The organism is Novosphingobium guangzhouense (assembly GCF_002896965.1).
Lineage (GTDB): Bacteria > Pseudomonadota > Alphaproteobacteria > Sphingomonadales > Sphingomonadaceae > Novosphingobium > Novosphingobium guangzhouense.
In genome coordinates, this window is the sequence record NZ_LYMM01000025.1 from 1 (window position 1) to 115,343 (window position 115,343).

The following is a 115,343-nucleotide window of genomic DNA, read 5'->3' on the forward strand; positions in this document are numbered from 1 at the left end:
CAAAGCCAGAAAGGAGAAGCCAGCATCTTGAACCCGCCGTTCAACGGCAGCACATAAACCACACCCACCCGGGTCACTTCTCAATGGAAACCCCGGGTCACTTCTCAGTGGCAATCAACAATCGACACCGCCATCAGCGAAATCCAGTCCTCCGATGCCTATCTCGATCATGTCCTCACGATGCGTAGTGGTGACCGGGAAGCGAGGATCGCGGCCCACAAGTCTCCGATCATTGAGACCTGCGCACAAGTCCAGAAAATGCTCGACCTCGCCCGCGCTGACCTCCGCCGTCTCGAAGAACAGGAATTCGCCGCGCTGACCGTGGACGAGGTCAAGGCGAAGATCGACGCTTTGCAGAAGGGGGCGTGATCATGGTCATCCCTGCTAGTTTCTGGAACCTCGCTTTCACGTTTCTGATTGGGTTCTTTTTCGGCCTCACGGGCCTGTGCGTCCTGTTCGGTATCGTGGTGCTGCTCGCCATTGCCGCCGAGAGCGCTGCCGCCAAAGCGCGGATTGATCGGGAGCGGCGCTGATCATGGACGCCTCTATCGCAACCCGGATTGCCGAAGCGCAGGCCGCTGCCGACGATGCCTATGCACGGGCGAAAATCGTCTGTGACGCCTGCGCGTGGGCGGTGGTGAAGCTCAACAAGTCGCCCGAGAGCGACCTCCGGAATAACAGACTGGCCGAGGCTCGCGCGGCGCTCGACCGGGCAGGACTGGAGCGAGATCGGGCCAAGGACGCCGCGCGCCATGTCGCGCAAACGGTGTTCCTCGACGATCTGGCCGCGCTCACGCGGCTTCATGGTCAGCGGATCACGGGATGGGGCGACGGCTTCTATTGCGCCCGCGTCGCTGCGCTCCAAGAGGGCGAGGAAATCGGCGAATATCTGGTAATGGACTGCGAACCCGATGGCGACCTCTCCAACATCCGTTGGTCCGGTTGCCCGGAGGACGACTGATCATGGACGACGAATTCCTCGCCATCCTCCGGGCCGACATGACGCGGGAGGAACGTTGCGCCGCACTGGATGACCTCAGGGCGCGGAGCACATGGACGCCTATCCCGGCTGGATCGACCCGAGAGGAAATCAGAGACCGCCTCGTTCCCAAAAATACGCGACAAGTAATACGGCCATCAGAATCATCATCTTTGTGACAAATCCCGAAAATCCTGAACCACTTCGGTGATTTCGGGGACCTTCATATTCTTGATAAGCTTGGCGATCTCTGCGTTTCGTCGCCTTTTCCATCGCTCGATGATGACGTCTTAACTCACGGTCGCGTGCCTCCTCACGGCGGACGGCAGCCTTTCGGTTTACCTCTGCCTGAAAGCGGCGTTGGTTCTCCTGTGACCGCCGAACAAGCTCATCTTCTCTCCAACCCATTTCTCGCCCCCAAGGAATAACTCACTCATTCTAACTCGACGCGCCTGAAATGCCAGTAACCGCCAAGAAAATGGCTTCAAATCAAAGATCGATGTTCCGCCAGTACCGCTTGCTCAAACTTGGTGAGGTTCTCGCCATCCTCTACGGCATTCCAAGCCTCGACAAGCTCGCGGTCGGTCATATCGTGCGGGTCCATGGTCGGGGTCTCCATCGTTCTGGAGGATCATGAACGCGAGGTGCCGGGTATCAAAGTGCTTTCGAGTAGAGGACGGGATCAACGGTATCGCATTCGGTGGCCGCTGCCGCCCGAGCTTCGGCCTCAGTCTTGTATGAATGATCCTTGGACCAGTGCTCGCGCCCGCCGATCACCGTCATGATCTCAAACCACGTCGCGTTTTCGCCGTCCGGGGTCCGCATACTGACGGAATAGATGAAGCCTTCGGTCATATCATGGGTTCTCATGGTCAAGGTCGCTATCGTGGTGGGTGATCCGCATCTCCACCAGAGATAGTATCAGGACGGGTAAATGATTTCACCCGTCGTCACGATTTGGAACCCGTCGTTGTAGTGCGCCCCAATCGGATCAAGTTGGGTGCCGTCATCAAATTCATATGTGAACGGACGAACAGCCATAAGAGTTGTTCCACGATCATTGACGTGATGAACCACCGACCATAAACTCGTTTACGACATGGTTGCCGGTTGAACCTGAGCATTGGAATGATCGATGCCGTTTTATCATTGAAACTCTCCTAGTTGGGAGTTCCAACATACGGATGGCACGAGGCGAAGACAAGGCGGTGTACTTTGATTATGGCAATGATGATGGCAAAAGTATTTATTTCCGAAAAACAGAAATCTGCGACCTGAAGGATCAACGATTTTTGCGCGTTCGTTTCCCCACAGAGGGCCGTGGGATGAGCCTGACCGTCGCCCACCATGAGGGCAACCCAAGCTCGATCAAGCGACCCTGTGCGGCCTCCGAGCGGAAAAAGGCATCATCGGGGCAGCCTGAGGCGAGCCATGCGGAGAGACGGTCGGCGCGGGTCATGCTGCGGCCTCCAGCGCGCGGCGGAGGGCATTCGAGTATGCGATCCTCTCCTCAAGACCATTCGTGCCGCCGTTGATCCGTTTGGAAATGTTGGTGATCTGCCATCCGTCCGCGAGCACGTTGAGCCTGTTCGTTCTCCAGAACCAGCACGCGCCGATGAAGCCGCCTTCATCGGTCAGGAGGTAGGCGAGAGTCTCGTCAACGGTCTTGCCGATTTCCATGGCGAGGGCAGTGACGTTGTTCCTGCCAGTAATTTGAAGCCAGCCTTTTCCGGCAAATTTTGCGCCATCGCCCGATTTCTCAGGCCCATTGCCCATCCGGTTTGCATATACGCGATTGGCGATGGCGACAGGTTTGCGAGCATACTGCTTGGCCAGACCAACGCTCGGGAAATGCCTTTCGCCGAAGGTCGATAGAAGCGCCTGCCAACTGTAATTCAGGTTCTCTTTGTTCGCGGTGAACATCGCGGACTCGTGGGCGCACTGCGCGAGGAACGCGGCGACCCGGCGCGGGGTGTTGATCTGGAATCGCTCCATCGCGGCAGGAGCGTGGGCGAGGACCATCTTGCGGGTCGCGGCGGTCATGGTGGGGAAGGCTTGGCGGAGGATGGTGTCAGTCAGCATCCTCTATTTAGAATGCTTGCATTTTCCGCTAGCGCGCCTACAATGCTAGCATGAACAGCAAGCACAAACGGACGCTAGAGGCGATATGGGCTGACCCGGTCAGCGCCACCATCGTCTTTGCGGACATTGAGAAGCTGCTTGTTGCGCTGGGCGTGACGGTGAAGGAAGGTAAGGGTTCCGGAGTGAAGTTCTACGGACCTCAGGGGGAATACCTGAGTTTCCACCGCCCTCACCCCGGCAAAGAGGCAAAACCATATCAGATAAGAGGATTTCGGGAATATCTGATTCAACTAGGACACAAGCAACCATGAACAACGTGATGACCTATCGGGGATATTCCACCCGTGTCGAGTATAGTCCGGAAGACACCGCACTCGTTGGACGTGTTCTGGGTATTACGGACATCATCATGTTCCACGCAGATGGTGTGGCCGAGTTTGAACAGATGTTCCACGATGCGGTCGATGACTATCTCCAATCTTGTGAGGAACTCGGGAAGGAACCTCACAAGCCATATTCGGGTAAGGTGATGTTCCGCATCAATCCCGAGCTTCATCGTGAAGCGGCGATCAAGGCGGAATTGGCCGGGAAGTCGCTCAATGAATGGGCCGAAGATGCCCTGCGCTATGCCGCGTCGCATCCGATAGCGGACGATGATGGCAATCCCCATGGGCTTCCGATCACGGCGCTCGATCCGGAAATGGTCCGACGCATGGCGGCGAACACTCAAGCGTTTCACGATATCGTGAAAGCGCAGGCCGCGCTGCATTCGACGGTTGGATTGTCGGTCGGCGTGACCCCATCCCAAGCTGCCTCAGCAATCGCGGCATGGCAGAAGGAAATTACCAACGGTTGATCGACAAGAATGAAAGGCCCGTATCAGTTGGGCCTTTCATTCAGTGTTGCTCGCGCAGCCAAGTTCAAATCCAGTGCCCTGCGACGCCTCCGACCATCGCTATATTCGTGCCAATCTTCCTTATCACGTGAGTTCTCGCAGAACGGTAGGTATTGTTCTGCACGTGCGAGGTTGCGAAACACGTAGACGTCATTGAAGTCATTGACCTCATCGTCGTTATTGCAACGCAGATTGAGTTTTATTGCGGGGATCGATACCTCTACCCAATCGCGTAGGTGTGAAATTAAAATACCGCGCAGAATTGGCCAAGGGCCATCGCTAAACTCGATCCCTTCTGGACGGACCTTCGCCCAATACCATGGCGGATCACGACGGGCAGGACTGAGAATGTAGAGCGCATCTCCTGCGCGAAGCTGATCGACGTGCGTGAGCGCGCCGACAGGTGGAAGGGACAGGCGACGCATCAGACCATAGCTCCGAGGAATGCGCTCAAGATCGTCCATCCGAGCCATAGGGCGAGGATGATCAGCAACCATCGCTTGACCCTACCCTTCCGGGATCGTGGCTGTGCGGGGCTTGTAGGCGACGGCTGGGCACCCTGCCGGGTCAGCATTTCGGAGTAGGATAGACCCGAGCCGGGAATGCCGACCGTTCCCCTGACACCGCGTTTGCTCACGTTGACCGTTGCACCATTGGTCCCGAGGCTGGTCGATACCCCGGTCTTGGAGAGGTTGAGGCGGACACCCGGTAGGATGCGGATGGTCTTGCGGAAACGGAAACCCATGAAATCGTGCCCCTTTTAGAATTGTGCTTTGCGGGGTGGCAGAACTAGCTTCTGCGGGATGCTCGCTGATCGGCGAACCGCGTCGAGGAAGTCGGTGATATCGTCGTCGGTGACCCGAAGCGCCTCGCTCCAACCGTTGCGAACCGTCTTCCAACTGTCTTTTCGGAAGAGGCGTCCAGACGGCACCTCATGGACATCGAACATCTCAGGATGCTTGCCATAGAGTTCATTCGCGTCGTGTTTGACGCAATTCGCCGTCATTCTGAGCCGCTCCAGCCGGGGCTTATCGATGGTCCACCCCTTCTGCCTCGACAGTATCTCATACGCGAGGTTGCATTTGTATTCGGCCCAGCCATTTCGCTCGCAAACGTGACGCTCCCATGCGTGATGAATCATGGTGGCGAATGCTTTGCAGTGCTGGTTGAGAGCATCGTGGGCCGCTTCGATGGCATAGTGGCGGTGTTCGCTGGTGTAGTAGTGGTCACCCGTGTCCGGATCATAATTGTAGTCCTCGACCTCCCCAGCGGCGACCGCCTCCCCGTGAGCGATCTCCTCGGCTTCCGCATCGGCAAGCTGCTTCACTAGCGCCGCATGACCCGCACCATAGGCCAATCGGATCGGTGTCAGGCTCATTTCGAGGTAGATGAACGAGAGATCAGCCATTGCGCGTCGCCCCATGCTGGTCTTCAGGAATCCGGGCGAGAAGGTTCCGCACCGAGGTTGCGTGCCATGATCCACCGCGAGGCGTCTGGATCGAGCGATCATTCAATTCCCGCGCGATGCCAGTGAGGCTAGTGACCCCATGCTTGCGGATTTCGGCAATGACGGGGACGAGATCGAGGGCATGAGCATCGGCACGATCCGCAATCACCTGTAATGCCGCCTGATTGCCCCTGTGAGCCCTTCGGAGGGCGCTGGCCCCATTGGGGTTGCCGAGCACCTGTCCGCGAGCCTTCGCGGCCTGTAGCGCCTCCTTTGTGCGCGTGGATATGGCTTCCCGTTCTTGCTGAGCTACCAGCGCCATGATGCCGACCGTAAGATCGGTGGCGTCGGGAAGGTCAGCCGCGATGAACCGCGTTCCTGCATCTCGGAGCGTCATGAGGAACGCGGCATTCCTTGACAGGCGGTCGAGTTTTGCGATGACGAGTGTGGACCCGGTGACTTTCGCGTGATGGAGCGCCTTCAAGAGTTCCGGGCGATCATTTCGCTTACCCGTCTCGATCTCGACATACTCCGCAAGCTGGTCGAAGCCACGGTTTGCGCAGAACGACGCGACCGCCTGCCGTTGAGCCGCGAGCCCGAGACCCGACCGTCCTTGCCTTGGAGTGGAGGCGCGCAGGTAGGAAATTGATTTCATTCGCCTGAGATACCACCATCCTATAGAACTGCGCAACGGTCGTTAGGCAATTCTACAGCCCGTAAGATTAGCAGAAATCGTCGCTATCGGTGTTGAGCACGTAGCGAACGCCGGTTGTGAGATCGATTTGTTGACGGTCGCCAAATTCTGCCCGGTTGCGCTGCTTGATATTGGTGTTGATGGTTTCCAACGCCAGACGGTCGCGGTTGAGGTCGCCTGTAGAAGTCACACCACCGAGCGCCATGTCGAGGCGTAGATCGGCTAGAACATGCTGACCATAAGCCATGGCAGAACGAATATCCTCATCCAACTGCGGGTCTTTTCTACGCCAGTTATGAAGCGTCTGGTGCCCCGGCATGTGTTCATCGTGCGTAATCGACGTGAGCGTCTCACCAGTTACCAGACGCGAAAGTATTTCTTCGATCATCTCAGGTGTGCGGATCGAAACCCACGCTGCTTTGAGACCCTCAAGCTGGCGAAGTCGTGCAACAAGGTCGCGGACAACCCTCTTGCCGTTGGCCGCACCATGAACACGACCGTTTTTGTCGGTCAACGGTGCCGCTTCAACCGGCTGGGGGAGGGTCTGGGGGGTTGCGAGGGTCTCCACGGGCTCATTTGGGGGTAAGTTCTCCATGTCGTCAATATTTAGACGGTGGAACGAATATCATGCACAACATATAGTATGCTCGCAATTATACTTGGTATAAGATCGCCCCAACCTTTATGCCGCCGTGATTACAATCGGGGGATTTCATGAAACGATTACTGGTGCTGGCCACGGCATTCGCGCTGACCGGGTGCGACAAGGTGACCCATTTCTTCGATCCCGCCGAAGTCAAAGCCTGCGAAGCCTACACGCTGGAAACGCTGGCATCGCCGTCCACATACAAGCGGATCGACGTCATCACCCATGATGAGAAGGTCACGAAAGCCCGTCTCAAGGAATTGTCGCCCAATCGTCCCGACTGGGTTCCGAACGACGACCCCGGCATCAAGACCGTGGGCATCCAGTATGATGCGCAAAACGGATACGGCGCGATCATGCGCGGTGGCATGGTCTGCGCCTTTGAGACCGAACGGGGTGAGGTCAAGGATAATTCGGTTTCCTTAGATGGGAGAGCAAGCGCAGCCGCTAGCCATGCAAAATTTCGTGACCTCGTTGAGAGGGGCATTGTCCCGAACATGACTGCCGCCGATCTCGGTCCCTTACGCGAATATCAATGCTGCCTTTGGTGAACCAACGCGAAAGGGCCGAGGATCGCTCCCCAGCCCTTTCATCACATCGCGCTTGAAACCAAGAATAACATCGTGGTCAACGATCCCAAAACAAGCGTTGTCATCCACATCATGTCGCCAATCATCTTGGCATTAGCGTATTCTGCATGAATATCGCGCGGCGGTGTCTTTTGCTTTTCGTCGTTCATGGGAGCCCATGAACCTTCACGATTTCCCGCATCCGGATCATGACTTGCCTGCGCTCATTGTCGTCCATCTGGCAGACATTCGCGAGCGCTTCAAGAAACATCATTTGGCTTCTCGCCAACGTTGACCGATATGAAATGTTCATCGCCAATGAAAGCGCGAGTACCGCGCAAAGAACTATAACTGTAAGTGATATACTACCTCATTTGAACTTCTATAGACTGGTTAGAATATTGGCTTGTCGAAAGTCGATTTGTTTCGGAAGGGCCGAGGATCGCTCCCCAGCCCTTCCCGTCCTATGTCGAAATTGAAATCTGCTCAGTGTTTTGTGCGAAGTGGGCGGACCACGCGATAGATTTGCGTGACCGTGAGATCATACTGTCTGGCCAATGCCGGAACGGTAGCGCCCGCAGTCCACTCATCTTGGATCACCGCGTTTCGAGCCGCGCACCGCTTCACCGCATGATGATCGGCACCAGAGGGATAGTTGCCCTGCGGATGACGGCGGTTGGCCACCTGTTCCGCGCGAGTAGCCCAACGGACATTGCCCGGCTCATAGCCCCGATCATTATCGATGCGGTCTAGCGTGAGATCAGCGGAAGGCTTGGCACCAATATGCGCAAGGAACTTCTCGAAGCCTTCCTTGCCTCGCCAGTCCTCGCAGACATGAATTCCGCGCTCACCGTAGTTGTGGAACGCTGCGTGTTCGTTGTTGTGGCAACGGTGGATCGCATTGACCAGCGCGCTATACTCGGATTTGTGTTTTGATTTTAACGTCATGATAATATTATTTATGCAAAGTGACTATTTCTTTGTCACAACTTGAAAAACTTGACATGACGCAAGGCCGTTGGCCCGGTTTACGGAACTACTGATTTGCGGAGTTATGGGGTTACTGCGTTGCGGGGATGCGGATTTGCGGAAATCCGCCGAGGTGAATTCAAATCCGATCCGGTTGCCCCGCTGCGCGCCTCCCCGGCACCGCGTCGCCCTCCCCCGCCCGCGTCGCTGCGCTCCGCTCCCCGCATAATCGGTATAAATTTTTCGGATATGAAGCCCACGAAAGTAAGATCACCTTCATGGATGTCGGAACGACGAAAGAGCTTATTCATGGAGAAGGGCGAAGCCCTAGCCCGGACGGATCGGCGGCGAAGCCGTTGGTCCGGGAGGGTGATTCTCTATTAATAAAATGGTTCCGTTTCACTTCATTGAGTAATAATTCTCTAATAGAGAATCATGAGGTGGAACCCGAAATCCAGCCACGGAAGCGGTTTTCATCACGCGCATAGCGGATTTGCATAACGCACTTCGATTCCCGACCTGTGGCGTTGTCGAAGCCCTTCGGAAGTGGTTTGCCTGCCGCATCGGTGGTGGACCATGCGGGCAACTTGATGGGGGTTTCGGCGTCGAGCCAGATGATTGCGGTGGCGCTCGGGTCGCCACTCTGGATGGCGTTGGTATCGGCCATCATCATTTGTCGGTCGAAGTAGAGCGTCCCTGCGCCCCATGGCCGCGCGTAGGCCATTCCCCCGGCGAGCCCACCGCTCTCCATCGCTTCGCAACCATCGTTGACCATCGCTGCGTAGTCGCTCGAAATCGGGTATTTCCGGCCTTTCGTCTGTTGCGCTTTCGTCGCCAGTTTCCGCAACTGGTCCGGGGTCATCATGGGGACGCGCGCCTTGAAATCCACATCGTCCAGTTTGCGGAAGTCGATTTCCTTCGTGAACCATGCCTTGATTTCAGCAACATAACGGTTTGGCTGACCCTTCACCGCTTTGTCGCCAAGCCAGTTATCCCACATCGTCACCTCGAAAACTTCAATGTCGGCAGGATCGCGAGGCAATGGGGCGCACTGGCGCTTCGCGGGCTTGAAACCGTCATCGCGCAGGAGTTCTTCGAAAAGTGATTTCAAATCAGCGTTGGAACCTGTCACGCGCTTGATCGTGTCATATGCCTCGATGAGTTCGGCGCGGGGGGTGCGCTGGAACACGGGTTCGGGCTGAAGGCTGTTATCGACGAACCGGAAGCCAAGTTCGTCATTGGTAGCGCGGAAGCTAACTTCGTTATTCATATACATTTCAAATCTCCATCAAACAAAAAGCCGCCGAATGACGTTACGGGTCACACGACGGCTTAGTTGTTTGATGGAGGTGAGAGTGTAATCCTCTCACCAGTATTTATCAATAAACCTGTGCCGACGATTGAACCGTAACCCTCAATCGACTGAACTTATTTATCTATAATAGAGAATCGCGTGTCATGTGGTCCATATTATTCGTGATCATGAAACGAAAAGAGCCCCGATGATCGCATCGAGGCTCGTTCCGGAAGATTCTGAATGAAGTGTTGGCATGACCCAACCCCAGAACAATACTCAATCCCGCATCATCGGTTCAATAAAAAAGAGGCCAGCCTCTTCCCGAGACTAGCCTCTAAAGTTTGATGTCAAATCCTATCCAGTGAGGTCAACCACTTGATAGGCGTATTTATACGCGATCACGGAAACGCGATTCAATATAATTCGGTGTGGGGTAGGCGATGGAGGAACGTGGTCGCATTCGGCTCCACCGCCAACCCCGCACTTACCGCGTTTCAAAATCTGTTCAATCATGTTTGCTCGGGCTTGCCCCAATTTTATTGTGCGATATCTCTACTCCGATGAGGGAGCCGAAACACAAAGCACGCGGAAAACGGCGCGTTGACTTGATCCGCGACAGCGCGGGCAGCATGTCCATTCCGGCGGATCACGGAAACATTGTTTCGGTCAAAGTTATCGGTGACCGCATGTATTTCATAGCGCAGCGCGGGCTTACGTCCGCCGTGATGGCTGATCACATCGATCCCGAACGCATAAACGCCGACATCCCCCCAGTAGTCCAGACGGTTGAACTCGCCTACGGTGCGGAAGACCCGATGATGCAGAGGACGGTTTGCGCCGCATTCGAACTCATCGATCCCACCTATCTGCCGCAAAGCGTGGATCGTGACGCAGTTCTCACCATCGTGATTGAAGCCGCGCAATCTCTCGCGCTCGTAAAAGATACGGTGCAGGAATTGCAGGATCATCAGGCTGACGTTCGGAAGCAAGCCGAGGCAGGCGAGCTTTCCCGTGGGCACGTCCCGAGGACGCCGAACCTGCGTGGCAAGGTTCGCCAGTGCATCGCGGCGCTGCGGGACGTGGAAGTCGGCATCAAGCAGGTAGCGGGTCACTTCTATCCGAAAGAGAACCCGAAAGACCCTTGGGACAAAGCGTTTAAGCCTGCGCTGGAGGCGGCTCTAGGCGCTGAGAACGCGGCTGATCAGATTATCAACACGTGGGCCGTGATGGATCGGGTAGCGGACCACCGACATGCCATGATCCACGCTGACGCCACGAAGTCCCTTACCGTCTTCGATTATGGGCTCGAACCGGACGGGCATTTCTGCGCTCCGACCATCGAGATCGCACATCCCAAAAATCCTGTCCCTCGCCATGATGTCGGAGACTTTCTTAGCCGACAGGTTGCCGAGATCGCCGAAGTCTTTGAGGCTCTGCTCGCTCACATGTGCGATCTCAATGTTCGCCACCTCAACGATATGTTCGTCAGTCACGTCACTGCGCTTGAAGAGCCGAGAAACGGCTCATTTGTTGTGTGGAGCACCCGAATGGCTGAAGGCGTGCCGCCGTTAGGGCAGGGACAGCCAGCGGAGCCCGCATGAGCTTCGCCAAGTCGCACGCTTGTCAAATGTTCCTGTTTCGTTCACAATGCGCGGCATGGAAGAGTCGCGACCACAATCCACCTCAGACCTCGTTGCAGACTTGATCCAGTCGGCTCCCGGCTGGTGTCGGGTTGGTATCACGGCATCGTCGCAACGGGTTCGCCGGGAGGCGCTGGCCTCCCTCGCGGATCATGTTGCCGCAGGCCTCGCCCATGTCCGGGACGCAGATCGCGACCAACTTCCCCTTCCACTTTGATCGGTCATGGGTGGCCCGATTCGGTCGCTGGACGACATCTGCGGCAAAGTGGTGCTGTAGAGGCCACGTGCCGCGATTGTGGGCGGGTCGCGATTTTCAGCCCGCATGAGCTTCGGACCTATCTGACGGTCAAGCGACTCGACACCAGTTGGCCTAATTTCGCCCGCTATCTTCGATGCAAGCGCCCGGTGGGATGCGGTTCTACCAACCCTGAAGTGCGGTGGACACCGATTGATCCTCCGCCTCCTGACCCCGTGCCACCACAGGCGCGGTTCTCAAGGCAGGGCAACGGACCCAAGGTGCCGCAACCCATATCAATGGCGGAATTCAGGGAAAAACGACGCCGCGCCGGATGAAAACATTTACGACCGATATGTCGAAATCATTTCCGACATCACCATCGCACTTACCATTGAAGCATTTGCTGTAGGATTGGATGAAGGTTGGATTGAAGGTCCGACCGAAGGTTCCATCAACAAGAAACTTACGCAACATGCGCAAGATTTGTTGAAGGATTAATCCGCAGCGCGTATATGGATCGAAGCAAGTGACATTGGGATCACCTCCCTATGTTAAGACCCCTCACCGGTGCAACGGTGAGGGGTCCACCCTCGGCAGCGAGGGCGCGGTCTTCCTTACTTGCGGGGATCGAAGAACGTTGCGAACGCGATCACCGCAGAGAGGATCGCCGCATAGTCAGCAAGTGACATACGAGGTTACTCCCTTTGTGCGTGCGAACCATTTCGCCCGCACGTCCTTGCTATAGCAGCACTTCGTCCTGTGGATAAGTGCTTTTACGGCGGATATCCCCACAACTTCGGGGATAACTGAGCCATTCGCCGTGCCGCGCGAGAACTGTCGCAACCCAGCCTAAATACCTCAAACTAAGTTTTGAGGCCTCATGATCATCTTTGAAATGCCCGCGCCCAACGGGGCGCTCGCTCGCTATCACCGCATCGCCAAGTGGGAAATGACCTCCGAATACACTCGGGCGATCGTCAACTCCTACCATTCAGCCGAGATGGTCAACATCTCGTGGCAGGACGAATACACGATCCCGCTGGAGTGGAAGATCAGCACCATCGACGACATTGAATTCATTCTGACCGCCCCCGGTGCGCCCATGGCTGGCGGCAGCATCGTCCCGGACACCGTTGAGACCCTCTCGTGCGCGCAGGCAAGGAAGTGGGCCGAGGTCAAGATTGAGCGCGACCGTCGCCGGTACGGAACGTTCACCGCCGCCTTCGGCACCATCCAGATTGATGAAGCGAGCCTCTCCGCGCTGCGCAACGCTCGTCTCCTCATCATGGCCGAGGGCTCGACGATCCCGTGGACGCTCGCGGACAACACTGCCGCGACAATAACCCTCGACGATGCGAACGCGGCCTTGCTCGCGTCGATCCAGTACCAGACCGACGTCCATATCCTCTCACAGGCGATTCGAGATGAGATCGACGCTGCGGAGACCGTGGAGGCGGTGCAGGCGCTGGGCGTTGATGGTTACCCATGGCCGGTCGCGAGCGTGGCGGTCGAGGAAGAGGACGAAACCCTCGGATAACCGCTGTTTTTCCCATTCGCTAATGCGTTCCGCTCCACCAAATGTTCGAATTTATTGATCGCATTAACGTCCAAATGTTCGAAATCATGCTCATAAATGGTAGTAGAAACTTCTGGACAGGGGTGCCGCGACCGTCTAGGAAATGATTTCTTCGAGAATTTCGCCGTTGACTGTCATGTCGGCGCGCGACATAAGTGTGTCCACGGCACGCCATCCCGGCTTGCCCGCAGGACCTCCGCATGGACGATCTCGCCGACTATCTCACAACTTCTCAAGCCGCCGCTCTCCTCGGAGTGTCTGCGCATACGTTCGCGCGCCGAGCGGCTCTCCCCGGCTTCCCTCAGCCGACCCGTCCCGATCTCAAGGTTGCGCTCTATCGTCGGTCGGAATTGACCGACTGGATGGACAAGCAGGCCGCCGCCTGACTCGGCGCGCCAAGCGCCAAACCCTCACCTCAAATTCAATAACGTGCCGTCAACCGCGCTTTGCGGAGCGACGACGTGCGCCTTCACGAAAGTGGAAAAAGATGATCAGCGAGCAATTGTCGCATATCCCTACCGCCAACCTGTTCCTTCATATCGAAGAACGGTTCCCCGCACTGGTTGAGGTGGCGGTAACTGATGAGGGGGCTGTACTCATCGAATACGTCAGACATGACAACCTTTGCCTCGAAATCGCAAACGAATTCCACGCAGATGCAACAGAGGTGCTTCTAAGGATGATGGACGAGAGCATCCTTTCGATGATCACAGATGCATATATGAACGTCCGCATCGGCAATTTCTTCCTGACCGTACGAAAGGTTAGGCGAAGCGAATACGGTCCCGCCGTTCAGTGGCGCGAATTGCCAATAGTGGTACGCTCGTCGATCTCCAGCGGCGGCGCAAAGTGATCAAGATCGCGGGCAAGCCAGTCGCCGCGTAACTCCTTAGGCTGATAGCCGACCAGCCCACCCGAAATTCAATACCACCCTCACGTGCGAAAGTTTCGCGCGGCGATGATGCGCGCCTTGAGCAAGCGGGCACGAAATCATGCTCAAAAAAGGAAATGTCATGACTACTCTGCAAAGCGCGCATCGGATCCAGATCGACCCCGAGCTTGTGATCCTCACCGATTTCCTCCGGGAGTGCCCGTACCAAATGGACGATGTCACTCCGGGGCAACTCATCGAGGCTTGCACCGATCTGATCGACCGTCTCGGTTTGACGACGGACTACCTCGGATTCCGTGAGGCGCTCGACTGACCGAGCATCAACCCGGTGGGCGCGGGGCTCACCGGGTTCAACAAATCACCCCTAGGGGGAGACACGCAATGCACACACTGAGAGCCACCGAAGGAAGCCACCGCCCGCGCCGACCATTGTGAGGATGCGTACAGGCAACGATTCGGCACCCTTGACCATGAGATGGTCAGAGATGACACCCTCGACCAGATTCGCGCCCACGCTTACCGCCTCCATCGCGCCTCGATGGATGTAGATGCCCTGCGGGCAGCGGTTCATGAGAGCCAAGCTGAGGCCGACCATTACGCGGCAGGGTACCGCCTCGCCCATGGTCTGGCCTCGGATGAGCCGGTCGAGGATGCGACCCTTAACGTGTTGTTGGCCGAGGCCGCGATGTTCCACCACGCGCTAGCAACGTACACCTAACTCGCGGCAGTCTGGACAGGGATCAGGTTGACGGCTGATCGGTATCCAAAATCGGTATCCGAGGGTAAATTTGGATACTATTTGGATACTTTTGGTGAAACACGAAGAGACAATGTGGAACATTAAGTGACAACGTATACCCTAAGCAACTGTGCTCACGGGCCATTTTTGGACAAAGCGGGACATAGTGGAACAACGGGTTTCCTGATGATCAATCAGGTCGAGAACTGGTCGTATTCCTCCAAGAACGTGCGTATCCAAGTCCCGGTCGTGGTCCCCTATGCCTCCGATATCGAGCTTGCCGAGAAGCTGATGCTGGAAGCGGCGGGTGCCGTGAAGCGTGTTCTCAAGGCCCCGCCGCCGACCGTCTGGCTTGACAGCTTCGCTGAAAACGGCGTGGCCTTCGTCATCCACGTGTGGATCACCGACCCCGAGGAGGGCACCGGAAACGTGCGGTCTGACGTGCTGAAAGGGCTTTGGAGGCTCATGCGGGATAACGGCATCAAGGTGCCTTTCCCGCAGCGCGATCTCAACCTTCGCGACACGGAAACCATGCGTGAACTGATCGATGCACTGCGCGATCGGAAAGGCGCGCCCGACCGCGTCTGATCGCATGGAGGCCAGAATCCGGCCCCTCCCACTGCGCAGGGATATGGACTGTGCCGACGATGGCGATATGCCATGAGGGATGGAATCCGACCGTAGCGCCACTAGCCGCCCCGCCGCCGTCCGCCCGCTCCCGCGTGAGACGGAAAGTGTGGTCGACGCCGCCCGAAGCGTGATCGCCGCCCGCAGCATCGCCGGCATGAGCCTGCGCACGGTGGCCGAGGAAGCAGGCACTTCGGTCGGGTCGATCAGCTATCGCATCGGAGACCGCGCGGCCTTGATCACCGCCGTTCTGGACCGTGAGATAGACCTGATGACGCGGGCCCGCCGCGAATGGCGCGAACGGGTGGCGGGCCTGAACGGTGCGAGCGGCGACATTCTGGCCGACCTCGTCTGCGCATGGCTCGATGAAGGCGCAGGCGCTCGGCGTACTTCGGCGATCGTGACCTGCGAACTGGCGCTGCTGGCCAGCCGCGATCCCGGCGCTCTCCCTGCGATTGCGGCGCTGTTCGAACAGGCAGAAGGGCTGTGGCAGGACATTCTTCCCGCCGATGAACCGGGACGCAAGCTGAGCGGGTTCATCGCGCGTTACTGTCTGGACGAGCAGGTCTTCTCTATCCTTCTTGAGGACGAGACGGACTATCGCCTGCTTCGCCGCTCGACGGTGCGCGGCGTTCTGCGGACAGGCACCGTGCCGCCGGACCCCGCCCTGACGGCATGGCACATGGCGCTGGTCGATCGGCTCGCCTTGCCCGCTGCCGCCGCTTACGACGAAACCTCGCCCGTGCCGCAGGGTACGAAAGGGACCATCGCCGAACATATCGCCGACATCATCGTCGAACAGGGCGTGGGGGCCTTGTCGCACCGCACGGTGGCGCAGGCTGTCGGGGTGGCGGCGTCCAGCGTAGCGCACCATTTCCCCGCCCATCGCGACATCCTGTTTGCCGGGGTGGAGGCCGTCTATCGCCGTCTGCGCAGCCAGATCCATGTCAGCGGCGCGCGGCTTGGCAACGGCGACATCATCCGCCTGACCCATGAATGTGCGCTTGCCGCGCTGACCGACCCGGCCTTCCGCCCCTTCGCCATCGATATGCGACGCCGCCGCGCCGAAAACGTCCATAGCCGCTATGCCGAATGGCTGGGCATTCCAGAAAACTCCGACCGAGCACGCGTGCAGGCAATGGTCATGGCTTCCATCGGCCACGGCCTGCGCACACTGGCTACGGATACCCAATGGGCGGACATGCGCGAACTCGTCAGCACCCTCACCTGAACCGTACACTTGTTTTTATGATTCGATATATGGCTTGAAAAATACCACACATATGTCCTGAAAGAGTCACACAGGCAGCCTAGAGGCGCGTCCCGAAGACACCCCGGTCATCAGGACGGAGCCCACCCATGTCTGCTTTCACTCGCACGCGTACCATCCACCTCCTCACCACAATTCTCGCCGGGGCCGTCGCCCCGTGCTGGGCTTTCGCCGCGCAGGCAGAGGAAGTGCCGGCGGGCGACGATGCCCTCCCCGAAATCACCGTGACCGCCGAACGCCGCGCCGAAAGCAGCCAGAAGGTGCCGCTGGCGATCCAGTCGATCGATGGCGAAACGCTGGCCAAGACCGGCTACACGTCCGTTACCGACCTGCAGTACACGATGCCCGGCGTTCAGTATGACCCGACGCAGGGCGCCGCATTCCAGATCCGCGGCGTGGGCAGTACGTCGTTCGACTTTTCCAACGCCAAGTCGGTTAGCGTCGTCGTCGATGATGTGGTAATGGACGGCCAGCGCGCCAACGGCCTGACCGGCCTTGTCGATATCGAGCGCGTCGATGTGCTGATGGGGCCGCAGGGCACGCTGTTCGGCAAGAACGCCACTTCAGGCGTGATCGCGGTCAGCACCGTGAAGCCCAAGCTGGACGAATGGTCGCTGCGCGCCAGCGCCAGCTTCGGCGAGCATGACGAACGCATCCTCAACGCCACCGCCAACGTCCCCCTCGGCCCGATCGCGGCCTTGCGCGTATCAGGCTTCGATCAGGCCTTCGACGGTTTCGGCCGGAACGTCACGCTCAACCGCAAGGTCGGCTCGCAGCATGAATATGGCGGCCGCGCCCGGCTTTATCTTGAGCCATCGGACAGCTTCAACCTGACGGTCTCGGGCGACTATGCCTATCACTGGGACAGTAGCGTGCGCACGCCGGTTTCGGGCCAGTCGGCCGAAGTGACCGCGATCCTGAACGAGCTGGGCGTCTACCCCGGCCCGCAGAGCGCCGACACGGCAGACTCCTCGTTCGGCCAGATCAAGACCGAGGAATGGGGCACCTCGCTGCGCGCCAACGCCAAGCTGGGCGATCATGACCTGACCTCGATCACCGCCTACCGCGTCACCGGCTACGACAACTGGACCCCCGCCAGCCTGACGCCCTATGACCGCTACGCCTATATCCCGTTCAACCTGGGCCAGCTGGACACCGACAAGTTCAGCCAGGAAATCCACCTTGCATCGCCCACCGGCGGCTTCATGGAATACCTTGTCGGCGCGTTCTACAATCGCCTCCATGCGCGCCAGACGCAGCTGCAGTGGTCGACCGGCGGCCAGCCGCTCTACGACGCGGACGGCACCCCCCTGCCCACGCTGATCGCGCTGACCGGCGCCATCGGCGAAGACGGCAATGCGTCGCTGTTCGATTCCGTGAACGAAACGATGGCGGCCTTCGGCCAGCTCAAGTTCAACTTCACCCCGCGCCTCGCCCTGACGCTGGGCGGCCGGTACACGCATGACAACAATTCGCAGAGCATCGACTACGTCTATATCAATCCCGAACCGATCGCAGGATACACGCCCGCCTTCACCGCATCCAGCGCCGCGCCTGCCTTCGACTTCGGCCGGGTGAAGGGAAACAATTTCTCGTTCCGCATTGCGCCCACGTACCAGCTGGCGGACAACGTCATGGTCTATGCGACCTATTCCACCGGCTACAAGCCGGCGGGCATCGCCTTCGTCGGCAACAAGTATGCGCCCTATGAAGACGAAACCGTCAAGGCATGGGAAGCAGGCATCAAGTCCGAATGGTTCGGCCGTCGCCTGCGCCTGAACCTTGACGTGTTCCGCTCTGATTTCAAGGACTTCCAGGCGACGATCCTGACGCAGATCCCCGATGGATCGGGTGGCATGATCAACGCCACCGTCATCGGCAATGCGGGCGGCCTGCGCACGCAGGGCGTAGAGGGCAACCTGGTGGTTCAGCCGGTGCGCGGCCTGCAGCTTTCCGGCGCGGTGACTTACACCGATGCCAAGTTCACCGACTATGTCTACAACGCCACCACCAACTACACCGGATCGCGCCTGACCAACTCCCCCGAATGGTCGGGCACGGCTGCGATCGACTTCGACCATGAATTTGACTCCGGCCTCGGCTTCAAGGCCCACGCCGACTATGCCTATCGCAGCGAATACTGGACTGTGGTGGGCCAGCCCGACTACTCGCACGTTCCCGGTTATGGCCTCGTCAACGGGCGCCTCAGCGTGACCCTGCCGAACCGTCCGATCGAGATCGGCGTCTATGCGCGCAACCTGTTTGACAAGTACTTCTCCACTGGATGGCAGCAGTACGGGGTGTTGGGCCTGCTGCACTACACTTCGCCCAACGCGCGCCGCACCGTGGGCGGTTTCGTCAACGTCAACTTCTGAAGCCCTTCGGACCGGGTTCGAAGCATGGGCCCGGTCCGTCCTTCGCGGGAGAATCTCATGACTACACGGCGCGCGCTTCTTGCCGGTGCCCCGGCCGGCCTGCTGGCTGCCCAATCCGCCTTCGCCCCTTCCGCCCTTGCAGACGTGCTGAAGGGCGACGGCGGCGATGTCGAGGCGCTTGAACGCCTGATGGTAGAAACGCTCGACGAGGAACTGGGCGATCGGGCGGTTGCGCGGCGGCTGGCCGCGCTGATCACCGAAGCAGGGTTCCGCTGGGAATACCCCGCTTTTCCGGTGCGCGAAGCGGACAGCGTCGTCGCCTACAGCTTCGGCTACCGTTCGAAGACGGGCAAGGTCGATGCCAACACCGGCCTGTCTGACGGAGCGGAAACGCCTGAGCCCGGCCCGGTCAATGCGCTGCTGGCCGATGCGGTGCAGGCCATCGCGCGGGTGCGCAAGGTGCGCGTCTATGCCCAGTGGGAAATTGCGCAGGTGCTGGCGGCAAAGCACGGGATGCAAGACGTCGTGCCGATCCACCCGACCATCGGGCCCGACGGCAAGGTTGTCTATCTCAGCACCGATGGCGTAGCCAAGGCCATAGTCGCCCACGCCGGCTCCGCGCAGGCGCTCGGCAAAGTTGCCGTCGTCGGCCACCGGGACCATGTGAAACGCTGTGTGCTCACTTCTCAGGCCAATGGCATGACAGCTGCCGTCGCCCGCGAAGTGCCGTTGCCGGTCGTCTACGATCCGCAGTCCGCCCAGCCCTGGACGCGCCGCCGCGATGCCTATCTGCTGACCGACCTGACCGCGCAGCTTTCGATGATCCGCAACCGCGTCATCGCGGAACTGTAAGATAGAAACGACGCAAGGATGGGCCCTCGCTCCGGCCCGTCCTTGTGCTGCACCGCGCGCTCGACTATGCTGGCCGCGCAAATTTTCGGGAGCACACCGCCATGATCCTTTCCCTGACCGCATCGCCGACCCGTCGTGCCGCCAAGGAAAGCCGTATTCATGCCTGCCTCGATCTCCGTTTCCAATCTCACCTGGTCCACCCCTGACGGCGGACGCGTCCTTGACGGCGTAACCCTTGATTTCGGCCGCGAACGCGCGGGGCTGATCGGGCGCAACGGCATCGGCAAGTCAACATTGCTGAACCTTGTCGCCGGGCGGCTCGTGCCAGCGAAGGGCGTCGTGCGCGTGCAGGGCACGATCGCCATGCTGCGCCAGACACTGCAAGTCGGCCCCGACGAAACCGTCGCCGATCTCCTCGGCATCACCCAGGCCCTTGACGTTCTGCAGCGGGCAGAGACAGGGACGGCAACGTTGGACGAGCTTGCCGATGCCGACTGGACGGTGGAAGCCCGCGCCGCCGATGCTTTGGCCGAAATGGGGCTGAACGTTGCGCTCGATCGCTTGCTGACCACCCTGTCAGGCGGGCAGAGGACACGCGCCGCGCTGGCCGGGCTGACCCTTGCCGCCCCCGATTTCCTGCTGCTGGACGAGCCGACCAACAACCTCGACGCCGATGGCAGGGCTGCTGTGTACGACATGCTTAGCGGCTGGCGGGCGGGCGCGCTCGTCGTCAGCCATGACCGCGAACTGCTTGAAACGATGGACGCCATCGTGGAACTGACTTCGCTGGGTGCGACGCGCTACGGCGGCAACTGGAGCGCCTATTCCGAGCGCAAGGTTATCGAACTTGCCGCTGCCGAACATGACCTTGCAGTCGCCGAACGGCACCGCACGCAGATCGCGCAAAAGGCGCAAACTGCTACGGAGCGGCAGCAGCGGCGCGATGCGGCAGGCAGCCGCAATGCCGCGCGGGGCGGCATGCCGCGCATCCTTCTGGGCGCCCGGCGCGAGCGGGCCGAAAACAGCGGCGCAGAAAACAGGCGGCTTGCCGAACGGCAGCGCGCCGAAGCTGACCACGCGCTGGAACGCGCCCGCGCGCGCGTGGAAGTGTTGCAACCCCTGTCGATGCAGATCGCTCCGACCGGCCTTGCCCCCTCGCGCGAGGTACTGACGCTTGAGCGCGTCTGTGCCGGCCATGCCGCGGGAGCACCTGTTCTGAGGGATGTAACGCTGCGCATCGTGGGACCTGAACGGCTTGCCGTCACCGGCGCGAACGGCGTCGGGAAATCGACCTTGCTTCAAGTCATCGTCGGCGCACTTGCCATCTCATCCGGCCGGCTAGAGCGGCACGCTGCCTGCGTTCTGCTGGATCAGGGCGTATCGATCCTGCAACGAGGCGCGTCCATCGTCGACAACTTCTCACGCCTCAATCCGGGCGTTGACGACAACACATGCCGCGCCACGCTCGCCCGGTTCGGCTTTCGTGGGGCAAGCGCGGACCGGATGATCCAAGACCTTAGCGGAGGGCAGATGCTGCGCGTGGGTCTGGCCTGCGTGCTGGGCAATCCCCGTCCCCCGTCGCTGCTCATCCTCGACGAGCCTACCAACCACCTGGATATCGAGGCGATCGAAGCCGTCGAAGCCGCCTTGCTGGCCTATGACGGTGCACTGGTGGTAGTCAGCCACGACCGGCGCTTTCTCGATCGGATCGGCATCACCAGAACGGTGCAACTGCAGCGCCCCGGTCCAACCTCAGAGTAGCCCCGCCTCCGCCGCCGCAGACCGAAAGCCCCGGCTGACGGGGATGCGCATCCCGTTGCGCAGCACGAGTGCATGGCTGGAGCCCGACTTTTCACTATGCTTCACTGCGGCAGACGCGACCCAATAGGAACGGTGCACGCGTGCCCCTTCCATGCGCCCTTCAAGTTCGGCCACGGCATCGGAAATGCGATAGAGGATAAGATCCTCGCCATGTTCTCCGATGACGCGCAGATAGTGTTCCTCGGCGATCATCGCCCAGATCGGCCCGATCGGCTTTCTTATCCGCGCCATGAAGGCGGGCTGCGCCGGGGCCACGGGCTCCGCAAGCGCCGTATCGGCGGCGCGTGCTTGGCGGAGTGGGCTATCGCCCCCCGATGCGCTCATACGCACATAGCCGAAGCGCCGCATGCCGTGGAAATGGACGAGTACGCCGTTGATCAACACCCACAGACCGATGTTGAGCACCTGCCGCTGGATCACCACCGCAGGAGACGTCGAGGGCAAGGGCTGCCGCAAGTCCGCCCCCACCAGCGTCGCCTGGAACGCCTCTACATAAAGGTGCTTGCACAATTCGAGCACCGGAGTGCCCATGACCGCACCTCCGACGAGCACGGCGATCAGCGAGGGATGCCAAGGCTTCATCACCACTCGCGCAGCCCGCGTGGCGAGTTCATATGTCGCCAGGTTCACGATCCCGGCCCCGACCCAGAACATGATGGCCAGCCCGGTAGGCCATGCGGTTGTGCGCCCTGCATTGAGCCAGCCAAGAGGCAGCGCAAAGGCCTCGATGATGAGCAGCACCGCAATGAAGGCCGTGAATTCCGATTCCGGCGATCCGCGATTCCAATGACGGGCAAAGTGCATACCTGACCCCTTGCAATGGCGCCGCCACCACCCCTGGGCGCGCGCATCCCATGATGCGTGAACGGTAACCCGCGTCATTCACGCAGCGCGAATAACCGATGGCGACTATCCGCGTATCGACCAGCGCAGATCGCGAAGAGCCCGCTTCAAACCCTGTGCTGCGCTCTGCACCCTGCTGTCTTCCGGCCGCAGAGGGAACCAGCATGACATCGCCGATCATCGTTGCCGGAGGCGGCATCGCCGGTCTGACCGTGGCGCTCTCCCTGCTCCGACAGGGGCGGCAGGTCATCGTGCTTGAGCAGACGCGGGCGATCGGCGACGTCGGCGCCGGCATCAGTCTGGGCGCACGGACCAGCCGTGCCCTATACGCACTGGGGATCGAGGCCGCTCTCAAGGCCGTGTCCGATACGCCCCAGGGCTCTGCCGCTTTCGACTATCGCACCGGAGAGGTACTGGGCGGCGCTTATGCACGGCGCAACTGGTCGGCAGCCGATATGGCAGACGTCAACATGCTGCATCGCGCCGACTTGTTCGACGTGCTGAAGGCCGCCATCGACGCGATAGATCCGCAGGCGGTCCGGCTTGGCCACAGGCTGGAGCGATACGAACAGGATGAAGCCGGCGTCACGGTGCATCTGAGCGATGGCGATATCCTTTCCGGGTCCGTCCTGATCGGGGCCGATGGGCTTCGCTCCACCGTGCGCTCGCAGATGACCGGAGAAGTTACGCCGCGCGCCACGGGCCGGGTGGCTTATCGCTTTCTGGTGCCCATGGCTCAAGCCGCGCCGTTCATGGGTGCAGGTCCAGCCGGGATCTATGTCGGATCACGCGTAGCGCTTGGGCGCTACGTCATCCGAAAGGGCACGCTGGTGAACTGCGTGGCCTTCGCCCACCGGCCGGACGTAAGCAGCGAAAGCTGGTCGCAACGCGCCACGCGCGATGAGCTGATGGCGCTGTTCGATGGCTGGCACCCCGACGTGCGCGGCCTTGCATCTGCTGCGCCGCTTGAACGGACCGCGCGCTGGGCCCTGTACGATCGCGATCCGCTGGACACATGGATCGACGGACGTGTGACCCTGATCGGCGATGCGGCGCATCCACTGATTCCGTTCCTCGGCCTTGGCGCGGCCATGGGGGTGGAGGACGCCATCATCATGGCGCGCGCCTTCGCGCAGTGGCCGGAGCCCGCGCAGGCCCTCGACGTCTACCAGCGCGCCCGGACCGGCCGCGCCAATGCCATCCTGCTGGAATCTCGCCGTCAGGCCGAAGTCTTCGACGCCGGCCCCGGCGCCACCAACGACATGCCCGATGCCGAACGTGAAAGCCGGGTGGACTACGACCCGCTGACCGTCGCCCTGCCCCAGCCCTGGCAAACCTGTCCCGACAAGCAGCCCTGACAAGGAGCCCGATCATGATCCATCCCACTTCTCTGAAATGCCTTGCAGCCGCCGCTCTCGCTTCGCTTGTCTTGCCCGCAGGCAGCGCTCATGCCGAAGCGGATTCGCTGCTCAGCTGGACCGACATGTCCAAGATCCGCATCTATCACGCCTATGCCGCCAGCGACGGCAAAAGCTATGTCGAGGAGATGGACATCCCTGCCAACGTGCGGATGACGGGCAGCGGTCCCACCCCCACCTACTTCGATTTCAAGGATGCCCACGCGGTCCGCATCGGGCGCGGCAAATCAGGAGCGATCTTCGACTGGCACGGCGCCACCGAGTTCCGCCACCTTCTGGTGCCGTTGCAGGGCAATCTTTTCTTCGATCTTGGAGATGGCCGCACGCTCTCGCTCAAGCCCGGCGAAGCGCTCTACGCCGAGGACTGGACCGGACGCGGGCATCGTTCCGGGTGCGAGGAATCGAAGCAGCTGCCTACCTGCGTTGCGCTGGACATCCTGATCGACGAGAATCCACACGCAATGCCGCTGCGCTCGCCGCCTTCGGGCAAATGAGCATGACCGCACCGCCGGCAACCGGGCACGATGACCGGGCAGACGCGTATCCGGGCCTGCGCAAGTCCTGGTGGATGCTCATCCTGCTGTTCCTTGCCGCCAACCTCTACAGCATCGACAAGGCCATCGTCGGCGTCCTGGCAGAGCCCATCCGATCATCGCTGCATATCGGCGACGTCGAGATGGGGCTCCTGCTGGGCTTCGCCTATACCGCACTCAGCGTGGTCCTTGGCCTTGTGCTGGGCAACTTCGCCGATCACCATTCACGCCGCCGCATCCTGGCCTTCAGCATCATCCTGTGGAGCCTGGCGACGATGGTGGGCGGGCTGGCGCCGGGTTTCAAGTCTTTCTTTGTATTCCGCGCGCTGGTGGGTCTTGGCGAGGCGGGCCTTGCGCCTGCTTCGCTTTCGGTCATCGCCGATATCTTCCCGCCCCACCAGCGCGGCCGAGCGCTGAGCGGCTACTTCATCGGCGCCACCATGGGCACCGCGCTGTCCGCCGTCATTCCCGGCTGGATCGTCGGCGGCGAACTGCACATCACCCTGCCGTTGTTCGGCACCGTGGAACCGTGGCGCAGCGCCTTCCTCATCTGCGGGGCGGCCGGTCCGCTGGTCGGCCTGCTGCTGCTTACCACCAAAGAACCGGCCCGACGGCAATCCCGCTGGACGCCGGGCGTGCAACCGCCACTGCGCGAAAAGATCGGCCAGTTGTGGTTGCAACGTGCCGTGATCGTGCCGCTCTACAGCGCCTTCACGCTCTATTACGTGGCGTTCGTAGGTGTCACATCCTGGACCACCGTGTTCCTGATGCGCACCTTCCGCGCCGACCTGCCCAGCTTCTCTGGGCGCATGGGCCTGACCGCCCTGATTGCGGGCGTCGCGGGTTACTTGCTGGGCGGCTTGGTATCGGATTCCCGTATCGGCCGAAAGCCCGGCGGCAAGATCCTTTTCCTTGTCTTCCTGCCGTTCCTGGCCATGCCAAGCGTGCTGGTCCGGCTGGCACCGGGCATCGATGTCGCGCTCATCGCGCTAGCCACCATGAGCATGGCAACGCCGATGTTCAACGTCGCCATGAACGCCACGCTGCAGGATTTCCTGCCCAACGACATGCGCGGCTTCGGCTTCTCGCTGCTCGCGGTGGTCGTCGCGCTGCCTGCGGGCGCCGGAGGGCCGCTACTGTTCGCGCTGGTCACCGAACAGCTGCTCAAGGACCCCACCCGGATCGGCGATGCCTTCGCGATGGTCGGGTTGCCGGTGCTGGTGCTGGCGGCCGCATGCGCGGAACTGGCTCGCAGGGCCGCGATCCGCACCCACCCGGCAACAAAGGACTTCAACCCGTGACGCCCCATATCGATCAGGCGCGCACCCGGCGCATCCTTCACGCCATCGACGGAGAACTGACCGGCGCGGCATTTGAAGAGGTCATCGACCCGTCCACCGCCGAGGCATTCGAGCTCTACCCCGTTGCCACCGCCGACGAACTGGACCGCGCGGTGGGCGCCGCACGCAAGGCCCAGCCCGGATGGGCCGCCCTTGGCTGGGACGCCCGGGCTCAGTGCCTTGAACAGCTGGCCGATGCGATCGACGCGCAAACCGACTGGCTCGCCACGCTCCACACAATGGAACAGGGGATGCCGTTCAGCCAGTCGCTGCTCTACGTCAGCGTGGCCGCGCGTCGCATCCGGGCCATGGCCCGATACCGGATCGCCGATCGTATCCTGATCGACGCGCAGGACCGCCGCGTGACGGAGCGCTGGCACCCACTTGGCGTTATCGCCGCCATCGCGCCGTGGAACGGGCCGCTACTGCTAGGCATGATGAAGGTCGTTACCGCGCTGATCTGCGGTAACACGATCGTCCTCAAGCCATCGGAGCTTACCCCGCTCAGCACTCTGGAAATCGGCCGGCTTGGTCTGGACCTGTTTCCTGCAGGCGTCTTCAACGTCGTCGGCGGCGGGCGAGAGACAGGCGCCGCAATGGCCGCGCATCCGGGCTTCGACAAGATATCCTTCACCGGGTCCACCGCCACGGGGCTGGCCATCGCCCGCGCCTCCGCGCAGTTCCTGCGCCCGATGACGTTGGAGCTTGGCGGCAACGATGCGGCCATCCTGCTGCCCGATGGATCGGCCGATGCGCTGGTCGCAGCCGCCGCCGGGACCGGATTTCATAATAACGGGCAGTTCTGCGCGGCCGTGAAGCGCATCTATGCACCAGCTTCCATGGTCGACGAAGTTGCTGGAAAACTTGCAGCGCTGGCGAACGGCTTCGTACTCGGCAACGGCTTCGAGCCGGGTGTGACGATGGGGCCGATCCAGAACCGGGCGCAGTTCGACAAGGTCCGTGCCTTCGTGGCCGACGCAAAGGCTGTCGGCGGGTGCGCCGTTGCTGGAGGCGCGACACTGGACCGTCCGGGCTACTTCATGCAGCCCACGGTCTTCACACAACTGACGGACGGCCATCGGTTGGTGGACGAAGAGCAGTTCGGCCCCGTGATCCCCATCGTCAGTTACGATGACGTGGACACCGTTATTTCCCGGATCAACGCTGGCCCTTACGGGCTTACCGGGTCGATCTGGACTGCGGATCTCGACCATGGCGAAGCCATCGCCGCAAGGATCGCGGTGGGCTCGGCCGCAATCAACCGCCATGCGGCCTTCGATGCTGTGGTCCCCTTCCCGCTCATCAAGCAATCCGGGATGGGCATCGATTACGCGGAAGAGGGGCTCAAAGGCACGATGCGTATGCAGGTTATGACCACCACGCTGCCGCCGCCGGATATCGAGGGTGCGGCCTGAGCCATCAGGCGACGTTCCTGAAGTTCGTCTGCTTCGCAATGAAGGCGACCACGGCGTCTTCGGGCAGCGCCCGTGTGAAGAAATAGCCCTGAAGCTCGTTGCAGCCCGCATCAGACAGGCGATCCATCTGCTCGCGGTTTTCCACGCCTTCGGCGGTGACGGTCAGCCCCATCGCGTGGCCCAGCGTCACCACCGAAGTCACGATCGCGGCAGCTTCGGCATCGCTGCCCAGATTGTTGATGAACGACCGGTCGATCTTGATCTTGTCCACCTTGAACTGCCGCAGGTAGCTGAGGCTGGAATAGCCCGTGCCGAAATCATCGAGTGCCACGCGAAAGCCCAGGTCGCGCAATCGGTGCAGGGTTGCTGCCGCAGCAGATTCCTCGTCCAGCAACACGCTTTCGGTAATCTCCAATTCGATGAGCCCCGGCCGGCAGCCAGCGGCTGTGACGATACCCACGACCCGCTCCACGAAATTTCCCGTCCGAAGCTGTACCGCCGAAACATTGACCGCCACGAAAAGGTCCGGAAGCCGAACCGCCATCCGGCACGCCTGTGCCAGAACCCATTCGCCCAGCGGCACGATCAGGCCGCTTTCCTCCGCGATCGGAATGAATTCACCTGGCGCCAGTGGCCCGCGAACGGGGTGGTTCCAGCGAACAAGCGCCTCCAGCCCGATCACCTTGCCGCTCTGCGCATCCACTTCGGGTTGGTAGTGAACCGAAAGCCCCTGCCCATCGGAGAGCGCATGGCGCAGTTCGTCCTCGATCTGGCCGCGCAGCTTGACTGTTTCGTCCATGAACGGTGCGAACAGCTGAAAACGCCCGCGCCCGTCGTGCTTCGCCTTGTAAAGCGCAATGTCCGCCTTGCGCACAAGTTCGCCGCGGTCGGTCCCTGCATCGGGTGCGATCGCGACGCCGATCGTCACGCCGACGAAGACCTGGCTACCCAGCAGAGCGAACGGCTGATCGACTACGGAGAGTATGCGATCGCACAGCACCGTAATGTCCACATCGTCCGCAATATCGCATGCCAAAATGCAGAACTCGTCGCCTCCGATCCGCGCCACCGTGTCCATCGCCCGCACCGTGTCCGACAGCCGCACCGCGAATTCACGGATCAGCACGTCTCCTGCTGCGTGCCCCAGAGTGTCGTTGACCTGCTTGAAGCGATCGAGATCCAGCACCAGTACGGCGCAACGCTCCCCCCGCCGCGCACGTGCAAGGGCCTGTTCCAGCCGGTCATAGAACAACGCGCGATTGGGAAGTCCCGTCAGAACATCATGAAAGGCCAGATGCTGCGCCTGCGCCTCGCTGGCCTGAAGGTCGAGCACTGCCCCGGTGAGCTGTCTGCCGGAATGCCACAGCGACCTCACAAGCGCGCCCATCGCGGTGAACATGACCAGGATGAGCATCGCCGCAAACGGCCCGAGCAGACGACCGATCCGGCTTCCGGGCAATTCAGGTTTCCAGAAGAAGAAGCCGATCCGTTCATTCATCTCGTCCCAGAATTCGACCCCTGCCTCCCCCGGTCTGGCAGCAGGATCTTGCGAGAAGCGAAGACCCTTGAGCATGTTCCAGGCCGAAAGCTCCTTGAGATACCGGGCATCGAAAAAGCGCACACTGACCAGAAGCGGCAGGCTCTTGCTTCCGTCTGCTGCGCCGGTTGAAATGCGCATCACGCTGGCGGCGGCCGGACGCTGGGCCACCAGTGTGGCATCGCTGGCGTAGACCGTGCTGGCCTGCGTAAGCACGGTGGACTGGCGACGCGGAGCAAGTCCATAATCGACCTTTCCCGCCAGAGCCCGCCGCCCGCCAACCACCGCAACGAACGGCGCCAGATCGTTTGCAATCATCCGGTAGCTTGATGGCGGCGCGGGACGTCCCTCCACGAATGCGAAAATCGGCTTGCCGTCGGGGCTGAGAATGAACGTCATGTCATGGTGGAACATGGTGCTCAGCCACCCGCCGACTTCGCGGTCCAGCCATGGCGTATCCGGCTGCCTCCGGGCAAGTTGCTGGATCAGTTGCCCCCATGTGGCGATTCCCTGTTGTTCGTAGGCAATCTGGTCAGCGCTGCCCGAAAGCGCCAGCCGGGCGAGCCTTGTCTGCCGTTGCAACGCCACGGAATCGCTGGTTCGGGTGGCCCAATGGAGCCCCCCCGCCGTTGCCGCCACGATGGAAAGCGCCAGCACTGCCATGGGACCGATGACCTGCCGAACGAAATTTCGGCGGAAGGTGGTCAGATCGGCTGAAGGTCGGGACACAAGCCAACATCCCTGTGATATCCGGCACGGATCACGGAATCTGGCAAAGATTGGCGTGGAACGGTTGCAGAATTGCAGCCGAAACAGATGTTTCTCTGATGGGCTGGGCGCTCATCGCTGAAGTGTCGGGCAAGGCGGGCTCCAAACCGGACACGCCCTAGGGTCACATCTGCAGCGGATCACCACCGCGATCCAGAGCGCTGGCCAAAGCTCTGGCCAAAGCTCTGGCCAGCAAATCTGCTGCGCGCCCTGCTTCATCGCCATCCAGATTGCCGAAACCGAAACGCACACCCCACGGACCATTCCTGGCCAGCGAGGAAACATGGACAGACGGCAGGCCAAGCCCCGACCGCGCGGTCTCGGCATTCAGAGTTTGTGGGGACACTTCCGGGAACTGCAGCCATAGCGCAAGGCCACTGTCAGGCAGATCAAACGCGACCCGGTCGGCAAGGCGCGCGCGAAGCACATCGGCAGTGTGCATACGACGTTCCGCGTAAGTCTTATGCACCTTGTTCACGTGGCGCCAGAAAGCCCCGTTGCCGATCAGTTCAGCAGCCGCATCTTCAGTGAACCGATTGCCCATCACGTCTACGTGGGCACAATAGTAGCCCAGCGCCCGGGTCATCGCCTGGGGAGCATGTATGTATCCGATGCGAAGCGCCGGAGACAGCACTGTCGACAAAGAGCCCAGGTAAACGACATGCTCCGGCGCGTAGGCAGCCATCGGCAGCATCGGCTGCGAAACGAAATTGAAGTCGCTGCCGTAATCGTCTTCGATGATGGCATAGCCGAACTGGGCCGCCAAGTTGAGCAGCCCCAGCCTTTGCTCCGGTCCCATTTGCGTGGTGGTCGGAAACTGACAGTGAGGCGTCACGTAAATGGCGCGAACCTGGTGGCGCCTGCATATCCGCTCCACTTCGTCCAGATCGATCGCCCCGCCTTCGGAGCGGACCGGGATCACGCGCGCCCCGATCATGCCAAACGCAGCGACCGCAGGCTGATACGTCAGTTCCTCGACCAGAACGATATCTCCGGGACGCAGCAGTGCCTGAGCGGTCATGAAAAGGCCGCTCTGGCGGCCACGCGTCGTCAATATGTCGTCCGGAGCACACAAAAGACCGCGCTGATGACGCAGCATGTCGCAAATGGCCGACCTCAGGCCATCGGTACCGGACCAACCCATCGCCCTGTGGGAGCGTTCAGATACGGCGCGGTTCAACGCGTTGCGGTAAGCTTGCGCCATCAGGGCAGCCGGAAAAAGCCGGCCATCAGGCTCGCCGTCGTCAACGCGGGCCATACCGTGGCCTGGCAGGTCGATCTCATGTTCGGGTGTCGGCAGGACACGATAGCGCGGCTTTGGCTTTTCATTGCGCAGCACGTTGCGCGTCGAGGTGCGCCCGCCGCCACCGGCACGCGGAAGAGGGGCATCCGCCGCGACCATCGTGCCGCGCGTGCCTGCCGCCTCAAGCCAGCCCTGTGAAATCAGTTCTTCATAGGCAAGCACGATTGTCTTGCGATTTAGCTTGAGCTGAACCGCAAGCTTGCGGCTGCTCGGCAGAAACGTACCATGGGCAAGGCGCCCATTTTCAATGTCGCGGATGATCGCTCCGGTCACCTGCAAATAAGCGGGCGTCGGCAGCGACGGATTGATCCGGCCGCCGAAAGCGATCTGATAGTTTCTGGTCATGCAGCAGGCACGTCAACGCTTGCTGAAACCGAAAAATTCCCATCCTGAGCACGGCGATCCTGACGGTTCTGTGCCCGGTCGTGCGCAGCTGCGCACCTTAGCGGCAAAAATCAGCCGGAGCAGGGGGATAGGAACTGTCATGTGTTGCCTCTTGGAACGCAACACTGAACATAAGATTCAGCCGTGAACGTCGAAATGCCAAAATCATGCTGAAATCAGCATGATTTTAAGCATATTGCCCAGTCAGATTGACGAAACGCTCAAAATAGCTGCCCGTCGATGCCACGTCATTCCTCTATACCCAGACGTAGTGTTTTCAACGGCATAGCGTAACCGGAACCCGATCATCCCGGCCACGCTAGTCAGCGCAAAAGCGTTTACCCGACGCCGTTCAGTACGCCGGGCAGGCTTGCGGCGATCCACGGAGACGCCTTTTCGTAGGCATGGCCAACCTGCAGCACCGCAAGGTCAGCATGGCGCTTACCGATGATCTGAAGGCCGATGGGCAGCTTGCGCGCGCCGCCGAAGCCCGCGGGCACGGCCAGCGCGGGAAGGCCCGCCATCGTCGCCGGCAGGGTTACTTCCATCCAGCGGTGATAGCTGTCCATCGCCTTGCCCGCGATCTCGGTCGGCCAGTGTTCGCTCACGTCGAACGGGAAGACCTGTGCGCTCGGCAGGACAAGGAAGTCGAACTGCTCGAAGGCTGCAGAGAACGCCTTGTAGATCCGGGTGCGACCCTCCGACGCGGCAGCCAGTTGCGGCCCGGTCAGCTTCATGCCGCCTTCGACCTCCCAGATTGCCTCTGGCTTCATCAGAGCGCGTTTGGCGGGATCGTTGTAGAAGCCCTGAAGATCGGCTCCGACAGACCACTGGCGCAGCGCCACTGCCGTTCGCCACATCTCCGATGCCGGTTCCGCCAGCGTGGCCTCTGCCACGTGCATTCCGGCTGCCTCGAACGCCTTGAGCGCCTTCGCGCAGGTTTCCATGACGCCCGGTTCCATCGGCAAGGCGCCGCCCAGATCGCCCAGCCAGCCGATCCGCACGCCTTTCAGATCCTTCTCCAGCGAACCGGCGAACATCGCAGGATCATCCCCCAGAGAGAACGGCGAACGCGCGTCCTCTCCCGCCTGCACGGACAGCAGCATCGCCAGATCCGCCACGGTGCGGCCGAGCGGCCCGGATGTGGCGAAGTTCTGCCAGAACATGTCGGTATTGGGCACCGAAGGCACCCGGCCGAAAGACGGGCGCAGGCCGAACACGTTGTTCCAACCCGGAGGATTGCGAAGCGAGCCGCCAAAGTCGCTGCCATCCGCCACCGGCACCATGCGCAGCGCCAGCGCCACTGCGCCGCCACCCGTGCTGCCACCTGCGGAACGGCCGTGAGCGTAGGCATTGTGGGTCGTGCCGAAAACGGGATTGTAGCTGTGCGATCCCAGCGCGAATTCAGGCACGTTGCTCTTGCCGACGAAGATCGCGCCCGCATTGCGCATGCGCGACACGACAAGGCTGTCGGCGGTCGGGATATTGTTGCGCAGGATCGGCGATCCTTGCGTGCTGGCGATGCCCTTGACCGGGGCTGTGTCCTTCACTGCATGAGGGAAACCGTGGAGCGGCCCGTGGAAACGGCCCGCCGCCGCGTCCTCGTCCATAGCGGCGGCCTGGCGGAGCAGCGCATCGCCGTCCACGCGCGAAACGATGGCATTGAAGCGCGGGTTGAACCGATCGATCTGGGCCAGGTGGGCGGCCATCACTTCACGGCTGGACAAGTCGCGCCGGTGGATCGCGGTCGAAAGGTCCGTGGCGTTCATCATGACGATGGCGCTCCCCGGCCCGCCGGTCCCCCGCTGAGCGGCAGTCCGCGCCAGAGCCGGCGTGGCGACAGCGCCCAGCGCGGCGGATGCGGCGGCAAGCACCGTCCTGCGGCTTGTGGTCATGCGGTCAAGGGTGGGGTCGCCCATCGTCATTGTCTCCAGCTTGGGATGCGGGGGCGCTTCTTCACTGCGCCCGCACGATGGTAAAGGGCCAATATGACTTGCGGCGCGGGACCACTCCCGCGCCGCTTCATCTGCCGTCAGGCTGGCGCAAAAACCGTTCAGGCGGCGCGCTGCAGCATGCCGAACAGGTCGCGCGGGTCATCGGGATCGGCGATGATGTCCAGCTGCTGGAAGAATTCGGTGCCTTCCAGCTTGCCAAGCAGGTAGCGCAAGGCCGAAAAATCCTCGATCGCGAAACCGACGCTATCGAACAGCGTGATCTGGCGCGGATCGGTGCGCCCTTCGACCTCGCCGCTCAATACCTTCCAGAATTCGGTGACCGGGTACGAGGCGTCCATCTGCTGGATTTCGCCTTCGATACGGGTCTGCGGCTCGAATTCAACGAAGGTCGTCGCCCGGTCCAGAATGTCGCGGTGCAGTTCAGTCTTGCCCGGACAATCGCCGCCGATCGCATTGATATGGATGCCGGACCCGACCATGTTGTCCGACAGGATCGTGGCATAGGCCTTGTCCGCGGTGCAGGTGGTGATGATCTGCGCGCCTTCGATCGCGTCCTGCGACGTTTCGCACGCCACTACCTTGATCCCTGAGCCTTCCAGATTGCGCGCGGCCTTGCGGGTCGCCGCCGGGTCGATATCGTAAAGGCGCACTTCCTCGATGCCGACGATCGCCTTCATCGCGATCGCCTGGAATTCCGCCTGCGCACCGTTCCCGATCATCGCCATGACCCGCGCATCTGCGGCCGCAAGGCGACGTGCTACCATCGCCGAGGTGGCAGCAGTACGCAGCGCCGTCAGCAGCGTCATTTCCGTCAGCAGCAGCGGATAGCCGGTGTCCACGCGCGCCAGCAGCCCGAATGCGGCAACGGTCTGCAGCCCCTTGGCGGTGTTGCTGGGGTGGCCGTTGACGTACTTGAAAGCATAGGCGTCCCCGTCCGAAGTCGGCATCAGTTCGATCACGCCTTCCTGCGAATGCGACGCCAGGCGCGGCGCTTTCTCGAAGCGGGACCAGCGCAGATAATCCGCCTCGATCGCATCGGTCAGTTCACGCAGCACGGCTTCGATGCCGAAATGATGGACAAGCCGCATCATGTTCTCGACGCTGACGAAGGGGATGAAGGCAAGCGGTGAAGGCGGCGGCGCCATGATTTTCGTGTCCTCTGATGAATGAGCACCGCGATCCTAGAAGGTCGACCTGTTGGTGAAAATTGCAAGACCGCCTTGCAATCAGGTCAACATTGAGCAATTTTTACGCCTCCACCATTCAATTTGCACAATCAGGGGCAGCCGATCCGTGCCATCCGCAGCGAAATTCATGCCCGATGATCTCGACCGCCGGATCATCGGCCACCTTAGGGCAGATGGCCGTGCGTCGCTGTCCAAGCTCGCGGACGCCCTTGGGGTGGCGCGCGGCACTGTGCAGAGCAGACTGGACCGTCTCATCGATACCGGGACGTTGCTCGGCTTCACTGTCCGCGTCAGGGACGATTACGAAGACCTTTCCGTGCGCGCGGTGATGATGATCGAGATCACCGGCAAATCTACCACTCAGGTCATCCAGAAACTTCGCGGCATGGTGGAAATCCAGACCCTTCACACCACCAACGGCAACTGGGATCTGGTGGCGGACATTCGCACCGGCAATCTCTCCGAATTCGACCGCGTGCTACGGCAGGTACGCATGATCGACGGCGTGCTGAACAGCGAAACCAGCCTGCTGCTGAGCACAGTCTGACCGCCCCAGCACGGTCATCCGCGCAGTGGACCCATGCCCCTGCGGAAACTGGATGTTTCGCAAAGCAGGGCAACCGGCGATGCACTGTCGCCATGAATAATCGCAAAAAGGTGATGCAGTGAGCAAATGGCTGGCAGGTTCGGCGGTTCTGGCATGCGCGGCGATGGCCGTGGCACCTTCGGCATGGGCAGAAACGCTACCCGCACTGTCGGGGCGGGTCATCGAATACGATACGCAGGAAGTCACCTGGCCCGCGCTCGATGTCTCACCCGACGGGAAGACGATCCTGTTCGACCTGCTGGGTGATATCTATGCTCTTGCGCCAACAGGCGGCACGGCCCGCCCGGTGATGACCGGCGCCGCGTTCGACACGCAACCTGTGTTTTCCCCCGATGGCCGCCGCATTGCCTTCGTAAGCGATCGCGACGGCCGCGAGAACCTGTGGATCGCCGATGCGGACGGCAGCAATGCGCGCCGCGTCTCTCAGGAAGCAAGCGGCGCACCGCACTATGGATCGCCGGCCTGGTCGCCGGATGGCCGCACCCTTTACGTTTCGCGCATGATCTGGGGCGTGCTGGCCTTCGAACTGTGGTCTTTCGACGTCGAAAACGGCAAGGCTGACGTGCTGGTAAAGGCCCAGCCGAACGGCGACGATCCGCATCCGCAGCGCCGCAACGCGATGGGCGTAGTCGCCTCTCCCGACGGCAAGAGCCTGTACTACGCCACCAAGGCGGGGACGACATGGACCAGCGGCGCCCTGCCCCACTGGACGATCGCGCGCTTCGACCTTGCCACCCGGACGCAGCACTCCGTAATCACCACGCCCGGCGGCGGCATGCGTCCGGTGCTTTCACACGATGGCCGCCGGTTGGCTTACGTAACGCGCGAGAATGAGCGCACTGTGCTGCGCCTGCACGATCTGGCAGACGGCACCGATCGCCTGCTCCATGCCCCGCTCGATCCGGATGGGCAGTCGGGCGGATATTACGTCGATCTGATGCCGCGCATGGTATTTTCCGCCGACGACCGCAGCATCTACCTTGGCCTTGGCGGCGGGCTAAAGCGCATCGCCGTGGCGGACGGCGCGATCACCGACATCCCGTTCGAAGCACATGTGCGCCACGAGATGCCACTGCCGCTGCGCCGCCAGCACCGGGTCGATACCGGCCCGGTTCACGTCCGCGTAATCCAGACCCCGCGCCTGTCACGGGACGGAAAGCAGGTGGTTTTCGGCGCCGTAGGCCGCATCTATGTGGCCGCCAACCGCAAAGGCGCCAAGCCCCGCCGCCTGGACGTGCCGGGCGCAGCCTGGCAGCCGAGCTGGTCGGACGACGGGCGCTTCATCACCTATGTCACCTGGACGGCGAAGGAAGGCGGCCATGTGTGGGTCGCGGCGGCAGACGGCAAGACCGCGCCGCGCCGGATCACGACGCAGGCAGCATTCTATTCCGAACCGCTGTTCCTTGGCGGCGGAAAAGACGTGGTGGCCTTCTCCGCCAGTCAGCATGACCGGCTCTATCGTTCGGCAGAGAGCCTTGGGCCGATGCCGTCGACGCTGGTTCGTGTTCCCGTGGACGGCGGGACGATGCAAAGACTGGGCGATGTCGGCGCGGCGATGGACTTGCGGCGCGATCCTGATCCGGCGCGCGTGCGCTATTACGCCGATGGCTGGATATCGTCCCATTCAGCCGATGCGGACGAACCGGCGAAGCATCTGGTCAAGCTGATCGCCCGGCCCGACAGCCAGTATTTCGACACTCCCGCCCCGCTCAAAAACGCGCAGTTGAGCGCCGATGGACGCACCGCGCTGGTCCGGCTTGCCTCGCAGCTTTACCTGGTGCCGGTGCCCGAAGCCAAGGACGGCGCGGCGCCGACTGTCACCGTTACCGACCCGGCTGCAGGTGCGCAGCGGATCACTGCGATCGGTGCTGATTACATGGACTGGGCGCCTGACATGCGTTCTCTGCTGTGGTCGGTCGGCGCCACGGTGCGGCAGTTGCCGGTGGCAGCTGCACACGATGGCTCGCCTGCCGCGATAGAGCAGCGGGCGGGCGGAATCGCGATGGACGTCGTCCTTCCGCGCGACGTTCCCAAGGGCAGCCTGCTGCTGCGCGGCGGCCGGGTGATCACCATGAAGGGCGATCAGGTCATTGACGATGCGGACGTTTTGATCATCGATAATCGCATCGCCGGTGTGGGACCAAGAGGCACCATAAAGGCACCTAACGGCACTCAGGTGCGCGACATGACCGGCAAGTTCATCCTGCCCGGCTTCATCGACGCCCACGCCCACTGGTTCGAGACGCGCCGCCGCATCCTTGACATCGGGCACTGGGATTTCTCCGCCAACCTTGCCTACGGAGTGACCGCCGGGCTGGACGTTCAGACGTTCGACCCGGACGTGTTCGGCTATGCCGACATGATCGATGCCGGGCTGATGGTAGGCGAGCGCGCGTTCTCCACCGGCGAGGGAGTGTTCCGCAACAGTCCGATGGGAAGCCGCGAAGAAGCGATCGCCACGCTGCGCCGCTATTCGGATTACTACCGCACCCCCAACATCAAGGAGTACATGGTCGGCGACCGCGCAGAGCGGCGCTATCTTATCCAGGGCGCGCAGGCGCTGGGCCTGATGCCGACGACCGAAGGCGCCAGCGACTACCGGCTGGACCTGACCCAGATGCTCGACGGCTATGCCGGGAATGAGCATAGCCTGCCGATCGCGCCGATCCACGATGACCTCAAGCAGATGCTGGTCCGTTCCCGCATATCGACGGTGCCGACGATGCTGGTGCTCTATGGCGCGCCGGGTCCGCTGGGGGCGATGACGGCGGGCCATCAGGAGGATTTCGACGGTAAGCTGAGCCGCTTCGTCCCCGAATTCGCCTTTGCTGCCAAGCGCGATTCCGCGCAGTGGAACCGCGCCGACGGGCAAGGCTTCGCGCTGTTCGCCAAGCAGGCGAGCGACGTTGGCAAGGCCGGTGGCCTGCTGGGCGTGGGCTCGCACAGCGTCGTGCAGGGCCTGTCCTATCACTGGGAACTGGAAGCGATGGCTTCGGGCGGCGCCAGTGCCGCACAGATCCTGCAAGCGGCGACGATCGGTTCGGCGCAAGTCATCGGCCGCGCGCTTGACCTCGGTTCGATCGAACCGGGCAAGCTGGCCGACCTTCTGGTGATGGACCGTGATCCGCTGGCGGACATCCGCAACACCCGCTCGCTGTCACTGGTGATGCAGAACGGCCGTCTTTACGAAGCCGCCACGCTGAACGAACAGTGGCCTCGGGTGCAGAAGCGCGATGCCCAGTGGTTCGAAGGCATGTCGAAGCACGAGGTCGCCCGCGCGATCAGCACGGCGGCCGCATTTGAGGAAAAGCAGGGCGACGCCGCCTCATTCGAATACTGACGCGCCTGGTATGGAAAATGCCCTGACAGGGCATTTTCTTGACGGCACCGGCCAGACTTACTCATGAAAAAAGCGACGGGTACGAAACCCGCCGCCTTTTCTGTGTGCCCTCCGGGCGCCCGCGTCAGAATTCCAGACGCGCACCCACGGTCATATAGCGACCAATGACATCGTAGTACGGCGAGAAGTTCGAGTAGAGCGGCGGATTCTTGTCGAACAGGTTCGACACGTTGCCGTAGATCTCGAAGTGCTTTCCGTCACCGAACGGCACCTTCTGGCTGAGCTGCAGGTCGATATAGGTATAGGCCGGGATGCGGCCATTGGTGATCGTCGGACGCGTGCCGTCCCACAGGCCCGAAGAGGTGTAGCGCGCGCGCACCAGACCGCTGAAACCGTCGCTGGCATAGCCGACGGAGGCGTTGGCGCGGATGCGCGGCACGCCGTTCACGAAGGCATAGCCTTGCGACTTCACGTAATCGATCTTGTTTACGCCGTCGTCGGTCGTGAAGCGGTTCACCCAGGTGCCGACAAGGCGGAAGGTGACACGGCCATTGGCGGAATTGTTGACGGGCATCGTATAGGCCACTTCGGCGTCGATACCGTCCGTCTTGAACTCGGACAGGTTGACCGACGACGATGCCACGCTGACGATTCTGCCGTCGCTTCCGCGCGAGATATAGTCGCACAGGCTGGCATTACCGCCTTCACAGCGGTCCACCAGAACCTGCGCACCGATGCTGGTGATGACATCCTTGATCGAGATGTTGAAGTAATCGATCGAAGCGGTCAGGCCGCGCAGCGGAGCGGCCGTGATACCCGCCGTCCAGGTGTCAGCCTTTTCCGGGCGGAGCGAGGCATTGCCGCCGCCATAGACCAGCACGCTGCGGCTGCCGTCATCCTCGTACTGCGGATCGATCACGCCCACATAACTGACTGTGCGGTTGGAATAGAGTTCGCTGATGTTGGCTGCGCGGATATCGCGCGAACGGGTGACGCGGCCGATTACGCCGGGCAGGAACTCGTTCGTGGCGCCCAGCTTCCACGACCAGACGCTGCCGGTCGTGCTGTAGTCCGACACGCGAACCGCGCCGTTCAGTTCCAGTTTGCGCAGCAGCGGCACATCGCGAACCACCGGCACCACCACTTCGGCGAAGGCTTCCTTCACGTCATACTTGCCGTTCAGCGACGTGAAGTAGAACGTGGAATAGGCACGGGCAGCGTCCAGTTCGCCGATCGTCGAGCTGGTTTCCAGATTGCGGCCTTCCGCACCGATCGCGATCGAAACCGGGCCTGCAGGCAGGTCGAACGGCTCGCCGCGCAGCGAGACACCATAAGTGTCGAGCTTGTTCACGCTGTTGGAACGCGGGGTGCCGGTGACGTAATCGATCGCTTCCTGCGAAGGCGCGCCTTCACCGAAGAGGTTGAGCGGCACGCAGCCTGCGGCACCCGAACGGCACACCGCCTCGCCCGTCGCCGGATCGATCACCGCGTCCACCGCATTGGCGAAGTTGCTTGCGATCAGGAAGCCGGGGGTTTCCATCTTGTTGCGATATTCGCCGTGGCTGTAATAGCCCGTGTAGCGCCAGCGCCCTCCGCCGAAGCTGCCGTCAAGGGCCAGCGTGCCCTGGATACTGCGGCGGTCAAGCTTGATCGAGCTATACGAAAGGTCCGCATTGTAACGTGCCATCGTGAAGCTCTCGGCGTTGGCACCCGCAAGGATCTGCCGCACATCGTCGCTCAGGAAGGCGTTGTCCGCCTGGATCGTCACGCTGCTGGTGTGATCGCCGAACCAGGTGTAATTGTTGTAGTACCGCGAATAGCGCAGGTCTGCGCTCAGCTTGAGCGTGTCGGTCAGTTCGTAGGACGCCTTGGCCAGCGCGGTATAACGCTGCTGCGGCGTGATCAGCGGGCTGCGATCATCGTCCGAAGTGCTTTCGCCGCCGACCATGTTGTTGCCGGTGATCGGCCCCATGTCAGGCGTGCGCAGGCTGCCGTCCGGGTTGAAGCCCATGCCGACAAGCCCCTCCGGCCCCGACGTGACATAGCCGCCCACCAGGCGCGTGGACGAACCGACATTCGGGGTCAGCGTGTTGGCGATGATCGCGAAGCGGCCGGTGTTCTTGCGGTCGGTCTTGCGGGGGATGCCCTTGTTGTCGAGGTATTCGCCGCCGATCACGAAATGCCCGCGACCATCGGCAAAGCTGGTGCCGAACTTGCCCTCGAACTTGACCTGTCCGGCGTCCCCGCGCGACGACAGGCCGCCTTCCGCGCCAAGGCGCACGCCTTCGTAATTGCTGTCGATGATCATGTTGACCACGCCCGCGACTGCGTCCGAACCCCATGCCGCCGATGCACCGCCGGTGACGATGTCCACGCTCTTGACCATGATCGAGGGCACAGTGTTGAGATCGTTGTCACTGACCAGTCGGCGCCCGTCGACCAGAACCAGCGAGCGCGTCTCGCCAAGGCCGCGAATGTTGACCGGGAAGCGCCCCGCCTGCGCGTTGGTGCCCGAGGTCTGCGGCGACTGCGAGGCCTTGAACTGCGGCAGGTCGGCCAGCGCGGCGCCGATGTTGGTGCGGCTGACGACCTGCAGGTCTTCCTGCGACATGTGAAGCAGCGGCGTGGGCGATTCGTAGCCGGGACGGTCGATGCGCGAACCGGTTACGACGATGTCGCCCTGTGCGGCAGCAGCGCGGTCTTCGTCAGACTGCGGAGCGGTCTGGGCAAGCGCCGGATTGGCCGAAATGCTCAGTGCAATAAGCGCAGTGCCTGCCAGGATCGACCGGCGGCGTGCGCGGAGAAGCTGTTCCATCAATGTATCCCTGTTCGCGGTCGCCCTCGGGAGCGATCTGACAATGCTGCGAGATCGGGCCCCGCGGCTGAAATGCGGTGAAGCGCATGCGCCGGGCCAGCGGAACATCCACTTTCAGGAAGTCGAGGGGACCAATGCATCTATTCGATCAAGGGGACCAAGAGGCGCGTTGGTCCCTTGGCCCTGTGTGTTATTGGATGTTGGCGGGGCCGGGCGTGCAGGCGAAGGGGGCATCGTGAACGGCCAGAGCCAAGGGGAGCGTCATGTTCGATCGTCGTCAATTTCTAGGTTCGGGTGCGGCGCTGCTGGGCGCGGCCGCCTTTGCCCGCCATGCCTTTGCGGCTTCTGCACCGCTTGATATTGCGCTCGTCAATGGCCCCGTCTGGACGGGTGCAGGCGGCCGCTCCGACGCGATCGGCATCGCCGGGGACCGCATCGTCGCAGTCGGCGCGGACGCCGTCCGGGCGCGCACGGCACGTTCCACGCGGGTGGTGGACCTCAAGGGCGCTTTCGCCCTACCGGCCTTCACCGACAACCACACCCACTTCCTGATGGGCTCCAACGCCCTCACCCGCCCCGACCTCCTCAGCGTCAAGGACCGCGCAGAGTTCGTCGGCCGGATCGCCACCGCCGTGAAGGCCGCGCCCGACCAGTGGCTGCTGGGCGGATCATGGGACGAGCAGCGCCTTGGCGGCCAGTTGCCGACTCGCGAATGGATCGATGCGGTCAGCCCGAACACGCCGATCGCGGTTCCGCGCACCGACCTGCACAGCTACCTGTGCAACTCCGTGGCGCTGAAACTGGCAGGCATCACCCGCGACACGCCCGACCCGGAGGGCGGCGTGATCGTGCGCGACGACAAGGGCGAGCCGACCGGCGTGGTCAAGGACAACGCCAAGGAACTCATCAACCGGGTCATCCCGCCGCTGACGCCGGCACAGCTCGAAACCTCGCTGCGCGGCGGCATTGCCCATGGCCTGAAGCACGGCTTCGCACAGGTTCACGTGCCCGATCCGTTCGACTGGGACTGCTTCGACGGCCTGCGCCGCCTGCGCGCCAAGGGCGAAACGGATATGCGCTTCTACAACTTCGTGCCTCTGCGTGACTGGGAAAAGCTGGCCGCGCTGATCAAGGCCGAAGGGCGCGGAGACGACTGGCTGCGCTGGGGCGGGGTCAAGGCGCTGGTCGACGGCTCGCTCGGCGCGCGCACGGCGCTGTTCCACGATCCCTACACCGACGATCCGCACACGCGCGGCGTGCGCGTGATGCCGCTGGCCGAACTGCGCGAAAAGGTGATCGCCGCCGACCGTGCCGGTCTGCACATCACCGTCCACGCCATCGGGGACGAGGCGAACGACGATATCCTCGATCTCTACGCCGAAGTTGAAAAGCTTCACGGCAAGCGCGATCGCCGCTTCCGTGTGGAACATGCGCAGCACATCGCGCCCGCCACGATCCTGCGCTTCGCGAAGCAGAACGTGATCGCATCGGTGCAGCCGTATCACGCCGTCGACGACGGCCGCTGGGCAGTGAAGCGCATCGGCGAAAAGCGCCTCAACGGCACTTACGCCTTCGGTTCGCTGATCCGCAGCGGTGCGACGGTGACGTTCGGATCGGACTGGCCGGTTGCCCCGCTGAGCGCGATGGAGGGCATCTACGCTGCCGTCATGCGCGAAACGATCGACGGCGCAAACCCGCAAGGCTGGCTGCCCGACCAGAAGGTCACGGTGGAACAATCGCTCCACGCCTACACCGTCGCTAACGCCTATGCCGGTTTCCAGGAAGATCGGCTGGGCCGCATCGCACCCGGCTTCCTTGCCGACATCGCCGTGCTTGACAGTGACCCCACCGCCATCGACCCGGAGAAGCTGCCCAAGGTCGAAGTGCTGCGCACGTTCGTAGGCGGGCGAGAGCGCTTCACGGCGGCATCGGCATGAGCATCTGGTCGCCGCGCAACCCCGCCGAAGTGGCGGACCTCGTCGCGCGCCATCCGCTGGCGTGGGTCGTATCGGCCGGGCCTTCGTTCCACGCAACGCCGCTGCCGCTGGTCGCCGACCTTGATGAAAACGGCACCGTTGCCGCGCTCGTCGGGCACTTCGCGCTGCGCAACCCGCAAGTCGAGGCTCTGCGCGCACAGCCCCGCGCGCTGGTGCTGTTCCAGGGGGCGGAAGGCTACGTCTCCCCCGAACTCGTCACTCAGCCGCAATGGGCGCCGACATGGAACTACGCCGTCGCCCGCTTCGAGGTGGAACTGACTTTCGCGCCCGAAGAAAACGAAGCAGCGCTGGACCGCCTGATCGCGCACATGGAAGGCGATCGGCCCGATCGCTGGACCGTGGACCGGATGGGCGAACGCTACGAACCGATGAGCCGCCACATCATCGCCTTCCGGGCCAAAGTGCTGTCCTGCGACGCCACGTTCAAGCTGGGACAGGACGAACGCCCCGAAAGCCTCGCGCAGATCCTAGCCGGGCATCCCGATGCACGGCTGACGGCAGCGATGCGCGAAGCCAACGCCGCCCCCTAAGCCAGAGCCACGCCCCGGCCTGATCCGACCCTAATCCATCAGCGACCGCAGCGCCTTCAGGGCGCTGCGGGCTTCGTGTTCGTCAAGGCTGGCAAAGCCGATCCGCAGCCCCCGCGGCGCGCCCGCACGGGTCTGGAACGAGCGCGACGAGGCAAACCGCAGGCCCGCCCCGGCTGCTCCATTCTCGATCCGGTCAAGCAGTTCGTCCGATGCGAAGCGCAGCCAGAAGGCCAGCCCGCCGGGCGGCATTTCGTATCGCACCCGATCCCCCAGCGTGGCGTCCAGCGCCTGCGCGAAGGCGGTGCGCCGCCGGGCGTATATCTGCCGCACCTTGCGGGCATGGCGGCTCAGTTCCCCGCTTTCGATCAGTTCGGCAGCGGCATGTTCAGTGATCGTGTTGCCCATGCCATCCACCAGCGAGACGTTGTGCGCCAGCGCCTCGATCACATCCACCGGGGCCGCGATATAGCCGATGCGCAGGGCCGGCAGCAGCAGCTTGGATAGCGATCCGGCGTAGATCACCCGCCCCGGCGCATAGGCAGCCATCGGCAACAGCGGCTGCGATGCGAAATGGAATTCGTGATCGTAATCGTCCTCTATCACCGCGAAGCCGAACTGGCGCGCAAGGTCCAGCAGGCGCAGGCGCCGTTCGGGCCGCAGTGCAACGGTGGTGGGGAACTGGTGGTGCGGGGTAACGAATACGGCGGCCACCCGATTGCGACGGCAGGCCGCTTCCACGTCCTCAAGGCAGATCCCGTCATGGTCGAGACCGACAGGGATGATCTTCGCCCCACGCGCGGCGAAGGCGGCCACGGCAGGTTCGTAGGTCAGTTCCTCGACGATCACGGCGTCGCCGGGGCGGATCAGCAGGCTGGCGGCCAGAAATATGCTGTTCTGGCTGCCGCGCGTGATGCAGATGTTCTGCGCGGTCACCGGCAGACCCCGCTGGCTCTTGAGCATCGCGGCAACGCTTTCGCGCAAGGCGGGCGCGCCGCGCGGGTCGCCGTATTGCAGGCCATTGGCGCGCGTGAGCCGCTGGGCGGCGCCGCGATAGGCGCGGGACAGCAACTCCACCGGGAACAGCCGGCCGTCCGGAGCCCCCTCGTCAAGCTTGAGCCCCGGCCCCTCCGGCAGCGCCAGAGGGTGCTCGGGGCCGGGAATGAAGCGATACTCCGCCTGACCGGAGTCTTCCCTGCCTTCGGGTGCGGCAGCTCCCGCAGGATCGGGAAGCGCGGTGGAAACCATTGTGCCGCGCGTTCCTGCTGAAGACAGCCAGCCCTGCGCGATGAGGTCTTCGTAGGCGAGCACAACCGTCTTGCGGTTGACCCCCAGCCCTGAGGCAAGATCACGGCTGCTCGGCAGATAGCTGCCCGAAGTGAGGCGCCCGCTTTCAATATCGCGGATCACCGCCTGGATGATCTGCATGTAGACGGGCTCTGGGCGAGCGGCGTCGATACGCTGGCTAAGGCTGATCTGCCAGGGGCGCAACATGGCTCAGCGGCCGATATGCGAACGGTCGTTCATCACGGCGGATTAGCCAGTCGGATGGGGCTGTGGCAACCATTCTGTCTGCGCCCTCCCCCGCGCAGGCAGGCCGACATCGCCAAATGCCGGCCCGTGGCGCCGCGCCTTACAGGTCTATCGACGCGGAAAGCTTGAAGGTGCGCGGGGCGCCCTGCAACAGATCGGGGCGCGAGTTGTCGAACGCCGATGCCCAGTAGCGCCGGTTTGCCACGTTATCGACGCCGAAGCGCAGCGTCATCGGCCGGTCCGCCACCAGCGCGACGTATCGCGCACCAAGATCCACGCGGGTCCAGTTGGGCAGTTCCAGCGTGTTGGCGTTATTGGCCGGCTGCTCTCCGGTATGCACCACCCGGCCCGTCAGCGTCAGCGCCGGGATGAAGGGCACGTCCCATTCCACGTTAGCGTTGATCAGGTATTCGGGAACACCTGCCACCTTGTTCCCTTCGTTCAGGCCATTGGTCTGCCGCCGCAGACGGGCATCGATGACCGACCCGCCGGTGATGATCCTCAGGCCATCGATCGGCTCTGCCTGGATGCTCAGTTCGATTCCCCGGTTGCGTTGCCGCCCGGAAGCCTCGAAGCGGGCGGAATTGGCTGGGGTCGCCACCGGCACGAGGATCTGCGTCGCACGCTCCGTGGTAAAGAACGACAGGCTTGCCGTCACCTTGTCCAGCGTCAGCTTGCCGCCGACTTCATACTGCCGCGACTTGTAGGGGGCCAGCACCTCGCCGACGTTGACGATGTTGTAGCCGCCGCTTGCCGCCGGGGCCGTGGCACCCTGCACCAGCGCTTCGATGCGGTTGGCGTAGAAGGACACACCGCTGACCGGTTTTACCACAAGGCCGACCACCGGCGTCACCGCGTCCTTGCTGTATTCGCCAGTCTGGAGCGCGGTCTTGTTGGAATAGGACTTCACTTCGATCTGCTGAAGACGCAGGCCCGCCGTCAGAAGGATACGATCATCCCATACCCCGATGGTGTCCGATGCGAAAGCGCTGGTCAGGCGCGTGCGCGAAATCGGGAAGGGATCATCCATGTCGCCTCCGGTCAGAGTCACGGTGCTGGGCTGCGGCACGACCACGGGATCGTAGATGTTGTTGGTCCCGCTGGAGATTGCGTAAAATTCGTAGGCATTGCGGTTGACCAGCCAGTTCATCGAACCGCCCACGTTGAATTCGTGGCTGACGCCGCCTGCGGCCAGCTTAACGCGCAGGCCCGCCTGAAGCGCCTCGTTGTTGTCGGTGCGCGGGATGCGCGAACCGGATACGGAAGCGTCGCCGGTGGTCGCGTTCAGCAACGTCAGCGTGCTGTAGAAGCCGTCTTCCGAACCATCGCGCGCACCGAATGCAGCGTAGACCATGGCGTTATCGGACAAGTCGTATTCGGCACGGAATTGCCCGTAAACGTCACGCAGACTGGTGAAGTAATAGGGCTGCCCATAATTCGCGTCCGCCTTGGGCACCTTCGGAATTTCGGCGATGGTCGCGGGCAACGTCAACTTGGGGCGCAACTGGTTTACGCGCACCTTCTGATAGGCAAGGTCAAGCGAGACCCGCAGCGGCCCGCTATCATAGTCGATCGCGCCGCCAAGCAGGTAAGCGCTGCGGAACTCGTCATCGATGCCGACATCGCCGCGACGCGCCGCACCATTGATCCGTACGCCCCATTCGCCGCCCGAACCAAAACGGCGTGCGAAATCGAAGCTGCCGCCGAAATGCGCGCTCGACGTGTAATTGGCAGTCAGGCGTGTCAGCGGCTTGTCCCCGGCACGCTTGGGAATGAGATTGACGCTGCCGCCGATCCCGGTTCCACCCGGTGCCGCGCCGTTCAGGAACGCGCTGGACCCGTTGAGCACCTGCACCGAATCGTACAGCTCAGGCGCGATCAGCTGGCGCGGCGTGATACCGTAAAGCCCGTCGAAACCGATATCGTCGCCCGCCAGCGCGAAACCGCGAATGACGAACTGCTCTGCGGCATTGCCATAGCCGTAACTGGTGCGGACCGATGGGTCGTTGTCCAGCACCTGCCCCAGCGTCTGCGGCTGCTGATTCAGGATCAGCGCGCCATTGTAGCTCTTGACCGCGAAAGGCACGTCTTCGGCCGCCTTGTCACCAAGCACGCCGATCTTGCCGCCATGGGTGACACCGGTCTGGTTCTCGCGCTGGGCCGTGACGATGATCGTATCTTCGCCTGGCTTGTAGCCGGCTTCCTGAGCCGATGCCGGAAACGCCATGACAACGGATGCGGCAGCAACACCGGCCATCAAGGTCACGGCCGGGCGGTAGCGGTATTTTGTCACGAAATCAGATCCCCTTTATGCGCACCATTGTCGTCGTGCGCGAACGTTCAGGAACGGTGGCACTTCTCCGGGACGCCCGGCCAGTGCCCGCCGCATCATCTCATCAGGCGGCAGCAGTCCAGGACGAACCGACACCCGCAAGCCCCAGATCGGGCGCGCCGCCGCTTACACGGTCGATCTCATCATGAAAGATGAGCGGCAGCCCGCTAAAACAGAGCATCGGCGGAAAAACCGTGCAGGCAAAGCTGGTCCACTTATGGACCGGATACCTGGCACGAATCGTGGAACTCATGATTACAAGCCGCGAAATAATTGCGAACGATTATCATTCGCCCTTATGGAGCGAGCGTATGCCTGTCAACACGGCCGCCCAAAGCACGCCTCGACATTCAGGGCGTGGCCTTTCTCCTCCGTCCGATCGCCTCAGCAGCCGCGATAGAGAACCTCGCGCGGCGAAACCCCGAACGCCTTCTTGAATGCCCGACTGAAGTGCGAAACATCGCTGAAGCCAAATTCAAAAGCCGCCTGCGTCACGTTCTGCACCCGCGATTCCAGCAGTGCGCAATGACTTGCGCGCAGTCGCTGCTCCCATAGCCACTTGATCGGCGTGGTCCCGTCGCGGGCGAACAGGCGGTTCAAGGTTCGCGGCGTGACGCCCTGTTCGTCCGATATCACCGTCACGCTCAAGTCCGGATTGTCCAGATTGCGGCGGAGATATTGTTTCACCATGCGCAACTTGCTTTCCTGCGCTGACAGGTTGCCCATTGCGCCGACATGCTGCTCGAAGGTTGTCGCTATCACATCGAGCGCCGAGCTTGCCAAAACCTCACGTCCGGCAATTTCCGTCATGGCGGTAAGATCGGCCATCCCTGAAAGATAGGCGCACACGATCCTGCCCAGCCCCGTGTCTGCGGTTATCGGCTGTACAAGCGCGCGCCTGATGTCCTCGAACCGGGCGTCGAGCAACGCGCGCGGAATTACCATGGTGGCCGCTGCATAGTCCCCGCTCATCGCAAAACGCCAGGGTCTGCCATGATCCGCCAGGATGAACTGTCCTGCCAAAACCGTCGCCTGCCGCCCCATCTGCTCGAAGGCCATTCGCCCGCGGGATACGAAGAAGATGGTGTACTCGTCGCGCTTATCGGACAGGATGTGTGCATTCCTGCGGTCCAGCACCACGTCGTCCGCATTTGATGTCGATGCTGCTACCTGACCCACGAAAAGCGTGCCGAATGATCGAAGATGAGAATCCCCATTGAACACAAGCCGCGGCGGGCAACGGCAACTCGAAAACGCGTAAGCGCGACAAAGGGCCGCGTGCCAGTGTGCCAGAGATGTATGTGTAACGTCGAACTGACGACGCATCCGCGGCCCCATCGTAAGAAGGCAATAGCTCCCGCGAAGCGACCCCCCGCAGGATCACACCCAAAATGCAGGTCAAATCTTTGCTAATAAATGAAATTTTATTACTAATTTTAATTAGGGTAAAATTTTGCGTCGCAGCAGGGTGAAGGCCGTCCGGCTATCGGAATTTTGGCGCATCCGGGCAACTTAATGTCAGTCCTGACACAGCGGAAACGGTCGATCCGATGCAAGGGCGCGCGCCTCCTCCAGAATGGAAAGACTCTGATTCCGTGCCAAGGTTGTTCAATGACGTGACGGTCGATCCCGTTCGTGACGCGGCCGCATCCACCGCGCTCTTGTGCGCAGTTGCCGATGGGACGATCCTGCTACACTGGCAACCTGTCATGTCCGCGGACGGTGAGCGCATACTTTACCATGAGGCCCTCTCGCGCGTGATCGACGACGATGGCGCATTGATGCCAGCCGGAAACCTGATTGCAGCAGCGGAACGCGTAGGCACAATTGGGGCCATCGACCGGCATAACCTGAACCGCGTGCTGGATGAACTGGAAGCCGCGCCTGCCGTTTGCCTCGGCATCAACATCTCTGCCGACAGCGCCTGCCTGCACCCCGCCTGGACTCGGACCCTGGCAAGACTGAAGGCGGCTCCGCAGATCGCGCAGCGTCTGGTCGTTGAAATCACCGAGACCGGTACGCTCCCATCACTGCCCGCCGCGATCGCATTCGCAAATGAATTGCGCACGCTGGGCTGCCGCATTGCAATCGACGATTTCGGCGATGGGCAAGCGTCGATCCGGCGCCTCACGGCCCTGAAGCCCGACATCGTGAAGGTCGACCGGCATTTCACCGTGGGGGCGCTACACTCCAAAGCCGAATACACGATCCTTGAGCGGATGATTGCGCTTGCGCAGGCACTGTCGCCCGTTGTGATCGTCGAAGGGGTTGAGACGTCGGCTCATAGGGAAGTTGTCGAGTCTGCGGGCGGGACGTGGCAACAGGGGTACTATTGGGCAAAACCTTCGCCGGATCGTCCATGGAGGTCTGAAATCAGGCAGCTAAAGGATCTTGCCGTTCGTCAGTATCGTAAGGGCGAGGCGCTTGTGGGACATGCCTCCATATCCTCGGCGCCGCGCTTCACCGTGCTCAGATAAAGGGGCGGAACGCTGCGGCACAACCCACCTGCATCAGTCCTCTCCCCGCAGGTGCCGGATCGCTTGTTCAAGGTCTTCAACCACATTGTTCCGGCCTTGGAGCAGCGCCTGCAACTGAAGCCCGTCGGCCAGTCCCATAAGGTTCCGTGCCGACAGGTCCGGGTCTACCGTCGCCACGATGCGGCCACTGACCTGTTCCGCCCGAACAGCCAATGCCAGACTAGTCCGGACCCGCGTAACGCGCTGACAAAAGAATGCATGGGACACATGTGCCGGGTCCACAGCATCTACCGCCATGGCCAGAAACAGATGGCCCATGCCTGCGGCACTACAGTTACGCCTGACAGCTGCGACGAAACCTTCAAGGTTTGGCCCGGCCCCGTCCTCATCCTGCGCTCGCATCGCGTCCGAGTCCCAAAGCTCAATGACGTTTTGAAGCAGTTCTTCGCGGTTGGAAAAATAATACAGGATATGCGCCGGTTCGATCGCCAAAGCGGCGCCAATGTCGCGTAGCGACTGGCGACGATAGCCCTCCGCCACGAACAAGGCCGTCACGCCGCGCAGGATTTCCTCACGCCGGGCATCTCCCTTGCGATATCCCGCTCCGCGCCCACCCGATGCCTTGCGCAAGCCCGAAACCGGGTCCGGCGCGTTGGTGCTCTTGCTTGCCATTCTTGTATCTTAGCATGCCTTATGGGGTTTGCACCTTCATCAGCCTGCGGCTCCATAACTTAATGCAATAAAAATTTTATTGCATTAAAATTTCAAAGAGTATAGCAAGACATCACCCTCAAGACACATGCGGTAACATTGTTTTCAGACGAGTACGTAATGACAGACATGCACCGCCGCACGTTCATGGCCACCCTCCTCGGCGCCGGCACCCTTCCGGCTGCACCCGCGCTGGGCAGATCGCAGGGTTTCCTCAGGCGCCACGGGCTGCCTGCTGGCGTTCAGCTTTACGCCGTCGACGAGATGGTCCGCAGCGACCTTACCGGCACCCTGAGCCGCCTCTCGGCCATAGGCTTTCGATGCATCGAACTTGCCGGGCTACACGGCCACACCCCCGCGAAACTGCGCGAAGCGGCCGACGTCGCCGGTCTGCGCATCACCGGCATTCATCTTGGCGACGCGTTGCTGGGTTCTACGCGGCATGATGCGGAACTTCTGGCCGCGCAGCTCGATGTGCTGGGGGCCCGCGATGTTGTGCTGCCGATGTTCATCTTCCCACGGGACATCGCGCGGGCGCCGGAGGAGCCATTTGCCGATTATCTGCACCGTGCGGTACGCGCCAAAGGGGCCGACTTGTGGCGCCGCACGGCGGACCTTCTCAACGATCGCGGAGCGGCGCTGGCGCCTTATGGGATCCGGCTTGCCTATCATAACCACAATGTCGAGTTCGAGCCGGTTGAGGGCACTACCGGTTGGGATATCCTTCAGGAACGCATAGATCCCGCGCTGGCCGACTTCGAGATCGACCTTGGCTGGGTGGCCGCAGCAGGTATCGACCCCGTTGATTTCATTTCGAAATATTCCGGCCGCGTGCGGCAGGTCCACGTCAAGGACATCAAGGCATCTACCGCCCCCAACTTCGGCTTCCGGCAGGACGCGGCCGAAGTGGGCGCGGGAATGATCGACTGGGAGAGGCTGCTCCCCGCAGCCTATGAGGCCGGAGCGCGGCAGTTCTACGTCGAACAGGAGCCCCCTTTCGTCACCGACCGCTTCGTTGCACTGGCGAAAAGCTTCGCGTTCCTGGCCAACTGATTGGCGGGGCTGACGGATACGCAACGGCACGCAACAGGTACACAGCGGCACCATCAGGACACTTGCGCACCCGACGGCCTCCTGGTGGTGGTGCGGCCGGAAGCCTGGCAGCGCCGTTCCCACATATCGGGCTGGCGCCGACTGCACATGGCTGCCTGCCCTTCCCCGGCGATACACTGATCCAGATGTTCGCGCCGCCATTTGTTGTGAGCCTGTCGGCGGATGGGAGTGCCGCAGCACCGGCATATGCCGGTGAAATTGACACCGTCCCAACGCACCTTGCGGCGGTCGGGAATATGGTGTCCCGTTTTGCAGCGAAGAACCTGCATGGCCAGCCTGAGGCGTGCGAGCAGCTGGTTCCTGGGACGCTTCATGCAATAACGCCGGGCATTGGAACCGGCACACACCATGTAGCTGCAACCCTGCCCGCAAGCCGAGCTGCCATCAGGGGAAAAGGGTACTCCTTCCTTCGGCGAGCGGGCGAAAGTCGCACGATCGACGAATGGGGCGACGGGGTGTTCACGCGGCGGTACGATCTGCGCACCGTCAGCTATGGAAAAGACATTGCGGGATTTCATTGTATAGACTTTCACGGAAACATCGGACGGGACGATGCATCCGGTTTCAGCCGCTGTGGCGGCTGCGGTTAAAAACACTGCCTTAAGCAACCGTGTGACCTGCGGGCCCCTTAGGTCCGAACTCTCACCCGCACTTTGCCGCGCGTGACAATGCCTTGACCGGCCACGCCAAAATCTTCGAAGAAGCCGCCCTGGCGCCCCTGCGCCCTGCCTGCGTCCTTGATACACAGCCGGACAATATGCGTCTGTCACCCGCCTGAGCAGGCCGTTTCCCTCAAAACGGCAGGCACCGCACACTGGCGCCAGCAGCAGCAGGGTCAGCACCGGCGCGGCGTTCCACCAGCAGATCGGCGCGGGCGAGCATCATCTGGGCCGAGGCTTCCTGCCGCGCGATGATGATGACGCCATCAGACGTTCGGTCTGCGACGGCGCAGAGAAACTGGTCTCGATCGCTACCAGCCGGCACATCATGCAGCAACCGGCGCTCGCTCCAGCGCAGCGCATGGTCGAACCCCGCGCCGGACAGCGCGCAGATCATGGGAGCCAGGAACAGGCGCGCAGTGGTCAGCGCCGCGGTGGGATTGCCGGGCAGGCCCAGCACATGTATCCCGCCGATCATACCGTACCACACCGGCTTGCCGGGCTTCATCGCCACGCCTGCGAAGCGCATCCGCAATCCCAGCGGCGTCAGTGCAGCACGGACGAGGTCGCGGTGCCCGTCCGATGCCCCGCCCGCGATGACGATCACGTCGGTATCCTCCAGCGCCATACGGGCCGTTGCGCGCAATTCGTCGACGCGGTCCATCACACGCAGCGCGCCAAGCGGCTTTGCCCCCCACTGCCGCGCCATGAGCAGCAACGCCTCGCTCAGACTGTCGGGGATGGTATCGCAGTCCTGGACGGCGCAGCCGGGCGGCACAAGTTCATCCCCGTTGACCAACACCCGAAGGCGCGGCTGACGCCAGACCGGCAGCTTTTCGATGTCCGCCGCAGCCGCAACCACCATCGCCCGCGGATCGATCCGGGTGCCCGCAGGCAAAAGGGCCGTGCCCTGCGCGAAATCGGAAGCCCGCGGCCGAACATGCGGCTTGCCCGAAACATGCGGGACGATGATGTGTCCGCCCTCGACGCGGGCATGTTCATGCATCACCACGCGGTCGGCGCCTGCGGGCATCGGCGCCCCGGTGGATACCCGGATCGCGGTGTCCGCAAGCAAAGCCGGCGGGACGGCCCCACCCGCAACGCTCTCTGCCCGCAAAACCAGCCGGGTAAAGTCGCTTGTCAGATCCTGCGAGCGGACGGCAAAGCCGTCCATCGCCGCGCTGTCACGCCTCGGCGAATCTATCCGCGCCACCGCGTCGGCCGCAAGGATGCGTCGTCCGGCCTTGGCCAGCGCCACCCATTCGATGCCAAGCGGCGCACAATTGGCACGCACGACGGCCTGCGCGGCATCGAAGCTGGTCGCGGCGGCATGGCAAGGAAGTTCGGGCGCGGTCGCCATCCCTCTACGCCCCGACCGCCCGATCAGCCATCTGCGCAAGATCGACCGGCACCACGCCGTCGGCCTGCGCCACAGCCTGTCCGATCAGGATCAACGTAGGACGGTCAGCGGCGAAGGCCTGCGCCACCAGCGGCAGCAGGTCCAACCGGGTGCGCAATTGCTGTTCCTGCGGCAAGGACGCATCGCAGGCGACCAGCGCGGGCGTCGATCCCGGCAGCCCCGCCGCGATCAGCGCCGCGCTCAGTTCCGGTGCAGCTTCGCGCCCCATGTAAACCGCCAACGTGCAGGCCGGATCGGCCAGCGCGAGCCAGTCCAGGTCGAGCGCCTGCCCGTTGCGGCTGTGCGCGGTGACAAACTGCACCCGGCGGGCGATCCCGCGCAAGGACAGCGAAAGCCCCGCCGAAGCTGCAACCGCGCTGGCGGCGGTGATGCCGGGGCATATGCGAACCCGCGCGCCGATCTTGCGCAGCGCCGTCATCTCCTCGGTGGCGCGGGCAAACATCGCGGGATCGCCGCCCTTCAGCCGCACGACGCGTTTGCCCGCGAGGGAGGCAGCGACAAGCATCTGATCGATCGTCTGCTGGTCCTTGGAATGACGCCCTGAACGCTTGCCCACGCCGACGCGCTCTGCCTGGTCAGGTACAAGGTCCAGCACGCCGGGACCGACAAGCGCATCGTAGAAAACGATATCGGCAGCCCGGATCAGCTTTTCGGCCTTGCGGGTCAGAAGATCCGGATCGCCCGGCCCCGCGCCGACAAGCCAGACTTCGCCCGGCGCGATCAGTTCATCACTCTGCGGCATCGAGGGCCTCCTCGTTGGTCTGGGTGAGTATTCGGGCAAGCGCGGGGCGGCACGATCCGCAATTGGTCCCCGCGCCCAGCGCCTTGCCGATGGCGGGAACGTCCACCAGCGCCTGTTCGCGGATGGCCGCCACGATCTGGTTAAGGCCGATGTCGAAGCAGACGCATACGGTGGCGCCCTTTTCCGGCTGGCTGCCGGGGCCGCGCGCGGCCAGCACGGTGGCGCCCACGCCCTCTGCACAAAGCTGGCCGATCAGCCAGTCGCGCGAAGGAAGCAGGCCAGTGCGCGTCACGAATAGCACGCCCGCAAGCTGCCCGTCTTCGATCACCGCGACGCGCCGCGATCCGCGGGTGTGGTCGATCGCCTCCACCCGCTCGCCCCGGGGCAGGCAGGCTTCGATGCGGGCCGGGTCGCCGTTGCCCGCAATCTCATAGAGCGCGCCGCCGGGCACCGCCACGCGCGTTGCCCACATGCAGGGCACACGGACGGGTTCGTCTCCACGCAGGATCAGGAAGCCTTTCCATTCCGTCTCGACCTTGGCAAGCGCGGCGGGGGTGGACTTGAAACCGGGCTGGCCGGAATGCGGATCGACAAGCGGACGCGGCAGCAGGCCGGTGCGGCCGCCGGTGGATATCTGATCGGTCCAGTGGATCGGGGTGAATATCTCTCCCGGCCGCAGTCCTTCACTCAGCATGACGCGGAAGGTGCTCTTGCCCTGCGGTGTGGAGACGCGGGCCAGATCGCCGTCCGTCAGATCCAGCGCAACGGCATCGGCGGGGTGAACCTCGACCAGCGGCTCTTCGCGGTGGCGCGCCAGTTTGGGCGCAAGGCCGGTGCGGGTCATGGTGTGCCATTGATCGCGATAGCGCCCGGTATTCAGCGTCAGCGGCCAGTCAGCCAGCGGGGCCTGCAGGTCCATCTGCGTGACCTTGACCATGCGTGCGCGGCCGGCGGGCGTCGGGAAGCGGCCATCGGCGAACGGGGTGTCGCCCCAGCGGAAAGGCTCCATCGCGTCATAGGCGGCGTTGCCGATCGCGGCATGGGCGGCAAGGTTCAGCACGCGCGCGCCTCCGTGCTCGACACCGTTCTGGTACGCAGTCAGACGCGCATGTTCACGCCAGATGTCGGCAGGAGTGTCATAGGCGAAGGCGCTCTTCCAGCCCATCCGGTGGGCGACTTCCTTGATGATCCACCAGTCGGGCCTGGCCTCTCCCGGCAGGGCCATGAACGGCCGCTGGCGGCTGATCGTGCGTTCCGAATTGGTGACGGTGCCATCCTTCTCCCCCCATGCGGCGGCGGGCAGACGCACGTGGGCATGGGCGGTGGTATCGGTGTTCGCGATAACGTCAGACACGACGACGAAGGGGCATTTCTCCAGCGCCGCGCGCACGTTCCCCGCATCGGGCAGGGAAACGGCTGGGTTGGTTGCCATCACCCACAGCGCCTTGATCCGCCCTTCCCCGATGGCGCGAAACAGGTCCACCGCCTTCAGCCCCGGCTTCGCCGCCATCGTCGGCGCGGCCCAGAAGCGGCCGACCCGCGCCACGTTTGCGGGCGCGAAGTCCATGTGCGCGGCAAGGGTGGAGGCCAGCCCGCCCACCTCGCGCCCCCCCATCGCATTGGGCTGGCCGGTGATGGAGAACGGCGCCGCGCCCGGCTGCCCGATGCGGCCCGTGGCAAGGTGCAGGTTGATGATCGCGTTGACCTGATCGGTGCCCCGGATGGACTGGTTCACGCCCTGACTGAACATGGTGACCGTGCGCGGATGCGCGGCGAACATCTCGTAGAACCTGAGCAGCAGTGCCGGATCAAGGTCGCAGGTCTTCGCCGTCGTCCACAAGTCATGCCCGGTGGCAAGATGTTCCCAGAAACCCTCAGGCACGTCGACCTGGCTTTCCATGAACGATGTGTCGACCATGCCCTGTTCAGCCAGCCACGCCAGCAGGCCGTTCATCAATGCCACGTCACTGCCGGGGCGCAGCGGCAGGTGCAGGTCCGCGCCCTCGCACGTCTCGGTGCGGCGCGGGTCGATGACGACCAGCTTTGTACCCCGCGCCGCGCGTGCGGCCTGAATGCGCTGATAGACGATCGGATGGCACCATGCGGTGTTGGAGCCGACCAGCACGATCAGGTCGGCCTTGTCGAGATCATCGTAGCTCGCCGGCACCACGTCCTCACCGAAGGCGCGGGTGTGGCCGGCGACCGCGCTCGACATGCACAGGCGCGAATTGGTATCGATGTTGGCGGAACCGATGAAGCCCTTCATCAGCTTGTTGGCGACGTAGTAATCTTCGGTCAGCAGCTGGCCCGAGACATAGAACGCCACGCTGTCCGGCCCGTGACGGGCGATGGTGTCGGCAAAGCGCTTCGCCACAAGGTCCAGTGCCTTGTCCCAGCGCACGCGCCGCTCTCCGATCATCGGGTGAAGCAGGCGGCCGTTGAGCCCCACCGTCTCGCCCAGATGCGTACCCTTGGAACAGAGGCGGCCCGCATTCGCCGGGTGCGCCTCATCGCCCCGGATCGTCACCTCACGCGGGCCCGTGGCCGTCGCCGAGATGCCGCAACCAACGCCGCAATAGGCGCAGGTCGTGCGGACCGCCTCGCGCATCAGGCGGCGTCCTTCATGGCTTCCGGGCGGGAAAGGAGGATGCGCCCGTTCTCCTCGCGCACGGCGATGGTGGGCGTGCAGCCGGTGTCGGCCCCTTGCGCCTGGCCGCTGGCCAGCGCGATGTTCCAGTTGTGCAGCGGGCAGGCCACCGAATGGCCATGCACGATGCCCTGGCTGAGCGGCCCCTTCTTGTGCGGGCATTCATTGACGAGCGCGAAGACCTTGTCGTCGCCGGTGCGGAAAACCGCGATTTCCGGCTCACCGTCAAGCCGCACGGTGCGCGCGCCGCGCTGGGGGATGTCGCTCAGGGTTCCGATATCGATCCAGTCGGTCATGGGTGTCACTCCGCCGCTTCAAGCGCTTGGGGTTGGAGGTGCTGGTGCAGGTAGGCGCGGTCGCCCGATGCGCGTTCCGCCCACGGATCGTCCTGGCTGAAGCGCTGCGAATAGAGGAACCGTTCGGCCAGTGCCTTGCGGCCCGCCTCATCCTCGACCACGCGGGACTTCACGTAGTCCACGCCGATACGCTCGATCCATGGCGCGGTGCGTTCCAGATAGCGTGCTTCCTCGCGGTAGACCTGAATGAAGGCGGCGCAATATTCGAGCGCTTCTTCCTCCGTGGAGACCTTGCACAACAGGTCGGTGGCGCGAACGTGGATGCCGCCGTTGCCGCCGACATGGAGTTCGTAGCCGGAATCGACGCAGACAATCCCGAAGTCCTTGATCGTCGCCTCGGCGCAATTGCGCGGGCAGCCGGAGACGGCGATCTTGAACTTGTGCGGCATCCAACTGCCCCAGGTCATCCGCTCTGTCTTCACGCCAAGGCCGGTGGAATCCTGCGTGCCGAAGCGGCACCATTCCGATCCCACGCACGTCTTCACCGTGCGCAAGCTCTTGCCATAAGCATGGCCGGAAACCATCCCGGCGGCGTTGAGATCGGCCCAGACCGCGGGCAGATCCTCCTTCTTGATCCCGAAAATGTCGAGCCGCTGGCCGCCGGTCACCTTGACCATTGGCGCATCGTACTTCTCCACCACATCCGCGATGGCGCGCAGTTCGCGCGGGTTGGTAAGGCCACCCCACATGCGCGGAACAACCGAATACGTGCCGTCCTTCTGGATATTGGCATGCATGCGTTCGTTGACGAAGCGGCTCTGCTGATCGTCCACGTATTCGCCGGGAAGCGCGCAGAGCAGATAGTAGTTGAGCGCCGGACGGCAGGAAGAACAGCCATCCGGGGTCGACCAGTGCAGCTTCTGCATCACTTCGGGGATCGAGCGCATGTCCTGCGCCACGATCTCGCGGCGCACGTCGTCGTGGGTGAAGCTGGTGCATTTGCACATCGTCTTCGGGCCGGCCTCGACGCCCTCGCCCAGCGTCAGCGCCAGCAGACTTTCGACCAGACCGGTGCACTGACCGCAGCTGGCCGAAGCCTTGCAGCCGGCGCGCACGGCATCGATGCTGCATGCCCCAGCCTCGATGCAGCCGACGACCTGTCCCTTGGAAACGCCGTTGCAGCCGCAGATCTCGGCATCCTCCGAGAGCGCCGCAACGGCCGCCTTAGGGTCCAGCGCGCCTCCTCCCGAGGCGAAAGCTTGCCCGAAGATCAGTAGGTCGCGGACTTCGGAAACGTCCTGGCCCTTCTTCAGAAGGTCGAAGTACCAGCCGCCGTCCGCCGTATCGCCATAGAGTACCGCACCGACGACCTTATCGTCCTTCACTACCACGCGCTTGTAGACCCCACGCGCGGCGTCGCGCAGGACGATATCCTCGCAGCCTTCTCCGCCCGAAAAGTCTCCGGCGGAGAACACGTCGAGCCCGGCAACCTTCAGCTTGGTCGAAGTGACCGAGCCGCGATAGCCGGTATGCCGGTCGGTCAGGCCGTCGGCAAGGCTGCGGCACATGTCCCACAGCGGCGCAACAAGGCCGTAGACGTTGCCGTCATGCTCCACGCATTCGCCGACCGCGAGCACGCAAGGATCGCTGGTGACCATGTGATCGTCGACCCTGATGCCGCGATTGACGTCCAGCCCCGCTTCGCGCGCCAGCGCGGTGGAGGGACGGATGCCCACTGCCATGACGACAAGGCTGGCCGGGATATCGCGCCCGTCCTTGAGCCGCACGCCTTCCACTTTGCCTTCGCCGTAAATCTCTGCGGTGTCAGCGCCGGTGAGGATGGTCTGGCCACGTCCCTCCAGCGCGGACTTGAGCAGCCAGCCCGCCGCTTCGTCCAGCTGGCGCTCCATCAGCGTGGGCATCAGGTGGATCACGGTGACTTTCATGCCGCGCAGGGTCAGACCGTGCGCCGCCTCAAGCCCCAGCAGGCCGCCGCCGATTACCACGGCGGAGCCGCCGCCATTCGCCTTGCCCGCCTCTGCCGCCGCCAGCATCGTGTCCACGTCATGCATGTCGCGGAACGAGATGACGCCGGGCAGATCCTTGCCGGGCACGGGAATGATGAACGGATCGGAACCCGTCGCGATCAGCAAACGATCGTAATGCACTGTGCGCCCCGACCGCGAAGTGACGGTCTTTGCCGCGCGGTCAATCGCGGTGACGGGGTCTGCGGTGATAAGGTCGATGCCGTTGTCATCGTACCATTCGCGGGTGTTGATGACGATCTGATCGAACGTCTTCTCGCCCGCCAGCACCGGCGACAGCATGATGCGGTTGTAGTTCACGTGCGGTTCTGCGCCGAAGATCGTCACCCGGTAGCGCCCCGCATCGCGAGCCAGCAGTTCTTCTATGGCGCGACAGCCCGCCATGCCGTTGCCGATGACGACCAGATGTTCGCGCACATCGCCACAGGGGACGACCAGTGCGTCATCATAGTCGGAATTGGTTTCGATCCCGTCCTGAAAGTCCATGTTCTAAACTCCGGTTGTCATGGGAATTGGAGCTGGAAACGAGAAAAGGCCGCCATCCAGACCCCCGGCGTGAAACCGGAAGTCAGGATGGCGGCCTTGCCATCATTCGGTGCTTACGCGCCCCGCCAGTGGGACGTTTCGGCGATTTAGGAAGGACAGCGTTGCCCTTTGCACTGCAACATAAATGGAATCGGCCAAAGGCTCAAGCGATTCCGTCAGGCAATTCGTCAGATCGCCCAGTCGAACTGCACCCAGACCTTGTCGGTATCGCTGCCCAGCGCCTTGGCATCATAACGCGCATAGCGCAGCGCGATCACGGTACTGTGGAGCTTCGCAGAGGCCAGAAGGTTGATTTCGTTACCGTAATGCTGATCAAATCGGTCACTGTCAAAGCGGTGCCAAGTCGCCTGCAGGGTCACGGCGGACAATGCACCGATCTGTTTTGCGCCATACCCACCACCAAGATAAAGATCGCGCACGCCGTTCGCGGGCGTGGTCAGGAACTTGTCTGCCCAGCCCTGAAACTTGAAGTTGGTGCCCAGCGGGGTCTGGAAACTGGTCAGCGCCGTACCTTCATCGGCACCCAGCACTTCATAGCCGGCGTTCACCTTCCACCCCTTCACGTCCAGCGCCACGTCGGCCAGCCAGTATTCGGCGCTGTAATTGTTGGGGTTGCGGTGCCAGTCGGACTGACGCGCGTGACTTGCCTGCCATGCCAGTTTCACCGCCTTGCCGAAGGCGTGCGTTCCCGCCAGCCGCGCGCCATATGTCTGGCTGGAAAGCCGAAATGCCTGCACGGCGGCCTCGTCCTGATCGACCAGATAGGCAAAGCCGGTCAGCATGCCGAGCGGCGTGGCCCACGAAAGGTTGGCAAGCACGTTGTCCCCGCTCACCGCCTGCTGGCGCGCGGCGTTGCCATCGACACCCCAGATCGTGCGTACACTCCAGACGTAGGAGACGTCGAGTTTCAGTCCCTTGACCGGGGCGACCTCTGCCCGCACCGCATCGAAAGTCTGCGCATTGTCGCGGAAGGCAACGTTACCAACGAAACGTTCGTCATCCAGAGCGATCTTCTGCCGTCCTGCGGTAAGCGTCGTCCCCTTTGATTTATACTGAAGCTGCGCGATGTAGATCGCCACGTTCTGCGGATCGGCCACCAGCGGACGGGTCGGTGCCCCGTTCAGGCCGTCAAAGTAATCATCCACCACCGCCAGATTGCCCTGTGCGACCACGGTGGCGCTCAGGGCTCCGCTACTGGCCTGCGCACCCGCGCGCACCCGCACCGTCAGCGCATCGGCCTTTGCAGCAATATCTTCCTGATCGGCGTGTTCGTAGCGCACACGCGCCTCGGCGATCGGCGTTACGATGATCTCCTCGGCCTGTGCCGATCCCGCGCAGGCGATCCCGCCGACGGCCAGAACGGCCGCCGCCTTTATTATGGTTTTCATGATGATGCGTCCCCCTCAGGACGTGAAGAAATGGGGCGGCGACACCGGGATGCCGCCGCCCGTTCATGCCGGCTCAGATGCGCGCGCCGGTTTTCCAGGTCGCGCGCCAGCGGGTCTTGACGCTTGCCACCGAAGCAAGGGCCACGACCGCAAGGCCGGCAAAAATCAGGAAGCCCGGCGCGAAGCTGCCGGTGAACTGCTTGGCAAGGCCCAGCGAACTGGCAAGGTAGAACCCGCCGACGCCGCCCGCCATGCCGACAAGGCCGGTCATCACGCCGATTTCTGCCTGAAAACGCTGCGGCACCAGCTGGAACACCGAACCGTTGCCGGTACCAAGCGCCAGCATCGCCACCACGAACAGGACCAGCGCGGCGGCAAGGCTCGGCGCCTGCGACACGCCGACAAGCGCGATCGCGGCCACCGCGTAGACCATCATCAGCGCCTTCACGCCGCCGATCTTGTCCGCCAGCGCGCCGCCCATCGGGCGCACCAGCGATCCGGCGAAAACGCAGCCCGCAGTACAGTACCCGGCCACCACGGTGCCAAGGCCGAACTGGTCGGTGAAGTAGATCGGCAGCGATGCGGCAAGGCCCAAGAAGCCCCCGAACGTCACCGCGTAGAACGCCATCAGCCACCAGGCGTCGGCCTGCCTGAGCAGCGCGGCATAATCCATCAGCTTGCGCGGGGCAGGCGGGTTGGGCGCGTCCTTCGCCATGGCAAGGTAGAGCGCCAGCACGATCGTCAGCGGGATACAGGCAAGGCCCAGCACCGCGTTCCAGCCGAACATCTTGGCCAGTGTGGGCGCGAAGAGCGCAGCGAAGACGGTGCCCGAATTGCCCATCCCGGCAAGGCCCATCGCCTTGCCCTGATGCTCGGGCGGGTACCAGCGACTGGCCAGCGGCAGCGCGACGGCGAAGCTGGCTCCGGCGAAACCCAGGATAACGCCAAGCGCCAGCGTACCGCCAAAGCTGGTGACGCCCATCGACCATGCGAAGAACAGTCCGGTGATGACGATGACCTGATTGATCGCACCCGAACGCTTGGGCCCGATACGGTCCACCAGCAGCCCGTTGACCACGCGCAAGGCCGCGCCCGCCAGCGTCGGAAGCGCCACCATCAGGCCCTTTTGCGCAGGCGTCAGTCCAAGGCTCAACGAAATCTCGGGCGCCAGCGGTCCCAGCAGAACCCATACCATGAAGGCCAGGTCGAAATAGAGAAAGGCCGCGACCAGCGTCGGCGCGTGGCCGGCCTGCCAGAAGCCGACGGCGGGCTTTTCCGCGCCGTCGGTCGCAAGCGCGTCATTGTCTTCGTCAGGTCGCCAGAATGCGGTTGCCATGGTACGTCCCCCATATGTCAGGAAAGCGGACACGAAAAAAGCCGCAGGCCGGACGTCACACGATGGTGAGCCCGGTCAGCGGCTTTGCTGCGAAATTCGGTGAGGACGGCGCCCCGCCTTTGGGACGACCTATCCGATGTGGGCGCGCATCATCGCGCGACCTTCACATAGTCACGCGATTCGGCGCTTATGGCAAGGTGCAAAATTCGCCGTAGTTTCAATGCTGCGGTGCAAAACCCGCGAGGTAGTCCGCGATCCTTTCGGGGTCGAACACACGCCCGTCGAAGAACCGGTCCGGCCCCAGCATCAGATCGCCCTTGTGCGAACCCACGCCCAGCGGGGCGCCGACCGCGCCTTCCAGCTTCATGCTGGCCCCCGGCATCGGCAGCCCGCTCCCCGCCAGCGCGCGGCGATAGATGTCCGGGCGGAACACCGCCGCCGCCTGCCGTTCCGTCTCTGCAGAGAGCTCCACCATTCCCCAGCGCACCAGCTGAGAATAGATCCACAGCGCCTGACTGCGCCAGGGAAACGGCGTCGCCTCGCGGGAGAACAGGACAAAGTCCGGGCTGGAGATCGCCGCATCACCCGCGCGCGGCACGATCGAGCCGGTCAGCGCGCGCAGGATCAGGTCTGCGGGCTGGCCGACATAGCGCGGATCGGCAAGGATATCCGCCAGCGCTTCCCGGTTTTCCGGCGCATCGCACCAGACGGCGGCACGGGCCAGCGCGCGCAGCAGGCGGTCGGTGGTCTCGGGGTTTTCCGCAAGCCAGCTTTCCCGGAAGGCCAACACCTTTTCCACGCCGCGCTGCCAGATCCGCTCTCCGATCGCGACCGCCTCCGCGCGGCCGGAATCGATGGCCGCGCCGCCCCACGGCTCTCCCGCAATAAAGCCGTCGATCTCCCCGGCATGAATCGCCTCCACCGTGAGCGAAGGCGGCAACACGCGCAGCACCACGTCACGATCGGGATCCACGCCCGCGCTGGCAAGCCAGTAGCGCAGCATCAACGCATGGCTGGAAAAGCGGTGGACGACGCCGATGACCGGCTTCCTGCGCCACAGCCCGATGGCGGCAGCGAAATCATGCGCGGTGCCCAGTGGGTCGGCCAGCCGGGCGGCGGGATCGGGCGCGAGGGCAGCGGCGAAGTCCTTTGCCATGACCAGCATGTTGCCGTTGACGCCCAGCTTGTAGGGCGCTGCCAGCGCGGCGGGCTGCTGGCTGAGACCCAGCGTCACGGCCACCGCCAGCGGAGCCAGCATGTGCGCGGCCTGCACCTGCCCATAGACAAGCCGATCGCGCAAGGTTGCCCAGCTCGTCGTCCGCACGAGGTCGAGCGACAGCCCTTCTTCCTCTGCAAAGCCGCGTTCGCGCGCCGCGGCCAGAACAGCCACGTCGTTCAGCGGCAAGAAGGCGATACGAAGGCTGGTTGTCATCATACCCCTCCCAAAAGATCGCTGGCGGTAATCAGCGCCTGCGCCACTTCGACGATCCTGCGCCCCTGGTTCATCGCGGTGGAGCGCAACAAGGCATAGGCGTCCTGTTCGGACAAGGCGCGCTGGTTCATCAGGATCGACTTGGCGCGATCTATCACCTTGCGATCCGCCAGCGCGGTGCGCGCTTCCTCAAGCTCTGTCTGCATGCGCGAGAACGCGTTGAAGCGGCGGACCGCCAGTTCCAGCACCGGCTTCACCCGTTCCTTGCGCAACCCGTCCACGACATAGGCCGAAACCCCGGCATCGATCGCGGCACCGATCATCGCTTCGTCAGACTGATCGACGAACATCGCGATGGGCCGGGCAAGCGCACGGCTGACGGTAAGCATTTCCTCCAGAGTATCGCGGCTTGGACTGCCAAGGTCCATCAGCACCACATCGGGCGCCATGCGTTCCAGCCGCGCAACGAAAGCCCCGCGCGGCGGCACGATATGGATATCGTCATAGCCCGCGTCGCGCAGGCCCTCCTCAAGCACCGTCGCGCGAAGGCCGCTGTCGTCGATAATGACAATGCGCATGGAAGCCCCTTCCCGCCTCCCTTGCCGCAGGCGGATGGGATTCGTCAACGCATGCCCAAATGCGGCAATGCAAGTGCGCGGCCAAGTGCGCGGCCCAAATGGAACGCAAAAGACCTTACCCGGATCTGCCCAACCGATTATCACAACCGGGAAAGACGCCGCGCGCGCCTTGGCGGGTTTGCCTCTCCCGGCAGCATCCCGACAGTGCGCGGGGCCTGTCAGGCGAGATCGTGAGGGTCTACGCCACGGTCGCATGAAGAGGATGTCCATGGCCCATCGCGCTCGCTTTACAGCGGCAATCGCTGCCGTCTCACTTATCGCCATGGGCGCGGGCAGCAGCGTTGGCGCGCAGGACGACGCTCAGGACGCGGCGCAAAAGCCCGCCTCCGCCGCGACTCTGCGCTATTTCGAAGAGACGACCGCCAGCCTGCCGTGGAACGACAGGGAGGACTTCGACCTTGCGACGCGCGGCTTCGTCGCAGCCATCCCCGGCGGAGAGATCAGAAAGGCGGACGGCAAGCGCATCCGCGATCTCAGGGAACTTGACATCTTCAAGGGCAAACGCCCGGATACGGTGAACCCCAGCCTCTGGCGCAATGCGCAACTTCTGTCGCAGTCGGGGCTCTTCAAGGTGACAGACCGGGTCTATCAGGTGCGCGGCGTGGAACTGGCCAACCTGACGGTGGTGCTGGGCAAGACGGGCTATATCGTCATCGATACCCTGACCACAGTGGAAAGCGCGAAGGCCGCGATGGACCTTGTGCGCGCGAAGCTGGGCGACAAGCCGGTGATGGGCGTGATCTACACTCATTCGCACATCGACCATTTCGGCGGCGCGGCAGGTGTGATCACCCCTGAAGAGGCCAGCGCACGAAAAGTGCCTATCGTGGCGCCCGGCGGGTTCCTCAAGGAAGCGATCTCGGAGAATGTGATCGCCGGCCCCGCCATGAGCCGCCGCGCGATCTACGCCTTCGGGCACCTCATAGGCACAGGACCCAAGGCAGACATCAGCGACGGCATCGGCCCCGCCTTCAACCGGTTGGGCAACGCCACCGGGCAGGTCCACATGCTTCCCCCCACGCATGAGGTGACACGGACTGGCGAGACGATGTCGATCGACGGCGTGGACCTTGAGTTCCAGTACATGCCCGATACCGAGGCCCCCGCCGAAATGGCGATCTACATGCCCCAACTGCGCGTGCTGGACATGGCCGAGAACGCCAATTCATCGCTGCACAACATCCTGACGCTACGCGGCGCGCAAGTCCGTGATGCAAAGGCCTGGGCGGACGATCTGACCCGGTCCATCGCACTTTACGGCGATCGCACGGATACGCTCATCACTTCGCACTTCTGGCCCCACTGGGGCAACGCGAAGATTCTCGACTATCTTGGCGCGCATCGGGACATGTACAAGTACCTGCATGACCAGTCCGTGCGAATGATGAACCAAGGGATGAACGGCGAGGAAATCGCCGAGAATCTCAAGCTCCCGAAACCACTGGCCGATCGCTGGTTTAATCAGGGCTATTACGGCACACTGAGCCATGACGCCAAGGCAGTCTACCAGCGCTATCTGGGCTGGTATGATGGCAATCCCGCCAACCTCAACCCGCTGCCTCCCGAAACCGCTGCGGCAAAATACGTGGAAGCCATGGGCGGCCCGGAGGCTGTGCTCAGGCTTGGCCGAAAGGCGATTGCGGAGGGCGATTATCGCTGGGCTTCGGAGCTGCTCTCGCGCCTTGTTTTCGCGCGGCCGGATGATCGCGCTGCCAAACTGGCTCTAGCCGACAGCCTTGAACAGCAAGGCTATCAGGCGACAAGTTCGATGTGGCGCAATGCCTTCCTGACCGGCGCCAAGGAACTGCGCGAAGGCGTGAAGACCGGTGGATTCGATTCCGTAGCCGGCGCGATCCCGGCCATGCCACTCTCGGATATTCTCGACCTGCTTGCGGTACGCGTTGTACCCGAGCGGGCGCTGGCGGCACCGATGGCTTTCAACCTTGTGCTGGACGGCAAGGACGCCGAGCACGTGGAAATCCGCAACGGTGTGCTGATCCATCAGCCGGTGGGCAAGGCTTCCGGACAGAAGCTGGAACTGACCCGCGCGCAACTGGTAGCAGCGATCACGAAGAAGCCGCAGGACAGCGCCCTTGCCGCCGATGTGGCGAGCCGTCTGGATGCCTTCCTTGCTCTGGTGGAACCTCCCAAGGGCACCTTCGGACTGGTAACGCCGGCCCCTTGAGCATCATATCCGTGAATATGGCCCGGCCAAGGCGCCGGGCCTCCCCGCCCGAAGCGCGTAGAGCCTAAGCCTTTCGGCATGACCATCACCGTAACCCGTGACGGCGCCGTCGCCGTCGTCGCCTTCGACCGGCCCGCCGCGAAGAACGCCTTTACGTTGGCGATGCGGGCAGAGTTCATTGCCGCCTTCGCCAAGCTGGAAGCCGATCCCGGCGTGCGCGCCGTGGTCCTGACCGGCACCGGCGGCGCATTCTGTTCCGGCGCCGACATTGGCGAGATGGGCGACACCACGCCTGACGATTTCCTGCGCCGAATGCGCCAGTTGCACGCCATGGCCCGCGCCGTTGCCCGCTTCCCAGCCCCTGTGATCGCAGCAGTGGACGGCGTGTGCATCGGCGCGGCCTGGGGCTTCGCGCTTGCCAGCGACATCGTCCTTGCCAGCGAACAGGTACGCTTTGCCGCCACCTTCCGCAGGATTGGCTATGCGCCTGACGCGGGGCTTGCCTGGCAATTGACACGCACCATCAACCCGATGCGCGCGAAGGAGATCATCTATTCCGGCCGCGAGGTCCACGCACCCGAAGCGCTTGAACTGGGCCTGGCAATGGAAGTGCTGCCCTGCGAAGCATTGTTGCTGCGCGCGCTGGAACTGGCGCGGATGATCGCAGATGGCCCCGCCACCGCGCTGCACCTTGCAAGGCGCCAGTTCGCCGTAGCACCGGCGATGAGTTTCGAGAGCTTTCTCGACTTCGAAGCGACAATGCAGCCGTTGCTCGGTCAGACCCGCGACCACCGCGATGCCGTTGCCGCTTTCCGCGACAAGCGCGCGCCCACTTTCAACGCCGGCTGAACGCTCGCGTCCTCATTTCCCATGGAGCCCATAATGATCCGCACCGAACAGACCGGCCCGATCCTGACAATCACCCTGGACAATCCTCCGGTCAATGCGCTTGGCGCCGCCGTGCGCAGCAGTCTGGCGCAGGCCATCGCTGCGGCCTCCGAAGACCCGGGCATCAGCGCCGTCATCGTCACAGGCAACGGTAAGCTGTTTAGCGCAGGCGCGGACATTTCCGAGTTCGGCAAGCCACTGGCCGACCCGCAACTGCCAGATGTTCTCGCCACGATCGAGGCTTGCCCCAAGCCGGTGATCGCCGCGATCAACGGCACCGCGCTGGGCGGCGGGCTGGAAGTGGCACTTGCCTGCCATTACCGCGTCGCCGTAACCTCTGCCAAGCTGGGCCTGCCCGAAGTGAAGCTGGGTATCCTGCCCGGTGCGGGCGGAACCCAGCGCCTGCCGCGCCTCCTTGGCGTCGAGGCAGCGCTGAAAATGATCGTCTCGGGAGATCCGGTCTCTGCCGCCAAGGCGCTGGCAGACGGCCTCGTCGACAAGGTCGTCGATAATGGTGATGACCTGCTCGCCGCCGCCGCCGACTTCGCGCACTCTCCCGCCTGCCCGACCGGAGAGCGCAAGGTCGCGGGCGATGCCGCTGCTGCGGACGCTTTCGTCGGGGCCAATCCCCGGCTGTTCAAGGGCTTCACGGCGCCCCTCGCCTGCGTCGAGGCGGTGAAAGCGGCCGCCTCCCTGCCGCTCACCCAAGGTATGGCAGTCGAGCGCCGTCTGTTCCTGAAGCTTGTCGCGGGCGAACAGTCGAAGGCCCTGCGCCACGCCTTCTTCGCCGAACGCGCCGCCGCCAGGATTGACGACCTTCCCAAGAATATTGTGCGGCGAGAAATCCGCCGCGTCGGCATTATCGGCGCGGGCACGATGGGGGGCGGCATTGCCATGAACTTCCTGTCGGCTGGCCTTCCCGTCACTATGGTCGAGACCAGTGCTGAGGCGCTCGAACGCGGGGCTGCGCTGATCCGCAGAAATTACGCGGCCACCGCCGCCAAGGGCCGTATCACCATAGATCAGGTCGAGGCGGCCATGGCGCTCCTCGATCCGACGCTGGAATTCGGGGCTCTGGCTGATTGCGATCTCGTGATCGAGGCGGTCTACGAGAACATGGAGGTCAAGAAGCAGGTCTTTGGCCGCCTCGATGCAGTGGCAAGGCCCGGCGCGATCCTCGCCTCGAACACCTCGTACCTCGACGTAAACGAGATCGCTGCCTGCACCTCTCGCCCCGAAGACGTGCTGGGGATGCACTTCTTCTCGCCCGCCAACGTCATGAAGCTGGTGGAGGTCGTTCGCGGCGCGAAGACCGCACCGGACGTGCTCGCGACGATCATGGCGTTGGGCCAGAAGATCGGCAAGGTGCCCGTGGTAGCGGGCGTATGTTATGGCTTCATCGGCAACCGCATGCTGATCCCGCGTCAGGACAACGCCCTTGCCCTCGTGATGGAGGGCGCCAGCCCCGAACAGGTGGACAAGGTCCACACCGACTTCGGCATGCCGATGGGCCCGTTCCAGATGACCGACCTTGCAGGCGTGGACATCGGTTGGCACCGCGATGAAACGCGCATCGACAACCTCAAGGACGCGCTCTGCGCGCAGGGACGCTGGGGCCAGAAGACGAAGGCGGGATTCTACGACTACGACGAGAACCGCAAGCGCAGCACATCCCCCGTCGTTGCCGCGCTGATCGAGGAGTTCCGGCAGCGCGAAGGCATCACGCCGCGCACTATCTCGGACGAGGAGATCATGGTGCGCACGCTTTACACCATGGTCAACGAAGGCGCGCTGATCCTTGAAGAAGGCATCGCACAACGTTCATCGGACATCGACGTGGTGTGGCTCTATGGCTATGGCTGGCCACGCTGGACCGGCGGCCCGATGTTCTGGGGCGAACGCGAAGGCTTTGCAAAGATCGTTGCCGGACTGGAGCAGTACATGAAGCGCATGCCCGAAGGCTTCACCATTTCGCCGCTGCTGCGCGCACCACAGGCAGAGCCGATCGCATGACCGGCAGCTTCGCGTTCTCTTACGGTCCGCGCCTTGTCAGCGGCGCGGGTTGCGCCGAACGCATCGCCGATCTGCTGCCTGAAGGCCCGGTGCTGTTCGTCACTGACGCGATGATCATAAAGCTTGGCCTTGCCCAAGGTGCACTGGCGGCGCTGGCGGCCTCAGGGCGGGATGTGACGATCGCATCCGAGGTCGAGGCCGACCCCTCGCGCATCACACTCGAAGCGGTGGTTGCACTGGGGCGGAAATGCGGCGCTGCAAGCGTCGTCGGGTTCGGCGGCGGCAGCCCGATGGACGTCGCCAAGCTGGCGGCCTACTTGCTCGGCTCGGGCGATGATCTCGACGCGATCTGGGGCGTCGGCAACGCGCGGGGAAAGGGCCTGCCGCTGGTGTTGGCGCCGACCACTGCGGGGACCGGATCGGAAGCCACCCCCGTCTCGATCATCACCCTGCCCGGCGATGAGAAGCGCGGCGTATCCTCCACCGCGCTGGTTGCGGCTTACGCTGTGCTCGACCCGGTGCTGACGCTGGGCCTGCCGCAGCATGTCACCGCCGCCACCGGCATGGACGCAATGGTCCACGCGATAGAGGCTTATACTTCGGCGCACCTCAAAAACCCGATGTCCGACCTGCTAGCCCGCGAGGCGCTGCGCCTGCTGGCCGCGAACCTGCTTGTCGCCTGCGAAGAGCCGGGCAACATGGCCGCGCGCGAAGCGATGCTGCTGGGCGCGCATCTGGCGGGCGTGGCGTTCGCCAACGCGCCGGTTGCGGGCGTCCACGCGCTTGCCTATCCGCTTGGCGGACACTTCCACGTGCCGCATGGTCTCTCGAACGTGCTGATGCTGCCGCATGTGCTGGGCTTCAACATGAACGCCGCAATGCCGCTCTATGCGCAGCTTGGCCCGCTGGTCGATCCGGCACTGGACGGCCTTGGCCAGCAGGCGCAGGCACAGGGCCTGCTTGAAGCGCTGCGCGACATGGCGGCAAAAGCGGGCATGCCCGCACAGCTGACCGCCGTGGGCGTGAGCGCCGACGATCTCGACCAACTCGCCGCCGACGCAATGCTGCAGGAACGCTTGCTGAAGAACAACCCGCGCCCGATTACGCTGCGTGACGCGCGCCAACTCTATGAGGCCGCCCTTTGAGCCGCGAACCGCTACGCCCGCGCACCGCCTATCACCATTTCACCCCGATCAGTACACGCTGGCACGACAACGACGTCTATGGCCACGTCAACAACGTGGTCTATTATTCGTGGTTCGACACGGCCGTGAATTCCTGGCTTATCGAGGTTGGCCTGCTTGATATCGAAAACGGCAACCCGATCGGTCTGGTGGTGGAAACAGGCTGTCGCTACGCCGCCTCGGTCGAATTCCCGCAAAGGGTCGAAGTGGGCCTGAAGGTGGCCCGACTTGGTTCCAGCAGCGTGACGTACCACCTCGGCATCTTCGTCGAAGGTGTCGAAGATCCTGCGGCCGAAGGGCAGTTCACTCACGTCTATGTCGACCGTGACACCCGCCGCCCTACACCGTTACCCGATGCATGGCGGCAGGCGCTGGAAGGTATTGCCTGACCGGCCTCAGCTTGATGCAGGTGCCGGCTGCGGCCGCCCCTGAACGGCAAACCGATCCCCGACCGTCGTCCCGACGGGAAAGGCTTCGTCCAGTTCGGCAATGGTAGCCTCATCAAGTTCAAGCTTGTTGGCAGCCCAGTTCGCCTCAAGGTTCGCGATACGGCGCGTGCCGGGAATGGGCACCGTATCCTTGGCGATCAACCATGCGATGGCGACTTGCGCAAGCGTTACGCCCAGTCTTTCGGCAACGCGCTCAATCAGGGCGCGGCGTCGCGCGTTCGCCTCGATCGCATCCGCATGATACCGTGGATGCAATTCACGCCGGTCGCCCGCCTCTGTGGGAAGCGATCCGGCCAGGAAGCCCCGGCCCAACGGGCTGAAGGGCACGAAGACGATGCCCAGTTCACGCACCGTCGGCAGGATTTCCGCCTCGACATCCCGGCTCCACAACGAATATTCGCTTTGTAACGCGGCTATCGGGTGAACCTTGTGCGCCCGCCGAATGATTTCGGCCGATGCTTCCGACAAGCCGATAGCGCCGATCTTGCCCTCTTCCTTCAGCCGCGACAGTTCTCCGACGGTGTCTTCGATCGGCGTGTTCGTGTCCACGCGATGAAGATAGTGAAGGTCGATGTGATCGACACCCAGCCGCTTCAGGCTCGCTTCCACGGCCTGACGGGCATAGGCCGGCGAACCATCTACACGGGCGCCGGCCTGCTCGGCCGAGAAGCGAAAGCCGAACTTGCTGGCGATCACCAGCCGGTCGCGCTGCCCGGCAAGTGCCTTGCCCAGCAACGTCTCGTTGTGGCCGCGTCCATAGCTGTCTGATGTGTCGAAGAAGGTGATGCCAAGGTCGATGGCGCGATGGAGGGTTCGGGTCGATTCCGCATCGTCAGAACTGCCGTACACACTCGAAAGCGGCATGGCACCGAAGCCCTGCTTGCCGATCACGGATTTAGAGAAAGCAACCATCTGTTTCGTCTCCAGCACGGGGTTAGGGTATCAGGGAATTCGGATGGCTCACCACTTCACGTCGAGCCGGGCGTAATAGAATCCGCCATCAAGACCGAAGGGCGCGTAGCGATTGTAAGGCGCGACTTCGGTGCCGGAGATGAACTGCAGGGCCTGGGCCTCCGCAGAGATCCGATCCGGTCTCTTGTTCAGAATGTTGGTTCCGCCAACGGAGATGCCCAGCCAGTCGGTCACCGCATAGTTCACATTTGCATCGACGGTGACGGCCGGTGACTGGTGTTCATCCAGAGCCGCGCTGGCTCCACGATACGTGGTGGAACTCCACCGCGTCGCCTTGACCCATAGGTTGAGCTTCTCTCGCTCCCACCGCAGCGCAAGAGACGTGATGTTCTTGGGGTAGTAGCTGGTGAATTGCGCGCCAAGCATGCGCAGGGTGCCTTCGCTGGCAGTGCCGATAATCGCGGGAAGCGCGGAGAAGTTCTTGACCTTGGTGACATTCTGGTTGCTTGCAAGCGTCCAGTACAGCGTGCCCAGATCGCCGATCGGATCGCTGTGCTCCAGCTTGAAATCGAAGCCCCTGGTGAGGGTACGAGCACCGTTGATGTTAAACGTCACTGAACTGACGTTGTAATTGCCCTGCGCGTTCAGCAAGTCGGCGAGCGGCGTACCCGCCGTGACGTTTGCCGATGCAGCCACGATACGGTTGCGAATGTCGATCAGGTATCCGTCCAGGGTCAGCACCGTGCGGGCAAATGGCCGTGCCACGAAACCGGCGCCCGCGTTGATGCTGTGCTCCGCCTTCAAGGCGGGAACACCGATCAAATGCCCCAGTTCATCGAAATGGTTGGTGGTGACGGACGTGCGCTGTGTGAACTCACCATAGGTCGGGCTCAGCGGATTGTTGTCGACCGAATAGCTGCCGCTGCGCGTGATATTGCGCTGCTGCAGAAGCGTCGGCGCGGAGAAGCCGTTGCCGAAACTGCCGCGAACGGCGAAGCCGTCGCTGAATTCATAGCGGGTGGAAACTTGCCCTGCCGGAGCGTTGCCAAAATCTGTGAAATGCTCGAAACGCCCTGAAAGGTCGATAGTCCACCGATCTGTGAGCTGCTGATTAAGCTCGATGTAGCCGGCAATGGTCTGTCTGCTCCAAGACCCGGTAGCTTCCGGCGGCGTACCTGACATGCCCTGTGCGCCAAGGTTGGGATGGGTTCCGGCAAGAGCGGTGCCCTCTGGCCAGACCCATGTTCCCGCAAGATAGGAGAGCAACTCCCCCTGCCCCTTCCTGAAGCTGTCTCGACGATGTTCGGCGCCGAGGGCGATGGTCAACGGCTGGCCGAAGAGCCCTGAATCCACCTTCCGTGAGAGTGAAAGGGTGGACAGCAACTGTCCATTGATCTGCGAACCATCGTAAAAATCGCGCTGATCCCAGTATTCAGGCCCGGCGGACACATTGATGCTGTTCTTGGTATAGATCTTGGCATGGTCACCGCCGTAACCGCTACTGAGGTTCCAGTCCCAACCGGCCAGTTCACCCTTGACCCCCAGAACCGCCTGAAAGTCGTTCTCCCTGACGTCGAATGTCGGCAGATAGCCATCAGGAAACACAAGTTCGCCGCTCGTATACGGAGCATTCGCGAAAGGGTCCTGCGGACTGGGCGTGGTGCCGGGTGCACGCGACTGGTTCGATGCGGTGCGATAATAGCCCGGGCCTGATGAATAGCGCCAGGCATACGTGGCATTGCTGTAAAGCGTCACGTCGCCCAGCGGCACCTGCGCGTTGTACGCAAAGGAGAAGGTCTTCGAGGAAGGCATGCCCAGCCATTGCCGGTACCGCGACTTACTGGTCTCGCGAGGATCGAGCGAGCCATCGGCCAGCGTGGGATAGAGCAGCGTGGCGCGGTCCGAAAGCGAGGCCGCCTTGTAACCGGGAAAGTTGTTGGTCGCGTTCTGCCACTGCGCATTGGCGCTGAGGTTCACGAAGCCGCCATCGTCGTCGAGCCGCCATCCCTGATGGACCTGAATGTTTTTGGTGCGGCCGTACTTGTCGGGCAGGTCCCCAACGCTCTGGCCATACTGTCCGTAGTAGGCGGACAAGGATCCGCCATCGTCCACGGTCTTCTTGAGGATGATGTTGATCACGCCCGCGATCGCGTCCGACCCGTAAAGCGATGCCGCACCGTTCCCCAGCACTTCTATGCGCTCGATCGCATTCGAAGGGATCAGGTCCAGATCCGTGGGAGATGCGCCGCCGACCAGTAGCGAAGTCGTATGCCGGCGAACGCCGTCGACAAGGATCAGCGTGTCCTTGGCATCCAGCCCTCTCAGCCGTGCCCCCCGCACACCGGCGCCCTGCTGCCCTTGATAACCGCCCGCCTGGACCAGATAGCTGGGCAGCACCTGCGACAAGGCATCGCGCAGATTCTGCTTGCCGGAACGTGCGAGGTCTTCCGAATTGGCAACCGATATGGGCACGAGGCTTTTTTCGGCCGTCCGCCCTTCCGTGCGGCTGCCGGTGACGACGATCGTGTCTCCCTCTACGTCGGCAGCAGCCGGAGAATATTCTGCCTCTGCTCCGGTTTCCGCATTCGCCCGTCCCGCTGCCAAGGCCGTCAGCGCGCAGCCGATCAGGAGCGAATGACCAACCAGGCGGAACCGCCCGCCTTGAGTGTGTGCTGTTTCCAAGAGTTCATGCCCTCACTTAATACTCTATCTTTTTTATAGAGATTATGAGGTATGGCATCATAGATTTTTTTGGCTCCCGACAAGCGGTGCTGATGCGTCCGCAGTTCAGGCAATCAGCTGCCTGAACTGCGGGGACCCGCTGCCCTCAGCAAAACAGCGGCAGGCTCGCCGCTTCCTGTTCCGTCAGATCGATACGGAACACCGTGCGCAGCGTGTCTGCATAGTCTGCAGGGCCGGCGATCTCGCGTCGTCGGGTGCCGCCTTCCCCGTGTGCTGCGCCATATATCGTGAGGGTTCGGTCCACCATCGAGGCGAATCCGGTTTCGTGGGGAATGCTTGCCACATGCAAGGTCGTGAAACGCGTTTGCGCGCGCGTCGAGGCCCAATGGTTGGCCTGCTCCAGATCATCGGGGGCGACATCGGACAGATCGAACACATATTGCGGCTGCCAGTCGCCATGTTGCGCCGCGCGACCATCGGTTGCGCTTGCTGGTCCCGCGCGTTCCAGCAACCATTCACCTTCGAACGTGCCGCGCTCTCCGGTACGGCGCAAACGATGGCGGGCGCCATCAGCGGTCCGAACCTCTACGCCTTCCTCCAGCGGAAGCGGGGCAAGATCGCTGCCACCGAAACCGGCATCGGCCACCCAGGGCCGGCCATCGATGAGAAGCAACAGGCAAGTGTGGGTGCGAGGCGGCACAGCGTCTTCCGGCTGGCCCAGACGGACCCGTGCCAACAAAGGCCGATTTCTCACGCCGACCGCCGTCAAGGCATCCGAAAACAGGCGATTGTGTTCGAAGCAATAACCGCCGCGCCCCTGCACCACCAGCTTGTCGAACACGCTCTGCGGATCAATCCGGATAGGACGTTGCAACATCGCGTCGAGGTTCTCGAACCCGATGTTCCGTCGGTGGGCTGCTTGCAACGTGGCAACGCCCTGCGGCGTGGCTGAAGGTGCGCCGGAAAGACCGATCCGGCCAAGATACTGATCGAAATTCACAAGAAACCTTAAGTCGATGGTATATATTATGACCTCCTCACGGATCACTGTCCGTCAGAAGACACGGCCCTCGTCGAAATCGTCGCGCACGCCATTGATGACGTAGTCGCCGATGACACGCGCCCGCAGCGCTGCCGGGTTGTGGTTGCACAACGTGCGCACGTTTCGCCAGTGGCGGTCGAAGTTGCGTCCTCGCGCGGTCGCCGAACCGCCACCGGTATCGAACAGAAGTTCGGCGGCTTTCAGCGCCAACTGGCCTATCATCACCTGCCCGCGCGAATTGGCAAGCTGCGCTGCCAGGACCACGTCGTCGAGATCGGGCGCATTCGCAAGGATCGCCGCCTGCGATATATCCAGGTGACGCGCAGACTCCGCTATCAGTGTATCGATGGTATGCGACAGCACTGCGATGTCTCCAACAGTGCGCTGCACAAAATGGTCGTCACGCGCCGTCGCCGATGCGGAATGCTTGGCAGACCGCGCCTGGTGCTGAACATAGGACGTGGCATCGGACAGCACGTTACGAACGATCCCGGCCACTACAGCCATCAGATGCAGCTGCGCCCGCACTGCGCCGTGACGCTTGATAAAGGGGCTCGTTTTTACGCGCTGGAAGTGCAGCTCGCTTGCCTCTATGCGGACATTGTCGAGAACCACGCTGCCACTGGCGCTTAGCCGTTGACCCATGCCATCCCAATCGTCGCGAACGTCCACTCCTTCCCGGTTCGCAGGGATAATCACCCCGGTCGGCTGACCTTCGGCGTCGATTGCGCTGAAGCTAAGGTAGTCGGCAAAGATCGCGCCGGTGGCGTAATACTTGTGTCCGTTAAGACGATAGTGATCGCCTTCTTGCAGCAGCGTGGTGCGGATCATGTTCGGACGCGGCGTGCCGATCTCCATGTTCGCCCCCCCGAACAGCTTGCCCACCAGCACATCTACAGCAAAGCGCCTGCTGGAATCCGAATCCGGATCGAGCGCTATCGCTTCGAGAAAGCCGAAGTGCGTGCGCAGGGCATGAGCGACACCCGAATCCGCCGAAGCGATAGAGGCGATGATCTCCACCTGATCTGCATGACTGCCGCCCGGGCCTCCCAGCGAAGTGGGAACGCGCAGCCAGGTAAGCCCGGTCGTTCGCAGCAACCGAAACAGTTCGTATGGTAGACGACCCTCGCGCTCGCGCTCAGCCGCGCCTTCGGCGATCTTTGCGACGACAACGGGAAGGCCGGCAAGTATGTGCTCCCGCGTAAGGGGCTGCACTGCGGCCCGCCCGGCCCCTGCCTCGCGCACGCCTGTCGAGGGCTGCTGCAAAATATCCGTTGCCATCAAACTTGTCTCCAAGGCAGCCGAAGCATCGGCGGCGTATTTTCAATTGAACTTGAGATCCGCAAAGTTGCCGTAAAACCCTTCGGCCGTGTCAGGCAGGCGCGAGAGGCGCCTGCCTGAAAAGATGGAGCCGCTGGTAGTGTATAGGGGTATCCGAGGCAGGTCTGTCTGCGCGATACGCTGGAACTCGGCATAGTAGGCCCGGCGCTTCTCGATATCCGGCTCAACCTGCGCCGCCTCCAGCGCCCGGTCCAGCGCGGGATTGTGGTAATGTGCGCCATTGGAGAAGGCCACGCCCGGCTTGAAGCTCTTGGACCAGTAGAACCGCTGCGTCCCGATAACCGGGTCCGGTCCCATCTGCCCGCCAGAGAGGGCGACTTCGAAATCACGATCGGTATAGATGCGCTTCACGAAGGTCGCAAAGTCCTGCGATCGCAGTTCAACCCGGATACCCACCCTGGCGAGCGCCGAACGGATATACTCCGCCAGCTTGATTGACCTTTCTCCCGATGGTGTGGGGTCAAGCGTGAAGCTGAGCCGCGCGCCCTTGGCGTCAGGCTTCAGTCCCGCTTCGTCGAGCAGGGCTTTCGCACGCTCCGGATCGAACGGATAGAGCGGCACGTCTTCACTGTGAAAATCCTTGTAGACCGACGATATCGGGCTGCGATCTATCACCCCGTTGCCGAACAGGATGTGCTTCAGAATGAAGTCCGGGTCTATCGCATGGGCAACGGCCCTGCGCACCCGCACATCGCGTAACTTCGGCACATCCAGATTGAACTCCAGACCCATGCCCGCCGTGGGCAGAGCGAAATTGCGATCGTCGCGCACGATATCGGGCAATTTGGAAACGCGAGCGATATCTCCCGGCGCGATGCCGTTGGTGAACTGGATCTCACCAGTCTCCAGCGCCGCAGCATTGGCAGCGCTTTCTCCGATGACCCGGAAGATGACGCCGTCCAGCGCCGGCTTGCCCTTGTCCCAATAGTCGCGGTTGCGCTCCAGTCTGATGAACTGGCCCCGCTGCCATTCCACGAACCGGAACGGCCCCGTTCCGATCGGCGCATTGTTGGCCGGGTTGGAAAGAACGTCACGCCCTTCGTAGACGTGGCGCGGCACTACCTGGGATTCGAAAGAAGCCAGCGCGCTGAGGGCATAAGGCGCCGGATCGGAAAAGCGCAGAACTGCGGTCAGTGGGTCAGGCGTGTCCACCGCCACGAGTCTGGCAAAAGTCATCCTCCCACGGCTGTGATACTTACTCCAGATACTCAGCGCCGAATATGCGACATCGGCGGAAGTGAATGGCTTGCCATCGTGCCATTTCACCCCGGGCCGCAGGTTCAGGGTAAGCGTGCGCTTATCATCGCTGACGTTCCAGGCCTGCGCCAGCCCCGGCTCGGGCTTCAAATCGGCTGAGTAAGTGAGCAGACCGTCGAATATCTTGGGGGACACCAACTGCCCCCCACCCGCAGACGTGATCGCCGAGGTCAGAGTGGTGGGCTCTATACTGATGGCCACCACCAGAGTATTGCCCGCCCCTTCCGACGCCCCGCCGCATGCCTCAAGCAACGGCAGCATTGCCAGTACGCCGCCCATGCCCAGCACGCTACGGCGGCTGAGGGCGTTTAAATCATCGTCGTACATGCAAATCATCCCTTGGAGGCGGAAAAGGAGGCGCCGATCCGGACCGGAAGGAAGATCAGCGCCTTCCTGTCACAGATCAGGCAGCGACACGATGGGACAGCGCCGCCCACGGTCGCTCGTCCACCCAGGCCCGCACATCGAAGTCGGCTGCGAGGAACCCCCATTCGTGGAGGAAATCCTTGTAGTGAGCGATCGCATCGATCAGTTCCGGCTCAAGCCCGATGCCAAGATGGCGGTGCAAGTCTGGACCATTGGCAACGGCAACCACGTTTTCCGATGCACCCGCTTCACGCGCAACGAAGCGACGAACCTCTTCCGGGTGTGCTTCGGCCCAGGCGCTGGTACGCTGAAGAGTGCGCAGGATCGTGGTGACAAGATCGGGGCGGTCCTCTGCCAAACGTTCATCGACGGTCAGGACGCGCGGCGATCCAGAATTGATGCGAATACGCGGATCAGGATGGAAGCCGAACTCCGCAACAGCGTGTGCCGCGATCAGATTGGCGACCGCGACGCCCGCAGTGCCCTTGACGTAGATCGCATCCACTTCGCCGCGCAGCAGCGCCGCTACTTCGGCGCCGTATGCCTGCCGACCGCGCAGGCCGAATAGCTGCGGCCCCTCCCGTTCGTCCAGCACCGATCTGGTCAGCGCGATATCGACGATCTCCACGTCCCTGTGTGTCAGGCCCTCCAGTGAAAGTGCTGAGACAAGGCCCTTGAGCGCCGTGGCAGCCATGAAGTCAACGATCCCCGCAGGACGGCGCGGCACGCCAAAGCGACGGCCGACAAGGTCCCGCGTGGTGCGGATGCCGGTTTCCGGCAGCGTGATGATTGCCTGGAATTCATCGGTCCAGGTTATGCCGACAAGTCGGGTGCCAGCCCCTTCAGACCTTGCCCGGATCGGCGGCACATTACCGCCGTGACGGAACGAATAGGCAAGGTGATGATCGAAGTGGCTTGCGCGGACGGCTCGGTCCTGACTGTCCGCAATCGAATTGAGAGTGACGCCCTCCTTCGCGAAAGCATCGTCCAGAAAGCCCAGCTGGACAGCCAGACCCACCGGGGTCGGCACTGGGCAGCGCGTGTACCAGATTTCCGAGACGCTGTTCTTTTCCGTCATTGCCATGCCTCCTGTTGATGGCGCGGGACAGCCGGCTGAAAAGCAGATCGACACTCCTGATGAGCTACCGACCCCAACCTTTTCGCTGTTCGACATTCGATGATGCTGGCTGTGATGACAGGTATATTCTCTACTATTCCAATAGGAATTTAGATTATCTGTCGAATGATCAAGCAAGGCTTTCAGCCGGCATCGAAGGACGCGCACGGGCTGCGGGGTGCGGCAGGCCGAAGCGCTCACGAACGGTGCGGTCGTCATAGGCAGTGGGATAGACACCGCGATCCTGAAGAATGGGGATCACCTTATCGACGAACTCCTCTATATCATCGGGCGCCCGGGGCGGCTGATAGGTATAGCCGTCCACCGTGCCGTCGGCCCACAGGTCGATGATCTGGTCGGCGATCTCCTCGGCGGTGCCCAGGATCAGACGGTGGTTGCCTTCTGCCCGCCGCACCACTTGCCGCGCAGTCAGGCGTTCATGCGTCAAAAGATCCACAAGACCTTGTGTGAACCCGATTGCCGTGATCCGCCCGGGATCCGGTATGAAGCGCTCGACATCAAGCGGGGCGTCGGGATCGAAGTCGTGCGGGTCGATCCCGTGTTCACGCGTGAACCTCACCAGAAGCCCGTCTTCCGACCCTGCCCCGCTGAACAGTTCATGCTTGCGTAGCGCTTCTTCCCGGCTTTCGCCAATGATCGCCACCAGACCGGGCGTAAGGCGGATTTCAGAAGGGTCGCGCCCGGCGGCGATGGCACGCTCCGTCACGCGCTGGCGGAACGCCTGCCCGGCACCGCGCGAGAGGATGTTGCAATAGATGATCTCGCCATGCCTCGCCGCCAGGTCGATACCCCTGTCCGAGCCACCCGCCTGTGCGATCACGGGATGGCCCTGCCGACTGCGCGGGACGTTCAGCGCGCCCCTGACAGCAAAGTATTCACCGTCATGCGCGATCGGCTCTACCGCGTTCGTATCCCAGAACTGCCCCTCAGGCTTTTCGCCTTCGGCGTCCCAATCCCAACTGCTCCAGAGCTTCTTGGCAACTTCAAGAAACTCCTCAGCACGAGGATAGCGGACATCGCGCGGCGGCAAAGGGTCATTGCCGAAGTTCGCTGCCACCTCCGGCACGAAGTTCGATACGATGTTGAGGATCAGCCGCCCGCCCGAAATCAGGTCAAGCGTCTGCGCCCTGCGCGCCAGATTATAGGGAGAGTTGTAAGTGGACGAAACCGTCGCCACCAGCCCGATATCTGGCACCGATGCCGCAATGGCAGTCAGCAGGATCAGCGGATCGAAGGTGTGCAACGGCCGCGATGCAGGATCGGGCCGCAGCAGCGGCATGTCCGACAGGAACACTGCGTCAAACACTCCCTTATGCGCAAGTCGCGCCAGTCGCAGGTAATGCTGGATGTCAGTGACGTCGCGCGGCTTGAGACGTGCGTACTTCCACGCATTACCCAGATAGCCGGTGGTGTTGATACCGACATTGAGGTGAAGGCGACGGTCGGGAATGGATTGGGTCATCGTAAGACTTTCCGGATGGGGGTCTATTCAGCAGCGACGTCAAGGGCAGGGCGGGTCGCGGTGGCGTTATTCAGCATCGCCGCCAGCGAACCGCGCACAGCCTCGTAGCCATGCTCGCGCATGGCTTCTTCGTAATCGTGCACGGCCTGCGCCTGCGGCTTGCCATTACGGCGAGCGGCAACCAGTTCGCGGGTCAGCAGGCCCGCATCGTAAAGCGCGGTATTGCCGCCCAGCGCCTTGAAGTAGGTCATGGAATGGATCGCATCGCCCAATAAAGTGACCGGGCCGGTGGCCCAGACCGCCCCCGGCACAGAGGTGCGCACTTTAAGCAGCGCCACGGTCGAAGGATCGCTGTGCCGGATCAGACGCACGATCCGGTCGTCCCAGTCAGCGATATGATCGACCAGCAGGTCCAGCAGCCCCTGACCGTCCATGGTGTCCAGCAGGTCATCAGAGGCCAGCTCGTCTCGTTCGTAGGCGGTGTTCCACCAGATGTAGCTGGTGGTGTTGTCGAAATGAGCGCCGGTAATGTCATTGTGGGTCGGATCGTCCCGGCCGATCAGGTCATGGCGCGCATGGGCCGCTGCGTCCACGCGATGGCTTGTGATCATCATGCGCCGGCCGTTGGCTGGCTGAATACCGGCATTGTAATCTATCAGCAGCGGCGAGATATCGTGCGCCGCAGCGGCGGAAAGCGCCATCTTGCCCGCCAGCCTGCGCATGCCGGTATCAATGACGCGGAAATCGGGAAGCAGCTGCCTTCGCACTACGGAATTTGCGCCGTCCGCTCCGACCAGCAAGTTGGTGCGAATGGCAGAACCGTCCTTGAACCATGCAATAACGGTACCGTCTTCCTGCTCCTCGTAGCGCTCGAACGCGCGCCCGGCGTGGAACACATCGTCGAGATCGGACAGCAGTATCTGGCGCAGCGTGATGCGGCTGACCGATTTTGCAACATGCGTATCTTCGCGGTCATGCGCGCTGGCTGTCGAAGACAGGAGATTGAACCGCTCATCCAGAGCAATGCTTTCGGACGGCGCAATACCGATCGTCTCCAGAAACGCGTTGTACAAATGCGGCGGCAGGTTCGCGGCAAGGGCATCCAGCCCGCGCTGACGGATCCTCAGGCGAAAGCCCTGCACGTAGTCCGCCCGGACATGATCGCGCTCGAAAACCGCGACGTCGATGCCGTGCTTGCGCAGCCCATGGGCCAGCGCAAGGCCGCCCGGCCCGCCGCCAACGATCGCGATGTCGACAAAGGGTATGGTCATCGGAAACCACCTGGTAAGAAACGCTGGGGAGGAGGGAGGAAGGGGTGCTCTGCCCGGCACACCCCTTCCCCGTGCCGGTTCGGCAAGGAACAGGCGCGTCGTGCACTCAGGCGAACTGTCTCACCGGCCGCTCGAATTCTACGACGTTGTCGATATCCGTGTGCGAGAAAGGCACCCGGCCTTCGATCGGGTGGCTGGGATCATTGAAGCCCAGCGTCGATGCATGCCCGGTCGTAACCAGACCGTTGACGAAAGCCTCGTCCTCAGCGGTCAGCCTGACATCAAGGGCGCCGATATAATTCGCCCAATGCGCTTCTGTGCGCGGACCGGTGATGGTCGAAGTCAGCAGACGATTGTTGAGCACCCAGGCGATCGCGAAATGAACCGGGTCGATCCCGCGATCGCGGGAATAGCCGGCAATCTTCTGCGCGATCGCTACAGATTCAGGGCGCCATTCGGTCTCCAGGATACGCTTGTCGGCACGTCCTGCACGGGTGTCGGCCGGGGCGGCCGCGCCCGGTGCGTACTTCCCGGTCAGTACGCCGCGTGCCAGCGGGCTGTAGGACACTACGCCTAGCCCATAATAGTTGGCCGCGGGCAATTGCTCGGCTTCCGCCACACGGTTGACGATGTTGTAAAGCGGCTGACTGGCGACCGGACGGTCGATGTTGAACTGATCCGCCAAGAGCGAGACTTCGGCGATGCGCCAGGCGCGAAAATTGGACACGCCGAAATAGCGCAGCTTGCCCTGTTGGATCAGATCGCCCAGCGCGCGAACCGCTTCACCCAGCGGTGCATCGAAGATGGCACGGTGGAAATAGAGTATATCGATGTAATCAGTGCCGAGCCGGCGAAGACTGTTCTCGACGCTTTCGATGATCCACTTGCGCGACTGGCCGCGCTGGTTCGGGCCAGGGCCGCGCGGATTGGCGAACTTGGTGGCAAGTACCCAGTGGTCGCGATGAGCTTTTATTCCGCTACCAACCACCTGCTCGGATGCGCCCTTGTTGTATCCGTCGGCAGTATCGATGAAGTTGATGCCCTGTTCCCGCGCGGTATCGATTATACGGTGCGAAGTAGCTTCGTCCGTTTCGCCACCGAACATCATGGTGCCAAGCGTCAGCGGGGAAACCTTGAGGCCGGAGCGGCCGAGATAGCGGTAGTCTATGGACATTATCTTCTCCTGAGAAAGCGGTCAGACGTGGTGGCATGCGGCGCTCTGGCCGTTGCCGAAATCCTTCAGAGGGGGCTCAACCTTCGTGCAAAGTTCGGTGGCGAGCGGACAGCGCGGGTGGAAACGGCAGCCGGTGGGCAGGTTCTGCGGGCTGGGCAGATCTCCCCTGATCGGCGCTGCATGCCGGCGGCGAGCCGGATCGGGCACCGCGTCCATCAACGCACGCGTGTAGGGATGGCGCGGCGTCGACCAGAGCTGGCGCGTCGGCGCACTTTCAACCACGCGCCCCAAGTACATGACCATGACCCGATCGGTGAAATACCGCACCACGGAAAGGTCGTGAGAAATGAAGATGTAGGACAACCCAAGGTCCGCCTTCATCCGCCCAAGCAGATTCAGCGTCTGCGCCTGGATCGAAAGGTCGAGCGCCGAAACAGGTTCGTCACAGATGACGAGGTCCGGCTGCAGCACCAGTGCACGGGCGATGCCGATCCGCTGGCGCTGCCCGCCGGAGAATTCATGCGGATAGCGGTCGAGCGCTTCCACCTCCAGACCAACACGGCGGACGATGTCTTCGACCCGGCGGTTGCGTTCGGCCTTGCCCACCTTGCCGCTGCCGCCAATGCCGTGGACGATCAGGGGGGCGGTAAGGATCTTGCGGATCGAATGGCGCGGGTTGAGCGAAGCGAATGGATCCTGAAATACCATCTGCGCGCGGCGGCGGAACAACGCCAGCCCGCGCTGTGAAATGGTGGTGATGTCTTCACCATCGAAGGAAATCGCGCCCGCACTCGGCTCGACAAGCCGCAGGATGCTCTTCCCAAGCGTGGATTTGCCGCATCCTGACTCACCGACGATGCCCAGTGTCTCGCCCGCCTCAAGATCAAGCGAAACACCATCAAGTGCTCGCAGCGCGCCACTCGGCAGGCGGAAATGAGTGCTCAATTCAGAGATCGACAGCAGTGACACGGTTCTCTTCCGAAAGGAGGACAGGGCAGGCGACCTGACGCCCATGGGACAGCGTGGCGAGCGCAGGCACCGCATCGCGGCACCCCGCACGCACGTGCGCGCAGCGCGGAGCGAAGGCGCAGCCGCGATCACCCGCCAGGGAACTGATCGAGCCCGGAATTTCGTAAAGCGGGCCATCAATGTAATTGTAACTGTCACCCAGACGCGGAGACGCGTTCAGCAGACCGCGCGTGTAGGGATGCAGCGGATTACCGAACATGGCGTCGGGCCGAGCCTGCTCCACCTTGCGGCCGGCGTACATCACCACCACCCGGTCAGCCCATTGCGACACGACGCCAAGGTCATGCGTGATCAGCAGAACCGCCATGGACAGTTCACGCCGCAACCGGTCGATCAGGTCCAGCACCTGCGCCTGGATCGTTACGTCGAGCGCGGTCGTCGGCTCATCGGCGATCAGCAGCCGAGGGCTGCAGGCGACTGCCACGGCGATCATCACGCGCTGGCGCATGCCGCCCGAAAGCTGGTAGGGAAAGTCGTCGATGCGGCGATGGGGATCGGGAATACGTACCAGATCCAGCAGCTCAAGGGCCCTTGCACGGGCTGCCTTACGCGAAAGCGACTGATGCTGACGAAGTGCCTCGATGATCTGCGCTCCGATGGTCATCACCGGATTGAGACAGGTCATCGGCTCCTGAAAGATCATGCCGATCGACCCGCCGCGCAATGCACGCGCTTCACGCGGGGCCAGCGTGGTAATCTCGCGCCCCTCAAACTGGATGCTACCATGTGCAATCGTGCCGCCGGCAGGAAGAAGGCCCATGATCGATAGCGCGGTAAGCGACTTGCCCGATCCGGATTCCCCCACGATGGCAAGGGTTTCGCCCTCGTTGATCTCGAAGCTGATGCCTTTGACCGGCTGCTTTTCGCCAAAGGCGACGCGCAGGTCGTCGACAGCAAGCAGTGACGGGCCATCCCCACGCGGCAGGATAAAATGCTCGCTCATCGGCGCACCTGTCGGCGGGGGTTGAGGATTTCGTTCAGCGCATCGCCCAGCAGGTTGAGCGCCAGCACTGTCAGCATGATCGCAAAGCCGGGCAATGCGCACATGTACCAAGCCGTGCGCAGGTACTCGCGGCCCGCGCCGATCATTGAACCCCAGCTGACTACGTTCGGATCACCCAGCCCCATGAACGACAGCGCCGATTCCATGAGGATCGCGGACGCGACCATCACCGATGCAGTAACGATGATGGGCGGCAGCGCGCTCGGCAGGATTTCGGACACGATGATGCGAACATGGCCGAAGCCAAGGCTGCGCGCAGCCAACACGAAGTCCTTTTCGCGAAGGGTCCTGAATTCCGCGCGCGACAGACGGGCAACGCCGGGCCACGTGACGATTGCAATGGCAACCGACAACGTAGCGATACTTGGCTGCGCGATCGCAACCACGACGACGAGCATCACAAAGTTCGGCAGCGTCTGGAAAACCTCGGTGACGCGTGAAAGGACCACGTCGGTCCATCCGCCAAAGTAACCGGCTACCGCGCCGACCGAGACGCCGATCAGCAGGCCCAGAAAGGTAGCGAACACGCCTACCTGCAACGATACGGCGGCACCGTGTACGATTCCGGCCAGCATGTCGCGCCCCAGAGAATCGGTGCCGAGCGGATGAGCTGCGTCCGTTCCGGGCCAGATGAAGGGCTCTGCCACGATCGCCAGCGGATCGCCAGGATAAAGCAACGGCGAAGTCAGCCCCATCAGCGCTACGAAGAGAAGGATTGCTCCACCACTCACCGCAAGCGGATTGTGTCCGATGACGGAGAGTAGCCGCCGCGCACGCGAAGGCGCGGATTTCGGGACGAGGGGTACAACAGGCTGCTCCACCGAAGGCCAGTCGGCCAGCGAAACGATCTCTGCTGCGCGCCCCTCGGCAGGCACGCGTTCGGGCGCCAGACGCAGGGCTCTCACGTTACTTGGTGGCATCGTTGCCTCCCACTCTGGGGTCGATAATGCCGTGAAGAACGTCGACCACGGCATTGGCGACGATCACTAGCAGCGAAGAAAACAGCAGGATGCCGAGCAAGACGGCAAAATCGCGGCCCATCACGGCCTCGTAGGCAAGGCGGCCCAGGCCCGGCCAGCCATAGACTGTCTCAATTACGACCGATCCGCCAAGCATGCCGCCTACATGCATGCCCGCCACGGTCGTCAGCGGGATAAGCGCATTACGCAGCACATGGCGGAACAGGATATGTGTTTCGCCCAGCCCCTTGGCCCTTGCGGTGCGCACATAGTCTTGCCCTTTTGCCTCAATCATCGAGATGCGGGACAGCCGGGCATAGATCGCTATGTAGAACAGCGAGAGCGAGACGGTGGGCAGGATCATGTAACGCAGTTGATCCAGCACGGCCGCGATCCCGGTGGCGGACGATCCGATCGTCTGCGACCCACCGCTCGGCAGCCAGCCAAGCTTGATCGAAAACAGCACGATCAGCATCAGCCCAATCCAGAAGGCCGGAACTGAATAGAAGATCAACGACAACACCGAGAGTACCCGGTCAGTCGCCTTGCCCTCACGCGCGGCCATCAGCACGCCGAGCGCAACTCCGACAATCAGCGCCAGCACCAACGCAGATCCCGCCAACATCAGCGAACCGGGCAGACGATCCCAGATCAGTTGCGTGACCGGCATGTTATAGCGGGGTGAAAAGCCAAGGTTCCCGTGCGCCAGATCGGCAAGATATGAAACCAGCCGCTGGCCCACCGGCTTGTCGAGCCCGTAATGGGCGCGCATTTCAGCCATAGTCTCGGCAGTGGCTGAACCTGCTTCACCAGCAAGCACATCGACAGCATCGCCGGGCGCCAGCTGCAGGAGAAGGAAGCTCAGGACAACGACACCAAGAGCCGTCGGGACGGCATGCAGGCCGGTTCTCCAGGCAGTTCGCGCGGCGCGTGAAACGGAGGTCATGGTGCGTTTTCAGCCCTTCGGTGCCGTCGCCATTCGGCGAGCCGCCTTAGTGGTAGGTTCCAATACCCCCTTAAGTCAATTAATTCGATAGAGATTGCAATGATGAGCTTGCGGGCGCGTGCAAAGAAGATTTTTGGGCGCCGCAATCAAGTCTTTGCGGTCTGAAAGGCCTGATCCCGCTACCGTTCCGCCTCGGGCCATGCCTTGAAAAATCCGCCAAAAAGCAGTACGTGCGCGCCTTAAACAAGCGTGATTCGACGTGTTTCTGGTGGGGTAAGCTTCTCAAATGCTGTCGCAGCAATCGCGCTACGCGTTGAAGGCGCTCATCCACCTCGCATCCCGCAATCCTGAAAAGCCGCACCCGACCGCCGAGATCGCCAGCGCATGTAATGTGCCGCGCAAGTTTCTCGAAGCGATCCTGCTTGATCTCAAGGTCGCCGGACTGGTGCACAGTACGCGCGGAAAGCTGGGCGGGTACTCGCTCGCCCGCTCGCCGCAATCCATAACGTTTGGCGATGTCATTCGTGTGACCGATGGCCCGCTGGCCCTGCTGCACTGTGCGAGCAAGAAATTCTATCGTCGCTGCCTTGACTGCCCTGACGAACAGGCATGCCAGCTGCGGGCGATCATGATCGAAGCGCGCGACAAGCTGTCGGCAGTGCTCGACAACCGCAGCCTGGCCGATGCAATGAACGGGGGAGCCGGCGGCATTCTGGACGACCAGACCGCCCCGCTGGAAACATAAAAGGTATCCGGGGGGCCTGACCGTCGACCGGTCTCGCCCCCCGGATTTCGATCAGATCGCAGCTGTGCCGATCCGTGCGTCAACACCCGGAATGCGATCTTGAAGTGTGCCATCGTAAATGCGCACATCCCAACCACGCTGCTTCAGCCAATAGGCCGTAGTGATTGCCCGCACATCTCCCACGGCGTCATCGATCAGCACGATGCGCGCGCCTCGTACTGCGACGGTACGGTGCGACACGGCCAGAAGCTGGCCGCCGGGCGATGAAATTGAGCCCGCAAGGTGCCCTGCCTCAAACTCTTCGGGTAGGCGCACGTCGAGCAGGTAGGTGGTGCGCTGTCCATCTTCGAGCCATGCAGCTACGGCATTGGGGCCGATCCATTCGACATCTGCTTCAGCGGCCAGCACGTGGGCATGGCGCACTCCGAATTCGGATGCTGCGGCGCTGGCCGCATCAAAGGTTTCCTCGCCCCCTTCTGCAAGCGCGTTGCCTGCTTCAACCCAGGCGCGCGTGCCTTGCACCAGATAGGAAACCCGGTTGGGCACCCCCGCCGAGATCAGCGTCTGCGCACCGATGATGGCGCGCGCCAGCCAGGCACAAGTCACGACGACATGGGTGTCGGGCGATGGCACGAAGTCAAGGAAGCGTTGCAAAAGCTCACCTCCCGGTAGATTGCGCGAACCTGGAATGTGCGACAGCGCGAACTCCGGCGGCGTTCGGGTATCCAGCACGATGAGATTCTCGCCCGCTTCACGCAGCGCCTGCAGTTCGGCGATGGTCAACGCCGGTGTTCCGCGCTGATCCGCCATCGAGACTGTGAAGATGTTGCCGGCGATATCGAAAGTCGGCAATCCGTTGGGACTATCGGACAGCCAGCCCGGAATACCGCCATCGAGAATGACTACGTCCGTGTAGCCAAGCTGGTCAAGGACGTGGGCAGCCTTCGTCGCCTCGCCGTTTCCTTCGTCCACCAGCACAACCGGCACGGTAAGACGCGGGACAAACTTTTCCACTTCGGCACCCAGGCGGTGCAAGGGCAGATTGGTTGCGAACAGGGGCTGCCCTTTCGCAAAGTCCGCCTCGTCCCGCAGATCGAGCAAGGCGAATTCTGCACTCTGGCCGGGAGTACCTGTTGTCAGCCAGGTCTGAAGCGTGGCGCGGTGAATGGTGCGAATGGTCATCATGCTACTCCTTGTAGATTCAGTCAGACTGCGGGCGGGGAAGCCGCGTTGTCCCGCGGCGCTCCGTCCTTGATGTTGCGACGGATCTGGGCGGGCAGCGTGCCGTTGACCGCAAAGGCTCCGGCGATCCGATCACGGTAGACGCGCGGGTTATGCGACGTGATGGTCCGGGCATTACGCCAGTGCCGATCCAGCCCGTGATCGCGCCCCGCGCCGGAAGATCCCAGCGCATCGAACAGCGCGGTAGTAGCATCGAGGATAAGATCGCTGACGACGGTGACCGCCTCGTTGATCTCCACGTCCGCCAAGGCGCCGGCATGGTCCTCTGCCAAACGGTCGCCCGCCTGATTGTGCGCGAAAACCCGTTCAAGGGACTCCGCCACTTTCAGGACGATCGCGCCTGCACCATAGGCGGCGCCGCGAACGCGACCGACAACGGCTAGGATTTGCGGATCATCCCGAGCCTGATCGGCATTGCCATGACCATAGGCACGGGACCGTTCCGCCACCAGCCGCGCAACATCGTTAGCCGCAGCCCGGCCGATGCCAGCCAGCGTCGCAAGGTGAACAAGCTGGAAGAACGCCCCGACATAACGGGCACGCCCCTTCTCCGCGTTCACAACGTCGCCGGGCACGAAGACGTTCTCAAAAGTCGTGGTGCCGCTGCCGGTAAGCATCTGACCAAAACCGTTCCAGTCGTCGATCACTGCGACGCCCTCGGCATGGCGCGAAACGATGGCGCCAACAGGCTCACCCGCCTCGTCGATACCGCCCATATTGATCCAGTCTGCGAACAGCGATCCGGTGGTGTAGAACTTCTTGCCGTTTAGCCGCCATCCGTCACCCTCAGGTGTGAAGCGCGTCGTCATTACGCCCACGTTCCCGCCTGTCTCTGAAAAGCCGTTGCCGAAAGTCTCGCCCGCGACGATCCGTGCGAACCAGCGGTCGCCGTGTGCCTTGTTACGCGCGTTCAGCAGATCTTCTGTCACGCCGATATGCGGTCGCAGGATGTTGGTGATGTTGGGGTCGGCCTCTGACAGTTCGATAAGCAGGTTGAACAGTTCAGGCAGTGTCACCCCTTGCCCGCCTTGTTCAACAGGCACCCGCAATGTCGTGAAGCGTGCGGCTTTCAACCATTCCAGCTCTTCAAAAGGCAGGAGACGCTGTCCATCGCGGATCACTGCATCCCTTCGTATCCGCCGGAAGATCGGCCGGAAAGGACCGGCGAGCGCTTCATAGCGCGCGCTCGGCCCCTGCCCCCAGCCTTGTTCGATCTGCGTGGCTGCCTGATCGGGGCGATCAACCGTGCCCGTGTCGGCATGGGTCGATATCGGCTGATGTATGCTCATCGCAATCCTCTCAGTATGCAACGGTGAACCTGCGCCGGACGTGCGCCGCCTTGGCAACCTCGTCGAGCACGGCAATGGCGAAGTCGGCACGCGAGATATGGCTTTCGCCCTGTGGATCACGCAGCAGCTGGTCGGTGCCGAGACGAAACACCCCGGTACGCTCGCCGGCTTCGATCCGGCGTGGCGGCGAAACGTAAGTCCAGTCAAGATCGCCAGCCTCTTCGACCAACCCTTGCAGGATAGCGATGTTGGCAAGCGTATGCGGGCGATACTGCTGCGGATACTCGGGCGAATCCACCACCAGCACCCCCGGCGAAGCCCAGAGGCTGCCAACACCGCCCACAAGAATCGCGCGTTTCACGCCGCCCTGCCGAACGCCATCCAGAATGGCCTTATGGGCTTCGCGCAGGCGCTGCGGCTTGCCTTCCAAAGGCTCGGAGGGATCCGGGCTGAAGGCACTGATGAACACGTCATGCCCAGTCGCCCCTGCTGCCACCGATGAGGCATCATACGCATCCACGACCTTTTCCTCCAGGTCGGGCTGCGGTGCGACGCGGCCCACCGTCCGGACAAGCGCCGTCACTTGATGGCCACGCAGCAGGGCCTCCTCCCTGAGCTCCGCACCGATGCGCCCGGCCGCACCCAGCAATGCTATTCTCGCCATTTCAGGTATCCTTTCATGTTGAGGGAATGATCAGAAGGCGACGCTCACGCCGACGTCGGCGCGGAATGGCGACTGCGAATTGGCGACACGATAAGTACGCCCCTTCACGGTATAGCTGTTGGTGAAGAACCCGACGGCTGACGTCGCCATCTCGGCGAAACGGTCGCCACCATACGCCACGCCCGAAAACCACACGCGCAGGTCACGCCATTCCGGCCGCTCGTAAGTCAGCCTGAAGCCAAGACGGTTGTAATCCTTGTTCTTGAGAACACCGAGCGTGCCGTCGGCCAGTGTCACCGACCCCGAACTCAGGTACGTCCCGCCCACGAAGTTGTGCTGGACCGAAAGGCGGATACGCTGACCGTCCGTCCCGACCGGAGTGGCAGCTTCAAGGTTCCAGCCCGCCGTCCAGGGCGGCGTTCCGGTAATATAGAGTTGGCCGGTGTTGGTACCCCCGGTCAGCTTGCCGTAAAGGTAGTTGTAATTCGCGCCGATGCGCACCGACGTACCGCCTCGATCGTACAGACGCAGGCGCCCGTCGATGTCGAAGCCCTTGCGGATCGACTTGCCCATGTTAACCTGCAAGCCGGTCAGCGGATCAGTACCCAGTTCGCCCTGATTAAGTGTGCTGTAGACGCCGCCCTGCAGGTTGAGGCCCAGCGCATCGTTATCGTACTTGAGGACCACTTCCTTGGTATTGAGCTTGGTCGGGTCCAGTTGCGGGTTGCTCCAAAGCGCAGCGTTGTTGATATTCTGCGACGTGATGCCCTCACCGAAGTTACCGAGCAGGGTGAAACCGAGAAACGGTCCGACGGCGATGCCACCATGAAGCGTCGGTTCATTCGACCAGGTATTGAACTTCACCGTGCGCAGCGCCATCGGCGTACCGGTCTGAGCACTGCTGGGATAATAAGTGACGGTAGCGTCGTAGTTGAACCAGTCGTTACGCAGGCCGCCGGTGATCTTGAACCACGCTGCGGGTTTTAGAGACAGTTCCGCGTAAACGTCAGGGTTCCAGACAGTGAAGTCTGCCCGCGAAAAGAACCCCGTCCATGCATTGAGAATCGTCGGCTGCGCAACCAACTCGTTATCGAAGCCGGGACCACGGTTAACCTTGGCGAAGTCACCGCGAATTTCCGCACCGCCGCGCAGGATTGCTTCAATGCCGCCGAAACTGAATTCTGCCCACGGGTGGAAGCCCAGCCCGGTGCTCCAGCGACTATTTTGAGCAATGTTCTGCGGAAAACTGTCAACTACGCCGATATCCTGGCGGTTGATGGAGCGATAGTCCTTCTCACGCTCCACCCAAAAGTTGGCGTCAAAGTTGAAGGAGTCGGTGCGGTGTTCCCATTCCGCCGTCAGGGTGCCTGACCGGCGCCAACCCTTGGCATTGTTATCCGTGGCCGAACGCTCGTCGATCTGTCCGCTGTCGACCAGATCCGTGCGGATATAGCCGGGCTGGCCGTAGTGGTTGCTGTAAAGCTGAAAGCCGACTTTGAGCACATCGTCAGGTGTGATCCGGGAGGTCACCTTGGCGAAAGCGTTGAACTTGTCCTGATCGTTGTTATCCCGTCGTCCCTGTTCGGAAAGACCATCGAATGCAAAGTAGAAATGCGTCGGCAAGCTGGGATCGTCGCCATTTCCGATGGTCGCCACCAGCCGTTTGCGTCCATAGAATCCATAGCTCAACGAAGCACGGTTCTGTATGCGGTCGACAGTCTTGAAGATTGCCGTGCCTGCATAGGCGAAATTGCCCGAATATCGCGTGTCGAATGGGCCCTTGATGACGTCAACCGATCCGACGATCTCGGGAATCAGAATGTTGAGGTCATTCGATCCGTTGTTATTCGGGCCTGACACGAAATTCCGCGTATAGCCATCGACGATGCCGCGTACCGAAACACCATCGCCGACGAGGCTCCAGCCGCGGATCGTAACGCCGTTTGGAATGCCGCCATTCCCAAGATCAGCCACCTGCACACCGGGAATCGCGCGCAGCAGGTCATTGGCCGTCGTGATCGCCAGACCCGAAATATCATCCTGATCCAGCGAATAGACTGCAGCGATACCGGCCGCCGGATCTACCGAAAGAGTGGTTGGCGTGGCAGGCGCGCTCCTGCTGCTCTGAACGAGAATGGAGCCCGCCTGTTCATCATCCTCCGCAACCGGATCATCCGCCGCGAGTGCAGCTATGGGAAACGCGAAGGCAGCGCCTGCGAGCAGCGCCCCAGCCGCCGAACGTTTGCGCCGCTGTCGGTCACCCGAAAAAATACCCCCATTCGACACTATGCTAAACTCCTGCTGGATGTTCTGCTCCAGGCGCATCCGGTCCCCTGCGCCCAAGCGAATGGGTCGCCGTTGTTGTTGTGATGACGATCGAAATGCGGGGCCTGCGTGGAGGCGGTCCGTCAGCGGGCGGCTGGTGGGACATGACGTAAGTTGATGAAACCCGTGCGATCTGGGTTCTGTATAATCCCTATTAACATAATAGAGATTCAAAAATTCTATGCACTCCCCAAGCTGCCCTTAGCCTGCCGTTAGGCTGGTGCGAGCTTCAGATCCGCGAAGTTGCCGTAGATGCCCTCGGCGCTGTTCGAGAGCGCGCTGAGCTGATCGCGCGCGAGCAACACCTGATAGTAGCTGATGAGCGGAATGCGCGGCAGGTCCGCTTGCACCACGCGCTGGAACTGCGCGTAAAGCGCGCGGCGTTCCGCTTCGTCCGACTCGGTTGCCGCGGTTTCCAGCAGACGGTCCGCCTCCGCACTGGAATAGTGCGACGCATTCGAGAACGCGACGCCCTTTGCAATGCCCTTCGACCAGTAGAAGCGCTGCGTGCCGATCACCGGGTCAGGGCCCATCTGGCCGCCGCCCAGCAGCACTTCGAAGTCCCGGTCGGTATAGGCCCGCTTCACATAGGCCGCGAAATCCTGCGAGCGCAGTTGCACCTTGATGCCGATCGGCTCAAGCGCCGCGCGAATGTACTGCGCCAGACGGGTGGACTGATCGCCCGTGGGCTGGGCATCGAGGATGAAGGCAAGACGCACACCGCCCGGCCCGCGATGAAGGCCCGCCTCGTCGAGCAGCGCTTCGGCCTTGCCGGGATCGAACGGGTAGCGGGGCACATCGTCAGTATAGAACCGCCCAAGGTTCGAAGGCAGCGGCCCGGTTGCGATTTCGCCGCGCCCGTAAAGAACATTGCGCAACACGAATTCGCCGTCGATCGCGTGGGCAATGGCACGGCGTAGCCGCACATCGCGCAGCTTGGGCAGATCGAGGTTGAATTCAAGGCCCAGACTGGCCGTCTGCAAGGCATAGTCGCGCGTCTGGTCACGAATTCCCGCAGATCTGACGACGCGATCGACGTCACCGGAAGCGACACCGGTGCAGAACTGCAGCTCCCCCGTTTCCAGCGCCGCCGCCTGAGAGGCACTGTCCCCGATCAGGCGAAAGATGATACCGTCAAGGTGCGGCTTGCCCGCATCCCAGTAATCGGGATTGCGGTCCAGCACGATGTACTGGCCGCGCTGCCATTCGACGAACCTGAACGGGCCGGTGCCGATCGGAGCATTGTTCGCCGGATTGCCCAGCACATCCTGGCCCTGATAAACATGCCGAGGGATGACCTGGGATTCGTTGGAGGCAAGCGCGCTGAGGATGTAGGGCGCCGGTCTGGACAGCCGCAGGATCGCGGTGTGGGCATCGGGCGTGTCCACCGCGATGACGTTGGCGAAAGTGGAACGGCCGCGGCTGTGGAACTTCTTCCAGACTTCAAGCAGCGAATAGGACACGTCGGCCGAGGTGAACGGCCTGCCATCGTGCCACTTCACGTCAGGGCGCAGGCGCAGCGTCAGGCTGAGGTTGTCCGGTGCCGTTTCCCAGCCCATGGCCAGACGCGGCACGGGGGTAAGGTTCGCCGTGTAACCGACCAGACCGTCGAAGATCTTCGATGAAACGAACTGCACTGCCCCTGCCGAGGTAATGGCCGTGGTCAGCGCGGTCGGCTCCGTCTCCAGTCCGATCACCAGCCGGTTGCCGTTACCGCCCGGCCGCCCGCCGCAGCCTTCAAGCAGCGATACGAGCCCAAGGCTTGCCGCACCGACAAGCAGGCCACGGCGGTTGAGAACAAGATGCGGGGCAACTTCGATAAAAGGCGCGGCCAATCTCAATTCCTTTTCATTCAAAAGGGCAAGTCCGGGTCGGCACGACGGCGACGCGGAAGCGCTGTTGCGCCGGGTTCGGAAGACCGGAAAATCGCGGTTTCGCGTGTCTTTCATCGACCCGATCGTGCCTCTCGAAAGCCTTATCAGCGCGACCCTATATCGCTGCAAAAGAATTCTCTAGTGTTTCGATAGACTTTGTTTGTATGCTTCCGAGGGCAGGATTGGGACAGTGTCCGCGCCGCGTGATGATCACCGCTGGCTGGTTCACGGAGGGAATGCATGAACTTGTTGACGCCCTTCACATTGGGTTCGCTCACGCTTTCCAACCGCGTCGTCATGGCGCCGCTGACACGTCGGCGCGCAGGCGAAGGCAAGCTGCCCACCGCCTTGATGGCCAACTATTACGCCCAGCGCGCAGGAGCCGGACTGATCATCTCCGAAGCAACCGAAGTCGATCCGCGCAGCATCCCCGATGCGCCGTCCCGCCCCGGCCTGTTCAACGCCGCGCAGGCGCAGGCATGGGCACGCGTAGCCGATGAAGTGCACCGGGCCGGCGGGCGGATCTTCGTGCAGCTATCGCACCTTGGCCGGGCGTCTCATCCCCTGCTGCTGGTCAAGGGCGAACAACCCGTCGCGCCCTCTGCCATCGCGGGCAAAGGCGTTGCGTTCACCCGCGAAGGGCCATTGCCCTTCCCCGTCCCGCGCGCGCTCGACATTGCAGAGATCTGCGACGTGATCGACCAGTTCGCCGTCGCGGCACTTCTTGCACGCGAAGCGGGTTTCGACGGCGTGGAGATTCATGCCGCCAACGGCTACCTGATCGATCAGTTCATCCGCTCAGGCTCAAACCGGCGCACCGATGCCTATGGCGGACCTGTAGAGAACCGCACCCGGCTTCTGCTCGAAGTCACCGAAGCGGTCGCGGCCCTTTGGGGCGTCGACCGGGTGGGCGTAAGACTATCGCCGTGGAGCGACTTCAACGGCATGTCCGACGAAGACCCCCTGCACACCTTCTGTTACGCAGCCGAAGCGCTGGACCAGATCGGCATCGCCTATCTTCATCTCGTCGAGCCTGCAGGCCAGACTCCGGGGCTGTCGCCGGTCCTGCGCCAGAAATTCGGCGGCGCGCTTATCGTGGCGGGCGGTTATGGCCATGAAACCGCAGAAGCGGCGATAGAGGACGGAACCACCGATCTCGTCGCATTCGGAGAAGGCTTCATCGCCAACCCCGACCTGCCCGAACGCTTTCGGCTGGGCCTGCCCCTCAACACCGCAGACCGCTCGACGTTCTACGCCGGCGGAGCGACCGGCTATACCGATTATCCGTATCTGGACGCACATCAGGTGCTCCAGTGATCCGCCTTCACGGGTCGGGATGAAGCCGACCTCGCGTCCCGTGCCTGATGGCCGAAACCAGACGGTCAATACCGGCGGGACAATGAAGCCACCGCACCTGCGCGAAGAAATCGGGGGTGCCCCGTACGTGCTTCGGGCGCACCGATCATCACGCAGCAGGAACCCGAATGAGCCAGATCGAACCCTACGGCGCTTTCGCCTCGCGCGATTACCGCTTCTTCTTCGCGTCGCGCCTCGCCAACAGCTTCGGCACCAACATCATGATGCCCACGCTCGGCTGGCAGATTTACGCGCTGACCCGCGATCCTTTTGCGCTGGGCATGATCGGCATGGCCGTGTTCATCCCCGTTGTCCTGTCGAGCCTGCCCGCCGGACAGGCGGCTGACCGACTGGAGCGCCGGCGCGTCTACATGACGGCGCAGATCGTGCTGATCGGATCGGCGCTGAGCTTTTGCATGCTCACGCTTTCAGGTGTCACGGCTCCATGGGCGTTCTACCTCGACGCGGCGCTTTTCGGCGCGGCCAAGACGTTTTCCATGCCGACCGCAACCGCGTGGATGCCTCATCTGGTAGAGCGCAGGCACTTTCCCAATGCCGTCGTGTGGACCTCGTCCACTTACCAGATGTCAAGCGTTCTGGGCCCTGCGCTTGTCGGCCTGACGCTTTATGCCTTCGGCGAGGCTGTGACATATGCCATGGCCGCGGGGTGCTATCTTGCTTCGTGGATGCTGGCCTGTCTGGTGCGCATCCGCAGCAGGGGCGCGCATCGCGAACAGCACGGTCTGGCGCACATCTTCGCGGGCTTCACCTACATCTATCGCAGCCGCCTGATTCTGGGCGCGACCACGCTGGATCTGTTTGCACTGCTGCTGGGCGGCGCCACCGCGATGTTGCCCGTCTACGCCCACGACGTCCTCCATGTGGGGGAAGGCGGATTCGGCCTGCTGCGCAGCGCACCGGCGCTGGGGTCGGCCGCTACGGGCATCTTCCTGGCCCATCGCCCGCTGAGGCGCGGCGTCGGCCGGTTCATGTTCACGTCGGTGGTGGTCTATGGCTTCATCGTGATGGCATTCGGCCTGTCGAAGAACCTGCCGCTGTCGATCGCGCTGCTGGTGCTGCTCGGCGCGGCGGAAACGGTCGGCGCCTTCGTGCGCCAGACGCTGGTGCAGTTGTCCACCCACGATGACATGCGCGGCCGCGTGACGTCAGTGAACATGATGTTCGTCAGTGCACGCAACGAACTGGGCGATGTCCAGTCCGGGTTTGCAGCTTCGCTGATCGGGGTCGTGCCGGCGGTGGTGCTCGGTGGGCTGGGCACCGTCATCGTCGCCGTGCTGTGGCAGCGCATGTTCCCGGCGCTGCGCAACGTCCAGACCTTCGAACAGGCCCTGCCCGAACGCGCTTCCCAGTCCCCCCAATCCGGGCCCCGTCCTTGCCCCTCTTGTCCTCCCGATAGTGTCACGCAAGCGCGGGCCTGAGACGGGAAATAAATTCCTACAAGAAAGATAGGAATTATGAATCGCCATCCTGCGCCAAGCCGATAGCTTCCAGGTTGTCCGCTTCGAGGAGACCAAGCATGACTGACCGAAAGATTGACAGCCAGACCTTCGCCACCTGGCTCGATGACGGGGCAGAACTGGCTGTTCTGGATATCCGCGCAAAGGAAGACGCCGTCGGTTACGGCTCTCCCCTGTTCGGCACCAGCCTTCCTGCCGATCGGGTGATCGCCCACATCGACCGCTCAGTGCCCCGCCGGCACATCCGCACCGTGCTGGTCGACGGCGGGGACGGCGCAGCGGAGCGGCTGGCCGCGGAACTGTCGGCAGCGGGCTGGACGGCGATCCATGCACTGGAAGGCGGCTTTCCCGCATGGCTGGAAAGCGGCTTCGCAGACCGCTCCTTCGACATTCCGGGCCGGGACTTCTCGCTTGGCGTGCAGGCGGAAAAAGGCACGCCCGCCATCACCGTGCAGGAACTGGCCGAGCGGCGCGGCAACGGCGAGGACATCATCGTCATCGACACCCGCACCGTGCCTGAATACACCCGCGACCATGTCCCCGGCGCCGTCAACATTCCCGGCGCGGAACTTCTGCTGCGCTATAGCGAGATCGTGCCTTCGGCTGAAACACAGGTGGTCGTGTCCTGCGCCGGCCTGCCGCGCGCCATCCTTGGTGCGCAGACGCTCATCGACGCCGGGGTTCCCAACACCGTCGCGTATCTGGACGATGGCACCGCAGCCTGGCGGCGCGCAGGCTGGCCGCTGGAAGAGGGCCTGACCGCGAAGTACAAAGCCGCGACCGAAGCCTCGCGCCGGTTCGGTCGCGATCATGCGGCGCAGCTGCCTACGGCCGGCCGGTTCCCCGAAATCGACCTTGAGACCGCGCACCGCTGGGCCGCCGACCCGCAGCGCACCACCTATCTGCTCGACGTGCGCACGCCCGAGGAATACGCGGCAGAGCATGTCACCGGTTCGCTGTCTTCGGAAGGCGGCCAGTTGCTGGGACTGTCCAGCCGCACGATCGCCACGCGGGGCGCACGACTGGTGCTGATCGACGATACCGACGGCATCCGCGCCCGGACAGTGGCGCACTGGCTGTCACGCCGCAATTTCGAGATCGCGATCCTGCGCCATCCCTTCGGAGGAACCGCAGCAGGAGAGCGCCGCGCAGTCGCAACCGCCTGAGAACTGTTCCGGCCCGGCAAGCATTGGCTGCCGGGCCGGTTGCCATGGCCCGCGCCATCCTTTCGCCGTCTCTGCCTGCCGGGCCTCGGGTTGAGAACAAGGCTCTCTCAGGGACAGTCCCTATGGATACCGGCCGGGCGGCGTCCGACGATCTCTTCGTACATGAGGAGACAGGTTATGATCTTGCGGGCCGCGACATTGGTGAGTGCTGTTTTTCTGGCCTCATGCGCAACCGCACCTACAGTGAAGTACGATGCCGATACATCGGCGGACTTCACCCGGCTCAGGACATATAGCTGGGCCTATTCCACGGCCCCGCAAGGCGCGAACCCGCTTACCGTCCAGAAAGTGAAGGCATCGGTGAATGCCTATCTCGCCTCACGCGGGTACACACAGGCAGAGCCCGGCGACTTTGCCCTCGGGTTCACGCTGGGCGCGCGTGACCGCGTCGAAGTGACGCAGCTGGGCAACTACGGACCGTACTATCGCCCATGGGGCCCATACGCGGGCTTCGGCGGATGGGGCGCGGGCTACAATTCCGTCAACGTGCGCAACGTCACCGACGGTATGCTGGCGGTCGATATCTATGACAGCCGAACGAAAGCCCCCGTCTGGCACGGCACTGCAACGCAACAGATATCCGGTGACACGCCCAGTCAGGCCACGATCGATGGTGCGGTCAGCGCCGTGCTGGCCAAGTTCCCGCCGCCCGCTGACCAGAAGTAACCGGGACGGCGGGATGCGATCAGGCGATCAGTCCCTGGTCGCCGTCGCCACGCCTGCGCAAAGTGGGACGAGAACCAGCAGGACGGCCAGAATCCAGAACGCATTCGGCAAGCCGATCACCTGCGCAACAAAGCCGACGCCCGCAGGACCGGCAAGGATGCCCGCATAGCCCACCGTCGTCACCGATGCGATGGCAAGCCCGGAAGGCATGACCGTCTGCGCGCCGGCCTGACGGAACAGCACCGGCACCGTGTTGGAAGCGCCAAGACCGATCAGCAGAAAACCCGCAAAGGCGATCATCGCAACCGGCGCAGTCAGCAGCACGACATAGCCGACGATGGCCAGCACGCCGCCCCACAACATCGTGCGGCGATCGCCAAGGCGGGCGACAACGGCATCGCCGGTCAGGCGTCCCAGGGTCATGGCAATGGCGAACACGCTGTAGCCAAGCCCGGCCTGTGCGGTCGGCACCAGCCCCTTACCGCTCAGCAGCAGTGCGCCCCAGTCCAGGATCGCACCTTCCGTCAGGAATGTTAGCGCCGCCAGCAGGGCCAGCAGGATGACGATGCCGCGCGGCACCACGAACAGCGCAGGCTCATCCACGCGGGGCGTCCTGATGAAGTGCGGCGCGGCCACGATCAGCGTGACAACCATCAGAACCGCCGCCACGATCGCGCCCGTCACCGGGCCCAGCCCCATCGACAGCCCCAGCGTCATCATGGAAGCGCCGATAAAACCGCCAACGCTGAACAGCCCGTGGAAGCCCGACATCAGCGGACGGTCGGCGCGCTTTTCCACTTCCACGGCATGGACGTTCATGCCCACTTCGATCACGCCCAGAAAGCCGCCAAACAGCAGCAATGCTGCCGCCATCGTCCAGATATCCGGCGCGAAGGCCAGGAACGGCAGCAGCACCGCCTGCCCGATTCCGCCCGCGATGACCGCAGGCCGAGCGCCGATGCGCGACGTAAGCGGCCCGGCAAGCTGCATTGCCACCACCGACCCCAGCCCAAGGCACAGCAACAACAGGCCCAGAGTGCCGTCATCGACAGCAAGCCGGGCCTTGGCAAGCGGCACCAGCGGAGCCCAGCAGGCAACGCCGAACCCGGCCACAAGGAAAGCGGCCCGCGTGGCGTGCCGTGACGCGCTATCCTGCTTCACTGTCCGTAACTCCGCCGGTCTTCTTGCTGCGGATCGGCGCGCAGGACGTTCGCACCCGCCATTTCCATTTCGGAAACGAAGTGCTCCGGTGCATCATGCGGAACCACGACATGATCGATGCCGGTCAGATCGACGATCTGGTGGGGCGCTCTGGCGCCAAGCTTGTCATTTAAAACAAGCACAATCGTGCAGCGGCTGCGTGAAACAAGCGCGCGTTTGAATGCGGTATCGCCCGCATCGAAAGCGCTTGCCCCGCCTTGCGGTGAAAGCGCGCAGGCGCCCAACAGGCAGACATCGATGTTGAGCCGTGATACCGCCTCGATCGCGGCGCCATCGACACAACCGCCGATGGCCGGATCGACGCCGCCACCGACCAGGAGCACAGGAAGATCCTGCCGGGCGGCCAGCGTTGCAGCGGCTTCGATAGAATTGGTTCCGACCGAAAGGTTCTCGTCGTCCGGCAGCACTTCGGCTGCCATGACATTGGTGCTGCCATTATCGAGAAATACGAAACTTCCCCGAGGGATAAGGCTGATGGCGGCCTTTGCCAGCGCTCTTTTCTGCGCCAGCCCGTCGTTCAGCCGCGCCGCGATCGGCAAGGCACCGGACGCCAGCGGGACTGCGCCTCCATAGACCCGCCGACAAGCCCCGGCCGCCGCCAGTGCACGCAGATCGCGCCGGATGGCATCTTCCGAAACGGCAAATTCACTTGCCAGAGCGGTGCTGCTGACCGGCTCTCCGGCAAGAAGGCGCGATGCGATCAGATCGCGTCGGGAAGAGGGAAGCTCAAGGGACATGAACCCCCATTATTGCACGATCACGATTCGAACAAGCAACATCGTGCACGCGGTATCGTGAAGCAGGCCCGCCTGACGGCACGCAAGCCCCCCCCTGACCGCTGCCGGGAAGCTGCGTCCCGGTCGGGACCGTGCCGCCAGGGTTCAGCGCAGCCTGAATTCGATCGGCACCGTCAGTTCCACCGTGTCCGGTCGCCCGGCTGGGATCGCCGGAAGCGGCTGCGCAAGCCTGACGGTTTCCAGCGCCGCCTGATCGAGCGTGAACGAGCCGGACTTTCGCACGATTTGGCAGGCCAGCACCGCGCCTGCCCGGTTCATCGTGAAGCGCACCTGCACCACGCCCTGCTGCCGTGCGGCGCGGGCGCGCGGCGGATAGCGGCGGAAACGCTCCAGATGCGCCAGCACCGAAGCCTCCCAGTTCGGCCGTGCTTCGCTGGACAGGCGTGGCGCGGCAGGCGCCTCGATCGCCTTGGGCGCCGTCGTCTGCGGTATGGGCGGTCCGGGGTCGACCAGTTCGACCGGCGCAGGGTCCTGTGCCTTTGCCCCCGGCATGTCGGACAGCAGGATCATCGGCGGCGGCGGCGTGTCAGGCCGGGGTTGCGGCACGGCTTCCTGCCGTTCAACCTGCACAGGCCCCGGCGCCACTTCGCGCACGGGCTCGGGCGGGGCGGAAAGCGGCTGCAGTGCGACGGTCAGGGGCGCCGAGCGCGGAAGGATGACGCGCGGCGCCGAATGCCAGGCGAACAGGCTGACGCCAAGCACCACCCCCGCGACCGTGGCGGTCCCGGAAAGACCGGCAAGCCGCGCCGCCAGAGGGGGCGGCTGGTCGCAATAGCGCTGGCTTGCATGGATCGTAAGGACGGCCTCGTGTCTCATCCCTGCTCTCCCGGTTCGGGACGGCGGACGATCCATGTCGCCCAGAACAGCAGGAAGGCCGCCAGCACGCCGGCTGACAGGGCATGCGGGTGGACATGGATGCAGAACATCGCAAAGCCGAAAGCCATTCCGGCACAGGCCAGCGCCTTGGCATGTCGCGGCACGGCGCGGCTGTCACGCCACGCCCTCAGCGCCGGGCCGAAACGCGGGTGTCCCAGCAGCCACGCTTCCAGCCGCGGCGACGACCGGGCGAAGCACGGCAGGGCCAGCAGCATGAAATCGGTCGTCGGCAGCAGCGGAACAAAGATGCCCACGAAGCCAAGACCCACCAGCAGCAGACCGATCGCCAGCCACACGCCGCGTGCCACGCGCCCGCGCTTCAGGACGCTTGCAGACGCAGGGACCGGAGCAGGGACCGGAGCAGGCTCCGCAACAGGCAAAGGCCCGCCCCCCGCCTCAGCCAAGTTGCGCATCGATATGGCCCTGCACCTGCGCGAACGCGGCCTTCGCGCCGGCGTCGGCAAGCGCCTCTTCCGCGTCGGACAGTGCGATGGCGTCCAGCGCTGCGGTGAACGCCCGCCAGTGCGGGGCCGGACCCTCGCCCGAGGGGGCAAGGTGGCGTGCACCGAAGCTGTCGGACAGCGAAAGCTTGGCGGCTTCCTTGCGCAGCAGCGCCGCACCCATGTTGGACCCTTCGGCCACGTAGAGCCAGCCAAGCGCGGTGCCGCGGTTCACCGCCTCATCGGCACCGAAGGCGGGCGCGTCGGCGTCAGGCAGGGCCAGTCCAAGATCGGCCATGTCGGCCAGCACCAGCGCCATGCGGCAGCGCGATGCCAGTCCGGGCAGCGCCGCCTGCAATCCGGCGTCGGCGTAAAGCGCCTCGATGTCGCGGTGGAACAGGTACTGGATGCGCAGAAAGCGGGCGTATCCCTCCAGCGTTGCAAAGGATGCCGCGCTCATGATCGCATTGTCCACGCCTTCGTGGACCGACCGGGTCGCAGCCTTGAGACGTTGCGCGCGGCCTTGCGCCGCCTGCGGGTTTTCGGTGATGGTCAGGGTCATGGCAAAGTCTCCTTCGGGTGATCAGAAGTTGCGCCCAAGGCGCAGGGCAACGCTTGTGCGGCGATAGGAATAGAGCCAGTCCACCGTGCTCTCGACCCGCGCGTACTGGAGCACCAGTTCCGGCACGAGCCCCGCGAACTTCAGTGCCGGGGCGCTGGCGATGGCCGTCACGTTGTACTGATCGTCCTTGCGGGTGGCGGCGAAGAGTTCGCTGTAGGTACGGTTCCGCCGCTGCCGGTACGAGCCCAGCACGAAGAGGTTGACGCTCTGCCCGAAGGCCTTGTTCGCGCCGATCCTGCCGCCCCACTGGCGATAGCCCTCATCGAAACCCGGCGTGTTCTTCACGGCAAGATCGACGCCCGCAAACAGAGTCAGGCTTGGGGTAAGGGCGTACCAGCCGGTCAGGCCCACGTCGCCAAGCGGACCGCTCTGCGCCTGATAGCCGGACAGGGTGTAATCGAACCGGCGCAGGTTGCCTTCGAACCGTCCGGTGAACCGGGGCGAGAAGGTATGCGTCCATTCGAAGTTGCCGCCCGCGGCACGGTAGAGCGCCGAAGACCCCAGTGTGCCCAGTTCGAACGACGGGGAAAGCGCGATCTGGTCCCTCGACGTCTGGTAGTCATACCCCACCCGGACGATCGCGGTCGCCTGGGAATAGCGGTGATGCTGCGGATAGATGTCGCCGAAGGCGATCACGCGCGCTCTTACCCCGCCGTGCCCCGCCAGCGGCACCCGCCGGTTGAGCACGCCTTCGAACGACAAGCCCGCCGCCTTGATCGCATCGGGCACCTTGCGATCGATCAGGCACGTGCCATCGTCCATCGACAGCAGGCAGGCGTAGCTTTGCGAAGACTGGTTGACGTTGGTGCTGTAGCTGGGCCCGAATGCCAGATTGCCCTGCCACCCATTGCGCCGGGCCAGCGCCGCAGCGAAAGTGTCCACGCTTCTGAGCACGCCCTCGGCATGCGCGCCTTCGGTGACGAGACGCAGGCGCAGCGCCCTGAAGGCCCGCTGCGCTTCGCGATCCTTGTGGTTTTCGAACAGTACGCGCGCCAGTTCCAGCTGTGCGGGCAGGAAATCGGGCTTGGCGGCCAGCAAGGCGCGATAACGGCTTTCGGCCTCGGACAGCCTGCCCGCGTTGCGCGCGAGCGCCCCTTGTGCGTACAGCACCAGCGCCGCATCGTGGCCGTCCAGCTTGCGATAGGCGGCCAGAAAGCGGTCGACATCGCGCCACTGCCGGCGCCCGATGGCGATGTAGAGCGCCTTGCCGACATCGTCCACGGTGTCCCTGACCGTATAGGACTGACCATCGATCACGATCGTCGAGGGCGCGGCGTCCGGCTCGGCGTCCTCCAGAGTACGGCGATCGTCTTCGCTGCGCCGGCGATCGAGTTGCTGGTCAAGGCGCAATCTCGTGTCGCGGCCATTGTCCACTTGCGCGGCCGCCGGATGCGCGAAAGCGATCATCGTACACAATATGCAGGAAATACCGGATGCAAAACGGGCCATCGTCTCGAAATTCATAGATGCCGCCGGAAGACCGGGGCCGCTTGCGGCAGCCCCGGTCCGGTTGGTCTGGTCAGTTCTTGGTGCCGCCGAACGCGGTGTCGTATTGACGCGCGGCGGTGCTGCCATTGCCGAACTTCACGTAACCGGCGAGCGCTTCGACGTTGGCGCCGAAGAACTGCCCGCTGACCGTGCCGCCCGTGGCAAGCGTGGCGGTAGCGCTGGAGGCGCTGGCACCGGCGCCCGAAATCGCGCCGCTGCTGTTGATCGCCGCCGTGCCGATGTTCACGGTGTACGAAGAGGCGGAATTGGTCAGACTGCCGTTCAGCGTGCCCGCGCCCCCGATGAATGCGGCGTTGAAGGTGCCCGAAAGCAGCCCGTTGCCCGCATAGTTGCTGATGCCCTTGACGGTGTAGCTGGCGTTGCCGCTGGTCGGGATCGCCGTGGTGGCGTTGGTGCCGCCGTAGTAGACGGTGTGACTACCGCCGCTGACACTGCCGGTCTGCGACCATTCGCCGAACCACACATCGTTCGATCCGGCCTGCGCGAAATCGAAGCGGCCGTACTGGCTGTGATCCGTCTCGGCATTGGTGGTGTTGACGAAGCTGGTGACTTCGTTGTTGCCAAGGATCGCCTTCAGCCCCTGGAAGTCGATGCGCGTCGTAAGGCCGGTGTTGGGCACGCCGATGCCGACGCGGCCGGGCACGTGGATCGAACCTGCCGACACCGTGCTGACGCCGATATCCACCTTGGTGCTGTCACTGGATCCGCCAGTGATCGTCGCAGTCTGTGCCTGCGCCGTTCCGGCAAGCACGGCACCCGCCAGGGCAGTCGCGGCGGCGAGGGTTTTGAGATTCGAGAAATTCATTCTACTTCTCCTGCGATTTGAGCGCCTGACCCGTTCAGGCGCTTGCATCCAGGGTCGTCATCCATCCCGGTCTTTGCACGGACGTGAGGGATGGGTGGCGGCCCTGAAACCTTGGGGAACCCGTGTTCAGAACCTGCCGGTCAGGCTCATCCGCACCGTCCTGCCGGGGGCGGGCAGCATCGATCGCGAAAGCGGGTCCAGATAGTAGCGATTGTTGAGGTTCGTACCGACGAGTTCGGCCGTGAACCGGGCGTTGATCCTGAAGCGGGCATAGGCATCGACGGTGACGATCTCTCCCCAGGTGTAGGGGATGTTGAGGGCGCAGGCGCCAAGGCACCCGTTCTCATAGTCGGAGAACTGGGCCAGTTGCGGGTTGTCGTAGCCGCTGTACCAGGTCAGCCGCCCGCCCACCTCAAGCCGGCGTTGCAGGAAACGGCCGCCGAACGACCAGTTCACGGTATCCTCGGGCGTGGCCTGCGTAAGCAGGAACCCGGCAAGGAAGCCGTACTTCACGCAATTGGGCATCCGGCCCGAACTGGGGTCCGTCAGCGCCGCCACGCTTTCATCGCAGACCTTGTTCGTCGTCTGATGACCGGCGCTCAGATCGGTGAAGAAGCGCCCGTTGTCGAAGCGCGCCTGCAATTCGAACCCGGCGATCACCTGCCTGTCGAGGTTGCTGAACATCAGGTGCGTGTCGCGTTCGATCACGTCATGGGTGGTGTTGCGATACCAGGTCAGCTTGATATCGGCGTGCTGATCCTCTCCGCCCATGCCCAGCAGCGGGCGCAAGTCCTGGACGAAGGCCGCTTCCCACGAATGGATGCGCTCGGGCTTCAACTGGGCCATGGGGTTGATCGAGGCCGAAAAGCCGATCGTGCTTTCGAACATGCTGGGGAAACGATAAGCCTGTGCATAGCGCACGTAGGCGCGGCTGGCGTCGCTCAGGTACACCGTGGCCGAAGCGGAAGGCGCCCATCCGTGGCCGGACTTGCGCGTGGCCTGCGTCACCGCGACCGCGCGCGTCACACCCTGCGCAACGCAGCTGCCCGCCGCGTAGTTCTCCAGGCTGTCGAGCGATCCGTTGAGGCAGATGTTGTCGGCCCTGCTGAAGTTGCCATTCGCATCGGGCAACCAGTCCGTTCCGACTTGCGGCATCTGGAAGGTGTACGGATCGGCCGCATAAGTCGCCACTTCGGCCGGCACGATCAGGTCCAGCAGGAAATCCGGGATACCCTGCGCACTGTAGAACGCGCGCCGATAGGCTTCGAAATCGGCAGCGCCATAGCCTTCCGTGCTGTAGCTGGTCGTGTACCGGTCCGTGACGTAATAGTTGAGCGACCCGCCGTTCAGCTCCAGCAGCTTGGGCAGGAAATCGTCCTTCGCCCAGTACCCTGAATAGGCCAGCCCCGCGTTGAGCTTCAGGAAGCGGACGGGCTGCCATTCGCCGGTCAGGTTGATGCGATATTCCTCCCGGCGGCCGGCGCGGGGATATTGCCTCCAGCCGTTGGCCATCGCGGTCGAATATTCGTCATCCGAGCGCAGCTTCTCATGCTGCCAGCTGGCATCGAGCAGCACGTTGAGGTTCGAGGCGAGGTTGAACTGGTTGCTGGCGCTGAACCCGAAGCGGTTGTTCGTGGAATTGCTCAGCGCGCTGTTGATGATGATCGGATCCTCGACCGAGGCCGCATTGGGATATCCGCCCGCGCTGTAGGTATCGCTGACGGTGTGCGTGGCCCAAGCCGTCGCCTTGAAATCGATCAGCTTGCTGTCCGGCTGCCACTTGTATTCGGCATTGTAGGCTTGCGCGTGGACCTTGCTTTCCGGCCACTGGACATTGCCGAAATAGCCGCCGGCGGTCGACATGATGCGCGAAGGCATGATCTCGCCAAAGCGGGTGCGGCTGTCGCGAAAGCCCACTTGCAGGTACTGGTCGTCGGCGATGTGCCAGGTGCCCTTGAACATCCAGGATTCCAGCCTGCTCGACGTGTTCGGCACCTCGTTGCCGGGTTCGTAGTTGAGCCCCAGCCTGCGGACGTAAGTGTCCGAATTGATCGGCAGGTCGTCCTGCTGGTAATAGGAGGCTGCGGTCTTGCCCGAGAAGTAGTTGCCTCTCTCGCGGAACGCGTAGGCGCCGAACAGGTCGATATCGCCGACACGACCGGCTGCGGCCAGACGGATGGCGCGGTCCCCGGCGGAAAACGCCTCGTTGTCCTGCGGGGTCCGCAGGTCCACCCGCAGCGAGGGGTCGGCATAAGGGTACGTCGGCGTGCCGGAAGTGCCCGGCGATCCGGGGAAACCGGGCACCGTGGTATAGTCCTGCCCCGTCAGCAGCGTCGGGAATCTGGGGTTCGTGGAGTTGTTGCCCCCTTCCACCCTCAGTTCGAGGCCGAAGGTCTGCCCGGCGGAAAGGATGTCATCGACATCGAGCGTATCGATGACCACCGCACCGCCCGTCGATCCGTTGACCCCGCGTACCGACACCGGGCCCTTGAGCACCTGCACGCCGGAAATCAGGCTGGGATCGATGTAGCTGCGGTTGCTCGCCCCGTTGTACCCACGCCACACGGTCAGCGCCTGTTCGGTGCCGTCGATGATGACCGGGACGCGGCCCGGCCCCTGGATACCGCGAATGCTGGGATCGATCGCCCCGCCGTTGCGGGCGTCGCCGCTGTAGACGTTGACCATCCCCTTGAGCACGTCGGCCGTGTTGACGCCCTTGTACCGCTCGATCTCTTCGCGCCCCGCGTAAGTGGAGGACATGTCCTGATCGTAGATGGCGTCCTTGAGCCGGGCATCCCGCTGCGCGCCGGTTTCCGAGGCCGCATCGATGCCCTGGCCTTCGACCCTCAGCGTGCCTAGGCTTACGGCCTGATCCGCTCCCGCGATCGGCTGGGCAGGCGGCGCCCGGTACAGCGTCACCACGTTGCCCTCGATCCTGAAGGCAAAGCCGCTGGCGGCAAGGAGACGGGCAAGCGCCTCCTGCGTCGTCATCCTGCCGCGCACGCCGGGACTGCGCTGCCCCTGCAGGTCGGCCGCGTTTATGCTGACTTGCAGCCCCGACTGGCTGCCGAAGTCCATCAGCGCCTCGTCAAGCGATTGTGCCGGGATCGCGAAAGTGTGCACGGCACCAGCGGGGGCGGCTTGCGCCACGGCCGGTATCGACCACAGCGCCACTCCGGCCGCCGTCGACGCCATCAGCAACCCCGCGATCGCCCTGCCCCACTTGTCCTGCGCACGCCCCGACCGCCCGCGAATTCCCCCCGAAATCACCAAACCTGCTCCATCCGCTCAAGTGACATGTGATAAATGCTAATGCAATGCATTCGCATATCACTTGACGAGCGAGGTCAGCGCATTTCCGGAAGAATTTTCACGACAACATGCAACACCATGAAAAATAGATTTTTTTTTCGGGTTTATCCGCGCAAGGTCACTCAACCGAGACGATCTTCACCCATGGCGTCAGGCGCGTAACGCGAAGGGGGTGGACCTTTGCGATGGCGGCAAGCGCGGCGTCCGGATTGCGCAGATCGTAAATGCCGGTCACCCGGCGCGATGCCAGTCCGGGGCCACGCGCGAGGATATAGCCGCGATACCACGGGCGCAGATCTTCCAGAACTTCACCGACCGGCCGGTCCTTCACGAACATCCGCCCGTCGATCCATCCGGCGATGCGGTCCGCGCGAACGGAGCCGCGCCGGGCATGGCCGTCAGGGCCGCGCGTGGCTACATCACCCTTGTGCAGCACCATCGTGCCCGCCGGGCCATATTTCACGGCAACCGTACCCCGCCGCACCGCCACGGAAGCCTTCGCCGATATATCATCCACTTCGAAGGCCGTACCCAGCACGGTGACCACGGTATCGTCCGCAAGCACCCTGAACGGACGATCCTTGTCATGCGCAACGTCGAAAAAGGCGCGCCCGCGCAACAGGTGCGCCGAACGCTGCCTGTCATTCACGTCAAAGGCCAGCGCACTGTCCGGACCAAGGGCCACGCGGGTCCCGTCTTCCAGCACGACCTGCCTGACTTCGCCGGTCCCGGTGATATCGCGGGCCTGCAGGCGCAGCGCCACGTTGGGCAGCAGCACCAGGCCGAGGCAGGCAGCGGCGGCGACCGCTGCCACCACGCGCCGGCGGCGGACGAGCCCGCCTTGCCATCTCCTGCCACCGCTCAAAAGCGTGACCTTGCGCGAAGCAGGAAGGGTCGCGATGTGGTCCGGATGCGTTCCCGTCAGGGCAAGCGGAAGGGCAGCCTCCACTGCTGCGGCAAGGTCGAGCGCCCTGCCCCAGCTTGCGCGATGCGCCGGGCTACGTTCCTGCCACTGCGCCACTTGCGCGTGCAGGGCATCGTCGTCCGGCCGATCGTCGAGACGCACCAGCAGGTCAACCGCCTCGCGATCGAGCGCGCTCATGTTCCTGTCTTCTCCGGTCATGGAACCCGCGTACTTCCCATCGAACGTCTGGATCCTGTGTGCCCTTTCGTGAGGCCCCGCGTGAGGCCCCATGTGCGGCCCCTGTGCGTGGCCTCCTTGTACCTTTCCTGACGAACGAGCCGCGCCGATTTCCGGAAATTTTTCACCATGCCCGTCATCGCCCCCTGCCCAGAGCTTTCCGGCAACGCTCCAGCGCGGTCGCAACCAGTTCATGGGCCACGCTTTTGGACAGCCCCAGACGCGCGCCCACTTCCACCAGCGTCAGCCCTTCGACGCGGTTCAGCAGGAACGCCCGGCGCGTGCGATCGGGAAGACCGGCCACCGTGTCCAGAACCCGCGCAAGTTCGTCGGCCGCCTCGACCTGCGCCTGTGCCGAAGGCTGATCGCTGGCGATCTGGTGCAGATCTTCTCCCCCGTCGTCGGCAAACAGCCGTCCTTCCAGAGCCCGTCGCCGTCGGCTGTCGAGCGCAAGATTGCGCACGATGCGATAAAGGAAGCGCTTGGGGTCGTCTATCGTTTGCTGCTGCGCGGACCCTGTAAACCGCCCCCAGGCGTCCTGCACGATGTCTTCGGCCTGAGCGGCATCTCCGGTGATCGCCGCCGCATAACGGACAAGCGCAGCCCGGTTTTCGACGAAGAAGCCAAAGTTATCCCACGCTTTTCGTCCCGTAACTGTCCCGGCTGGCTGGTCCATGCCGGGGGCCTAGCAGATCGGTTGTTGCGAACCAATCTCAAAAACTGCACCACCCCGGCCTTAGTATGCGTCGCATAGGATTTCTTATTTATAATATTAATACTTGACGCCCGTTAAGTCCGTTGCCTATCAAACTGCAACGGCTGCACCACAACCCGATAACGGGAGTGGGCGGCCACTGCCGGCACCTGCATCCCTGTGTCGGTCAATGGGGGAAGTTTGATGCTGAATACGAGGGCAACCCGTCATATCCTTATGCTTGGCGCCGGTTTTGCCGCGCTCAATGTCGGCGTGGCCGGCGCGCAGGATGTGCAAGGCGACACCGAAACGACACTGGCGGAGCCCGAAGCCGGTCAGGACATCGTCGTAACCGGCATTCGCGCATCGCTGGCGACCGCGCTTGGCGAAAAGCGCAACACCGTGAACATCGTCGACGTCATCAATGCCGACGACGTGGGCAAGCTGCCCGACCAGAACCTTGCCGAAGTGCTGGAGAACATTTCCGGCATCCAGATCGACCGCGCGCAGGGCGTGGGCAGCAACGTTTCGATCCGTGGCTCTTCGCAGAACCTCGTGCTCATCAACGGACGCGCCACGACGCCTTCGGGCGACAGCCGCGGCGGCATCAGCTTCGGGGACGTTCCGGCCGAACTTATCGCATCCGTCGCCGTGACCAAGGTGGCGACGGCTGACCAGCTGGAAGGTTCGGTGGGCGGCATCGTCGACTTGCGCACCTACAAGGGCCTTGGCCTTAAGGCGCCGATCGCGTCGATCCGTACCGAGATGGAGTATGCCGAATACTCCGACAGCTACAATCCCCGCATTTCCGCCGTTTTCGGCAAGAGCTTCGACACCGGCATCGGTGAAATCGGCATCGTCCTGTCCGGCGGCTACAGCAAGCAGACGGTGCGCGAAGATGCCCTGAACGTGCGCTACGCCGCACGCACCACGGTTGACCTTGACGGCGACGGCACCAGCGATCCGTACCTGCGGCCCAACTACGCGCAGCAGTTCAACACCGTGCGCGACCGCGAGAACAAGTCCCTTACCGGATCGATCGAGTGGCAGGCATCGCCCGAACTCAAGCTCTTCGTCGACGGCACGTACATCGACCAGTCAGTGACGGGTGCGGAATACGGCGTCTTCTTCCACCAGCCCAACGATATCTCCGAACTGCCCTATCTGGATCAGGCGCAGATCGACACGATGAATTCGGGCGGATTCGATTATCGCCTGATGACCAGCGGCCTTGTCGGTGACACACGCCTGCGATCGCGCAACAGCAGTCCGACGCGCTTTACCGAAAGCTACATCGGCGCAGTCGGCGGCGAATGGACTAAGGGCGCGCTCAACGTGAAGTTCGAAGCCAGCCGCGCCGGGTCCAACAGCGATGAAGCCGGGTTCGAAATGGTATCGCAGTACAGCGATCCCTCCAGCTCCGACTTCAACAACGAACGCGGCAAGATCAGCCCGCCGGTGATCCTGGAGATGACCGACGACCTGCTCTACTTCGCGCCCGACCCGGACAGCCCGCTGTGGGCCAACAAGGCGAACCCCGCCTACTGGAGCGCGTTCATCGCGCGCGACAACGAAACGCGCTTTCGCAACGTGGAGAACGCCCAGCGCCTTGACGTGAAGTGGGACGCGGACCTTGGCCCGCTGCGCTCGATCGAGATCGGCACCCGGTTCAACCAGTCCAATTCCAGGCGCGATCGCTTCACCCAGGCATCGCGCACCTTCCCCGGCTTCAGCGCCGCCGACCGCCCGGACCTGTTCGACATCGCGCAGGATGATGTCTTTGCCGACACCGGATATCAGTACATCGGCGGCTTCATCGTGCCCGCATCGGTCACGCAGGATCCGGCAGCCGCGCGCGAGGCGTTCGGCCTGCTGCCCGTGGCGCCGCAGGACTATGCCGCCAGCTTCAGGGTCAAGGAAAAGACCGTGGCGCTTTATGCCAAGGCGAACCTCGATACCGAGATCGCAGGCATGGCCGTGCGCGGCAACGCGGGCGTGCGCTGGGTCAGCACAGACCAGACCACGATCGGCAACGCCATTTCCAGCGGCGTGATCTCGCAGATCGTCGACAAGAAGAACTACAAGTTCTGGCTGCCCAGCGCGATGCTTTCCATCGAACCGATGGACAAGGTGATCGTGCGCGCATCCTATGGCCGGTCGATGCGGCGCCCGGACTTTGCCCAGCTTTCGCCTTCGGTGAACTTCCCGCTGGTGGGTGACGTCTATGTCGGCACCGGCAATCCCGAACTGAAGCCGCAGACCGTCGACCAGTTCGACGCGGCGGTGGAATGGTACTTCGATCGCAATTCGATCCTGTCGATCGGCGGGTTCTACAAGAAGTACCACGATCTCGTGACCACGGTGGCGATCGCGCCGACGCTGATCGATCCGGCGGGCAGCAGGTTCGATCCGAACAACTGCGCGACGGGCATCTTCAACCCGGTGGCGGTGGACCTGACCGGCAATGTCGGCGTCTGCGTGGGCGTAAACCAGCCGCAGAACGCAGGCGGAGCGACGCTGAAGGGCCTCGAAGTCGCCTTCCAGCACAGCTTCACCTACCTGCCCGGCTTCCTCGACGGGTTCGGCGTCATCGCCAACTACACCTATCAGGACGGCAAGCGCGATGCGACCTTCACGGTGCCGGGCATCGTATCGGGCAGCGGCGCGGCGGCTGTGCTGCCGTTGCCTCTGCGTGACCTTTCGAAGAACAACTACAACATCACGCTGTTCTACGAGAAGTACGGGCTGAACGTGCGCGTGCGTTACACCCGGCGCGATCCGTTCCTGCGCACGGAGGCGACCGACCTCAGCAACAACCTGCCCTGGTATCAGGACGATCGCGCGCAGATCAACGCCAGCGTCTCCTAT

The 115,343-nt window shown here is 62.8% G+C and carries 96 protein-coding genes and 1 pseudogene (1 of these 97 running past the window's edge); 39 read left to right on the forward strand and 58 right to left on the reverse strand.

Translation table 11 applies throughout. From position 1 onward, the window contains the following. Positions 1-365: 365 nt before the first annotated feature. Positions 366-533 (forward strand): hypothetical protein, encoded by a 168-nt coding sequence (locus A8V01_RS28510; protein WP_170065856.1) that lies wholly within the window; start codon positions 366-368, stop codon positions 531-533. A gap of 2 nt (positions 534-535) precedes the next feature. Further along, the gene (locus tag A8V01_RS07215) at positions 536-961 is read left to right on the forward strand and encodes a hypothetical protein (RefSeq protein WP_103095255.1); all 426 of its coding nucleotides are present in this window, start codon (positions 536-538) and stop codon (positions 959-961) included. A gap of 672 nt (positions 962-1,633) precedes the next feature. Here the strand turns inward: A8V01_RS07215 and A8V01_RS07220 are convergent. After that, entirely contained in the window at positions 1,634-1,834 is a 201-nt protein-coding gene (locus tag A8V01_RS07220) for a hypothetical protein (RefSeq protein ID WP_103095256.1), read from the reverse strand. 600 nt (positions 1,835-2,434) lie between these two features. Further along, positions 2,435-3,061 (reverse strand): glycoside hydrolase family 19 protein, encoded by a 627-nt coding sequence (locus tag A8V01_RS07225; protein WP_103095257.1) that lies wholly within the window; start codon positions 3,059-3,061, stop codon positions 2,435-2,437. Between the two features lie 50 nt (positions 3,062-3,111). On the opposite strand from A8V01_RS07225, the gene A8V01_RS07230 reads away from it, so the two are divergent. Together A8V01_RS07230 and A8V01_RS07235 are read left to right on the forward strand one after the other, a co-directional pair. Continuing rightward, entirely contained in the window at positions 3,112-3,372 is a 261-nt protein-coding gene (locus A8V01_RS07230; RefSeq protein WP_103095258.1) for a type II toxin-antitoxin system HicA family toxin, read from the forward strand. Then, positions 3,369-3,917, forward strand: coding sequence for a type II toxin-antitoxin system HicB family antitoxin (locus A8V01_RS07235; RefSeq protein ID WP_103095259.1), 549 nt, complete (start codon positions 3,369-3,371; stop codon positions 3,915-3,917). The genes A8V01_RS07230 and A8V01_RS07235 overlap by 4 nt, the downstream gene beginning before the upstream one ends. A 23-nt stretch (positions 3,918-3,940) precedes the next feature. Here A8V01_RS07235 and A8V01_RS28100 read toward each other — a convergent pair whose 3' ends face one another. The 5 genes from A8V01_RS28100 to A8V01_RS28105 form a co-directional block, all read right to left on the reverse strand. Further along, on the reverse strand, positions 3,941-4,420 hold the full coding sequence (locus A8V01_RS28100) for a hypothetical protein (RefSeq protein ID WP_170065857.1): 480 nt from the start codon (positions 4,418-4,420) through the stop codon (positions 3,941-3,943). Continuing rightward, a complete protein-coding gene (locus A8V01_RS29715) occupies positions 4,381-4,701 on the reverse strand; it encodes a DUF4236 domain-containing protein (protein ID WP_103095260.1) in 321 nt (106 codons plus the stop codon). Before A8V01_RS29715 ends, A8V01_RS28100 begins: the two co-directional genes overlap by 40 nt. A 15-nt stretch (positions 4,702-4,716) precedes the next feature. Further along, positions 4,717-5,364: a hypothetical protein gene (locus A8V01_RS07245; protein ID WP_103095261.1), complete on the reverse strand. Its 648-nt coding sequence runs from the start codon at positions 5,362-5,364 to the stop codon at positions 4,717-4,719. After that, positions 5,357-6,058 (reverse strand): recombinase family protein, encoded by a 702-nt coding sequence (locus A8V01_RS07250; protein WP_103095262.1) that lies wholly within the window; start codon positions 6,056-6,058, stop codon positions 5,357-5,359. The genes A8V01_RS07245 and A8V01_RS07250 overlap by 8 nt, the downstream gene beginning before the upstream one ends. A 67-nt stretch (positions 6,059-6,125) precedes the next feature. After that, positions 6,126-6,665: a terminase small subunit-like protein gene (locus tag A8V01_RS28105; protein ID WP_146037214.1), complete on the reverse strand. Its 540-nt coding sequence runs from the start codon at positions 6,663-6,665 to the stop codon at positions 6,126-6,128. A 161-nt stretch (positions 6,666-6,826) separates the two neighbouring features. Between A8V01_RS28105 and A8V01_RS07260 the strand changes: the two genes are divergently transcribed. Next, a complete protein-coding gene (locus tag A8V01_RS07260; protein WP_103095264.1) occupies positions 6,827-7,294 on the forward strand; it encodes a hypothetical protein in 468 nt (155 codons plus the stop codon). Positions 7,295-7,335: 41 nt separating this feature from the next. Here the strand turns inward: A8V01_RS07260 and A8V01_RS28515 are convergent, their stop codons facing one another. The 3 genes from A8V01_RS28515 to A8V01_RS07265 all read right to left on the reverse strand — a co-directional run bounded on the left by A8V01_RS28515 (position 7,336) and on the right by A8V01_RS07265 (position 9,557). Then, on the reverse strand, positions 7,336-7,482 hold the full coding sequence (locus tag A8V01_RS28515) for a hypothetical protein (RefSeq protein ID WP_170065858.1): 147 nt from the start codon (positions 7,480-7,482) through the stop codon (positions 7,336-7,338). A 316-nt stretch (positions 7,483-7,798) separates the two neighbouring features. Continuing rightward, positions 7,799-8,260, reverse strand: coding sequence for a hypothetical protein (locus A8V01_RS28110; protein WP_146037215.1), 462 nt, complete (start codon positions 8,258-8,260; stop codon positions 7,799-7,801). 454 nt (positions 8,261-8,714) lie between these two features. After that, positions 8,715-9,557, reverse strand: a complete 843-nt coding sequence (locus A8V01_RS07265) for a hypothetical protein (protein ID WP_103095265.1) — start codon at positions 9,555-9,557, stop codon at positions 8,715-8,717. A 626-nt stretch (positions 9,558-10,183) separates the two neighbouring features. Here A8V01_RS07265 and A8V01_RS07270 point away from each other — a divergent pair. The 13 genes and pseudogenes from A8V01_RS07270 (at position 10,184) to A8V01_RS07320 (ending at position 21,548) form a co-directional block, all read left to right on the forward strand. Further along, positions 10,184-11,179, forward strand: a complete 996-nt coding sequence (locus tag A8V01_RS07270) for a hypothetical protein (protein WP_146037216.1) — start codon at positions 10,184-10,186, stop codon at positions 11,177-11,179. A 55-nt stretch (positions 11,180-11,234) separates the two neighbouring features. Further along, positions 11,235-11,435, forward strand: a complete 201-nt coding sequence (locus tag A8V01_RS29720; RefSeq protein ID WP_425437285.1) for a DUF6771 family protein — start codon at positions 11,235-11,237, stop codon at positions 11,433-11,435. Between the two features lie 231 nt (positions 11,436-11,666). Continuing rightward, entirely contained in the window at positions 11,667-11,954 is a 288-nt protein-coding gene (locus A8V01_RS28115; protein WP_146037217.1) for a hypothetical protein, read from the forward strand. A gap of 382 nt (positions 11,955-12,336) precedes the next feature. Continuing rightward, positions 12,337-12,993, forward strand: a complete 657-nt coding sequence (locus A8V01_RS07275) for a DUF4376 domain-containing protein (protein WP_103095267.1) — start codon at positions 12,337-12,339, stop codon at positions 12,991-12,993. A gap of 239 nt (positions 12,994-13,232) precedes the next feature. After that, on the forward strand, positions 13,233-13,418 hold the full coding sequence (locus A8V01_RS07280; RefSeq protein WP_103095268.1) for a helix-turn-helix transcriptional regulator: 186 nt from the start codon (positions 13,233-13,235) through the stop codon (positions 13,416-13,418). A gap of 101 nt (positions 13,419-13,519) precedes the next feature. Continuing rightward, positions 13,520-13,885, forward strand: a complete 366-nt coding sequence (locus A8V01_RS07285) for a hypothetical protein (protein ID WP_103095269.1) — start codon at positions 13,520-13,522, stop codon at positions 13,883-13,885. A gap of 160 nt (positions 13,886-14,045) precedes the next feature. Next, on the forward strand, positions 14,046-14,237 hold the full coding sequence (locus A8V01_RS07290) for a hypothetical protein (RefSeq protein WP_146037218.1): 192 nt from the start codon (positions 14,046-14,048) through the stop codon (positions 14,235-14,237). 162 nt (positions 14,238-14,399) lie between these two features. After that, complete coding sequence (locus A8V01_RS07295) at positions 14,400-14,642, forward strand: hypothetical protein (RefSeq protein WP_103095271.1); 243 nt, start codon at positions 14,400-14,402, stop codon at positions 14,640-14,642. Between the two features lie 204 nt (positions 14,643-14,846). After that, positions 14,847-15,251 (forward strand): annotated as a pseudogene (locus tag A8V01_RS07300) (mechanosensitive ion channel family protein); the annotation flags it as partial. 79 nt (positions 15,252-15,330) lie between these two features. Then, on the forward strand, positions 15,331-16,521 hold the full coding sequence (locus tag A8V01_RS07305) for a TetR family transcriptional regulator (protein ID WP_103095272.1): 1,191 nt from the start codon (positions 15,331-15,333) through the stop codon (positions 16,519-16,521). A gap of 128 nt (positions 16,522-16,649) precedes the next feature. Then, positions 16,650-18,935, forward strand: coding sequence for a TonB-dependent receptor (locus A8V01_RS07310; RefSeq protein WP_103095273.1), 2,286 nt, complete (start codon positions 16,650-16,652; stop codon positions 18,933-18,935). A gap of 57 nt (positions 18,936-18,992) precedes the next feature. Next, on the forward strand, positions 18,993-19,787 hold the full coding sequence (locus tag A8V01_RS07315) for a hypothetical protein (protein WP_103095274.1): 795 nt from the start codon (positions 18,993-18,995) through the stop codon (positions 19,785-19,787). Positions 19,788-19,946: 159 nt separating this feature from the next. Next, a complete protein-coding gene (locus A8V01_RS07320) occupies positions 19,947-21,548 on the forward strand; it encodes an ABC-F family ATP-binding cassette domain-containing protein (RefSeq protein WP_103095275.1) in 1,602 nt (533 codons plus the stop codon). On the opposite strand, the gene A8V01_RS07325 is transcribed toward A8V01_RS07320, so the two are convergent. Next, positions 21,540-22,412, reverse strand: a complete 873-nt coding sequence (locus A8V01_RS07325; RefSeq protein WP_170065859.1) for a LytTR family DNA-binding domain-containing protein — start codon at positions 22,410-22,412, stop codon at positions 21,540-21,542. The genes A8V01_RS07320 and A8V01_RS07325 overlap by 9 nt on opposite strands. A gap of 203 nt (positions 22,413-22,615) precedes the next feature. Between A8V01_RS07325 and A8V01_RS07330 the strand changes: the two genes are divergently transcribed. The 4 genes from A8V01_RS07330 to A8V01_RS07340 are packed head-to-tail and all read left to right on the forward strand — an operon-like array spanning position 22,616 to position 27,157. Continuing rightward, complete coding sequence (locus tag A8V01_RS07330; RefSeq protein ID WP_170065860.1) at positions 22,616-23,809, forward strand: FAD-dependent oxidoreductase; 1,194 nt, start codon at positions 22,616-22,618, stop codon at positions 23,807-23,809. Between the two features lie 14 nt (positions 23,810-23,823). After that, positions 23,824-24,363 carry a cupin domain-containing protein gene (locus A8V01_RS28520; RefSeq protein ID WP_170065861.1) on the forward strand — a complete coding sequence of 180 codons (540 nt, stop codon included), beginning with the start codon at positions 23,824-23,826 and terminating at the stop codon, positions 24,361-24,363. A 2-nt stretch (positions 24,364-24,365) separates the two neighbouring features. Next, positions 24,366-25,703 carry an MFS transporter gene (locus A8V01_RS07335; RefSeq protein ID WP_170065862.1) on the forward strand — a complete coding sequence of 446 codons (1,338 nt, stop codon included), beginning with the start codon at positions 24,366-24,368 and terminating at the stop codon, positions 25,701-25,703. Further along, positions 25,700-27,157 (forward strand): aldehyde dehydrogenase family protein, encoded by a 1,458-nt coding sequence (locus A8V01_RS07340; protein ID WP_170065863.1) that lies wholly within the window; start codon positions 25,700-25,702, stop codon positions 27,155-27,157. Before A8V01_RS07335 ends, A8V01_RS07340 begins: the two co-directional genes overlap by 4 nt. A 4-nt stretch (positions 27,158-27,161) precedes the next feature. Here A8V01_RS07340 and A8V01_RS07345 read toward each other — a convergent pair whose 3' ends face one another. The 4 genes from A8V01_RS07345 to A8V01_RS07360 all read right to left on the reverse strand — a co-directional run bounded on the left by A8V01_RS07345 (position 27,162) and on the right by A8V01_RS07360 (position 34,249). After that, a complete protein-coding gene (locus A8V01_RS07345) occupies positions 27,162-29,423 on the reverse strand; it encodes a putative bifunctional diguanylate cyclase/phosphodiesterase (RefSeq protein WP_146037219.1) in 2,262 nt (753 codons plus the stop codon). 163 nt (positions 29,424-29,586) lie between these two features. After that, the gene (locus A8V01_RS07350; protein WP_103095281.1) at positions 29,587-31,110 is read right to left on the reverse strand and encodes an aminotransferase-like domain-containing protein; all 1,524 of its coding nucleotides are present in this window, start codon (positions 31,108-31,110) and stop codon (positions 29,587-29,589) included. A 377-nt stretch (positions 31,111-31,487) separates the two neighbouring features. After that, positions 31,488-33,068: an amidase gene (locus A8V01_RS07355; RefSeq protein ID WP_103095337.1), complete on the reverse strand. Its 1,581-nt coding sequence runs from the start codon at positions 33,066-33,068 to the stop codon at positions 31,488-31,490. A 134-nt stretch (positions 33,069-33,202) separates the two neighbouring features. Continuing rightward, complete coding sequence (locus A8V01_RS07360) at positions 33,203-34,249, reverse strand: ornithine cyclodeaminase (protein WP_211294976.1); 1,047 nt, start codon at positions 34,247-34,249, stop codon at positions 33,203-33,205. A 169-nt stretch (positions 34,250-34,418) separates the two neighbouring features. Here A8V01_RS07360 and A8V01_RS07365 point away from each other — a divergent pair, with 169 nt between their 5' ends. Both A8V01_RS07365 and A8V01_RS07370 read left to right on the forward strand, forming a co-directional pair. After that, positions 34,419-34,838: an Lrp/AsnC family transcriptional regulator gene (locus A8V01_RS07365; protein WP_103095283.1), complete on the forward strand. Its 420-nt coding sequence runs from the start codon at positions 34,419-34,421 to the stop codon at positions 34,836-34,838. Positions 34,839-34,956: 118 nt separating this feature from the next. After that, positions 34,957-38,238 carry an amidohydrolase family protein gene (locus A8V01_RS07370; RefSeq protein ID WP_103095284.1) on the forward strand — a complete coding sequence of 1,094 codons (3,282 nt, stop codon included), beginning with the start codon at positions 34,957-34,959 and terminating at the stop codon, positions 38,236-38,238. A gap of 124 nt (positions 38,239-38,362) precedes the next feature. On the opposite strand, the gene A8V01_RS07375 is transcribed toward A8V01_RS07370, so the two are convergent. Beyond that, entirely contained in the window at positions 38,363-41,053 is a 2,691-nt protein-coding gene (locus tag A8V01_RS07375; RefSeq protein WP_103095285.1) for a TonB-dependent receptor plug domain-containing protein, read from the reverse strand. Positions 41,054-41,316: 263 nt separating this feature from the next. Here A8V01_RS07375 and A8V01_RS07380 point away from each other — a divergent pair, with 263 nt between their 5' ends. Together A8V01_RS07380 and A8V01_RS07385 are read left to right on the forward strand one after the other, a co-directional pair. Beyond that, on the forward strand, positions 41,317-42,990 hold the full coding sequence (locus tag A8V01_RS07380; RefSeq protein ID WP_103095286.1) for an amidohydrolase: 1,674 nt from the start codon (positions 41,317-41,319) through the stop codon (positions 42,988-42,990). After that, complete coding sequence (locus A8V01_RS07385; protein ID WP_103095287.1) at positions 42,987-43,580, forward strand: FMN-binding negative transcriptional regulator; 594 nt, start codon at positions 42,987-42,989, stop codon at positions 43,578-43,580. The genes A8V01_RS07380 and A8V01_RS07385 overlap by 4 nt, the downstream gene beginning before the upstream one ends. Positions 43,581-43,610: 30 nt before the next feature. Here A8V01_RS07385 and pdxR read toward each other — a convergent pair whose 3' ends face one another. From pdxR to A8V01_RS07400, 4 genes are all read right to left on the reverse strand, one after another. Continuing rightward, a complete protein-coding gene (gene pdxR / locus A8V01_RS07390; protein WP_103095288.1) occupies positions 43,611-45,071 on the reverse strand; it encodes a MocR-like pyridoxine biosynthesis transcription factor PdxR in 1,461 nt (486 codons plus the stop codon). 139 nt (positions 45,072-45,210) lie between these two features. Beyond that, positions 45,211-47,403 (reverse strand): TonB-dependent receptor, encoded by a 2,193-nt coding sequence (locus A8V01_RS07395; protein WP_342747355.1) that lies wholly within the window; start codon positions 47,401-47,403, stop codon positions 45,211-45,213. Positions 47,404-47,506: 103 nt separating this feature from the next. Beyond that, positions 47,507-47,695 (reverse strand): hypothetical protein, encoded by a 189-nt coding sequence (locus tag A8V01_RS28525; RefSeq protein ID WP_170065864.1) that lies wholly within the window; start codon positions 47,693-47,695, stop codon positions 47,507-47,509. Between the two features lie 131 nt (positions 47,696-47,826). Continuing rightward, positions 47,827-48,780, reverse strand: a complete 954-nt coding sequence (locus A8V01_RS07400; RefSeq protein WP_103095289.1) for a helix-turn-helix domain-containing protein — start codon at positions 48,778-48,780, stop codon at positions 47,827-47,829. A gap of 278 nt (positions 48,781-49,058) precedes the next feature. Here A8V01_RS07400 and A8V01_RS07405 point away from each other — a divergent pair, with 278 nt between their 5' ends. Beyond that, the gene (locus A8V01_RS07405) at positions 49,059-49,919 is read left to right on the forward strand and encodes an EAL domain-containing protein (RefSeq protein WP_170065866.1); all 861 of its coding nucleotides are present in this window, start codon (positions 49,059-49,061) and stop codon (positions 49,917-49,919) included. Between the two features lie 33 nt (positions 49,920-49,952). Here A8V01_RS07405 and A8V01_RS07410 read toward each other — a convergent pair whose 3' ends face one another. Next, on the reverse strand, positions 49,953-50,591 hold the full coding sequence (locus A8V01_RS07410; RefSeq protein ID WP_103095291.1) for a TetR/AcrR family transcriptional regulator: 639 nt from the start codon (positions 50,589-50,591) through the stop codon (positions 49,953-49,955). A 159-nt stretch (positions 50,592-50,750) separates the two neighbouring features. Between A8V01_RS07410 and A8V01_RS07415 the strand changes: the two genes are divergently transcribed. Then, the gene (locus A8V01_RS07415; RefSeq protein WP_103095292.1) at positions 50,751-51,683 is read left to right on the forward strand and encodes a sugar phosphate isomerase/epimerase family protein; all 933 of its coding nucleotides are present in this window, start codon (positions 50,751-50,753) and stop codon (positions 51,681-51,683) included. Positions 51,684-52,535: 852 nt separating this feature from the next. On the opposite strand, the gene A8V01_RS07420 is transcribed toward A8V01_RS07415, so the two are convergent. The 9 genes from A8V01_RS07420 to A8V01_RS07460 all read right to left on the reverse strand — a co-directional run bounded on the left by A8V01_RS07420 (position 52,536) and on the right by A8V01_RS07460 (position 64,832). Continuing rightward, entirely contained in the window at positions 52,536-53,762 is a 1,227-nt protein-coding gene (locus A8V01_RS07420; RefSeq protein WP_103095293.1) for a molybdopterin molybdotransferase MoeA, read from the reverse strand. Between the two features lie 4 nt (positions 53,763-53,766). Beyond that, entirely contained in the window at positions 53,767-54,564 is a 798-nt protein-coding gene (cobA, locus tag A8V01_RS07425; RefSeq protein ID WP_103095294.1) for a uroporphyrinogen-III C-methyltransferase, read from the reverse strand. After that, positions 54,551-57,172: a nitrate reductase gene (locus A8V01_RS07430; RefSeq protein WP_103095295.1), complete on the reverse strand. Its 2,622-nt coding sequence runs from the start codon at positions 57,170-57,172 to the stop codon at positions 54,551-54,553. The genes cobA and A8V01_RS07430 overlap by 14 nt, the downstream gene beginning before the upstream one ends. Next, positions 57,172-57,507 (reverse strand): nitrite reductase small subunit NirD, encoded by a 336-nt coding sequence (nirD, locus tag A8V01_RS07435; protein ID WP_103095296.1) that lies wholly within the window; start codon positions 57,505-57,507, stop codon positions 57,172-57,174. Before nirD ends, A8V01_RS07430 begins: the two co-directional genes overlap by 1 nt. 5 nt (positions 57,508-57,512) lie before the next feature. Next, a complete protein-coding gene (gene nirB, locus A8V01_RS07440) occupies positions 57,513-60,038 on the reverse strand; it encodes a nitrite reductase large subunit NirB (RefSeq protein WP_103095297.1) in 2,526 nt (841 codons plus the stop codon). A gap of 227 nt (positions 60,039-60,265) precedes the next feature. Continuing rightward, positions 60,266-61,486, reverse strand: a complete 1,221-nt coding sequence (locus A8V01_RS07445) for a hypothetical protein (RefSeq protein ID WP_103095298.1) — start codon at positions 61,484-61,486, stop codon at positions 60,266-60,268. 73 nt (positions 61,487-61,559) lie between these two features. Next, positions 61,560-62,822 carry a nitrate/nitrite transporter gene (locus A8V01_RS07450; protein ID WP_103095299.1) on the reverse strand — a complete coding sequence of 421 codons (1,263 nt, stop codon included), beginning with the start codon at positions 62,820-62,822 and terminating at the stop codon, positions 61,560-61,562. A 217-nt stretch (positions 62,823-63,039) separates the two neighbouring features. Continuing rightward, complete coding sequence (locus A8V01_RS07455) at positions 63,040-64,254, reverse strand: CmpA/NrtA family ABC transporter substrate-binding protein (RefSeq protein WP_103095339.1); 1,215 nt, start codon at positions 64,252-64,254, stop codon at positions 63,040-63,042. Then, positions 64,254-64,832 carry an ANTAR domain-containing response regulator gene (locus A8V01_RS07460; RefSeq protein ID WP_103095340.1) on the reverse strand — a complete coding sequence of 193 codons (579 nt, stop codon included), beginning with the start codon at positions 64,830-64,832 and terminating at the stop codon, positions 64,254-64,256. The genes A8V01_RS07455 and A8V01_RS07460 overlap by 1 nt, the downstream gene beginning before the upstream one ends. A gap of 268 nt (positions 64,833-65,100) precedes the next feature. Between A8V01_RS07460 and A8V01_RS07465 the strand changes: the two genes are divergently transcribed. From A8V01_RS07465 to A8V01_RS07485, 5 genes are all read left to right on the forward strand, one after another. Then, positions 65,101-67,077 (forward strand): alkyl/aryl-sulfatase, encoded by a 1,977-nt coding sequence (locus A8V01_RS07465; protein ID WP_170065867.1) that lies wholly within the window; start codon positions 65,101-65,103, stop codon positions 67,075-67,077. Positions 67,078-67,155: 78 nt separating this feature from the next. Continuing rightward, positions 67,156-67,926, forward strand: a complete 771-nt coding sequence (locus A8V01_RS07470) for an enoyl-CoA hydratase/isomerase family protein (protein ID WP_103095301.1) — start codon at positions 67,156-67,158, stop codon at positions 67,924-67,926. Positions 67,927-67,959: 33 nt separating this feature from the next. Further along, the gene (locus A8V01_RS07475) at positions 67,960-69,978 is read left to right on the forward strand and encodes a 3-hydroxyacyl-CoA dehydrogenase NAD-binding domain-containing protein (RefSeq protein ID WP_103095302.1); all 2,019 of its coding nucleotides are present in this window, start codon (positions 67,960-67,962) and stop codon (positions 69,976-69,978) included. Then, entirely contained in the window at positions 69,975-71,123 is a 1,149-nt protein-coding gene (locus A8V01_RS07480) for an iron-containing alcohol dehydrogenase (RefSeq protein WP_103095303.1), read from the forward strand. Before A8V01_RS07475 ends, A8V01_RS07480 begins: the two co-directional genes overlap by 4 nt. Next, positions 71,120-71,551, forward strand: a complete 432-nt coding sequence (locus A8V01_RS07485) for an acyl-CoA thioesterase (protein WP_103095304.1) — start codon at positions 71,120-71,122, stop codon at positions 71,549-71,551. The genes A8V01_RS07480 and A8V01_RS07485 overlap by 4 nt, the downstream gene beginning before the upstream one ends. A 6-nt stretch (positions 71,552-71,557) precedes the next feature. Here A8V01_RS07485 and A8V01_RS07490 read toward each other — a convergent pair whose 3' ends face one another. From A8V01_RS07490 to A8V01_RS07550, 13 genes are all read right to left on the reverse strand, one after another. Then, positions 71,558-72,523, reverse strand: coding sequence for an aldo/keto reductase (locus A8V01_RS07490; RefSeq protein ID WP_103095305.1), 966 nt, complete (start codon positions 72,521-72,523; stop codon positions 71,558-71,560). Positions 72,524-72,571: 48 nt separating this feature from the next. Beyond that, positions 72,572-75,205: a TonB-dependent receptor plug domain-containing protein gene (locus A8V01_RS07495; RefSeq protein WP_103095306.1), complete on the reverse strand. Its 2,634-nt coding sequence runs from the start codon at positions 75,203-75,205 to the stop codon at positions 72,572-72,574. 145 nt (positions 75,206-75,350) lie between these two features. After that, positions 75,351-76,205, reverse strand: coding sequence for an arylamine N-acetyltransferase family protein (locus tag A8V01_RS07500; RefSeq protein WP_103095341.1), 855 nt, complete (start codon positions 76,203-76,205; stop codon positions 75,351-75,353). Positions 76,206-76,259: 54 nt separating this feature from the next. Further along, positions 76,260-77,528, reverse strand: a complete 1,269-nt coding sequence (locus tag A8V01_RS07505) for an acyl-CoA dehydrogenase family protein (RefSeq protein ID WP_103095307.1) — start codon at positions 77,526-77,528, stop codon at positions 76,260-76,262. A gap of 42 nt (positions 77,529-77,570) precedes the next feature. Continuing rightward, positions 77,571-79,172 (reverse strand): ABC transporter substrate-binding protein, encoded by a 1,602-nt coding sequence (locus A8V01_RS07510; RefSeq protein ID WP_170065868.1) that lies wholly within the window; start codon positions 79,170-79,172, stop codon positions 77,571-77,573. Positions 79,173-79,248: 76 nt separating this feature from the next. Next, a complete protein-coding gene (locus tag A8V01_RS07515) occupies positions 79,249-80,289 on the reverse strand; it encodes an ABC transporter substrate-binding protein (RefSeq protein WP_103095342.1) in 1,041 nt (346 codons plus the stop codon). 169 nt (positions 80,290-80,458) lie between these two features. After that, complete coding sequence (locus A8V01_RS07520) at positions 80,459-81,811, reverse strand: NtaA/DmoA family FMN-dependent monooxygenase (RefSeq protein WP_103095309.1); 1,353 nt, start codon at positions 81,809-81,811, stop codon at positions 80,459-80,461. A gap of 23 nt (positions 81,812-81,834) precedes the next feature. After that, positions 81,835-83,082: an FAD-dependent oxidoreductase gene (locus A8V01_RS07525; protein ID WP_103095310.1), complete on the reverse strand. Its 1,248-nt coding sequence runs from the start codon at positions 83,080-83,082 to the stop codon at positions 81,835-81,837. 106 nt (positions 83,083-83,188) lie between these two features. After that, a complete protein-coding gene (locus tag A8V01_RS07530) occupies positions 83,189-84,256 on the reverse strand; it encodes an aldo/keto reductase (RefSeq protein ID WP_103095311.1) in 1,068 nt (355 codons plus the stop codon). Between the two features lie 21 nt (positions 84,257-84,277). After that, a complete protein-coding gene (locus A8V01_RS07535) occupies positions 84,278-85,225 on the reverse strand; it encodes an ABC transporter ATP-binding protein (RefSeq protein ID WP_103095312.1) in 948 nt (315 codons plus the stop codon). Beyond that, positions 85,203-86,228 carry an ABC transporter ATP-binding protein gene (locus A8V01_RS07540; RefSeq protein WP_103095313.1) on the reverse strand — a complete coding sequence of 342 codons (1,026 nt, stop codon included), beginning with the start codon at positions 86,226-86,228 and terminating at the stop codon, positions 85,203-85,205. Before A8V01_RS07540 ends, A8V01_RS07535 begins: the two co-directional genes overlap by 23 nt. After that, the gene (locus A8V01_RS07545; RefSeq protein ID WP_103095314.1) at positions 86,225-87,208 is read right to left on the reverse strand and encodes an ABC transporter permease; all 984 of its coding nucleotides are present in this window, start codon (positions 87,206-87,208) and stop codon (positions 86,225-86,227) included. The genes A8V01_RS07540 and A8V01_RS07545 overlap by 4 nt, the downstream gene beginning before the upstream one ends. Next, complete coding sequence (locus tag A8V01_RS07550) at positions 87,195-88,193, reverse strand: ABC transporter permease (RefSeq protein WP_103095315.1); 999 nt, start codon at positions 88,191-88,193, stop codon at positions 87,195-87,197. The genes A8V01_RS07545 and A8V01_RS07550 overlap by 14 nt, the downstream gene beginning before the upstream one ends. Positions 88,194-88,479: 286 nt before the next feature. Between A8V01_RS07550 and A8V01_RS07555 the strand changes: the two genes are divergently transcribed. Further along, entirely contained in the window at positions 88,480-88,938 is a 459-nt protein-coding gene (locus A8V01_RS07555; RefSeq protein ID WP_103095316.1) for an RrF2 family transcriptional regulator, read from the forward strand. A gap of 51 nt (positions 88,939-88,989) precedes the next feature. Here A8V01_RS07555 and A8V01_RS07560 read toward each other — a convergent pair whose 3' ends face one another. From A8V01_RS07560 to A8V01_RS07580, 5 genes are all read right to left on the reverse strand, one after another. Beyond that, complete coding sequence (locus tag A8V01_RS07560) at positions 88,990-90,123, reverse strand: rhodanese-like domain-containing protein (RefSeq protein WP_211294979.1); 1,134 nt, start codon at positions 90,121-90,123, stop codon at positions 88,990-88,992. A 20-nt stretch (positions 90,124-90,143) separates the two neighbouring features. After that, complete coding sequence (locus A8V01_RS07565) at positions 90,144-91,469, reverse strand: acyl-CoA dehydrogenase family protein (RefSeq protein ID WP_103095317.1); 1,326 nt, start codon at positions 91,467-91,469, stop codon at positions 90,144-90,146. Between the two features lie 10 nt (positions 91,470-91,479). Then, complete coding sequence (locus tag A8V01_RS07570; RefSeq protein WP_103095318.1) at positions 91,480-92,133, reverse strand: NAD(P)-dependent oxidoreductase; 654 nt, start codon at positions 92,131-92,133, stop codon at positions 91,480-91,482. 30 nt (positions 92,134-92,163) lie between these two features. Then, positions 92,164-94,458: a TonB-dependent receptor gene (locus A8V01_RS07575; RefSeq protein WP_103095319.1), complete on the reverse strand. Its 2,295-nt coding sequence runs from the start codon at positions 94,456-94,458 to the stop codon at positions 92,164-92,166. Between the two features lie 212 nt (positions 94,459-94,670). After that, positions 94,671-96,293, reverse strand: a complete 1,623-nt coding sequence (locus tag A8V01_RS07580) for an ABC transporter substrate-binding protein (RefSeq protein ID WP_170065869.1) — start codon at positions 96,291-96,293, stop codon at positions 94,671-94,673. Between the two features lie 279 nt (positions 96,294-96,572). On the opposite strand from A8V01_RS07580, the gene A8V01_RS07585 reads away from it, so the two are divergent. From A8V01_RS07585 to A8V01_RS07600, 4 genes are all read left to right on the forward strand, one after another. Continuing rightward, positions 96,573-97,649, forward strand: coding sequence for an alkene reductase (locus tag A8V01_RS07585; protein WP_103095321.1), 1,077 nt, complete (start codon positions 96,573-96,575; stop codon positions 97,647-97,649). Positions 97,650-97,816: 167 nt separating this feature from the next. Beyond that, positions 97,817-99,127: an MFS transporter gene (locus A8V01_RS07590; protein ID WP_103095322.1), complete on the forward strand. Its 1,311-nt coding sequence runs from the start codon at positions 97,817-97,819 to the stop codon at positions 99,125-99,127. 98 nt (positions 99,128-99,225) lie between these two features. Beyond that, positions 99,226-100,332 carry a rhodanese-like domain-containing protein gene (locus A8V01_RS07595; RefSeq protein WP_103095323.1) on the forward strand — a complete coding sequence of 369 codons (1,107 nt, stop codon included), beginning with the start codon at positions 99,226-99,228 and terminating at the stop codon, positions 100,330-100,332. 177 nt (positions 100,333-100,509) lie between these two features. Then, entirely contained in the window at positions 100,510-101,058 is a 549-nt protein-coding gene (locus tag A8V01_RS07600; protein ID WP_103095324.1) for a DUF4136 domain-containing protein, read from the forward strand. A gap of 27 nt (positions 101,059-101,085) precedes the next feature. Here the strand turns inward: A8V01_RS07600 and A8V01_RS07605 are convergent, their stop codons facing one another. From A8V01_RS07605 to A8V01_RS07650, 10 genes are all read right to left on the reverse strand, one after another. Further along, positions 101,086-102,219 (reverse strand): MFS transporter, encoded by a 1,134-nt coding sequence (locus tag A8V01_RS07605; RefSeq protein WP_103095325.1) that lies wholly within the window; start codon positions 102,217-102,219, stop codon positions 101,086-101,088. Further along, on the reverse strand, positions 102,216-103,016 hold the full coding sequence (locus tag A8V01_RS07610; RefSeq protein ID WP_103095326.1) for a DeoR/GlpR family DNA-binding transcription regulator: 801 nt from the start codon (positions 103,014-103,016) through the stop codon (positions 102,216-102,218). Before A8V01_RS07610 ends, A8V01_RS07605 begins: the two co-directional genes overlap by 4 nt. Positions 103,017-103,160: 144 nt before the next feature. After that, positions 103,161-103,892 carry an energy transducer TonB gene (locus A8V01_RS07615; RefSeq protein WP_103095327.1) on the reverse strand — a complete coding sequence of 244 codons (732 nt, stop codon included), beginning with the start codon at positions 103,890-103,892 and terminating at the stop codon, positions 103,161-103,163. Next, positions 103,889-104,365: a YbaN family protein gene (locus A8V01_RS07620; protein ID WP_103095328.1), complete on the reverse strand. Its 477-nt coding sequence runs from the start codon at positions 104,363-104,365 to the stop codon at positions 103,889-103,891. Before A8V01_RS07620 ends, A8V01_RS07615 begins: the two co-directional genes overlap by 4 nt. Then, positions 104,349-104,954, reverse strand: coding sequence for a biliverdin-producing heme oxygenase (locus tag A8V01_RS07625; protein WP_103095329.1), 606 nt, complete (start codon positions 104,952-104,954; stop codon positions 104,349-104,351). The genes A8V01_RS07620 and A8V01_RS07625 overlap by 17 nt, the downstream gene beginning before the upstream one ends. Positions 104,955-104,975: 21 nt before the next feature. Then, a complete protein-coding gene (locus tag A8V01_RS07630; RefSeq protein ID WP_103095330.1) occupies positions 104,976-106,478 on the reverse strand; it encodes a surface lipoprotein assembly modifier in 1,503 nt (500 codons plus the stop codon). 55 nt (positions 106,479-106,533) lie between these two features. Then, complete coding sequence (locus A8V01_RS07635; protein WP_103095331.1) at positions 106,534-107,328, reverse strand: Slam-dependent surface lipoprotein; 795 nt, start codon at positions 107,326-107,328, stop codon at positions 106,534-106,536. A gap of 126 nt (positions 107,329-107,454) precedes the next feature. Beyond that, positions 107,455-110,598, reverse strand: coding sequence for a TonB-dependent receptor (locus A8V01_RS07640; protein ID WP_245892373.1), 3,144 nt, complete (start codon positions 110,596-110,598; stop codon positions 107,455-107,457). Between the two features lie 160 nt (positions 110,599-110,758). Further along, on the reverse strand, positions 110,759-111,742 hold the full coding sequence (locus tag A8V01_RS07645) for a FecR family protein (RefSeq protein WP_170065870.1): 984 nt from the start codon (positions 111,740-111,742) through the stop codon (positions 110,759-110,761). 175 nt (positions 111,743-111,917) lie between these two features. Next, positions 111,918-112,457, reverse strand: a complete 540-nt coding sequence (locus tag A8V01_RS07650; RefSeq protein WP_103095334.1) for a sigma-70 family RNA polymerase sigma factor — start codon at positions 112,455-112,457, stop codon at positions 111,918-111,920. 222 nt (positions 112,458-112,679) lie between these two features. Between A8V01_RS07650 and A8V01_RS07655 the strand changes: the two genes are divergently transcribed. Then, positions 112,680-115,343, forward strand: the 5' portion of a protein-coding gene (locus A8V01_RS07655) for a TonB-dependent receptor (protein ID WP_103095335.1). 150 nt of this gene lie beyond the right edge of the window; 2,664 of the gene's 2,814 nt are visible here — the first part of the coding sequence; its start codon is at positions 112,680-112,682; its stop codon lies off the right edge, out of view.

What these genes read in the sequence shown, in the direction of transcription:
- A8V01_RS07510 (WP_170065868.1), bottom strand. Translation starts at nt 79,172, where the DNA reads ATGTACGACGATGATTTAAACGCCCTCAGCCGCCGTAGCGTGCTGGGC.
- A8V01_RS07490 (WP_103095305.1), bottom strand. Translation starts at nt 72,523, where the DNA reads ATGGTTGCTTTCTCTAAATCCGTGATCGGCAAGCAGGGCTTCGGTGCC.
- A8V01_RS07350 (WP_103095281.1), bottom strand. Translation starts at nt 31,110, where the DNA reads ATGACCAGAAACTATCAGATCGCTTTCGGCGGCCGGATCAATCCGTCG.
- A8V01_RS07355 (WP_103095337.1), bottom strand. Translation starts at nt 33,068, where the DNA reads ATGGGCGACCCCACCCTTGACCGCATGACCACAAGCCGCAGGACGGTG.
- A8V01_RS07310 (WP_103095273.1), top strand. Translation starts at nt 16,650, where the DNA reads ATGTCTGCTTTCACTCGCACGCGTACCATCCACCTCCTCACCACAATT.
- A8V01_RS07290 (WP_146037218.1), top strand. Translation starts at nt 14,046, where the DNA reads ATGACTACTCTGCAAAGCGCGCATCGGATCCAGATCGACCCCGAGCTT.
- A8V01_RS28520 (WP_170065861.1), top strand. Translation starts at nt 23,824, where the DNA reads ATGATCCATCCCACTTCTCTGAAATGCCTTGCAGCCGCCGCTCTCGCT.
- A8V01_RS07410 (WP_103095291.1), bottom strand. Translation starts at nt 50,591, where the DNA reads ATGGCAAGCAAGAGCACCAACGCGCCGGACCCGGTTTCGGGCTTGCGC.
- A8V01_RS07275 (WP_103095267.1), top strand. Translation starts at nt 12,337, where the DNA reads ATGATCATCTTTGAAATGCCCGCGCCCAACGGGGCGCTCGCTCGCTAT.
- A8V01_RS07615 (WP_103095327.1), bottom strand. Translation starts at nt 103,892, where the DNA reads ATGAGACACGAGGCCGTCCTTACGATCCATGCAAGCCAGCGCTATTGC.
- A8V01_RS07610 (WP_103095326.1), bottom strand. Translation starts at nt 103,016, where the DNA reads ATGTCCCTTGAGCTTCCCTCTTCCCGACGCGATCTGATCGCATCGCGC.
- A8V01_RS28515 (WP_170065858.1), bottom strand. Translation starts at nt 7,482, where the DNA reads ATGAACGACGAAAAGCAAAAGACACCGCCGCGCGATATTCATGCAGAA.
- A8V01_RS07335 (WP_170065862.1), top strand. Translation starts at nt 24,366, where the DNA reads ATGACCGCACCGCCGGCAACCGGGCACGATGACCGGGCAGACGCGTAT.
- A8V01_RS28110 (WP_146037215.1), bottom strand. Translation starts at nt 8,260, where the DNA reads ATGACGTTAAAATCAAAACACAAATCCGAGTATAGCGCGCTGGTCAAT.
- A8V01_RS07280 (WP_103095268.1), top strand. Translation starts at nt 13,233, where the DNA reads ATGGACGATCTCGCCGACTATCTCACAACTTCTCAAGCCGCCGCTCTC.
- A8V01_RS07595 (WP_103095323.1), top strand. Translation starts at nt 99,226, where the DNA reads ATGACTGACCGAAAGATTGACAGCCAGACCTTCGCCACCTGGCTCGAT.
- A8V01_RS07515 (WP_103095342.1), bottom strand. Translation starts at nt 80,289, where the DNA reads ATGACGGAAAAGAACAGCGTCTCGGAAATCTGGTACACGCGCTGCCCA.
- A8V01_RS28100 (WP_170065857.1), bottom strand. Translation starts at nt 4,420, where the DNA reads ATGGACGATCTTGAGCGCATTCCTCGGAGCTATGGTCTGATGCGTCGC.
- A8V01_RS07625 (WP_103095329.1), bottom strand. Translation starts at nt 104,954, where the DNA reads ATGACCCTGACCATCACCGAAAACCCGCAGGCGGCGCAAGGCCGCGCG.
- A8V01_RS07415 (WP_103095292.1), top strand. Translation starts at nt 50,751, where the DNA reads ATGACAGACATGCACCGCCGCACGTTCATGGCCACCCTCCTCGGCGCC.
- A8V01_RS07635 (WP_103095331.1), bottom strand. Translation starts at nt 107,328, where the DNA reads ATGAATTTCTCGAATCTCAAAACCCTCGCCGCCGCGACTGCCCTGGCG.
- A8V01_RS28525 (WP_170065864.1), bottom strand. Translation starts at nt 47,695, where the DNA reads ATGAGTTCCACGATTCGTGCCAGGTATCCGGTCCATAAGTGGACCAGC.
- A8V01_RS07455 (WP_103095339.1), bottom strand. Translation starts at nt 64,254, where the DNA reads ATGACAACCAGCCTTCGTATCGCCTTCTTGCCGCTGAACGACGTGGCT.
- A8V01_RS07505 (WP_103095307.1), bottom strand. Translation starts at nt 77,528, where the DNA reads ATGGCAACGGATATTTTGCAGCAGCCCTCGACAGGCGTGCGCGAGGCA.
- A8V01_RS07330 (WP_170065860.1), top strand. Translation starts at nt 22,616, where the DNA reads ATGACATCGCCGATCATCGTTGCCGGAGGCGGCATCGCCGGTCTGACC.
- A8V01_RS07285 (WP_103095269.1), top strand. Translation starts at nt 13,520, where the DNA reads ATGATCAGCGAGCAATTGTCGCATATCCCTACCGCCAACCTGTTCCTT.
- A8V01_RS07250 (WP_103095262.1), bottom strand. Translation starts at nt 6,058, where the DNA reads ATGAAATCAATTTCCTACCTGCGCGCCTCCACTCCAAGGCAAGGACGG.
- nirB (WP_103095297.1), bottom strand. Translation starts at nt 60,038, where the DNA reads ATGGACTTTCAGGACGGGATCGAAACCAATTCCGACTATGATGACGCA.
- A8V01_RS07230 (WP_103095258.1), top strand. Translation starts at nt 3,112, where the DNA reads ATGAACAGCAAGCACAAACGGACGCTAGAGGCGATATGGGCTGACCCG.
- A8V01_RS07560 (WP_211294979.1), bottom strand. Translation starts at nt 90,123, where the DNA reads ATGATGACCATTCGCACCATTCACCGCGCCACGCTTCAGACCTGGCTG.
- nirD (WP_103095296.1), bottom strand. Translation starts at nt 57,507, where the DNA reads ATGACCGACTGGATCGATATCGGAACCCTGAGCGACATCCCCCAGCGC.
- A8V01_RS07445 (WP_103095298.1), bottom strand. Translation starts at nt 61,486, where the DNA reads ATGAAAACCATAATAAAGGCGGCGGCCGTTCTGGCCGTCGGCGGGATC.
- A8V01_RS07570 (WP_103095318.1), bottom strand. Translation starts at nt 92,133, where the DNA reads ATGGCGAGAATAGCATTGCTGGGTGCGGCCGGGCGCATCGGTGCGGAG.
- A8V01_RS07450 (WP_103095299.1), bottom strand. Translation starts at nt 62,822, where the DNA reads ATGGCAACCGCATTCTGGCGACCTGACGAAGACAATGACGCGCTTGCG.
- A8V01_RS07645 (WP_170065870.1), bottom strand. Translation starts at nt 111,742, where the DNA reads ATGAGCGCGCTCGATCGCGAGGCGGTTGACCTGCTGGTGCGTCTCGAC.
- A8V01_RS07375 (WP_103095285.1), bottom strand. Translation starts at nt 41,053, where the DNA reads ATGGAACAGCTTCTCCGCGCACGCCGCCGGTCGATCCTGGCAGGCACT.
- A8V01_RS07525 (WP_103095310.1), bottom strand. Translation starts at nt 83,082, where the DNA reads ATGACCATACCCTTTGTCGACATCGCGATCGTTGGCGGCGGGCCGGGC.
- A8V01_RS07460 (WP_103095340.1), bottom strand. Translation starts at nt 64,832, where the DNA reads ATGCGCATTGTCATTATCGACGACAGCGGCCTTCGCGCGACGGTGCTT.
- A8V01_RS07585 (WP_103095321.1), top strand. Translation starts at nt 96,573, where the DNA reads ATGAACTTGTTGACGCCCTTCACATTGGGTTCGCTCACGCTTTCCAAC.
- A8V01_RS07630 (WP_103095330.1), bottom strand. Translation starts at nt 106,478, where the DNA reads ATGAATTTCGAGACGATGGCCCGTTTTGCATCCGGTATTTCCTGCATA.
- A8V01_RS07565 (WP_103095317.1), bottom strand. Translation starts at nt 91,469, where the DNA reads ATGAGCATACATCAGCCGATATCGACCCATGCCGACACGGGCACGGTT.
- A8V01_RS07545 (WP_103095314.1), bottom strand. Translation starts at nt 87,208, where the DNA reads ATGCCACCAAGTAACGTGAGAGCCCTGCGTCTGGCGCCCGAACGCGTG.
- A8V01_RS07325 (WP_170065859.1), bottom strand. Translation starts at nt 22,412, where the DNA reads ATGCACTTTGCCCGTCATTGGAATCGCGGATCGCCGGAATCGGAATTC.
- A8V01_RS07520 (WP_103095309.1), bottom strand. Translation starts at nt 81,811, where the DNA reads ATGACCCAATCCATTCCCGACCGTCGCCTTCACCTCAATGTCGGTATC.
- A8V01_RS07420 (WP_103095293.1), bottom strand. Translation starts at nt 53,762, where the DNA reads ATGGCGACCGCGCCCGAACTTCCTTGCCATGCCGCCGCGACCAGCTTC.
- cobA (WP_103095294.1), bottom strand. Translation starts at nt 54,564, where the DNA reads ATGCCGCAGAGTGATGAACTGATCGCGCCGGGCGAAGTCTGGCTTGTC.
- A8V01_RS07590 (WP_103095322.1), top strand. Translation starts at nt 97,817, where the DNA reads ATGAGCCAGATCGAACCCTACGGCGCTTTCGCCTCGCGCGATTACCGC.
- A8V01_RS07555 (WP_103095316.1), top strand. Translation starts at nt 88,480, where the DNA reads ATGCTGTCGCAGCAATCGCGCTACGCGTTGAAGGCGCTCATCCACCTC.
- A8V01_RS07380 (WP_103095286.1), top strand. Translation starts at nt 41,317, where the DNA reads ATGTTCGATCGTCGTCAATTTCTAGGTTCGGGTGCGGCGCTGCTGGGC.
- A8V01_RS07385 (WP_103095287.1), top strand. Translation starts at nt 42,987, where the DNA reads ATGAGCATCTGGTCGCCGCGCAACCCCGCCGAAGTGGCGGACCTCGTC.
- A8V01_RS07650 (WP_103095334.1), bottom strand. Translation starts at nt 112,457, where the DNA reads ATGGACCAGCCAGCCGGGACAGTTACGGGACGAAAAGCGTGGGATAAC.
- A8V01_RS07600 (WP_103095324.1), top strand. Translation starts at nt 100,510, where the DNA reads ATGATCTTGCGGGCCGCGACATTGGTGAGTGCTGTTTTTCTGGCCTCA.
- A8V01_RS07480 (WP_103095303.1), top strand. Translation starts at nt 69,975, where the DNA reads ATGACCGGCAGCTTCGCGTTCTCTTACGGTCCGCGCCTTGTCAGCGGC.
- A8V01_RS07475 (WP_103095302.1), top strand. Translation starts at nt 67,960, where the DNA reads ATGATCCGCACCGAACAGACCGGCCCGATCCTGACAATCACCCTGGAC.
- A8V01_RS07235 (WP_103095259.1), top strand. Translation starts at nt 3,369, where the DNA reads ATGAACAACGTGATGACCTATCGGGGATATTCCACCCGTGTCGAGTAT.
- A8V01_RS07225 (WP_103095257.1), bottom strand. Translation starts at nt 3,061, where the DNA reads ATGCTGACTGACACCATCCTCCGCCAAGCCTTCCCCACCATGACCGCC.
- A8V01_RS07540 (WP_103095313.1), bottom strand. Translation starts at nt 86,228, where the DNA reads ATGAGCGAGCATTTTATCCTGCCGCGTGGGGATGGCCCGTCACTGCTT.
- A8V01_RS07430 (WP_103095295.1), bottom strand. Translation starts at nt 57,172, where the DNA reads ATGCGCGAGGCGGTCCGCACGACCTGCGCCTATTGCGGCGTTGGTTGC.
- A8V01_RS07365 (WP_103095283.1), top strand. Translation starts at nt 34,419, where the DNA reads ATGCCCGATGATCTCGACCGCCGGATCATCGGCCACCTTAGGGCAGAT.
- A8V01_RS29720 (WP_425437285.1), top strand. Translation starts at nt 11,235, where the DNA reads ATGGAAGAGTCGCGACCACAATCCACCTCAGACCTCGTTGCAGACTTG.
- A8V01_RS07245 (WP_103095261.1), bottom strand. Translation starts at nt 5,364, where the DNA reads ATGGCTGATCTCTCGTTCATCTACCTCGAAATGAGCCTGACACCGATC.
- A8V01_RS07550 (WP_103095315.1), bottom strand. Translation starts at nt 88,193, where the DNA reads ATGACCTCCGTTTCACGCGCCGCGCGAACTGCCTGGAGAACCGGCCTG.
- A8V01_RS29715 (WP_103095260.1), bottom strand. Translation starts at nt 4,701, where the DNA reads ATGGGTTTCCGTTTCCGCAAGACCATCCGCATCCTACCGGGTGTCCGC.
- A8V01_RS07295 (WP_103095271.1), top strand. Translation starts at nt 14,400, where the DNA reads ATGGTCAGAGATGACACCCTCGACCAGATTCGCGCCCACGCTTACCGC.
- A8V01_RS07530 (WP_103095311.1), bottom strand. Translation starts at nt 84,256, where the DNA reads ATGTCCATAGACTACCGCTATCTCGGCCGCTCCGGCCTCAAGGTTTCC.
- A8V01_RS07620 (WP_103095328.1), bottom strand. Translation starts at nt 104,365, where the DNA reads ATGCGCAACTTGGCTGAGGCGGGGGGCGGGCCTTTGCCTGTTGCGGAG.
- A8V01_RS07400 (WP_103095289.1), bottom strand. Translation starts at nt 48,780, where the DNA reads ATGGGGCCGCGGATGCGTCGTCAGTTCGACGTTACACATACATCTCTG.
- A8V01_RS07215 (WP_103095255.1), top strand. Translation starts at nt 536, where the DNA reads ATGGACGCCTCTATCGCAACCCGGATTGCCGAAGCGCAGGCCGCTGCC.
- A8V01_RS07315 (WP_103095274.1), top strand. Translation starts at nt 18,993, where the DNA reads ATGACTACACGGCGCGCGCTTCTTGCCGGTGCCCCGGCCGGCCTGCTG.
- A8V01_RS07470 (WP_103095301.1), top strand. Translation starts at nt 67,156, where the DNA reads ATGACCATCACCGTAACCCGTGACGGCGCCGTCGCCGTCGTCGCCTTC.
- A8V01_RS07465 (WP_170065867.1), top strand. Translation starts at nt 65,101, where the DNA reads ATGGCCCATCGCGCTCGCTTTACAGCGGCAATCGCTGCCGTCTCACTT.
- A8V01_RS07265 (WP_103095265.1), bottom strand. Translation starts at nt 9,557, where the DNA reads ATGTATATGAATAACGAAGTTAGCTTCCGCGCTACCAATGACGAACTT.
- pdxR (WP_103095288.1), bottom strand. Translation starts at nt 45,071, where the DNA reads ATGTTGCGCCCCTGGCAGATCAGCCTTAGCCAGCGTATCGACGCCGCT.
- A8V01_RS07575 (WP_103095319.1), bottom strand. Translation starts at nt 94,458, where the DNA reads ATGCGCCTGGAGCAGAACATCCAGCAGGAGTTTAGCATAGTGTCGAAT.
- A8V01_RS07305 (WP_103095272.1), top strand. Translation starts at nt 15,331, where the DNA reads ATGGAATCCGACCGTAGCGCCACTAGCCGCCCCGCCGCCGTCCGCCCG.
- A8V01_RS07320 (WP_103095275.1), top strand. Translation starts at nt 19,947, where the DNA reads ATGCCTGCCTCGATCTCCGTTTCCAATCTCACCTGGTCCACCCCTGAC.
- A8V01_RS07220 (WP_103095256.1), bottom strand. Translation starts at nt 1,834, where the DNA reads ATGACCGAAGGCTTCATCTATTCCGTCAGTATGCGGACCCCGGACGGC.
- A8V01_RS07360 (WP_211294976.1), bottom strand. Translation starts at nt 34,249, where the DNA reads ATGGCGCCGCCGCCTTCACCGCTTGCCTTCATCCCCTTCGTCAGCGTC.